General features: G+C 70.5%; 70 protein-coding genes, 1 other RNA gene and 2 pseudogenes. 36 read left to right on the forward strand and 37 right to left on the reverse strand.

Annotated elements, in window-relative coordinates:
* Together JK363_RS33865 and JK363_RS33870 are read right to left on the reverse strand one after the other, a co-directional pair.
* The coding region (locus tag JK363_RS33865) for a pyridoxal-phosphate dependent enzyme (RefSeq protein WP_201881189.1) at positions 1–1,130 on the reverse strand (1,130 nt) is incomplete at its 3' end.
* Between the two features lie 89 nt (positions 1,131–1,219).
* Positions 1,220–2,230: an asparaginase gene (locus tag JK363_RS33870; RefSeq protein WP_201881191.1), complete on the reverse strand. Its 1,011-nt coding sequence runs from the start codon at positions 2,228–2,230 to the stop codon at positions 1,220–1,222.
* 311 nt (positions 2,231–2,541) lie between these two features.
* On the opposite strand from JK363_RS33870, the gene JK363_RS33875 reads away from it, so the two are divergent.
* The 5 genes and pseudogenes from JK363_RS33875 (at position 2,542) to JK363_RS33895 (ending at position 6,878) form a co-directional block, all read left to right on the forward strand.
* Entirely contained in the window at positions 2,542–3,240 is a 699-nt protein-coding gene (locus JK363_RS33875; RefSeq protein ID WP_201881193.1) for a helix-turn-helix transcriptional regulator, read from the forward strand.
* Positions 3,241–3,245: 5 nt separating this feature from the next.
* A complete protein-coding gene (locus JK363_RS33880) occupies positions 3,246–3,671 on the forward strand; it encodes a RidA family protein (RefSeq protein ID WP_201881195.1) in 426 nt (141 codons plus the stop codon).
* On the forward strand, positions 3,655–4,620 hold the full coding sequence (locus JK363_RS33885) for an ornithine cyclodeaminase family protein (protein ID WP_201881197.1): 966 nt from the start codon (positions 3,655–3,657) through the stop codon (positions 4,618–4,620). The genes JK363_RS33880 and JK363_RS33885 overlap by 17 nt, the downstream gene beginning before the upstream one ends.
* Positions 4,617–5,232: pseudogene (locus JK363_RS33890) on the forward strand (alanine racemase); the annotation flags it as partial. The gene JK363_RS33885 and the pseudogene JK363_RS33890, both read left to right, overlap by 4 nt.
* 173 nt (positions 5,233–5,405) lie before the next feature.
* Entirely contained in the window at positions 5,406–6,878 is a 1,473-nt protein-coding gene (locus JK363_RS33895; RefSeq protein ID WP_201881198.1) for an MFS transporter, read from the forward strand.
* A gap of 128 nt (positions 6,879–7,006) precedes the next feature.
* Here the strand turns inward: JK363_RS33895 and tnpA are convergent, their stop codons facing one another.
* A complete protein-coding gene (gene tnpA, locus JK363_RS33900; protein ID WP_201881199.1) occupies positions 7,007–7,423 on the reverse strand; it encodes an IS200/IS605 family transposase in 417 nt (138 codons plus the stop codon).
* Between the two features lie 26 nt (positions 7,424–7,449).
* On the opposite strand from tnpA, the gene JK363_RS33905 reads away from it, so the two are divergent.
* On the forward strand, positions 7,450–8,667 hold the full coding sequence (locus JK363_RS33905) for an RNA-guided endonuclease InsQ/TnpB family protein (protein WP_201881200.1): 1,218 nt from the start codon (positions 7,450–7,452) through the stop codon (positions 8,665–8,667).
* 15 nt (positions 8,668–8,682) lie between these two features.
* Here JK363_RS33905 and JK363_RS33910 read toward each other — a convergent pair whose 3' ends face one another.
* Both JK363_RS33910 and JK363_RS33915 read right to left on the reverse strand, forming a co-directional pair.
* Complete coding sequence (locus tag JK363_RS33910) at positions 8,683–9,288, reverse strand: response regulator transcription factor (RefSeq protein ID WP_201881201.1); 606 nt, start codon at positions 9,286–9,288, stop codon at positions 8,683–8,685.
* A complete protein-coding gene (locus tag JK363_RS33915; RefSeq protein WP_201881202.1) occupies positions 9,285–10,508 on the reverse strand; it encodes a sensor histidine kinase in 1,224 nt (407 codons plus the stop codon). Before JK363_RS33915 ends, JK363_RS33910 begins: the two co-directional genes overlap by 4 nt.
* 310 nt (positions 10,509–10,818) lie before the next feature.
* Here JK363_RS33915 and chsH3 point away from each other — a divergent pair, with 310 nt between their 5' ends.
* The 3 genes from chsH3 to JK363_RS33930 are packed head-to-tail and all read left to right on the forward strand — an operon-like array spanning position 10,819 to position 13,767.
* A complete protein-coding gene (gene chsH3, locus JK363_RS33920; RefSeq protein WP_201881203.1) occupies positions 10,819–11,691 on the forward strand; it encodes an enoyl-CoA hydratase ChsH3 in 873 nt (290 codons plus the stop codon).
* A gap of 25 nt (positions 11,692–11,716) precedes the next feature.
* On the forward strand, positions 11,717–12,802 hold the full coding sequence (locus JK363_RS33925) for a Zn-dependent alcohol dehydrogenase (protein WP_201881204.1): 1,086 nt from the start codon (positions 11,717–11,719) through the stop codon (positions 12,800–12,802).
* Entirely contained in the window at positions 12,787–13,767 is a 981-nt protein-coding gene (locus JK363_RS33930) for a 3-oxoacyl-ACP reductase (RefSeq protein ID WP_201881205.1), read from the forward strand. The genes JK363_RS33925 and JK363_RS33930 overlap by 16 nt, the downstream gene beginning before the upstream one ends.
* Before the next feature lie 381 nt (positions 13,768–14,148).
* Here the strand turns inward: JK363_RS33930 and JK363_RS33935 are convergent, their stop codons facing one another.
* Together JK363_RS33935 and JK363_RS33940 are read right to left on the reverse strand one after the other, a co-directional pair.
* Entirely contained in the window at positions 14,149–14,454 is a 306-nt protein-coding gene (locus JK363_RS33935) for a hypothetical protein (protein WP_201881207.1), read from the reverse strand.
* A 5-nt stretch (positions 14,455–14,459) separates the two neighbouring features.
* On the reverse strand, positions 14,460–15,752 hold the full coding sequence (locus JK363_RS33940; protein WP_201881209.1) for a helix-turn-helix domain-containing protein: 1,293 nt from the start codon (positions 15,750–15,752) through the stop codon (positions 14,460–14,462).
* Positions 15,753–16,007: 255 nt separating this feature from the next.
* Here JK363_RS33940 and JK363_RS33945 point away from each other — a divergent pair, with 255 nt between their 5' ends.
* From JK363_RS33945 to JK363_RS44795, 4 genes are read left to right on the forward strand one after another with little or no spacing between them, the layout of a single operon-like run.
* Positions 16,008–17,024 (forward strand): dTDP-glucose 4,6-dehydratase, encoded by a 1,017-nt coding sequence (locus JK363_RS33945; RefSeq protein WP_201881211.1) that lies wholly within the window; start codon positions 16,008–16,010, stop codon positions 17,022–17,024.
* Positions 17,017–18,258: an ATP-grasp domain-containing protein gene (locus tag JK363_RS33950; protein WP_201881212.1), complete on the forward strand. Its 1,242-nt coding sequence runs from the start codon at positions 17,017–17,019 to the stop codon at positions 18,256–18,258. Before JK363_RS33945 ends, JK363_RS33950 begins: the two co-directional genes overlap by 8 nt.
* Positions 18,255–19,388 (forward strand): DegT/DnrJ/EryC1/StrS family aminotransferase, encoded by a 1,134-nt coding sequence (locus JK363_RS33955; protein WP_201881214.1) that lies wholly within the window; start codon positions 18,255–18,257, stop codon positions 19,386–19,388. Before JK363_RS33950 ends, JK363_RS33955 begins: the two co-directional genes overlap by 4 nt.
* Positions 19,389–19,444: 56 nt before the next feature.
* Positions 19,445–19,744, forward strand: a complete 300-nt coding sequence (locus JK363_RS44795; protein WP_372444909.1) for an arsenate reductase/protein-tyrosine-phosphatase family protein — start codon at positions 19,445–19,447, stop codon at positions 19,742–19,744.
* Positions 19,745–19,830: 86 nt separating this feature from the next.
* Here the strand turns inward: JK363_RS44795 and murG are convergent, their stop codons facing one another.
* On the reverse strand, positions 19,831–21,009 hold the full coding sequence (gene murG, locus JK363_RS33965; protein ID WP_307821976.1) for an undecaprenyldiphospho-muramoylpentapeptide beta-N-acetylglucosaminyltransferase: 1,179 nt from the start codon (positions 21,007–21,009) through the stop codon (positions 19,831–19,833).
* Positions 21,010–21,302: 293 nt separating this feature from the next.
* Between murG and JK363_RS33970 the strand changes: the two are divergent.
* From JK363_RS33970 to JK363_RS33985, 4 genes and pseudogenes are all read left to right on the forward strand, one after another.
* Positions 21,303–21,692 (forward strand): annotated as a pseudogene (locus tag JK363_RS33970) (SDR family oxidoreductase); the annotation flags it as partial.
* A 214-nt stretch (positions 21,693–21,906) separates the two neighbouring features.
* On the forward strand, positions 21,907–23,070 hold the full coding sequence (locus JK363_RS33975; RefSeq protein WP_201881217.1) for a helix-turn-helix domain-containing protein: 1,164 nt from the start codon (positions 21,907–21,909) through the stop codon (positions 23,068–23,070).
* 114 nt (positions 23,071–23,184) lie between these two features.
* Positions 23,185–23,778, forward strand: a complete 594-nt coding sequence (locus JK363_RS33980; protein WP_307821977.1) for a hypothetical protein — start codon at positions 23,185–23,187, stop codon at positions 23,776–23,778.
* Positions 23,778–24,008, forward strand: coding sequence for a hypothetical protein (locus tag JK363_RS33985; protein ID WP_201881218.1), 231 nt, complete (start codon positions 23,778–23,780; stop codon positions 24,006–24,008). The genes JK363_RS33980 and JK363_RS33985 overlap by 1 nt, the downstream gene beginning before the upstream one ends.
* 239 nt (positions 24,009–24,247) lie before the next feature.
* Here the strand turns inward: JK363_RS33985 and JK363_RS33990 are convergent, their stop codons facing one another.
* Together JK363_RS33990 and JK363_RS44415 are read right to left on the reverse strand one after the other, a co-directional pair.
* Complete coding sequence (locus tag JK363_RS33990; protein ID WP_201881219.1) at positions 24,248–24,415, reverse strand: hypothetical protein; 168 nt, start codon at positions 24,413–24,415, stop codon at positions 24,248–24,250.
* 153 nt (positions 24,416–24,568) lie between these two features.
* A complete protein-coding gene (locus tag JK363_RS44415) occupies positions 24,569–26,935 on the reverse strand; it encodes a hypothetical protein (protein ID WP_307821978.1) in 2,367 nt (788 codons plus the stop codon).
* A 265-nt stretch (positions 26,936–27,200) separates the two neighbouring features.
* Here JK363_RS44415 and JK363_RS34000 point away from each other — a divergent pair, with 265 nt between their 5' ends.
* The 3 genes from JK363_RS34000 to JK363_RS34010 are packed head-to-tail and all read left to right on the forward strand — an operon-like array spanning position 27,201 to position 30,021.
* Positions 27,201–28,052 carry a Nif3-like dinuclear metal center hexameric protein gene (locus JK363_RS34000; protein WP_201881222.1) on the forward strand — a complete coding sequence of 284 codons (852 nt, stop codon included), beginning with the start codon at positions 27,201–27,203 and terminating at the stop codon, positions 28,050–28,052.
* Positions 28,053–28,097: 45 nt separating this feature from the next.
* Positions 28,098–28,841 (forward strand): zinc ribbon domain-containing protein, encoded by a 744-nt coding sequence (locus JK363_RS44420; protein ID WP_201881296.1) that lies wholly within the window; start codon positions 28,098–28,100, stop codon positions 28,839–28,841.
* Positions 28,842–28,845: 4 nt separating this feature from the next.
* A complete protein-coding gene (locus JK363_RS34010; RefSeq protein ID WP_201881223.1) occupies positions 28,846–30,021 on the forward strand; it encodes a bifunctional RNase H/acid phosphatase in 1,176 nt (391 codons plus the stop codon).
* Positions 30,022–30,062: 41 nt separating this feature from the next.
* Here the strand turns inward: JK363_RS34010 and eda are convergent, their stop codons facing one another.
* The 6 genes from eda to JK363_RS34040 form a co-directional block, all read right to left on the reverse strand.
* The gene (gene eda / locus JK363_RS34015; RefSeq protein ID WP_201881224.1) at positions 30,063–30,725 is read right to left on the reverse strand and encodes a bifunctional 4-hydroxy-2-oxoglutarate aldolase/2-dehydro-3-deoxy-phosphogluconate aldolase; all 663 of its coding nucleotides are present in this window, start codon (positions 30,723–30,725) and stop codon (positions 30,063–30,065) included.
* Between the two features lie 68 nt (positions 30,726–30,793).
* Complete coding sequence (gene yaaA / locus JK363_RS34020) at positions 30,794–31,597, reverse strand: peroxide stress protein YaaA (RefSeq protein WP_201881225.1); 804 nt, start codon at positions 31,595–31,597, stop codon at positions 30,794–30,796.
* A gap of 90 nt (positions 31,598–31,687) precedes the next feature.
* The gene (locus tag JK363_RS34025; RefSeq protein WP_307821979.1) at positions 31,688–33,355 is read right to left on the reverse strand and encodes a glycoside hydrolase family 13 protein; all 1,668 of its coding nucleotides are present in this window, start codon (positions 33,353–33,355) and stop codon (positions 31,688–31,690) included.
* An 88-nt stretch (positions 33,356–33,443) separates the two neighbouring features.
* Positions 33,444–34,292 (reverse strand): carbohydrate ABC transporter permease, encoded by an 849-nt coding sequence (locus JK363_RS34030; RefSeq protein WP_201881227.1) that lies wholly within the window; start codon positions 34,290–34,292, stop codon positions 33,444–33,446.
* The gene (locus JK363_RS43990; RefSeq protein WP_201881229.1) at positions 34,289–35,281 is read right to left on the reverse strand and encodes a carbohydrate ABC transporter permease; all 993 of its coding nucleotides are present in this window, start codon (positions 35,279–35,281) and stop codon (positions 34,289–34,291) included. Before JK363_RS43990 ends, JK363_RS34030 begins: the two co-directional genes overlap by 4 nt.
* A complete protein-coding gene (locus JK363_RS34040; RefSeq protein ID WP_201881234.1) occupies positions 35,278–36,609 on the reverse strand; it encodes an extracellular solute-binding protein in 1,332 nt (443 codons plus the stop codon). Before JK363_RS34040 ends, JK363_RS43990 begins: the two co-directional genes overlap by 4 nt.
* 500 nt (positions 36,610–37,109) lie before the next feature.
* On the opposite strand from JK363_RS34040, the gene JK363_RS34045 reads away from it, so the two are divergent.
* Complete coding sequence (locus JK363_RS34045) at positions 37,110–38,156, forward strand: LacI family DNA-binding transcriptional regulator (RefSeq protein ID WP_201881235.1); 1,047 nt, start codon at positions 37,110–37,112, stop codon at positions 38,154–38,156.
* Here JK363_RS34045 and JK363_RS34050 read toward each other — a convergent pair.
* Together JK363_RS34050 and JK363_RS34055 are read right to left on the reverse strand one after the other, a co-directional pair.
* Positions 38,071–38,679 (reverse strand): hypothetical protein, encoded by a 609-nt coding sequence (locus tag JK363_RS34050; RefSeq protein WP_201881236.1) that lies wholly within the window; start codon positions 38,677–38,679, stop codon positions 38,071–38,073. The two genes, JK363_RS34045 and JK363_RS34050, sit on opposite strands and share 86 nt — an antisense overlap.
* Positions 38,676–39,503 carry a MerR family transcriptional regulator gene (locus tag JK363_RS34055; protein ID WP_201881237.1) on the reverse strand — a complete coding sequence of 276 codons (828 nt, stop codon included), beginning with the start codon at positions 39,501–39,503 and terminating at the stop codon, positions 38,676–38,678. Before JK363_RS34055 ends, JK363_RS34050 begins: the two co-directional genes overlap by 4 nt.
* Before the next feature lie 190 nt (positions 39,504–39,693).
* Here JK363_RS34055 and rnpB point away from each other — a divergent pair.
* Both rnpB and JK363_RS34065 read left to right on the forward strand, forming a co-directional pair.
* An RNA gene (rnpB, locus tag JK363_RS34060) (RNase P RNA component class A) lies at positions 39,694–40,096 on the forward strand.
* Positions 40,097–40,397: 301 nt separating this feature from the next.
* Positions 40,398–42,053 carry an HsdM family class I SAM-dependent methyltransferase gene (locus tag JK363_RS34065; RefSeq protein ID WP_201881238.1) on the forward strand — a complete coding sequence of 552 codons (1,656 nt, stop codon included), beginning with the start codon at positions 40,398–40,400 and terminating at the stop codon, positions 42,051–42,053.
* 52 nt (positions 42,054–42,105) lie between these two features.
* Here JK363_RS34065 and JK363_RS34070 read toward each other — a convergent pair whose 3' ends face one another.
* The 3 genes from JK363_RS34070 to JK363_RS34080 are packed head-to-tail and all read right to left on the reverse strand — an operon-like array spanning position 42,106 to position 47,333.
* Positions 42,106–44,241, reverse strand: a complete 2,136-nt coding sequence (locus tag JK363_RS34070) for a UvrD-helicase domain-containing protein (RefSeq protein ID WP_201881240.1) — start codon at positions 44,239–44,241, stop codon at positions 42,106–42,108.
* Between the two features lie 30 nt (positions 44,242–44,271).
* Complete coding sequence (locus JK363_RS34075; RefSeq protein WP_201881241.1) at positions 44,272–45,531, reverse strand: McrC family protein; 1,260 nt, start codon at positions 45,529–45,531, stop codon at positions 44,272–44,274.
* The gene (locus tag JK363_RS34080) at positions 45,528–47,333 is read right to left on the reverse strand and encodes a DUF4357 domain-containing protein (protein ID WP_201881243.1); all 1,806 of its coding nucleotides are present in this window, start codon (positions 47,331–47,333) and stop codon (positions 45,528–45,530) included. Before JK363_RS34080 ends, JK363_RS34075 begins: the two co-directional genes overlap by 4 nt.
* 459 nt (positions 47,334–47,792) lie before the next feature.
* On the opposite strand from JK363_RS34080, the gene JK363_RS34085 reads away from it, so the two are divergent.
* From JK363_RS34085 to JK363_RS34105, 5 genes are all read left to right on the forward strand, one after another.
* Positions 47,793–49,094, forward strand: a complete 1,302-nt coding sequence (locus tag JK363_RS34085) for a sigma-70 family RNA polymerase sigma factor (protein WP_236076319.1) — start codon at positions 47,793–47,795, stop codon at positions 49,092–49,094.
* A 74-nt stretch (positions 49,095–49,168) separates the two neighbouring features.
* Positions 49,169–52,330, forward strand: a complete 3,162-nt coding sequence (locus JK363_RS34090; RefSeq protein ID WP_201881247.1) for a helicase-related protein — start codon at positions 49,169–49,171, stop codon at positions 52,328–52,330.
* On the forward strand, positions 52,327–54,201 hold the full coding sequence (gene drmB, locus JK363_RS34095; protein WP_201881248.1) for an MrfA Zn-binding domain-containing protein: 1,875 nt from the start codon (positions 52,327–52,329) through the stop codon (positions 54,199–54,201). Before JK363_RS34090 ends, drmB begins: the two co-directional genes overlap by 4 nt.
* 4 nt (positions 54,202–54,205) lie before the next feature.
* On the forward strand, positions 54,206–55,318 hold the full coding sequence (locus tag JK363_RS34100) for an AAA family ATPase (RefSeq protein WP_201881249.1): 1,113 nt from the start codon (positions 54,206–54,208) through the stop codon (positions 55,316–55,318).
* Between the two features lie 36 nt (positions 55,319–55,354).
* Positions 55,355–56,059 carry a hypothetical protein gene (locus JK363_RS34105; RefSeq protein ID WP_201881250.1) on the forward strand — a complete coding sequence of 235 codons (705 nt, stop codon included), beginning with the start codon at positions 55,355–55,357 and terminating at the stop codon, positions 56,057–56,059.
* Positions 56,060–56,064: 5 nt separating this feature from the next.
* On the opposite strand, the gene JK363_RS34110 is transcribed toward JK363_RS34105, so the two are convergent.
* The 5 genes from JK363_RS34110 to JK363_RS34130 all read right to left on the reverse strand — a co-directional run bounded on the left by JK363_RS34110 (position 56,065) and on the right by JK363_RS34130 (position 70,058).
* Positions 56,065–56,223 (reverse strand): ATP-binding protein, encoded by a 159-nt coding sequence (locus tag JK363_RS34110; protein ID WP_201881251.1) that lies wholly within the window; start codon positions 56,221–56,223, stop codon positions 56,065–56,067.
* On the reverse strand, positions 56,220–56,450 hold the full coding sequence (locus JK363_RS34115; RefSeq protein WP_201881252.1) for a hypothetical protein: 231 nt from the start codon (positions 56,448–56,450) through the stop codon (positions 56,220–56,222). The genes JK363_RS34110 and JK363_RS34115 overlap by 4 nt, the downstream gene beginning before the upstream one ends.
* Positions 56,451–56,596: 146 nt before the next feature.
* On the reverse strand, positions 56,597–60,721 hold the full coding sequence (locus JK363_RS34120) for an Eco57I restriction-modification methylase domain-containing protein (RefSeq protein WP_201881258.1): 4,125 nt from the start codon (positions 60,719–60,721) through the stop codon (positions 56,597–56,599).
* Positions 60,721–63,666: a DEAD/DEAH box helicase gene (locus JK363_RS34125; protein ID WP_201881260.1), complete on the reverse strand. Its 2,946-nt coding sequence runs from the start codon at positions 63,664–63,666 to the stop codon at positions 60,721–60,723. Before JK363_RS34125 ends, JK363_RS34120 begins: the two co-directional genes overlap by 1 nt.
* Before the next feature lie 50 nt (positions 63,667–63,716).
* Positions 63,717–70,058: a protein kinase domain-containing protein gene (locus JK363_RS34130; RefSeq protein WP_201881262.1), complete on the reverse strand. Its 6,342-nt coding sequence runs from the start codon at positions 70,056–70,058 to the stop codon at positions 63,717–63,719.
* Between the two features lie 720 nt (positions 70,059–70,778).
* Between JK363_RS34130 and JK363_RS34135 the strand changes: the two genes are divergently transcribed.
* Positions 70,779–71,669, forward strand: coding sequence for an endonuclease/exonuclease/phosphatase family protein (locus JK363_RS34135; protein WP_201881264.1), 891 nt, complete (start codon positions 70,779–70,781; stop codon positions 71,667–71,669).
* A gap of 465 nt (positions 71,670–72,134) precedes the next feature.
* On the opposite strand, the gene JK363_RS34140 is transcribed toward JK363_RS34135, so the two are convergent.
* The 4 genes from JK363_RS34140 to JK363_RS34155 form a co-directional block, all read right to left on the reverse strand.
* The gene (locus JK363_RS34140; protein WP_201881266.1) at positions 72,135–73,337 is read right to left on the reverse strand and encodes a hypothetical protein; all 1,203 of its coding nucleotides are present in this window, start codon (positions 73,335–73,337) and stop codon (positions 72,135–72,137) included.
* 95 nt (positions 73,338–73,432) lie between these two features.
* Positions 73,433–73,894, reverse strand: a complete 462-nt coding sequence (locus tag JK363_RS34145) for a hypothetical protein (protein ID WP_201881268.1) — start codon at positions 73,892–73,894, stop codon at positions 73,433–73,435.
* A gap of 59 nt (positions 73,895–73,953) precedes the next feature.
* Complete coding sequence (locus JK363_RS34150) at positions 73,954–74,328, reverse strand: hypothetical protein (protein WP_201881270.1); 375 nt, start codon at positions 74,326–74,328, stop codon at positions 73,954–73,956.
* A 204-nt stretch (positions 74,329–74,532) separates the two neighbouring features.
* Positions 74,533–77,307, reverse strand: coding sequence for a helix-turn-helix transcriptional regulator (locus JK363_RS34155; RefSeq protein ID WP_201881272.1), 2,775 nt, complete (start codon positions 77,305–77,307; stop codon positions 74,533–74,535).
* Between the two features lie 409 nt (positions 77,308–77,716).
* Between JK363_RS34155 and JK363_RS34160 the strand changes: the two genes are divergently transcribed.
* Together JK363_RS34160 and JK363_RS34165 are read left to right on the forward strand one after the other, a co-directional pair.
* Positions 77,717–78,112: a hypothetical protein gene (locus JK363_RS34160; RefSeq protein WP_201881274.1), complete on the forward strand. Its 396-nt coding sequence runs from the start codon at positions 77,717–77,719 to the stop codon at positions 78,110–78,112.
* An 803-nt stretch (positions 78,113–78,915) separates the two neighbouring features.
* The gene (locus JK363_RS34165) at positions 78,916–79,569 is read left to right on the forward strand and encodes a hypothetical protein (protein ID WP_201881276.1); all 654 of its coding nucleotides are present in this window, start codon (positions 78,916–78,918) and stop codon (positions 79,567–79,569) included.
* 774 nt (positions 79,570–80,343) lie between these two features.
* Here the strand turns inward: JK363_RS34165 and JK363_RS34170 are convergent.
* From JK363_RS34170 to JK363_RS34185, 4 genes are all read right to left on the reverse strand, one after another.
* A complete protein-coding gene (locus tag JK363_RS34170; protein ID WP_201881278.1) occupies positions 80,344–81,954 on the reverse strand; it encodes a M4 family metallopeptidase in 1,611 nt (536 codons plus the stop codon).
* A gap of 278 nt (positions 81,955–82,232) precedes the next feature.
* Positions 82,233–83,582 carry an MFS transporter gene (locus JK363_RS34175; protein WP_307821980.1) on the reverse strand — a complete coding sequence of 450 codons (1,350 nt, stop codon included), beginning with the start codon at positions 83,580–83,582 and terminating at the stop codon, positions 82,233–82,235.
* On the reverse strand, positions 83,579–85,585 hold the full coding sequence (locus JK363_RS34180) for a PEP/pyruvate-binding domain-containing protein (RefSeq protein ID WP_201881282.1): 2,007 nt from the start codon (positions 85,583–85,585) through the stop codon (positions 83,579–83,581). Before JK363_RS34180 ends, JK363_RS34175 begins: the two co-directional genes overlap by 4 nt.
* The gene (locus tag JK363_RS34185) at positions 85,585–86,967 is read right to left on the reverse strand and encodes an ATP-grasp domain-containing protein (RefSeq protein ID WP_201881284.1); all 1,383 of its coding nucleotides are present in this window, start codon (positions 86,965–86,967) and stop codon (positions 85,585–85,587) included. The genes JK363_RS34180 and JK363_RS34185 overlap by 1 nt, the downstream gene beginning before the upstream one ends.
* A 353-nt stretch (positions 86,968–87,320) precedes the next feature.
* On the opposite strand from JK363_RS34185, the gene JK363_RS34190 reads away from it, so the two are divergent.
* Complete coding sequence (locus JK363_RS34190; RefSeq protein ID WP_236076320.1) at positions 87,321–88,607, forward strand: LuxR family transcriptional regulator; 1,287 nt, start codon at positions 87,321–87,323, stop codon at positions 88,605–88,607.
* Between the two features lie 189 nt (positions 88,608–88,796).
* Positions 88,797–90,503: a sigma-70 family RNA polymerase sigma factor gene (locus JK363_RS34195; RefSeq protein ID WP_201881287.1), complete on the forward strand. Its 1,707-nt coding sequence runs from the start codon at positions 88,797–88,799 to the stop codon at positions 90,501–90,503.
* 52 nt (positions 90,504–90,555) lie between these two features.
* On the opposite strand, the gene JK363_RS34200 is transcribed toward JK363_RS34195, so the two are convergent.
* Positions 90,556–91,650 (reverse strand): DMT family transporter, encoded by a 1,095-nt coding sequence (locus JK363_RS34200; RefSeq protein WP_201881288.1) that lies wholly within the window; start codon positions 91,648–91,650, stop codon positions 90,556–90,558.
* Positions 91,651–91,828: 178 nt separating this feature from the next.
* Between JK363_RS34200 and JK363_RS34205 the strand changes: the two genes are divergently transcribed.
* Positions 91,829–92,440, forward strand: coding sequence for a TetR/AcrR family transcriptional regulator (locus JK363_RS34205; protein WP_201881289.1), 612 nt, complete (start codon positions 91,829–91,831; stop codon positions 92,438–92,440).
* A gap of 21 nt (positions 92,441–92,461) precedes the next feature.
* Here the strand turns inward: JK363_RS34205 and JK363_RS34210 are convergent, their stop codons facing one another.
* Together JK363_RS34210 and JK363_RS34215 are read right to left on the reverse strand one after the other, a co-directional pair.
* Positions 92,462–93,337, reverse strand: a complete 876-nt coding sequence (locus tag JK363_RS34210; RefSeq protein WP_201881290.1) for a glycosyltransferase family 2 protein — start codon at positions 93,335–93,337, stop codon at positions 92,462–92,464.
* 112 nt (positions 93,338–93,449) lie between these two features.
* The gene (locus JK363_RS34215) at positions 93,450–94,079 is read right to left on the reverse strand and encodes a hypothetical protein (protein ID WP_201881291.1); all 630 of its coding nucleotides are present in this window, start codon (positions 94,077–94,079) and stop codon (positions 93,450–93,452) included.
* Positions 94,080–94,653: 574 nt separating this feature from the next.
* Here JK363_RS34215 and JK363_RS34220 point away from each other — a divergent pair.
* Entirely contained in the window at positions 94,654–96,276 is a 1,623-nt protein-coding gene (locus tag JK363_RS34220; protein WP_201881292.1) for an alkaline phosphatase D family protein, read from the forward strand.
* Positions 96,277–96,380: 104 nt separating this feature from the next.
* Positions 96,381–97,442, forward strand: coding sequence for a serine hydrolase domain-containing protein (locus JK363_RS34225; protein WP_236076330.1), 1,062 nt, complete (start codon positions 96,381–96,383; stop codon positions 97,440–97,442).
* Positions 97,443–97,451: the final 9 nt, after the last annotated feature.

The following is a 97,451-nucleotide window of genomic DNA, read 5'->3' on the forward strand; positions in this document are numbered from 1 at the left end:
TCGGTGATGAGCTGGCTGAGGGCCTGGCTGGCCTTGAGGCCGGAGCCGGTCAGGACGAGGGCGACGGTGTCGTCGGGGCTGATGTGGCCGTCGGCGTGGAACTGGCGGAGGGCGGGCAGGACCTGGGCGCTGGTGGGTTCGACGAACACTCCGGTGCGGGCGAGTTCACGTACGGCGGGCAGGAGTTCTTTTTCGTCGACGGCGGTGGCGGCGCCGCCGCTGTCGCGGATCGCCGCGAGTACTTCCCGGTCGCGTACCGGCTGTGCGATGGCCGTCCCTTCGGCGAGCGTCTTGGGCCAGGTACGGGCCTCGACCGTGGTGTCGCCGCCTGCGATGGCGTTGACGAGGGGGCAGCAGTGTTCGGGCTGGCTGACCAGGATGCGGGGCACCTGGTCGATCTCACCGGTGCGCTTGAGCTCGGCGAAGCCCATGGCACAGCCCAGGACGAGGCTGCCGGCGCCGGCCGGCACGAGGACGGCCGAGGGGGCGGTGAAGCCCATGTCCTCCCAGATCTCGTAGGCGATCAGCTTGATGCCCTGGAGGAACTGGGGGTGCCAGTTGTGGCTGGCGTAGAAGCGGGTGTCGGCGCGGCGGACAGCTTCGTCGGCGACGTCCTGGCGGCTGCCGGGGACGAGGTCCACGCCGGCTCCGTGCAGACGGCTCTGCACAATCTTCGAGGGGGAGGTGGAGGCGGGAGCGATGATCTGGGCGTCGATGCCGGCGGCGGCGCTGTAGGCGGCGATGGAGGAGCCGCCGTTGCCGCTGGAGTCTTCGAGGAGCTGTCCGACACCCTGGTGGCGCAGTGCGGTGATCATGACGGAGCTTCCGCGGTCCTTGAAGCTGCCGGTGGGGTTCATGGACTCGGGCTTGACGGCGACGTGGAGTCCCGCGAGGGTCCGCGGCAGCAGGGGGGTGCGTCCTTCGCCCAGGGTGACGGGTTCGGCCTGGGGCAGGGGGAGTGCAGCGCGGTAGCGCCACTGGGAGTTGACGCCGGTGTCGATCTGCCGGCGGGTGATGCCGGGCAGGGGTTCCATCATCAGCGGGGATCCGTCGTCGCCGCGCCAGCGGGGCTGGTCGGGTGCGTAGCGGCGGCCGCTGCGGTCGGTGAGCTGGGGGATGTTGTCGGACATCGTGAGTCGCGATCCTTGGGTCGATGCCGGTGGGGGATGGCGGGGCAGTGGGGTGCCGCGGCTGCCAGCGGTGGCGGTGTGTGGGCGTGCTACGAGGCGCGCACGGCTGTGGAGAGGCTGCTTGCGGTGTCGGGGGTGAGTTCGCCGGCCATGTTGGTGTGCAGCCAGGTGCCGATCTGGTCGGCGGGTATGCCCTGGCTGAGCAGGAACTGGAGCTTGGCGTACACGGCTTCCAGCGACATGTCATGCGCGCCGATGGCGCCGCAGCGGTGGAGGAACTGCGCGGCCGCGTACTTGGTCAGGTCGATGCGGGTGTGCAGGCACTGGCTCATGACGACGACCGGGGTGCCGGCGGCGACCAGGTCGCCGATGGCCTGCTCCAGTTCGGGCTCGTCGCTGGGGCCTTCTCCGGCGCCGTAGGCGCGCAGGATGACGGCGTCCGGGGCGGGGGTGGTCATTGCGCGGAAGCGGGCGGCGGTTATGCCCGGTGCCAGGGTGACGACGGCGACATCATGGCGCCGGTAGGGGGCGGGATCGGCTCTGCCGTGGCGGGGTGCGTCGGACTGTTCTGTGTAGGGGTTGATGAAGCCGTGCGCGTCGAGCGCCGAGATCTTGGTGGCGCGGGTGCCGGACAGCAGGGTGTTGTCGAAGTACAAACTGACGCCGCTTGTGCCTCCGGCGGCTGCGGTGAGGGCGCCGATGACGTTGCCGACGGCGTCGCTACCGGGCATTCCGAAGGGGATCTGCGAGCCGGTGAACACGACGGGCCTGTCGAAGCCGGTCAGCGCGAGAGCGACTGCGGCGGCCGAGTGCGCCAGGGTGTTGGTGCCGTGCAGGACGACGAAGCCGTCGTAGCCGTCCCGGTGCGCCCGGAGATGGTCGATGATCTCCTGCCAGTGATCAGGGGTGATGTTGGAGGAATCGACTATCTCCCGGAGCTGGGCGAAGCCGAGATCGAGGCCGGCCGGCGTGTTCTGGGCGTGGACGATTTTCTGGATGTGGGCGTGGATGTCACCGCCGGGCTCGAATCCTCGGGGTGACGGGACCATGCCGATGGTGCCTCCGGTGTAGAGGAACTGGATCCGGCGTGCGGGGGGCATATCGGGTCTTCCTTCGTGAAATCTCAGATAGTGCGAGAGCGCGGCAGGCTCGTGGTGAGTGCGATCGGCGCTGCGGCGGCGGGGGTTTCCTCATGGAGAGCCGCTCCCGGGCGCTGGACAGGAACTCTAGATCTGGATAGATTCTCTGTCTATATCCAGACAGGAAATCAAAGCAAGGTTTTCGGTGGCCGACTCCCCGGCCGTGGCGCGACACCGCGCTCGGGCCGCCCCACGTCCGTTGATCTCGGTATACGGGCGAGAGGAAGCAGGATGAGGCACAGCAGCACAAGCGACCAGGAAGGAGCAGACGGATGTCCGTGAAGGACGACAGCACCCGGCGCGCCGAGGAAGACGACCGGCGGACTGGTGGACTGACGGTGTCGGCCTCAGCCAGTGACGAGCACATCCTCGCCGAGGCCGAGAAGATCGCTGTCGCGCTGGGCCGCATGTTCCCCGGCCTCTGCGAGGTGGTGCTGCACGATCTGCGCAATCCGCGCCATGCCATCCGGGCCATCGAGAACAACCTGTCCGGACGGCAGGTGGGCGACTCGGCCACCGAGCTGGGACTGGCCCGCATCCAGGACCCGAACTACCCCAGCGTCATCCAGAACTACGCCAACCAGTTCCCCGACGGACGCCCCGCCAAGAGCACATCGATCGGCATCAAGAACGCCGCCGGCGAGTACATCGCGGCACTCTGCCTGAACCTCGACGTCTCGACCCTCTCCCCGGTCACCCTGGCCCTGTCCAACCTGGTGGCCACCGACCCCGAGCACCGTGACGTCCCGCTGGAAAGCCTGCGCGACCGCAGCAGGCGCGAGCTGCGCGAGGTCATCGAGACAGCCGCGGCCGAACGTTCCACCACCCCCCGCTCCCTCTCCCGGGACGACAAGAAGGACCTCGTGCGCCGCCTGTACGAGGACGGCTACTTCGACACCCGCAACGCCGCGCAGACCATCGCCGACCTCCTCGGCATTTCCCGCGCCAGCGTCTACACCTACACGAAGTGAGGACGATGACCACCCGCACGCCTTCCTCCGATGCCGGCACCACGCGAGCGCCGATAGCCACGGCCGACAGCACCGAACTGACGCCACCGGCGGGCCATTACTCGCACATCGTCACCCACCAGGGAGTCGCCTACATCTCGGGCCAGCTCCCCCTCGCACCCGACGGAACCCGCCTGTCCGGCGAGCCCTTCGAGGTCCAGGCCCGCCAAGTGCTCGACAATGTCGACGTCTGCCTGAGGCTCGCCGGTACCAGCAGACAGCGGCTGCTGTCCGTCACCGTGTACGTCACGCACATCACCGACTGGCCCGCCTTCGACGCCCTCTACCGTGACTGGATCGGCGCCCACCGCCCTCAGCGCGCCGTCGCCGGTGTGAAGGAACTTCACTACGGATCCGCCGTGGAGGTGCACGCCATTGCGGCCCTCGACTGACACCCCGACCGTCCCCCGAACCCTGCTGCACGCCACCGAAGAGCAGACCGCCGCAGTAGTGGACGAGGAACTCGCCCTGGACGCGGCCCGCACCGCGTTCGCCGCCACCGTGGACGGCACCGTCTTCCCCAGCCTCGCGGTACACGGCTCCGACCCGGCCAACCGGTTCACCCTCAAACCGTCGGCATCCGCCATGCACGCCGGAGTGAAGATCGGCACCTACTGGCCCGGCAACACCGAACACGGCCTGCCGCGCCACCACTCCACGCTCCTGCTGTTCGACCAGACCATCGGCCGCATCGCCGCCGTGCTGGACGTCGGGGCAGCCAACGCCTACCGCACCGCCGCTGCCGATGCCCTCGCCGTCGACCTGCTTGCCCAGCCCGACGCGGCCACGCTTGCCATCTTCGGAACGGGCCACCAGGCCGCCTACGAAGTCCGGGCCGTCAGCCGCGTGCGCCCCATCAAGGACGTACTCGTCGTCGGCCGAGACCCGCGGCGAACGCAGCAGATGGCCGACACACTGACTTCCGCAGGCCACACCGCGCGCGCTGCCGACGCAGCGGAAGCCTGCGCGCTGGCCGATGTCATCGTGACCGCCACCACCACCCGCGCCGACAGCCCCGCGCTGCTCCAGGTCGACTGGGTGCGACCCGGCACCCACATCTCCTGCATGGGCGCCGACGCCCCCGGCAAACGCGAACTGCCGCCCGCCCTGTTCGACCGCGCCCGCGTCTTCTGCGACCTCCCCGAACAAGCGCGCCGCATGGGCGAGTCCCAGCACGCCCCCGACAGGACGCCCCTCACCTCGCTCGGCGAGGTCCTCCTCGGCCACCACTCCGGCCGCAGCACGACCGATGACATCACGATCTTCGACAGCTCCGGGATCGGTCTGCAGGACCTGTACCTCGGGCTGGCCCTCCTCAAGAAACTGGACATCGCCGTGTGAACACCGTTCCCGCTGCCGCACGGACGCCGGCCGACCCCGACACGCCGTTCGCCGTCGTCGACCCCACAAGACCCTGCGCAACATCGAGCGCCTCAACGCCCGGGCCGAACGGCTCGGCGTCACCCTGCGCCCGCATGTCAAGACGGCCGAGAGCCTCGACGTCGCCGTCCTCCTGCACAACCAGGCACCCTGCCCCGTGACCGTCTCCACCCTCGCCGAGGCGGAAGCTTTCGCCGACGGTGGCTACACCGACATCACCTACGCCGTCGGCATCGACCCCCACACACTCCCGCGGGTCATCGCCCTGCTGCGCCGAGGGATCACCCTGCGCGTCCTGCTCGACAGCACCGAGCAGGCCACGTCCGTCGCCGACGCCACCCGTGAGGCCGGGATCGCGATCCCGGCTCAGATCGAGATCGACTGCGACGGCCACCGCGGCGGCCTCAGCCGGACGCCCCCGGACTGCCCGCGATCGGCCGGATCCTGCACGACGCCGACTTCCTGGACGGAGTGCTCGCTCACTCGGGCGAGTCCTACTTCGCCTGCTCAGCCGAGGAACAGCGCCTCGCCGCCACGAACGAACGCGACACCGCGGTCGCCGCGGCCGAGCGCCGCGCTGAGTCACCCGGCCATCCTCCCGTACGGCTCCGGCGGGCGGGCAGGAGGGGCCGGAGAACCCGTTGGGACACTCGTGACACCTGGGCCGCTGGTCCTAGGACCAACGGGGCCCGGATGCGCTGAAATGCCGATGCGAGGGGCAAGGAGGGACTGCGAGCATCAGGTGCATGGCCGCCCGTACTCCTTACCCGACCCCGTCCGCCACCGCGCACACCACCGCCCCGCCCGGCGGGCCACCGCTCTGGGCGGTGCTGCTGGCGGCCTGCTCCGGACAGTTCCTCGTGGTCCTGGACGTCTCCGTGGTCAATGTCGCGCTGCCGTCGATGCGTTCGGACCTGGGGCTCGGCGAGACCGGTCTCCAGTGGGTGGTCAACGCCTATGTGCTCACCTTCGCGGGCTTCCTGCTGCTCGGCGGGCGCGCGGCGGACCTCTTCGGGCGCAAGCGCGTCTTTCTCGTCGGGCTGGGGCTGTTCACCGCCGCCAGCCTGGCGGGCGGTCTCGCACAGGAGCCGTGGCAGCTGATCGCGGCCCGCGCCGTGCAGGGGGTGGGGGCCGCGGTGCTCTCACCGGCCACGCTCACCATCCTCACCACCACCTTTCCGCACGGCGCGGCCCGCACCCGGGCCATCGGCACCTGGACCGCGGTCGGCGCGGGCGGGGGCGCGGCGGGCGCGCTTGTCGGCGGACTGCTCACCGAGTATCTGTCCTGGCGCTGGGTGCTGCTGGTCAATGTGCCGGTGGGCGCCCTGGTCCTGGTGGCCGCCACGCTGTGGCTGACCGAGAGCCGGTCCGGCGCCGTGCGCCGCCTCGACGTGCCGGGGGCGGTGCTGGCCACGGCGGGCCTGTCGTCGCTCGCGTACGGCATCGTCCAGACCGAGTCGCATGGCTGGGCCACCGGCGCCTCGCTGGTCCCGCTGCTCGGCGGACTGGCGGTGCTCGGTGTCTTCCTGGCCGTGGAGGCCCGTACGAAGGCGCCGTTGATGCCGCTCCGGCTCTTCCGTATCCGGGCGGTGTCGGCGGCGAACGCGGTGATGCTGGTGTGCGGCGGCGCGATGTTCGCCATGTGGTACTTCATGTCGCTCTACTTGCAGAACGTGCTGCACTACAGCCCGGTCAAAGCCGGTCTCGCCTTTCTTCCGCACAGCCTGTCGATAGTCCTCGGATCGAAGCTGGCACCCCGGCTGATGGCGAGGTTCGACGGGAAGGCACTCGCCCTGGCGGGCGGTTCGCTGGCCGCTGTCGGCTACGCCTGGCAGAGCCGGATGGACGCCGACGGCACCTTCCTGAGCGCGGTCCTCGGCCCGGGGGTGGCGATGTCGCTGGGGGCCGGTCTGCTGATGACCCCGCTGGCCGCGGCGGCCACCTCCGGCGCGGCGCAGTCCGAGGCCGGGCTGGTGTCGGGCCTGGTCAACACCTCCCGGCAGATCGGCGGCGCACTCGGTCTGACGGTGCTGGCGACGATCGCCGCCGAGCGCATCTCGTCCGCACGCGGCGACGGGGACACGGCGGAGACGGCGCTCGCGACGGGCTACGCCCAGGTGTTCACCGTGGCCACCGGAATCATCGTGGCGGCGGTGGTGCTGATGGCGCTGACACTGCCCCGCACCTCCGCGGCTACCGGCGCGGACCGTATGGCGTAGCCCGGGTGCCCAACCCGGCCGCTACCGAGATCAATCGCAGTGCACCGGGCTTCAGCCCGGTGGTGAAGCGATTCTGAGAATTGCTCTGACCTTGGCCGTGGGCATGGGTCTGCGCTGTTGGCCTCAGCTCAGACGGGCCGGTTCTGCTGCTCGATGTACTGCTTCATGATCGACAGTGGAGCCCCGCCGACCGATCCGGCGAAGTAGGAGCCGGACCACAGTCGCTGTGCCCGCCAGTAGTGCTGGACGAGTTCCGGGTACTCCTGGCGGAGCCTGCGGGAGCTGACGCCCTTGAGGGAGTTGACCAGCTTGGACAGGGTCACCTTGGGCGGGAAGTTCACGAGTAGGTGGACATGGTTGTTCTCGCCGTTGAACTCGGCCAGCTCGCACTCGAAGTCCTCGCACACGGCCCGCATGATCTCTTCCATGCGCTGGAGATGGACCTCGGTGAAGACCTCATGCCGGTACTTGGTCACGAAGACCAAGTGCGCGTGGAGCACGAAAGCACAGTGTCTGCCCGTACGAATGTTCTGATACTCGGCCATAAACCAACCGTAGTACGGTGATCGGCATGCAGCTTCGGTACAGCTTCCGCCTGTACCCGAACGGTCCTCAGCGTTCTGCGCTGGCAAGGGCGTTCGGGTGCGCGCGGGTGGTCTACAACGATGCCCTGCGGGCTCGTGAAACCGCCCGCGCCGAAGGCGAGCCGTTCCCGAGGATGGGTGACCTGTCGAAGCTGCTGATCACCGAGGCGAAGAAGAGCGAAGAGCGCGCCTGGCTCGGCGAGGTCTCCGCTGTGGTGCTGCAACAGTCTCTGCGGGACCTGGACACCGCGTACCGGAACTTCTTCGACGGCCTCAAGGGCAAGCGGCCGAAGATGGGCGCGCCACGCTTCAAGTCGAAGAGGGACAACCGGCAGGCGATCCGTTTCACCGCCAACGCCCGCTGGAAAATCACCACCGGTGGGGACCTGTCCCTGCCGAAGATCGGCGATGTGCGGGTCAAGTGGTCCCGCGCCCTGCCGTCCGTTCCGTCCACGGTGACCGTGGTCAAGGACGCGGCCGGGCGGTACTTCGCCTCGTTCGTCGTGGAGACCGAGCCTGTCACGCTGCCCGATGTGGACTCCGTCGTCGGGATCGACCTCGGGCTCGGGCACTTCGCGGTCCTCTCCGACGGCACGAAGATCGACGCCCCGGGTTTCCTGCGCCGGGCGGAGAAAAAACTCAAGCGGGAACAGCGGTCCCTCAGCCGGAAGACCAAGGGCAGCAGCAACCGGGACAAGGCCAGGGGCAAGGTCGCACGGGCACACGCCCGTGTGGCCGACAGGCGGCGCGAGTTCCACCACCAGCTCTCAACGAAGATCATCCGCGAGAACCAAGCGGTTGCCGTTGAGGACCTGGCGGTGAAAGGACTCGCCCGTACACGCTTGGCCAAGTCCGTGCACGACGCCGGGTGGTCCGCGTTCCTGGCCATTCTGGAGTACAAGGCCGCCCGGTACGGGCGCACCTTCACCCGTATCGGACGCTTCGAGCCGACCTCCCAGGTCTGTTCACAGTGCGGCGTCAAGGACGGCCCCAAACCCCTGCACATCCGCGTATGGGAATGCGGAGCCTGCGGGGCCGTCCTCGACCGGGACATCAACGCGGCGGTCAACGTCGCCCAGGCCGCCGGACTGGCGGTGACAGCCTGTGGAGCGCAGGTAAGACCGGGACACGTCCCGGCGCAGCGCGGCGAAGCAGGAACCCACCGAGACGGTCAGACGACCGTGGCAGGAATCCCCGTGCTCTAGCACGGGGAGCGGAAGTCAAAGCCAGCCGTTCTGGCGGGCCGCCCGTACCGCCTCCATCCGGTTGCGGGTCTGGGTCTTGCCTATGGCGGAGGAGAGGTAGTTGCGCACGGTGGCCGGGGACAGATGCACCTTGGCCGCGATGTCGGCCACCGTCGCACCGTCCACCGCCGCCGCCAGCACATCGCGTTCGCGCTGGGTGAGCGGATTGGGCCCGGCGCTCAGTGCGGCGGCGGCAAGCCCCGGGTCGATGACGCGCTCGCCCGCCAGCACCCGGCGCACCGCCACCGCCAGTTCCTCCACCGGCCCGTCCTTGACCAGGAACCCGGCCGCCCCCGCCTCCATCGCGCGGCGCAGATAGCCGGGGCGGCCGAAGGTGGTGAGGATCAGCACCTGGCAGTCCGGAAGCGCCTCGCGCAGCGCCGCGGCGGCGTCCAGACCGCTGCGGCCGGGGAGTTCGATGTCCAGCAGCGCCACATCGGGCCGGGTCTCCAGCGCCCGGGGCACGATCTCGTCGCCGTCACCGACCTGGGCGACGATCTCGAAGTCCTCCTCGAGCCCGAGCAGCAGGGCCAGGGCGCCTCGCATCATCCCCTGGTCCTCGGCGAGCAGCAGCTTGATCACGCCGTCCGGGCTCCCTTGGCTGTGGCCTCCACCTGGTCCTCCGTATCCCCTGAGAATCCGTTCACCGCTTCGTCCACCACTTCGTCCACCGGCAGTTCGGCGACGAGCCGGAAGCCGCAGCGGCCGTCGGGTCCGGCCACCAGCGTGCCGCCCGCCGCCGACAGCCGCTCGGCCAGCCCTTTCAGGCCGGTGCCGCCGACCGCGCCGGTCCCGCGCGCGGTGTGCGTCACCGCACCAGGGGAGCCTACGCCGGGTCCGTCGTCGGTGATCTCCAGCCGTACCCGGTCGGTGCCGCCACGGATCTCGATCGCGCACCGCCGCGCCCCGCTGTGCCGCACCACATTGGTGACGCCCTCGCGGACCACCCACCCCAGCAGCGCTTCGGTCTGCGGGGGCAGTGGCGGTCCGGACCGGCGTACGTCGGCCTCGATACCGGAGGCGTCCAGCAGTGAGGCGGACCGCTCCAGTTCGGTGGCCAGACTGCCGTCGCGATAGCCGGTGACGGCCTCGCGGATCTCGGTGAGCGCCTGCCGTCCGACCGCCTCGATGTCCGCGGCCTGGCCGAGCGCCGCCTCCAGGTTGTGCGGGGCGAGCCGCCGTACCGCCTCCGCCTTGACCACCACCACCGACATCGTGTGGCCGAGCAGATCGTGCAGATCGCGGGAGAAGCGCAGCCGCTCCTTCTCCACCGCCGTCCGGGCCAGCTCCTGGCGGGTGGCGCGGAGTTGGGCCACCGCTTCGAACAGCGACAGGATGGCGGCGGTCACCAGCCCGGACAGCACGGTCCCGTACGCCACCGTCAGTGTGTCCGAAGCCCCGCCGCGCAGCCCCGAGATGACCCCCGCCGACCCGGCGAAGAGCAGGATGAACGGCCCCATCTGCCGCCGCCGGAGCACGATGCCGGCGGCCAGCGACAGCAGCGGGAAGCACAACAGCCAGTCCTTTGCGTAGCCGATGGCCAGCGCGTAGGTGACCACGGCCAGCCCGGCGAGCGCGGCCCGCGGAACCCAGGTGTGGCGGCGCCGTTCGTCCAGGCCGGTGAGGACGGCGGTGGCGTAGAGCGCGACGAACGCCACCAGGCCGAGGCCGCCGAGCCAGGGCAGCGGGGTCTCGCCCACGACGAGGGGCTGCACATTCCCGCTGAGCATGAAGAGCCAGGGCAGGAAGGCATAGCGGCTGGGGGGTTTGAGCCGCTCGATCTCGGCGGTGGTGGCGTCCATGGACCGCACTGTAGGCAAGCCGCCCATGACCTGGGCAGATGCAAAGGTGGGGGCAGGGCCGTGACATATGTCCCCGAGCAAAGCTGACGACGTGTCAGCACCCTTCCCAGTCCCGGGGGATTGGGCTATACATGGCCCATCGGCTAGAACGCGTTCTCGTTCTCCGCGGCCCGACGTGCGGCGGCCGGACGTGCGGGACGCGGACCTGCCGACCAGATGCGACCCCGGCGCGGCCGACGGTGCGGACGGGCGGGCCGGGGTCTTCACACCGTGTCGCCGTGGCCCAGGAACCGAGGAGTGCTGTCGCCCTATGCCCATCGATGTCGCCAAGGCCGTTTCGGCCGAACCCCGGACCGCGGCTCTCACCTGGGGCCACAAGGACATCCAGCTCTACCACCTCGGTATCGGGGCCGGAACCCCGGCCACCGACCCCGGTGAACTCCGCTACACCCTGGAGAGCAGACTGCATGTCCTCCCCAGCTTCGCCACCGTGGCGGGCGGCGGGATGGCCCTCGCGGGCGGGATGAGCGCACCCGGGATCGACGTCGACCTCGCCGCCGTACTGCACGGCGGACAGTCCGTCGAACTGCACCGGCCCATCCCGGTCGACGGCAAGGCCACCCAGAAGTCGAAGGTGGCCGCGGTGTACGACAAGGGCAAGGCCGCGGTGATCGTGCTGCGGACCGAGGCCACCGACGCCGACGGCCCGCTGTGGACCTGCGACACCCGGATCTACGTCCGTGGCGAGGGCGGCTTCGGCGGTGAACGCGGCCCCTCCGAGCGGGTGGAACCCCCGGCTCGCGACCCCGACCACACCGTGGAGCGGGCCATCCGCGAGGACCAGGCGCTGCTGTACCGGCTGTCCGGCGACTGGAACCCACTGCACGCCGATCCCGACTTCGCCAAGGGCGCCGGGTTCGACCGGCCCATCCTGCACGGGCTGTGCTCGTACGGGATGGTGCTGAAGGCGGTCGTGGACACGGCGCTGGACGGCGATGTGGCCCGGGTCCGCGCGTACACCACGCGCTTCGCCGGGGTGGTCTTCCCCGGCGAGACCCTGTGCGTCCGGATGTGGCGGGACGGCGGGGACACCGACGGTCCGGGCCGTATCCATGTGACGGCCACCGCCCTCGAACGCGACGGCGCGCCCGTCCTCACCGACACCACCGTCGAGCACGCCTGACCCATTTGACCCAGGAGGAGGCGCCGTGCGCGCGGCCGTACTGCACGAGACGGGGCAGGACAAGCTGGAAGTCCTCGACGACATCGAACCCGTGGGCTTCGGCCCCGGCACGGTCCGGCTGCGCGTCAGGGCCACCGGACTGTGCCACTCCGACCTCTCCGCGATGAGCGGCGTCCTGCCGCAGCCCGCGCCCTTCGTCCCCGGACACGAGGGCGCGGGTGAGATCCTGGAGGTCGGCGAGGGGGTGACCGGGCTGAGCGCGGGTGACCGGGTGCTGGTGTGCTGGCTGCCCGCCTGCGGCAGCTGTCCGTCCTGCCGCCGCGGCCAGCCGCATCTGTGCCTGGCCGGATTCATGAATGCCGGAACCCCCAACTACCGCCGCCCCGGCGGCAGTCCGGCCGAGGTCTTCGGCTTCGCGGGCACCGGCACCTTCGCCGAGGAGGTCGTCCTGCCCGCGCCCTGCGCCGTACCGATCCCCGACGATGTGCCGTACGACATCGCGGCCCTGATCGGCTGCGGGGTCACCACCGGGCTCGGCGCGGTGTTCACCACCGCACGGGTGGAGGCCGGTGCGTCGGTCGCCGTCATCGGCTGCGGCGGCGTCGGCATCAGCGTGATCCAGGGAGCCAGGGCGGCGGGCGCCGCCCAGATCGTCGCCGTCGACCCGGTCGCATCGCGCCGCGAGGCGGCCCTGCGGTTCGGCGCCACCGAGGCGGTCGCCCCGGACGGCCTCGCCGACGCGAAGAACAGCGTCACCGCGGGCGAGGGCTTCGACTACGTCTTCGAGGTGGTCGGGCGCTCCACCACTGCCCGTACCGCCTACGAGACCACCCGGCGCGGCGGCACCCTGTGTGTCGTCGGCGCGGGTGCCGCCGACGACCTGCTGGACCTCAACATGTTCGAGCTGTTCTTCGACGAGAAGCGGATCCTGCCCTCGCTCTACGGCGGCGGTGATGTGCTGCGCTCCTACGAGCGCACCATCGCGCTGTGGCGGGCGGGCCGGATCGACCTCGAAGGGCTGATCACCCACCGGGTGCGGCTGAACGAGATCAACGACGCGCTCGACCAGATGCGGACCGGGGAGGCGCTGCGCACATGCATCGAGATCTGAGGCCGTCCGGGGACCGGCCGCTGGCGGGGAAGACTGCGATCGTCACCGGCGCCGGACGTGGCCTCGGCCGCGCCGAAGCGCTTGAACTGGCCCGTCTCGGCGCCCAGGTCGTCGTCAACGACTTCGGCCAGGGCGGCCGCGACGGCTCGGGCGAGGCGTCCGCCGGACCGGCCGAGCAGGTCGCCGAGGAGATCCGCTCCTCCGGCGGCCTCGCCACCGCCCACGCCGGGGATGTGGCCGACTTCGACCAGGCCCGGGAACTGGTCCAGCTCGCCGTGGACACCTACGGCGCGCTGGACATCCTGGTCAACAACGCGGGCATCCTCCGGGACCGGATGATCTTCTCCATGTCCGAGGAGGAGTGGGACTCGGTCATCCGCGTCCACCTCAAGGGCCATTTCAACACCATCCGCTTCGCCGCCGCCCACTGGCGCGAACGCTCCAAGGCCACCCGCGGCGGCCCGGTCCACGGCCGTATCGTCAACACCTCCTCCGAGGCGTTCCTTGCCGGATCCCCGGGCCAGCCCAACTACGCTGCCGCCAAAGGCGGCATCGTCGGCCTCACCACCTCCACGGCGGGCGCCCTGGCCAAATACGGTGTGACGGCCAATGCCATCTGCCCACGCGCCCGCACCCGGATGACCGAGGACGTGTTCGCCGACTTCGAACTCCCCGAGGAGGGCCGTCTCGACCCCCTCGCCCCCCAGCACGTCGCCCCCCTCGTCGGCTACCTCGCCTCGCCGCGGGCGGCCAAGGTCAGCGGCCAGGTGTTCGTGGTCCACGGCGGCATGGTGGCGATCCTCGAACGCCCCAAGGTGGCGGCCAAACTGGACGCGACGAAGGACGCCTTCGGCTTCGAGGAACTCGACGATGTGCTGACGCCGTACTTCGCGGGGCGGGGAGGGGAGAACTTCGGGGCGGTGGAAGTGCTCGGCCTCAAGCGGGGTCAGTCGCGCGTGCCGTGAGTTTCTCCGCGGCCCCAGCTTTCGGGGCCGGGCCCCTCGCGCATGCCGTTGCCTTTGCCCTCGGGGCGGGCGGGGGCGTCCCCCCCCGAGGCCAACGGGCACTTCAGCCCCGAAGGTCTCGGAGCGGCGAGGAGCCATGTCGTCGACACGCTTTCGGCGATCGGAAACGGCGATGAGGCGCCCCGGCCGTCGGCTACGGTCGCGGCGCCCTCGTTCTGCGGGTCGCTGGTGTGCGGGGTGGTCACGCGGCGTGGCCTGCCTCTCGTTCCCCGGCCGTGGGCCGGTCGGAGAACGATCGGTGCTCTGTGCCCTGTGGCCATCAGTGGCTACAGGGGTCCAGCGGTGGACCCGTCCGTCCGGGGCGGTGTACCTCACGGTTTGTTAGTTCGCGGTGGCCTCGATGGTGAACCACTCGCGGCGGGGCCGGTTGAGTTCCTGACACAGCCGGTGGCCGGCTTCGATCGGTTCCCACAGGTCGCGCGGCCCGCTGTTGGTGACCATCGGCGGCCCGTCGGGCATGCCGTCGATGCGGGTCGCCGAGCCGTCGGTGGAGTTGTACAGGGTGGTGACGTGTAGCCCGTCGTTGTTCTTCCCGTAGGTGCGGTACCGCCGGAGATCCCCCCGCGACTCCCGCTCGGGCGGCGGACGGCTCGTCCACACATCCCCGCCGCCCGAGCGGGCCAGCAAGCGGACTAGGTCGAGATCGCACCCGTACGGGTAGCGAACTCCCGCACGCCGGGCACGCGGGCCGGGGCGTAGAGCAGATCGGCAGTCAGCACCCGGAGCGCTGGCCGCCGTACCTCCTGCGGCGCCTCCTGCTCGACGTGCCGCAGCGCCGCGAAGGTCTGCCGGCCATCTCGTAGCGCGTGCCACATGCGGGCGGTGTCTGTCCAGGCGCGGGCGCGCCGTTCCGGCGTCGGCATGCTGTCGATGTTGATCCGCCGCGCCACGCTCACGCCCTCGTCCGGGGTGCCGAGCGCATTGAGGACGCCGATGCGGTAGACGTCGACCTGCGTGCGCGTCGCATCGACGGTGAACAGCCCGGACGGTGTCGCCTCGCGGCGGGCGGTCTCCTCCTCGGCTGCGTCGAGGAGGTGCAGCGCGGTCGTGCGGTCCCCGCCCGTCGCCGCGCTGTATGCCGCGGTGAGCATGAGCGTCGTACGGACCGCCCCCGTTTGCTCCTGCCCGCCGTCGAGGTCAGCGGCCTCGCGGGTGAGGAGCCGCACGGCGGAGGGGCAGTTCCCCGAGCGGCGCATAGTGATCGCCAGCACGCGGGAGGCTTCCCCGACGGGCACCGGGTGCCCGGACGCGCGGGCCGCAGTGAGCGCGCGGTCGGCGGCGGCCCAGGCCGCGTCGCTGTGCTGCTTGAGCGCGAGCTCCGCGGCGAGGACGTAGGAGCGGGCGAGGACGACGCTCGCCTTCTCCCGCTCGTGCCCGGTCGACGCCTCCCACGTCGCGGAGGCAGCGGCGAGGAGGGACGGGAGCCCGCGGCCGAGGGCGGTGTACCGGGCGGCGCGGAAGTCCGCCCGCGCACTCGCTGTCTCCTGCACCAGCCTCGCCAGCGGCACCGGGGCGGCGGCGGGGAGCCGGAAGAGGTAGTCCTCGAGGGGCGCGGCCGGGTCACCCCCGGCGGGGGCGGCGCTCGCCGCGGTGGTGCCGACCGCGGCCGTCATTCCGATCGCTGCCGCCCCGGTGAGCAGGTTCCTACGACGCACCGCATCCTCCTCGTTCGGCCGACAGCCAACGGCCACCGTAGCGATATTGGCCGTGTCCGGTCTGGCAGACCCGCGCAGTTGCTCGGGTGCGATCCGCAGGAACGCGGCGAGCTGCATGAGGGTCGTGTAGTCAACGCGCAGCTTCCCATTCTCGATGCGGGAGACCGCCGACGCCGAGTAGCCGCAGGCTGCGCCGACCTGAGCCTGCGTGAGCCGCTTGGCGCAGCGTGCACCGCGTAACAGAGCGCCGATCTCAGCATCTGTGCCCAATGTGGGCACCTCCTTGGACCCGGTCGGGTGGTGGAGAACCTAGCGAGGCTCCGGGGCTGTTGGGAGGGCGCGCGGATGCACACCATGTGCCGGATCCGCACACCGGATGCCGGTGCGCACCGGATCGTCCGGCACCGCTCGTACCGGGCCTCATCGTGAGGACCGCACCCGGCAACAGCCGGGCGTCTCCACGACCGGTCCCCCAATGAGCGGCACACCCATGCGGCCGACCGGTCACCCTTACCGGAGGCAAACATGAAGCTGTTGGTTACCGGCGGAGCCGGTTTCATCGGCTCCCACTTCGTCAGGCGCATCCTGGACGCCGACGACGTCGAGCAGGTCACCGTCCTCGACGCGCTGACGTACGCGGGCAGCACCGGCAACCTCGGGCAGGCTTTCCTCAATCCGCGGTTGGAGTTCGTCGTCGGCGACGTCTGCGACGCCGCCTTGGTTGACGACCTCATGGCCCGGCACACCGCGGTCGTGCACCTCGCCGCCGAGTCCCACGTCGACCGCTCGTTCACGACGACCGGCACGTTCGTCACCACGAACGTCATCGGCACCCAGACCCTTGCCGACGCCGCCATGCGGCACGGCGTCGAGAAGTTCGTGCACGTCTCCACCGACGAGGTGTACGGGCCGCTCCTGGAAGGCAAGGCCACCGAGGACTACCCGCTGCGGCCCACCGTCCCCTACGCCGCCTCGAAAGCCGCCAGCGACCTGGTGGCGCTCAGCTACTGGCAGACGTACGGGGCGCCGGTCTGCGTCACCCGCTCGTCGAACAACTACGGGCCCTGCCAGCACCCGGAGAAGATCATCCCGCTGTTCGTGACCCGTCTGCTGCGCGGCGAGCAGGTCACCCTCCACGACCGCGGGCAGCACGTGCGGAACTGGCTGCACGTCGCCGACAACTGCGCCGGCGTCGAACTCGTCCTCCGCCAGGGCGCGCCCGGCGAGGTCTACAACATCGGCGGCGGCACCGACCTGTCCTGCAAGGAGCTGGCCGGCGAGCTGCTGCGCCTGTGCGACGCCGACTGGGACCAGGTCACCTACATCCCCGACCGGCTGTCCAACGACGTCCGCTACGCCATGGACTGGTCCAAGCTCGCCGGCCTCGGCTACCAGCCGACCCGGGACTTCGCCGCCGGGCTGGAAGAGACCGCCGACTGGTACCGCCGCAACCACGATCGGTGGGCGCCGTTGACGCGCAACTTTGCCGCCACGCGTCCGCGCGTCACCCTCGGCACGGTCCGGGAGCCGCAGCATGTCTGAGCACTGGCCACAGGGCGCGCTGATTGTGCTTGGCGCGTCGGAGGAGCAGATCCCGCTCTACCAGGAGGCGCGGCGTCGTGGAATCCCGACCATCGCGGTGGACATGCGGCCGGACGCTCCTGCGCTTCCGTTCGCCGACGCAGCCCTGAAGATCTCCACTCGGAACACCGGCGCCATCGCCGACGCGCTTGGCGACGCGTGCCCCGCCGGGATCGTGTGCGGCGCGAGCGACGCCGCGCTGGCCAGTTGGCACGCCTTGGGCCTGCGGTACGGCACCACCTACGTGTACCCCAAGAGCGCACTCGCGGCTGGCGACAAGGCCACCTTCCATGAGATCGCCACGTCCTGCGGCATCACCGGATACGGATGGACCGCGTCGGACAACCCGGATGAGGTCGTCGCGGAGGCGGCGGGGTTGCGCTTCCCGCTCGTGATCAAGCCTGTGGACGGTTCGGGTAGCAAGGGTGTCACCCGCGTCACCCGCTCTGACGACTTGCCCGCCGCCGTCGCCTACGCCCGCTCCTACTCCGCCTCTCAGACCGTGATCGCTGAGGAGTTCATTCAAGGTCGCCCATTGGCCATTGAGGTCTTCATGCGAGACGGCAGGGCACTGATGACCTGCGTTAAGGACAAGGAGTTTGTCGACGGGAGTTTCGTCGTCAGACGGCTGCGCACTGCTCAGTTGCCATCGGCGACACGCGACCAGCTTGAGGCCACCGTCGAACGGCTGTGTCACGCACTCGGCATTGTCAACGGGCCAGCGAACTTTGACGTCGTCCTCGGTGCGGACGGCCAGGAGCGTGTCATCGAGGCCAACGCACGTCTCGGCGGTGACAGCGTCCCGCGATTGCTCGCCGCCGCCTATGGCGTGGACGTCGTGCGTGCGCTCATCGCGCTCGCGCTCGGTGAGCCGTTCGGCGACCACCTGGCGCAAACGCGCGCCGCGCATGCGGCGCTGGAGTTGATCGGCTCACCGAGCGTCGTGGAAGGCGAGCTGGTCACGTGGGAGGGCGTTGCCGAAGCCCGCAACACCCCCGGGATCACCGATATCGAGCTGTACGCCAAGCCGGGCGACCTTGTACGGCCGCATGACCAGTCCGGCCACAAGATCGGCGTGCTCGTCGCTGCCGGACCGTCGGTTGCGGACGCAATCTCGGCCCTAGAGACGGCTAGCGCGCTGGTTCGGCCAATCATCCGGCCGATCACGGAGGCGACGAAGGGAGCCACCGCATGACGACCACCGCCAGGCCCGGCGCCGGACGCAACGCCTCCCCGTACCTGTACGGCCAGGAGGCCGCCGCGGTCGCCCGCGTACTGGAGGCCGGCCAGTACGGGCACACCGAGGTCACCGAGGAGTTCGAGCGGCGCATCGCCGCCTTCCTCGGCGTCCCCGACGCCGTCGCCGTCATGTCCTGCACCGCGGCCCTCCACACGGCCCTCCTCGCCGCCGACGTCGGCCCCGGCCACGAGGTGATCGTGCCGTCCATGACGTTCTGCGCGACCGTCCAGGCGATCCTCGCCGTCGGCGCCACCCCCCGTTTCGTGGACGTCGACCCGGGCACGCTGTGCGTCACCGACCAGCACGTCATGGACGCCGTCACCGAGAACACGGCCGCCGTGGTCCCGGTGCTGTTCGGAGGCCGGGCCGTCGACCTGTCCCGGGTGCGCAAGGAACTGACCGGCTCGCACATCGCCATCGTCGAGGACGCCGCGCACGCATTCGGCTCCCGCTACGGGGCCCGCCGCGTCGGCGCCACCGGTGACCTGACCTGCTTCAGCTTCGGGCCGATCAAGAACCTCACCTGCGGCCAGGGCGGCATGGTCATCCCACGCACCCGCGAGGAAGCCGACACCGTCCGCCGGATCCGGCTGCTCGGAGTCGTCCAGTCCCAAGCGGAACGCGCAGAGACCACCAGCTACCGCGTGGCGGGGCTCGGCCTGCGCTACCAACTGTCCGGCATCAACGCCGCCATCGGCCTGGCCCAGCTCGACCGGTTCGACCAGACCGAGCGCACCCGCCGCACTCTGTGGCGTGCCTACCGGCGTGCGCTCGGCCCGCTGGACGCTGTCACGCTCATCGACGTCGACCCCGATCGCTCCGTGCCCCACCTCTGCCAGGTCCGCGTACCGCACCGAGACGACGTGTTCGCCCAGCTGCGAGCCCAGGGCATCGGCGTGGGCGTCCACTACCCGCCCAACCATCTGCAGCCCGCGTTCTCCACCTGGCGGCGGGCCCTGTCGGCCACCGAGCAGGTCGCCGGGGAGATCCTGACGCTGCCCTTCCACCTGCACCTCACCGAGAGGGACATCGACCAGGTGGTCACCGCCCTCGAACAAGTCCTCAAGTCTGCTGGAGCCGCCTGATGCGCAAGCTGCTGACCGTGTGCCTGGGGAACTACTGCCGCAGCCCGTTCGCGCAGATGGCCCTGACCCGCCGGGGAGGCACAGCCGTGACCGTCCGCTCAGCCGGACTGATCAGCAAGTGGCGGGACCAGCCTGCAAACCCGTCCATGATTAACGCCGCCCGGCGACTGGGCTACGACCTCAATCCCCATCGGGCCCGCCAGATCACCCTGGAGATGCTGGACTGGGCGGACATCGTCTTGACGATGGACTCCGCCGTCCTCGAAACGCTCCGGGCGATCTGCGGGGGGCAACGCACACAAGCTCGGTCTCTACCTCGGCGACCGCGACGTCCCCGACCCGATGGGCCAGGGTGACGACGTGTTCAACGACTACGCCGTGCTGATCGAGGCAGGCACGGCGCTGCACATCGGCCGACGCCTCCCGTAAACCGCGAGGTATGTCAGCTGGACGCGGCGGACAGGATCACGTCCACGAGTCTGTCCGCCGCGTCCGGCCGTCCGTGTGCCCGGGCCGCCTCCGCCATCCCCGCGCGCCGCGCCGGGTCGGTCAGGAGCGGCCCGAGGGCGTTTTGCAGCCGGTCCGCGGTGACCTCCCCGGTGAGCGCGATGGCGGCGCCGGCGTCCTCGAGGTGCTTAGCGTTGTGCGCCTGCTCATTCCCCGCCGAGGACGCGAGCGGCACGAAAATCGCGGGCTTGCCGAGGGCGGTGAGCTCTGCGAGGGTGCCGGCGCCGCTGCGCGAGACCACGACGTCGGCGAGCGCCAGGACGTCGGGGAGCTCCGGGCCGACGAACCCGGTGAGGTAGTACCGGCTGGTGAGCTGCGTCGGGAGTCCGGCCGCGCTCGCGCGCAGGGCCTCGACGTTCGACGGCCCGCACTGGTGGATGATGTTCGCGCGCTCCAGCAGCCAGGGGAGGGCGTCCCGCACGACGTTGTTGATCTGCTGCGCGCCCTGGGCGCCGCCGGTGACGTAGAGAGTCGGGAGCCGCCGGTCGAAGCCGTTCAGACCGAGAGCGGCGACCGCCTTATCGGCGTGCCCGCTGAGGACCTCCGGCCGTACTGGGTTCCCGGTGACGACGGCCGCGGACTGTACGGCCTCCGGGAGGAGCGGGAGCGTCGACTCCGACGACACGGCGATCCGCGATGCCGAGCCGGCGAGCTTCCGGTTCGCCAGCCCGAGCCGCACAGTCTGTTCGTGCAGCACCAACGGGCGCTTGCACAGGCGGGCGGCGAGCCCGGCCGGGACGGCAACGTACCCGCCGGTCGCCAGCACGACGTCCGGCCGGAAGTCCGACACGATCTTGCGGGCCTGGGCGACACCGAGCGGCACCCGCGCCATGTCCTTGACGTTCGCCGGGCTGAGCATCTTGAGAGGGTTCGCAGACCGGCGGATTTTGCCCGTCGCGACCGTCTTGAAGGCGATGCCCTCGGCCGGGGCGACGCGGGCCTCCAGGCCGTCGGGCGTGCCGATCCAGAGGACATCGAGCGCGTGGCCGTCGGCCGCCAGCCGAGCCTGCAACGTACGGACTGCGGTGAGTGCGGGGTAGGTGTGGCCGCCGGTACCTCCCCCCGTGACGATGAGGCGGAAGGTGCTTGGCAGACGGGAAGCAGGTGCATTCACCCCGCGCACCCTACTGGCCCGACCGCCGCCTGGAGCACGATTCGAGGCCCCTGCGGCGACTACGCGCTCCAGCGCCCCCGCCTCGGGACCGCCGCGGGTGCGCGGCGCCCCCTCCACGCACCGCCGAATCGACCAACTCCATGCGGTGATTGCTCGCCAGCGAGACTGTGGCGTAGGGCTTAGTCAGAGGAGAGTCTGCGCGCCAAGTTCCCCGCCGGCTCGGCCGCCACTTCGGCCAGTTCGCCGCGCTGCTCGACCACGTGTTGCAGCAGCTGCACCACGCCCCGCGCCTCGCCCACGCCCTGGCCAAATACGGTGTGACGGCCAATGCCATCTGCCCCCGCGCGCGCACCCGGATGACCGAGGACGTGTTCGCCGACTTCGAACTCCCCGAGGAGGGCCGTCTCGACCCCCTCGCCCCCGAGCACGTCGCCCCCCTCGTCGGCTACCTCGCCTCACCCCGCGCGGCCAGGGTCAACGGCCAGGTGTTCGTGGTCCACGGCGGCATGGTGGCGATCCTCGAACGCCCCAAGGTGGCGGCCAAACTGGACGCGACGAAGGACGCCTTCGGCTTCGAGGAACTCGACGATGTGCTGACGCCGTACTTCGCGGGGCGGGGAGGGGAGAACTTCGGGGCGGTGGAAGTGCTCGGCCTCAAGCGGGGTCAGTCGCACGTGCCATGAGTTTTCCGCGGCCTAGCTTTTCCGCGGCCCGCCCTGCTTCCGGGGCCGCGCCCCTCGCCGCAACGCTCCCGCCCTTGCCCCGGGCCCCGGGTGAGGGCGGGAGCGCCCGGCGTCGCCCCCACGTCAGCCCCAACGGTGACGTGAGGGCTGTTCCGTGCGCCTCCGGACACGCCGGGAGTACCGTCGGAGTGTCGAGTCCGGAATGGAGTTAGGCATGCGCGACGACACTCACATCGGCTCCAGGCTGCGCGACATCCGCAAACGTCGCGGCCTGACGCAGCGAGAACTGGCTACGGCCTCCGGCGTATCACTGTCTCTGATCCGAAAGCTGGAGCAGGCCGAACTCAGCGACACACGGATGGAGACCGCCCGTCGACTGGCCGAAGCCCTGCGCGTCCACACCAGCACGCTCTTGGAGCGTGACGACCAGGAGCCGGAAGGCGACGCCGCCGAGCCCTGGCGTCCGCTTCAGCACGCCGTGCAGGCTGCGGCTGACCGCACGGGCGAGCCCCCGACGGTGGCAGGCGTGCGGCAGTTGCTGCCCGAAGTACGCCGGGCGTACTTCGCCAACCACCTCGCCGAGTTGACTGGCCTTCTGGTCCCCCTGCTGCGCGACGCCGACGCGCTCGGGGACTCCACCGAGGCGCGCGATGTACGGTCCCACCTGTTGCAGATCGCAGGGTCCGTGCTCACCCAGGTTCGGCAGTACGAGGCGGCGGAGACGGCGCTGTGCCGTGCCTTGGACGATGCCCCGGAGCGGCTGCGCGCCGCCGGGATCATCACCACGTGGAGCTGGCTGCTCGTCCGGCAGGGCAACCTTGCCGCGTCCCGTGAGTTGGCCACCCGATGGGCTGATGACGTCGAGCCGAGAGTGTCCCGCGCGACACCGGAGGAGCTTGCCGCATGGGGCTGGTTGCTGACGCAGGCGTCGGCCGCCAACCTGCGGGACAACCGCAAGGGTGAGGCAGCCGACACGATGCGGCTCGCTCAGTCCGTCGCCGTCATGCTGGGACGCGAACTGCCGCGTGGCAGCGAGCGCCTGACGACGTGGGGCCCGACCACGGTCCGCTACAAGGCTGCGGAGCGGCACATTGTGCTGGACGAGCCGGACAAGGTGCTGTGTATGGCCCGCGGGCGGGGCAGCCAGGTGGCGAGCACCGAGTATCACCGGCACCACTTGGATGTGGCGAGGGCGCACACGATGCTGAGGCAGTACGGGGAGGCGATTGAGGTGCTGGCCGATGTGCACAGCGACGCGCCTGAGTGGTTGACCCACCAGCGGTACGCCCGGGACATCCTTGGGGACGTGGTGCAGAGGCGCAGGACACTGACGCCGGAGATGCGGACGCTGGCCGACGCGGTCGGCCTCCCGATGTGAGTCAACTCTCCTTGGCATCTCGGTCCGTGGCTCGGCGGAAGTGCCATTGAACGGTGACGAACCGCACACCTAGCGTGACGACACGGACGAAAATCAGCCGTGAGGAGCCGTGTCGTGATCGCTGAACCTGAACCAGTGCTGCCGTGGACACCACCCAACACCGAGGACGTCGAGCCATTACCCGTGGGGCGCTGGTGGGACGCCGTCCGTGTCGCACCGACCGTCGCGGGCCGCGCCCTGGGGGCGCTCGGCGAGGCGTCCGGCGCCGTCATCCAGGACATCTACGGCACCCTCTACTGGCTCGTGGCGGTCGGCTCCGTCCGCGACCGGCGCCTGCGTCACGTACGGGTACTTCCCGCCCTGGCCGATGAGAGCACCTACCTCGGCGTACCGCCCGCCTCCTGGACCGAAGGGCCCGGTCCCCACTGGCGCGTCCCTCTGACGCACGGCCCCTGCCTGACTGACGCCGAGGCCCTGTGGACCGCGCTGACCGAGGTCGTCCGCGCCGGACTCGGAGGGGTCCCGGAGGGACGACAGCTGTGCTACCGCTGCCAGTTGCCGACGGACGAACCGATCATCGTCGGCGACGAACACGGCGGCAGCGTCGGCGGCGGCACGATCTACGTCTGCGCGCAGCACGCGTCGTACTACCCGGAACACGGCCGGATCCCGCTGTTTCCCGCACGCGGCCAGGGAGGCGGGATCTGATGGCCGCCGCCCCGTCCACCGCCCAACTGGCCGCTCTGCTCGCCACCGTGGACCCACAGAAGCTCACATACGGCCAGCCCCAGGGCTGGAACTGCGCCCTGTGCGGCACAGCGTTGCGTGAGGACCAACTCCTCGGCAGTGTCGAGATGACCTACGGGGGTGACACCCGGGAGCAGGTCGAGTTGTGGGTCTGCCGTCCACTGTGCCGGGAGGTGGCCCCCGATGCGTAACGCACTCCTGTGCGCCCTGCGCGCGTGTCTGGTCCTTTCGGCTGCCGCGTCGCTGCTGGGTGCCGTCGTCGCCTTGTGCGTGGCCGGGGATCCGGCCCGATAGCCACCGCCCCGGTCACGGGCTTCTACGGCAGACGAGGTCGACCAGGTGACGGTGACGGGCTGACCCGGCCCGGTCCTCGAGCACCGGACGGGCTGGACACCTCCAGCCCGTCCGGCACCCGATGTGTGCTCGGGTGTCAGGAGGCGTTTTCGTCCGGGCGGCGGTGGCGGCCGTGGACCGGCGCCTGTGCCTCCTCCGACGTGGCCTGCTGACCCCGGTGCCTGCCCTGAACTGCGGCATCGGCCTGGGTCGCGGCCGCCTCACGCGGACGCGCCTGGGTCGTGTCGATCTGGGTTTCGGACATGTGGGTAGTCACCCCGTCAAATCGCTCCGTACTGTGCGAGGGAGGCCGGAAGCGAGGCCGGTCCCGGAGGCCGGTCACGACAACACAACGCGCGCCACCCGAAGCGCCCGTGAGCACACGGAACGCCTGGCTGCACAGCCCCCCGGACCGATTTTAACCAGGGCGCTGATCTCTGACCCACCGGGGTGGACGGGGCTGGAGCGGACGTGCGAGCGGTGCCTGTTGCAGCGGTACGGGGCGCAGCGCGTCGGCCGAACCGGCCCCCGCGAGGGCCGTGGCGTCCGCGACCGTGGCACCGGCCACCGGGCCGCGCCCGAGGCCGGCCTCGGCCTCGGTCTCCGGGCCGGTCTGCTCCACCCCGGCCCATGAACCGGTCCCGCCCCAGGGCTCGACCCCGGACACCGCCGCGCCGTCCCCGCCCTTGACCCTCGTCCACGGGGTGATCCGGGCAGGTGCCGGGATACCCGCGGGCTCCGTGGGCGCCGTCTGCGCCACCCGCCGTACGACGCGCGGCACCCCTCGGGCGGCGGTGGGCGGAGTGGCCGCCGACGGCAAACCGACGCCCCGTGCGATGGTGGCGCCCTGCGCGACCTCCGCGCCGCGGAGCGTCTGTGTCGTGTGCGACGTGGCCGCGGTGCGGGGGATCTCGGCGGTGCGGGGCAACTCACCAGCGCAGGGCGGCTCCACGGCCCGTGGGGTCTCGGCCACACCACGGATCTCCCCCGTGCGGGACAGCCCTGCCGGGTCGCCCATGGCGCCGGTACGGGGCAACTCCGCGGTACGGCGCGTCTCCCCGGTGCGGGCCGACTCGTCGGAGCGACCCACCGGCCCGCGGCTGGGCAACTCCCCGCTATCGGGCAACCCCGCGGTGTGAGGCACTTCCCCGAGCCGGGGGATCTCCGCCGTGCGGGACAGCCCTGGCGGGTCGCCCATGGCGCCGGTACGGGGCAACTCCCTGGTGCGCGGCGCCACCACCGGGAGGTGGATCTCCCCGGTGTGGAGCATCATCTCCGCGGTGCGGGGCTCCGCCGTGCCGGACATCGCCCCTGGGTGGGGCAACTCCGCAGTACGGCGCGCTTCCTCCGTGCCGGGCATCTCGCCCGTGCGGTAGGACTGCCCGGTACGGGGCACCTCCGCCGTGTGCGACAACTGCGTGGGGCGGCCCAGTGCCGTGCCACCGGGCAACTCCCCGCCACCCGACAACTCCGTGGGTCGGCGCAACTCCGCCATCCGCCGGATCTCCCCGGTGCGGGGCATCTCCGCCGTACGGCGCAGCTCCGCGGTGCGCGGTACCTGAACCGGGCGTGTCACCTCCGCGGTGCGGCCCACCTCAACCCTGCGCGGCACCTCGGCCGCGCCCCGCAGCTCCGACGCCCCCGGCAACTCCAACCCACCCCGCAACTCCACCCCGCCCCGCGTCTCCCCCGCACGGGACAGTCCCACCCCATGCCCCCGCTCCGCTGGTTCCGGCAGCCACAGCCGTGCCACCCCGCACGCGACCTGCCGTGTCGCGTACGGCAGCAGCAGTTCGCCGTCCCGTGTCATCAGGCCCGCGCCCGGCAGCCAGCCCTCCGGGGCGGAGAACTGGCGCAACTGGCGCTCGGCCGGGCGCCATACGCCGACCCAGGGGCGTCCGGCCGGGCCGTCGATGCGGAAGGCGACCGCGCACGCCTCCGGCGTGAGCACCTGGCCCGGCTGGACCGCGAACGGTGTCGCTTCCGTCTGCGCGGCCGGACGCAGGCAGTCCGGGAAACGGACCGGCCGGGTGCTGCCCAGCACGCCCCACCCCAGCCGCTCGTCCCCGGGGGCGTCGGACCGTACGAGCAGCAGCCCGCTGTCCGGATCGGCGAGCAGCAGCCGGTCGTTGCTGCGCTCGGTGATCTGGAGCAGCGGGCTGGTCTCACCGCCGCGCCGCAGATCGACGACAACTGTTTTTGTCCGGCCGTCGAGTTCGCGGTCGAGGGCGAGCAACCGTCCCGTACGGTCCAGCCAACTGCCGCCCGTACAGCGGCCGGGCACCTCCGCGAGGTGCTGGGGGACGAGACCGCCGTGCACCAGCCAGACGGAGGTGGAGCGCTCCCCGCGCGCCAGGGCGAACACCGAAAGACCGCCCGGTGCCGGGGGCAGCAGCGAGACATCGGCGCGGTCGAGGGCGCCCAGCAGCCGTTCGCCGGTGCCGGGGCCCGCCGGGTAGAGGAGGGAGAACGCATGGTGCCCGGCCACCCGACGGTGGATCAGCACCTGTCCGTCGGCGAGCGGCAGCAGTTCGCTGTCCGGCTCCTCGGGCTGGGCGGCGGGCAGCGGTACGGCGTACGGCTCGGGTCCGTCCAGCGTCCAGCGCTCCGGGTACCAGCAGCGCGTCTCCGGCTCGAGTGCGAGCCGTGCGCCGTACGAGCCGTCGGCGGCGACGGTGAACCTCTCCCGGGCCGCTCCGTCCCGGGCGGAACCCCGGGCGGACCCCTCGCGCCGCCGGGTGCTGACGCCGCCGGCGAGGGCGGCGTCGAAGGCACAGGCAGTCATCGATCAGTCACCTCCGGCCACTGAACGTAGTTTTCGCACTCCCCGATAACGGCTGAAAGGGTCCTGCTCCACCCGTACGTGTGGCGATTGCCCGATTCGCCTGAGAGGTCGCGGGTGAATGTGCTGTAAGCACCGGCGTGCCGGGTTGCGCTCCGGGGCTCTCCGACTGCCACCCCGATCCCTATCCCCGGTCCACCCGCTGGCGGTCGCGGTGAGTGAAGGCAGGGGCAGGGCTTACCCGTGATCCGGGAGGTAGCCTTGCCCCGTGCCCGCACTCAACGACGTCCTCGCCGCCCTCGACGCACTCTGGCCGCCCGAGCGGGCGGAGCAGTGGGACGCCGTCGGCACGGTGTGCGGAGACCCCGACGCCGAGGTCAGCCGTGTGCTGTTCGCCGTCGACCCCGTCCAGGAGGTCGCCGACGAAGCGGTGCGGCTCGGCGTCGATCTGCTGATCACCCACCATCCGCTCTATCTGCGGGGCACGACCACGGTCGCCGCCTCCACCTTCAAGGGCCGGGTGGTGCACACCCTGATCAAGAACGACATCGCGCTGCATGTCGCGCACACCAACGCCGACCGCGCCGACCCCGGCGTCTCCGACGCACTCGCCGGTGCGCTCGGACTGCGGATCACCGGTCCGCTGGTGCCCGATCCGACCGACCCCGCGGGCCGCCGCGGCCTCGGCCGCGTCTGCGAGCTGGACCACCCGCAGACGCTGCGGGAGTTCGCCGAGCGCGCCGCGGGCTCGCTGCCCGCCACCGCCCAGGGGATCCGCGCCGCGGGCGACCCGGACCGCGTCATCCGTACGGTCGCGGTCTGCGGCGGCTCCGGCGACAGCCTCTTCGACGAGGTGCGGGCGGCGGGTGTCGACGCGTATCTGACCGCCGACCTGCGCCACCACCCGTCCTCGGAGGCGCGTGAGCACAGCGATCTCGCGCTGGTGGACGCCGCGCACTGGGCCACCGAGTGGCCGTGGACGGAGCAGGCCGCGGCCCAGCTCGACGAGATCTCCGACCGGCACGGCTGGGGTCTGCGCACCCATGTCTCCCGTACGGTCACCGACCCCTGGACGTCCCACGCCTCGGCGCACGCCCCGGCCCACGCCTTCTCCGTCTGAGCACGTCTACGCCTTCCCGCCCCTCAACACCCCTGGAGCCCCACGCTGAACGCCGCGCCCGCCGACCAGATCCGCCTGCTGGACGTCCAGGCCCTCGACGTCCGGCTCTCGCAGCTCGCGCACAAGCGCAGGACGCTGCCCGAACACGCCGAGATCGACGGCCTGAACGCCGACCACACCCAGCTGCGCGATCTGCTCGTCGCCGCGCAGACCGAGGAGAGCGACACCGCCCGCGAGCAGACCAAGGCGGAGCAGGACGTGGACCAGGTGCGCCAGCGCGCCGCCCGCGACCAGAAGCGGCTGGACTCCGGGGCCATCACCTCCCCGAAGGACCTGGAGAGCCTCCAGCACGAGATCGCCTCGCTCGCCAAGCGCCAGGGCGATCTGGAGGACGTGGTGCTCGAGGTCATGGAGCGCCGGGAGTCCGCGCAGGAGCGGGTCACCGAGCTGACCGGCCGGGTGGAGTCCCTCCAGTCCAAGATCGGTGACGCCACCTCGCGCCGGGACACCGCGGCCGAGGAGATCGACACCGAGATCGCGTCGGTCACCAAGGAGCGCGAGGTCATCGCCGGGACCATCCCCGACGATCTGCTCAAGCTCTACGACAAGCTGCGCGCGCAGCAGGGTGGTGTCGGCGCGGCCCGGCTCTACCAGCGGCGCTGCGACGGCTGCCGCCAGGAGCTGGCCATCACCGAGCTGAACGAGGTGCGGGGGGCGGCCCCCGACACGGTCGTCCGCTGCGAGAACTGCCGCCGGATCCTGGTGCGTACCCCCGAGTCGGGGCTGTAGGACGATGGCGCGTCGCTTCATCGTCGAGGCGGACGGCGGCTCCCGGGGCAACCCGGGGCCGGCCGGTTACGGCGCGGTGGTGCTGGACGCCGAGACGGGCGAACCCCTGGCCGAGGCGGCCGAGTACCTCGGCACCGTCACCAACAACGTGGCCGAGTACAAGGGGCTGATCGCCGGATTGCGGGCGGCGCACGCCCTGGACCCGGAGGCCCGGGTCCAGGTCCGGATGGACTCCAAGCTGGTCATCGAGCAGATGTCGGGGCGCTGGAAGATCAAGCACCCCGATATGCGGCCGCTCGCCACCGAGGCCATGTCGGTCTGTCCGCCCGGCCAGGTGACCTACGAGTGGATCCCGCGCGAGCGGAACAAGCACGCCGACCGGCTGGCCAACGAGGCGATGGACGCGGGCGAACGGGGCGAGGAGTGGCGCCCCCGGGTCCCGCCGGGCGGCACTCTCGCGGCGGGCGTCCCGGAGGCCCCCGCCGACGACGCCCTCGCCGAGCCCGCCCTCTCCACCGCCAAGGCCCCGGCGCGGGGCTGGGGCGCCGCGGACCTCGGTACCCCCGCCACCTTCGTACTGCTGCGGCACGGCGAGACCGCGCTCACCCCCGAGAAGCGGTTCTCCGGTAGCGGTGGCACCGACCCCGAACTCTCACCCGTCGGCCACCGCCAGGCCGAGCTGGTCGCGTCGGCGCTCGCCGCGCGCGGCACCATCCAGGAGATCGTCAGCTCCCCGCTGCGGCGCTGCCGGGAGACCGCCGGGGCGGTCGCCGAGCGGCTGGGCCTGGAGGTCCGGATCGACGAGGGGCTGCGCGAGACGGACTTCGGCGCCTGGGAGGGGCTGACCTTCGCGGAGGTCAAGGAGCGCTACCCGGACGATCTGGCGGCATGGCTCGCCTCCACCAAAGCGGCTCCCACCGGCGGCGGCGAGAGCTTCGCCACGGTCGCCCGCCGGGTCGCCCTCTCCCGCGACAAGCTGATCGCCCGCCACACGGGCCGCACCGTGCTGCTGGTCACCCATGTCACACCGATCAAGACCCTGGTGCGGCTGGCGCTGGGCGCACCGCCGGAGTCGCTGTTCCGGATGGAACTGTCGGCGGCCTCGCTGTCGGCGGTGGCGTACTACGCGGACGGCAACGCCTCGCTGCGGCTGCTGAACGACACGTCCCATCTGCGGTAGGGCGGGCCCGCTCCGCCGCCGTCAAGGCCGTTGCGCTGCCGTCAAGGCCCGTTGCGGCGCCGTCGACTCCGCAGGGCCGCCGCCTCGCGGGCCAGGGACTCCACCCGCGCCCAGTCCCGGTCCGCGAGGGCGTCCGCGGGCAGCATCCATGTGCCGCCCACACAGCCCACGTTGGGCAGGGCCAGATAGTCCGGGGCACGCGCCGCGTCGATCCCGCCGGTGGGGCAGAAACGGGCCCGGGGGAGCGGTGCGGCGAGCGACGCCAGATAGGCAGGGCCCCCGGCGGCCTCCGCCGGGAAGAACTTCATCTCCGTCACCCCGCGCTCCAGCAGCGCCACGACCTCCGACGTCGTGGACACCCCGGGCAGATACGGCACCCCCGAGCCGCGCATCGCGTCCAGCAGCCGGTCCGTCCACCCGGGGCTGACCACAAAGCGCGCACCGGCCGCGACGGACGTCTCCACCTGCTCCGTGGTGAGCACGGTCCCGGCGCCCACGGCCACCTCCGGGACCTCCTCGGCGATGGCCCGGATCGCGTCCGCGGCGGCCGCGGTGCGCAGGGTGACCTCGATCGCGGCCAGCCCGCCCGCGACCAGGGCACGCGCCAGCGGTACCGCGTCGGCCGCGTCATGCAGCACCACGACGGGCACAACAGGGGCGAGATCGAGCGGGGATACGGCGGCGGGGGAGGTCACAGCGGTCATCCTGCCCACCCCCGACGCACCGTGCAATCAGCGTTGCGCAGAGTGCAACTGGCTCACGGAGCCGGGGACTACAGCTCGGTGACGATCACATCCAGCGCCCAGGGCCGCCCTGCCTTCTCCGGCTCCGCGGCCTCCACCACGTACCCCAGCTCGCGCAGCGCCGCCACCAGTTCGCCCGGTCCGCTCGGTGCGACCCCGGCGATCAGCAGGTCCCGTACCAGCCGTCCCTTGGTCGCCTTGTTGAAGTGGCTGACCACCGACCGCTTCTCGACCCCGTTCACGATCTTCGACTGGAGCACCCGCACCGTCGCCGTCCGCTCCGCGACCTCCCCCTTCGGCTTCCATGCCGCCGCGTACGCCGCCGACCTGAGGTCCAGCACCAGCCCGCGCCCGGCGGCCCGCGGAATCACCTCGGCCATCGGGGTCCGGTTCCGCCAGTACGTGCCCAGCGCGCCCGGCCCCGGCAGCTTCACCCCCATCGAGCAGCGGTAGGAGGGGATGCGGTCGCCGATCCGCACCGCGCCCCACAGCCCGGAGAACACCAGCAGCGACCGGCCCGCCCGGCGCCGGGCGTCGGTGGGCAGGGTGGCCAGGCCGAGCGCGTCGTAGAGCACCCCGGTGTAGATCTCACCGGCGGGCCGGGTCCCGGCCTCCCGCAGCGCCGCGTTCTTCGCGACATCGCCGCGCAGCCCCTCGCTGAGCCCCAGCACCTCGGCGGCCTTCGCCTCGTCGCCCGAGCACAGCGACACCAGCTCGTCCAGGACCTCCGCCCGCGCCTCGCCCAGCTCGGGCAGCGACAGCGCTCCCAGGTCCAGCGGGGAGCGGGAGCCTCCCGTGGCCTTTCCCTCGGACGGCGGCAGCAGGACGAGCACGGCGGATCTCCTCGAACGGGTCGTTGAACGGGTCGTTGGCGGCAGGGCGCGGGGCGGGCCCGGAAGAACCACGCCCGCCCCGCCCGCAGCCTACGGCCTCCGCTGCCGCAGCCAGACCGTCGTATGCGCGGGCACCTGGTCACCGTCGACCGGCCCGCTGGCGAGCACCACCTCCTGGCCCTCCGGCAGCGGCACCGGGCCCGCCGAGAGATTGCTGAGGCTGTGCCAGCCGGTGGAGCGCCGGAAGTGCAGCACGCCCGCGCTCAGTTCCTCCACCGAGCCGATCCACTCCACCTCCTCGTCGCCGCCCAGCGAACGCCGCAGCCGCAGCGCCTCGCGGTACAGCTCCAGCGTGGAGCCCGCCACCCCGTCCTGCGCCTCGGCCGACAGCTCGCCGAAGACCTCCGGCTGCGGCAGCCACGAGCCGCCCTCGCCGAAGCCGTACGACGGGCCTGACCGGGTCCACGGCAGCGGCACCCGGCAGCCGTCGCGGCCCTTGATCCGCCCGCCGCTGCGCTCCCAGGTCGGGTCCTGGAGCGCCGCCCGGGGAAGGTCGGCGACCTCCGGAAGACCCAGCTCCTCGCCCTGGTACAGATACGACGAACCCGGCAGCGCGAGCATCAGCAGGGTTGCGGCACGGGCCCGGCGCAGCCCCCGTTCCTGGTCGGCCTCCGGCTCCCGGCCGTCGGACAGCAGCCATGCCTCGCGGCCCGTCCGGCTCAGCTCGTCGGGCAGCGCCAGCCGGGAGGCATGGCGGATCACATCGTGGTTGGACAGCACCCAGGTGGCCGAGGCACCGGCCTTGCGGGCGTCGCTCAGCGCGCTGTCGATGGCGGTGTGCAGCGCGGGCGCGGAGAGCGGGGTGTAGAGGAAGTCGAAGTTGAACGCCTGGCCCAGCTCATCGGGGCCGGCGTAGGGCGTACGGCGGGAGTTGCGCACCCATGCCTCGGCCACGGCGATCCGCGGCGGGTCGTACTCGTTCATCACCTTCCGCCACTCGCGGAAGATGCCGTGCACCTCGTCGCGGTCCCACAGCGGATGGCTGCCGTCCTCGGGCAGTTCGTCCGGGTCGTAGCCCTGGACATCGCCGATGTCGCGCAGCGGTTCGGCCAGGTCCTTGGCCAGTCCGTGGGCGACGTCGACACGGAACCCCGCCACACCGCGGTCGGACCAGAAGCGCAGGGTGGTGAGGAAGTCGGCGCGCACCTCCGGGTGGTCCCAGTTGAGGTCCGGCTGCTCGGGCGCGAACAGGTGCAGATACCACTGTCCGTCGGGCAGCCGGGTCCACGCCGGGCCGCCGAAGCAGGAGACCCAGTCGGTGGGCGGCAGCGAGCCGTCCGGACCGCGTCCGTCCCGGAAGACATAGCGGTCGCGGGCGGCGGAGCCGGGGGCCGAGCGCAGCGCCTTCTGGAACCACACATGCTCGTCGGAGGTGTGGTTGGGGACGATGTCGACCATCACCTTCAGGCCGAGCCGGTCCGCCTCGGCGATCATCCGGTCGAAGTCCTCCAGGGTGCCCAGACGCGGATCGACATCGCGGTAGTCGGCCACGTCGTAGCCGCCGTCGGCGAGCGCGGAGGGATAGAACGGGCTCAGCCAGACACAGTCCACGCCGAGTTCGGCGAGGTACGGCAGCCGGGAGGTGATACCGGGCAGGTCACCCACGCCGTCCGCGTCGGAGTCGGCGAAGCTGCGGGGGTAGATCTGGTAGAAGACGGCCTGCCGCCACCAGTTGGGGTCCGAGGGCTGAAGGGTCACAAGATCCTCGCGGGGATGAATACGGGCGTCGGATGCGTAGGTTGCACGTGGTGCGGCCGGGCGCCGCGGACGTCAGCTCATGGCGGTGTCACCCCTTCACCGCACCGGAGGTCATTCCGGAGATCACCGACCGCCGGAAGACCAGGACGAGAATGGCGATGGGCACCGTGGCCACCATCGCGCCGGCGAAGATCGTGCCGTAGGGGACGGTGTACTGGCTGGTGAACAGGGCCATACCGACCGGCACCGTACGGAAGGCGTCCTCACTGTTGAGGGTCAGCGCCATCAGGAACTCCGCCCAGGTGGCGGTGAACGTGAACACCCCGGCCGTGAACAGGCCCGGCCGCGCCAGCGGAAGGATCACCGAGACGACGGTGCGCAGCGGACTGGCGCCGTCCACCGTGGCCGCTTCCTCCAACGCCCGCGGCACACCCAGCAGATAGTTGCGCAGGATCCAGATGGAGAAGGGCAGATTGAAGGCGATGTAGGGGATGATCAGCCCCTGGTAGCTGTTGAGCATGCCCGCCGAGCGTTCGAGCAGATACAGCGGGGTGACCACGGCGATGGCGGGGAAGACCGAGATCATCAGCAGCGAGACCATGATCGGTCCGCGTCCGCGCATCGGCAGCCGGGCGAGCGCATAGCCCGCGAAGAAGGCCAGCGCCAGCACCACCACCGTGGACACCACGGACACCAGCGCGCTGTTGAACAGGTAGCGGCCCAGGCTGTTGCCGCCGAAGGCGTCCGCGTAGTTGCCGGTGGTCGCGTGCTCCGGGAACAGGGTGGGCGGGCTGGCGCTGATCTCGCCGGTGCCCTTGAAGGAGGCCGTGGCCATCCAGTACAGGGGTGCGGTGGTCAGCACCACGATGATCAGCGCACCGATGTTGACCACATTGACGTAAGCCCGCCAGCCGCGGGTGGCTCGGGTTCTCATCATCGGCCTCCTTCGTCCACCTGGGCCCGGAAGGCGCGCAGGAAGAGCAGACAGCACCCCAGGACCAGGACCGCCGTACTGGTGGCGACGGCCGCGCCCGGTCCGATGCTGAGGTTCTGGAAGAGCGTCTTGTAGCCGAGGATGGCCAGCGACTGGGTCGCCGTACCCGGCCCGCCCTGGGTGAGCACGAACGGCAGGTCGAAGACGCCGAACGCCTGGAGGGTGCGGAACAGCACCGCGATGGCCAGGATCGGCCGCAGCTGCGGCAGGGTGACCCGCCAGAAGGTGGTCCAGGGGCCGGAACCGTCGATCTCCGCCGCTTCGTACACATCCTTGGGGATCTGCATCAGCCCGGCGAGCACGATGATGGCCACGAACGGGGTGGTCTTCCAGATGTCGGCCACCGCCATCGCCGCCATCGCGGGCACCGGGCGGCCCAGGATGACGGGTTCACCGCCGCCGAGCGCCTCGATCGCCCAACTGACCACACCATAGGTGCCGTTGTACAGATAGCCCCACAGCTGCGCCGCCACCACGTTGATCATCGCCCAGGGCAGCAGCAGAACGGCCAGGATCCAGCCGCGCGCGGCGCCCAGCCGCTCCAGGACCAGGGCGGCCGCGGTGCCCAGCGCCAGTTCCAGGGCGACGGTGACCAGGGTGAAGCCGACGGTGAAGGCGAGCGACTGGAACCACGCCGAACTGTGCGCCAGCGCCGCGTAGTTGTCGGTGGTGAAGCCGTCGATCCGGAAGCCGCCGTAGCTGAGGTGCACCTCGGAGAAGCTGAGGACGACGGAGAAGAGGATCGGGAAGATGGTGACGGCCGCGACGAGGGTGAGCGCGGGGGAGGCGTACAGCCACCCGGCGCGGGCGAGGCGGCGCTCGGTGGAGCCGCGGGGTGCCGTACGGCCGGCCGTACGCGTGTCCTTGGCGGTCCGGGCCGCGGCTCCGCGGGCCCCGCCGGTCGTGGTGCTGGTTGTGCTGGTGGTACTCACAGCGCCTTGCCCTCCAGTGCCGCGGTGATGTCGGAGCGGGCGGCCCGCAGCGCGCCGCCGACCGGCTCCGAGCCGCCGATCGCCGAATTGACCTGGGTGTAGACGGCCTTGCTGACCTGGGGGTAGTACGGCGTCTGCACGGGACGGGAGACCAGCCGCAGCCGCCGGGTGGTGGTGATGGTCGGATCGCCGGTCCTGGCCGCCGCCGGGCTGTCGAGCACGGTGTCCATCGCGGGCAGCACCCCGGCCTGGCGCAGCAGCATCATCTGCGACTCCTCCTCGGCGCAGAAGCGGGCGAAGGCGACGGCGGCGCCGAGGTTCTCCGAGTTCGGGTTGATGAAGTTGCTCCAGCCGCCCAGACAGGCGTAGCCGGAGTGCGGACGGCCCTCGAAACCGGGCCGTGGCACGACACCCACCTTGCCCGCCACCTTGGAGGCGCCGTCGGCGTCGGACATCCCCCAGGCGTAGGCCCAGTTGCGCAGGAAGACCGCCCGGCCGCCCGCGAAGGCGTCCATGGCGTCCTGCTCGGCGTAGGTGGTGACCGCCGACGGTGTCACTCCGGCGTCGACCAGCCCGCGCAGATAGCTCACGGCACGCTGTGCGGGTTCGTCGGCGACGGCGACACGGCCGGAGCGGTCGAGCACACTGCCGCCCGCGTCGGCGAGGAATTCGGTGACGACGCAGGTGAGGGATTCGCTCACGGAGCCCTGCCAGACGAAGCCGTAGTCGGCGTCCCCGGCGCGCTGGATCCGCCGCGCGCTGCGCTCCAGCTCCTCCCAGGACTTGGGCACCGGGAGGCCGTGCTTGGCCAGCAGGTCCTTGCGGTAGAAGAGGTAGGCCGCGTCCGAGTAGCAGGGAAACGCGTACACCTTGCCCTTGAGGCTGGACGCCTGCATCAGCGCCCGTGGGTAGGGATCCCAGAAGTTCTTGGGGACGAGTGACTCCACCGGCAGCGCCAGGTAGTTGGCGCCGAACTGGGCGGGCCAGGTGATGTCGCCGAGATAGACGTCCGGGGTGGCGGAGCCCCCGCCGATCTGGGTGGTCAGCCCCACGCGGTTGCCGTCGGTGGTGCTGAGCCCTTTCACGATCTCGATACGGATGTTGGGGTGTGTGCGGCGGAACGCGCGGATGATGGCGGGGCGCATATCGCCCCCGTCGCGGGCGGGTATCTTCCCCGCCCACCAGCGGATGGTCACCGGTCCCTTCGGTGGCCGTTCCGCCTTGACCAACAGGTCGTCCAGGTTGTTGGTCCCGCACGCGGTGGTGAGACCGGCGGTCATGGCAACGCTGCCAGCGCTTGCAAGCAGCATCCTGCGGCTCAGGGCCATGTGCTCTCCTCCCGTTCCCGTCAGGGCTGCCGCTTTGACAGCGCTTGCAAGCTAGGTGGGCGAGTTGGTGAGTGTCAACGGTCGCGTCAGCGAAAGTTCGAGGGGGAGGCTTGTGGTCATCGAATGACAGCGTTGCCAAACTGTAGTGGTCGGGGCCGTGTCGGTGGCCTCGGGGTGCGTGCTACGGTCCCGCCATGTCCGCAGCTTCCGCAGCTTCCGACGGCCCTGAGAACCTGGCCCGTCCCACGATCCCGGACAGCGCTGCCAGCGCTGCGAGTGACGCCGGCGGCGCCGGCGGCGCCGACGGTGGCGAGGGTGGCCCGGGCGGCGTTGTCAGTCCCCGGACCCCCGGCGACACCGGGAGTCGGAGCGCTGCTGGAACTCGGAGAGCCGCGAGGACTCAGGGCGCTACCGGAACTCGGAACACCCCCGAGGCCCCGGGGGGCCAGAACGCCCCTGATGTCCCGGGAAGCCAGAACGGCAACGGACCCGAGGCCACGATGGCCGATGTCGCCGAGCGCGCGGGCGTCTCCGTCTCCACCGTCTCCCGGACCCTGCGCGGACTGTCCAGCGTGTCCCCGCAGACCCGTCACCGGGTCGAAAAGGCCGCCCGCGAGCTGTCGTTCGCCGTCTCGCGCAGCGCCTCCAGCCTGGTCACCGGCAAAACGCGGCGGATCGCCGTACTCACCCCGCACCTGGACTCATGGTTCCTCGGCAACACCATCGCAGGGGTGAGCGCGGTGCTGCGCGAGGCCGAGCTCGATCTGCTCGTCTACAGCGTCACCGACCTCGCCGAACGCAGCGCGTTCTTCGACCGGTTGCCCGCCCGGCGCAACGCCGACGCGATGCTGGTGACCTGCTTCGACCTCACCCCGGAGGAGCGGGCCCGGCTGGACGAGCTGGGCATGCCGGTGGTCTTCGTCAGCCAGCACGCCCCCGGGCGGCCGAGCGTGTACATCGACGACGCCGACAGCGCCCAGCGCGGGATGCGGCATCTGCTCAACCTCGGCCACCGGCGGATCGCGTTTCTCCAGTCCAGCGACAACACCGGCTTCTACTGGAGCTCCCAGGAGCGGCTGACCGGCTACCGCGCGGCGCTGGCGGAGGCCGGGCTGCCCTACGACGAGGAGCTGGTGCTCTACCCCGTCGCCCGCCACCGCCGCGGTATCCGCGAGGCCGTCGGCCAGCTGCTGAGCCTGCGCAATCCGCCCACCGCCGTCTTCGCCGAGTCCGACGAGGTGGCGATCGAGGTCATGGGGGTGCTGCGCTCCGCCGGTGTCGACATACCCGGCCGGATATCCATCCTCGGCTTCGACGACCACCATCTCTCCGAATGGCTGGACCTCACCACCGTCGCCCAGCCGGTGGAGGAGATCGGCCGCGCCGCCGCGGAGCTGGCCCGGTCGATCATCGACGACCCGGAGGCCGACCCCACCCGCCACATCGTCTTCCCCACCCGGGTCATCCCGCGGGGGAGCACCGCCCCGCCCGCACCGACGGAGGCAGCGCGGCGAGAAGCCGATCCGGTTCGTCCGCGTGACATCTGACCGTACGGACCGCGAGGCTCCCGCCCCGGGGGAGCGTGGCGGCCACTGGCTCGGACAGCTCGATGACCAGGCTGGTCTGTGATCCGACGGCCAGGGTGAGCACCCCATCCCGTGTCTCGTCCCCGTCCGTGCCGGGGGCCGGGCCGAAGCGGGAGGCCCGCCGGGCCGAGACGATCAGCTCCATCGGGATCCGCAGATCATGGCGCCGGCCGTGGCGCAACCGCAGCACACCAGAGGTACCGCCGTCGCCCGGGGACACCACATGGGGGCGTACGACGCAGGCGGCGTGCAGCTCCAGCACCCACAGCACGGTGTACACATCCAGCACCAGCACCACCCAGTGCACGACCGGCCACGGCCGCAGCAGGACCGCCATCCCCACGGTCTCGACCACACACACGAAGACCAGCGCGTACATCGTGGCGCCGTGCCCCCGCACATAGCCGAACGCCGTGTCCCCTGCCCCGACCCCGTCCCGCCGCCGGGTCACCCACAGCGCCAGCGTGCGTACCAGCCGTATCACCGGAGGCGCTCCTCGATCGTCGTGATGGCCCGGCGTACGGCCTCCGCCTGGGCGGGCGCGAAGTCGGCGAAGAACGCCTCCATGAACGCGGCCTCCCGCGCCCCCGTCGCCTTCCCCGTCATCCCCGTCGCCCCGTTGATTCCCTCCTGGGCCCGCATCCCGGCCACGATCTCGTCCGGCAGGGCCTCCGCGAGCACCCGCGCGGCCTCGTCCACCCGCGGATCGTCGGGCTCCGCGTCGACCAGCGCGTCCAGCAGCGCGTAGGTCTCGTACACGCGCTCCATCGCGCCCGGTGTCCCGGTCATCGCCGTACGGAACAGCGCGAGCATCCGCTCGGCCTCCTCCGGCATGGCCACCGTCTCCAGCAGCGTCAGGAACTCCCGCTCCCGCACCGCCATCGCCGGTTCGGGCCCGGGCAGCGCCGCCGAGGTCCGCGCCATCTCCCCGAACAGTGCGGCCAGCCCCTCCGACACCGGCCCCTCCGCGGGCAGCCCGCCCTCCTCGGCCTGCCGCAGCAACCCGGCCAGCCGCGCCCGCCGTTCCCGGATCACCTCCTCCTGCCGCGCGAGATCGGCGTCCAGCTCGGCCAGCACCTCGTGCAGCTCCCGCCCGGCGTCATCGGCGATCACATCCCGCACCTCGTCCAGCCCCAGCCCCAACTCCGCCAGCCGCCGCACCCGCGCCAGCGCGATGGCGTCCCGCAGCCCGTACACCCGATACCCGTTCGCCCGCCGCCGCGGCTCGGGCAGCAGCCCCAGATGGTGGTAATGCCGCACCGTGCGGGTAGTGACCCCGGCCAGCGCGGCGAGCTCTCCGATCCTCATGGGGCCAGTGAATACGTTGACGCCACGACAAGGTCAACGGCGGTCGGGGCCCGGCGCGGGGGCCTCTGCGCCACGATCGGGTGAGGAAGACTCTGTCCGCGCGGTGCCGACCCCCTCGGCACCCAGGCCGGCGGCGAGAACCTCGTCTGAGCCGCCCGGGCGCTCCGGGTACCATGGTCATCACGGCGGACGAGCCGGCCGGGCGGCCGCGTCGGGGTTCTTCGGGATCCCGCCGAGGAACGTCCGGGCTCCACAGGGCAGGGTGGTGGGTAACGCCCACCCGGGGTGACCCGCGGGACAGTGCCACAGAAAACAGACCGCCGGGGACCTCGGTCCTCGGTAAGGGTGAAACGGTGGTGTAAGAGACCACCAGTGCCCAGGGTGACCTGGGCAGCTCGGTAAACCCCACCCGGAGCAAGGTCAAGAGGAGCCGCCTTTGGCGGCTCTGCGCGGACGATCGAGGGCTGCCCGCCCGAGTCCGCGGGTAGACCGCACGAGGCCGACGGCAACGCCGGTCCTAGATGGATGGCCGCCTCCCCACGGGCCGCAAGGCCCGCGGGAGACAGAACCCGGCGTACAGGCCGACTCGTCCGCCGTTAGGGCCCTGACCTGGGAAAGCATCCCGGTCGGGGCCGTTGTGCGCCCCGACGGACTTCCTTCCCCTGCCTGCGGTTTCCCGCGTGTTCCCGCGTGAATGTGCACGCGGTTGCGCGTACCCCTGCCGGAGGTCGACGGGGTCGTGACGGGGGCGCGGGCGGGCTGAGGCGAGAACACACTGACTTGGCACCAGGCTCGGGAGCAACCAAGTACACGTCACTTTCTGGTGTCAGCTTGTGTAGGTAGTCAACGGATATTGCCTGCAGCTAATGTTGACAACTCGTGTACACTGAAACTATGACGGACAGTGCCGCTTCATCGGTTGGACCTCTTGTCACCGGTTCCGACATCGCTCGGCTGGCCGGAGTCACTCGGGCCGCTGTCTCCAACTGGCGTCGGCGCTACGACGACTTCCCCGCGCCGGCGGGAGGCGCTGCGAACAGTCCGCTCTATGCGCTCGCCGAGGTCCAGGAATGGCTGGACAAGCAGCGCAAAGGCCAGGAAGTGTCACCCGAGGTCGAGCTGTGGCAGGCCATGCGGGCCGTGTACGGGGAGCAGATGGTCGGGGGCCTGGCGGAGGTGGCCGCGGTGCTGGCCGGGGAACGTGAGCCGAGACTGCCGGATGACGTCGCCGCCCGTGTGCAGGGTCTCGCTCAAACCGAAGCACCCGTGGACCTCGTGAATGGACTGACTGAACGGTTCATGGACTCCGCTCGGCGTGCGGGATCGGACCAGGTGACTCCCGAGCGTGTGGTGCGGGCTGTGTGCCACTTCGCTCCCGAGTTGCCGGCCGACGCCACAGTCTTCGACCCGGCCTGCGGGATCGGGGTGCTGCTCCTGTCCATCGCCGCCGAAGCCGGGATGCGCTGCTGCGGCCAGGAGATGGATGCCGACAGCGCCCGTTTCGCGCAGCTCCGCGCCGATCTCCTGGGCCGATCAGGCGTGCGCATTGTGGCAGGTGATTCGCTTCGCGCAGACGCATGGCCGGACCTCAAGGCGGATCTGGTGGTCTGCGACCCACCGGCCGGTGTGACCGAGTGGGGGCGAGAGGAACTGCTGCTCGACTCCCGCTGGGAACTCGGTACCCCGTCCAAGGCCGAAGGGGAGCTCGCGTGGCTCCAGCATGCCTATGCGCACACCGAGCCCGGCGGTCAGGTCGTCATGGTCATGCCGGCCTCGGTCGCCTACCGCAAGGCAGGCCGCCGCATCCGATCAGAACTCGTACGCCGGGGCATCGTGCGCCAAGTGGTCGCTCTGCCGCCGGGGACGGCGACCTCTCACGCTCTGCCCATCCATCTCTGGTGCCTGCGGCGTCCCGAGAGCACAGCACGTGCGGATACGAATCACACCGTGCGCATGGTCGACCTGACGGACAACAGCCCCGACGGCACCCTGGAACCACGCCCTGACCAGGTCGCCGACGTGCCCCTGATCGAGCTCCTCGACGACACCGTCGACCTGACCCCCGGCAGCCATCTCCGGTCCCGGCACCGTGACTATCCCGGTGAGTACGTCGCCCTGCGCAAGGAGCTGGAGGACCAGATCCGCCGGCTGGCCGCACTCCTGCCCGAGCTCACGGCGGGCGGCGGACCGGGCTCACTGGACAGCTCCACCACCAGCGTCGCGGAGCTCGCCCGCGCCGGACTTGTCACGTACGACGGTCCGGAACCGATCTCGGCCAGCGAACAACTCGACACGGACTATTTGCAGGGGTTCCTGCGCAGCTCCGTCAACACCCGCCGGTCCACCAGCGCCAGCGGGACCTACCGTCTTGACGGCAGAGGTTCACGCATTCCCCGCATGGGCATCGACGAACAGCGTCGATACGGCTCTGCCTTCCGGGCCCTGTCGGCGTTCGAGGAAGGCATGCGCAAGGTCGACGATCTGAGCCGGCGGCTCGCCGAGGTCGCCCGTGACGGCCTCGCCACGGGGGCCCTGGCACCGGAAGGGTGAGACCTGCGCGCGGCACCCCGGGTGCCGCGCGCAGGTCCCCGCCCTGGTCGTGTCAGGCGGCGCTCGGCAGGAACGGGCTCGGAGCGCCGCTCCACGTCACACTCAGCGCTTCACGCGCGCGCGTGCAGGCGACGAACAGGAGACAGCGTTCCCGGAGCAGGTCCGCGTCGTGCTGCAGCGGGTCCGCCTCGCGTGGGGTGATCCCACGGGCGAACGGGACGGCGCCCTCGTTCACGCCGAGGGCGGACACCGCGCGGAACTCCAGACCTTTCATCGCGTGCATCGTCGCCAGCCGTACGCCCTCAGCGCGCTGCGCGACCTGCCCCCTGACTCGTAGCACCGGGATGCCCGCGGCCTTCAGTTTCTCCTCGGCGGCGTCCAGCGAGAGGTTGAAGCGTGCGCACACGCCGATCTCGTGCGGCGCGAGGCCCTCGGCAAGCAACGCACGGACCCGGCCCACCAGGGCCTCGGTCTCTTTCTGCCGGGTCGCGTACCCCTGCGCCTGGGGGCGACCACCGTGCAGCAGGGAGCGGTACCCGGCCAGCGAGTCCGTACCCTCGCCCTCGAGGGCGTCGACGGTGACGGGCGCGAGGAGCCGCGCCGACCAGGCGAGGATTTCCTCGGTGGAGCGGTAGTTGACCCGCAGCCTGAAGCTGCGGCCGGCCGTGATGATGCCCAAGGAGCCGAGCGACACCCGGGAGTCGTAGATCCGCTGATGTGGGTCGCCGGTGACGAACAAGTCGTCGGGGCCGGGCGCCACGGCGGCGCGCAGCGCACGCCACTGAGCGGGATGCAGGCCCTGTGCCTCGTCGACGACGACATGGGCGTACGGGGCCGGCTCACCGGCGAGGAGTTCCGCCGCGCGGGCACAGACCCGTAGGTGTGTGGTCTCGCCACGGTCGTCCAGGAACTGTTCGAACCGCTCCACTCCGCTCCATACCTCTCGGCGGCGCGTGGGACCGAGGCCGGTGCCGCGGCCGCGGCGGCTCGCGCCGAGGTAGGCATCGAGAGCGCGGAGGTTCTGGCCGAGAACGACGTGCCGGTATTCCTGCGCCAGGAACTGCGGGGTGAACGGCAGATCGAGCTGTTTGACTGCCTTCTCCCACAACTGTCGCTGTTCCCGGTCGCCGATCGGCTTGGGCACCGCGGCGGACTTTGCGCGCACGACGCCGTTCGCATAGGCGTCGACCGTCGTCACGTCGACCCGCGCCAGCAGCTTCTCATCCTCGTCGAGAAGCAGGGCGAGCATCTCGCGCAGCCCGGCGGCGAGCGCGTTCGTGTACGTGGTGAGCAGGATGCGGCCGTCCTCGCAGCGGCCGAGGAGATGCTTGACCCGGTGCAGTGCGGCTACCGTCTTGCCCGTGCCGGGTCCGCCGGTGACCTGGACCGGACCTCCGTACGAGGTGCGGTAGGCGACGCGCCGCTGGGAGGGGTGGAGGAAGACCCGCCAGGCCTCGAACGGCTTCTCCAGGATCTCCTGGAGCTCCTCGGGCCCCGTGACCAGCCGGATGCGCGCGGGCGTGTTGGCGATCACCGTGGCCAGGTCCTCGACCGGCTCGGCCGGCGCGTCGGCGGGCCGGCGCACGGCCACGACGTCCCGGTAGACCTCTTCCGGGCTGAAGCCCTCGGCGAGGTACTGAAGCACCTCCAGCTGATCCTCCGGCAGCAGTGTGGAGAACGCCTCCAACTGGGCCTTGTCCACCAGTGAACGCGCGGCACGCAGCACTTGGTCGTCAATGCCGAACTCGCGCAGCGTGCCGTCGGAGACGTCCGCGAACAGCAGCCGGGGAGCCGTGCGTGCGGCCGTCTCGTACAGCGGTGTCAGCTCGTCCAGGGCGACGGCGTCGCGTACCTCCAGGGCACGGGTCGCGGTGTTCGCGCTGTACAGACGCTTCGCCGCCCAGGTGTAGGCGTCATCGTGCGGCAGGACGTTGACCAGCAGGAACGTGTGGCTGCCGTCGTCGGGGGCGAGGACGACGCCCCGCCAGAAGTCGGTGATGCGGATGGTGCGCATCCGCGGGTCACGGGCGTTCTCGACGGACTCAAGATGCAGTCCTTTGTCCGCGTTGAGTTCGGCGACGCCCAAGGCCTGGAATTTCGCCATGGCCTTGCGTACTCCGGCTCGGACGGGCTTCTCCAGGGTGTCGTAGCCGTCCCAGAAGCTCTGGGCGAAGGCGAGCCGGGGCATGAGGTCTCTTCCTTTCCGCCTGACGGCGTTTCATGATCGCGGATGCGGGGCGGCTGCGGCCAGCCGCCCCGCGACGTCCCGGACGGATGCCAGGATTTGTCCGGGGTCGCGGGACAGATCGAGGCTGTGCTGGTACAGCCGCATTCCCCGTCCGTCCGCACCTGTCGTCGTTCCACGCACCTCGTGGAAGCGTGCCGGCTGCCGTCCGGCCGCGTACACCAGGTGTCCCTCGCGCAGGCCGAGGACGGTGGCGTAGGCGAGCGCCTGGTACAGGTCGGCGTTCAGGAGTCCGTCGGCTTTCTCGACCTTGTACTTGGCGTCCACGACGGCGACCGGAGTGCGGCCGTCACCGGTGCGGACGACCAGGTCCGGGCGCATTCGTACGAGGCCGGCGGTGTCGAGGTGGTGGGGGTCCTGGAGGCGCGCGGTCAGGGCGTGCTCCCGAAGGGCCTCACGCAGGGCGATCGTGACGAAGTCCTCGAACAGCTTGTTCATGTCGAGGAGGAAGCCGTCCACGGCGAGCGGGTCGGCCTCGGGCGGCCGGTGCTCCGGCGAGGTGCCGCGCAGGACGGCCTCGGCCAGCCGCAGCGCGGGCTGGTAGCGGGAGTTCAGGCGTGACGGCTGCCAACGCGGCAGTTCCTGCCCCCGTATCAGCGGCAGAGCGTCGGCGAGACGTATGCGCTGATGGGCAAGGCGCCGCCGGACGGGACCGGGAACGCCCGGCAGCCGCAGCAACCGCTCGGCGGCGGCGCGCAAGATGCGGTTCTCGGCGGTGTCGGCGGTATACGCGTCGTAGGCGATCTCCACGGGCGGCGTTCGGCCGAAGCGCCGCCGAATCTGCTCAGCCTCGCGCAGCCGTCCGCGCACCACCAGCGCGGACTCCTCCACCTCCCGGTAGCCCTGGAGGACCCCCTGCCGCAGTGCCGCGTCGATCCGGCGCTCCACCGCGTGTGCGAGCGCGGGGACGACATCGTCGTACGCGCCGGTGTCGACGGTGCCCTCCCGGCTGTCGCGCCAGGCGCGGGCCGGGTCGAGGCTGAAGCCGAGGAGGAAGAACAGCCGACTCACGGGGGTCTTGGGCATGATGCGTACGACCGGGCCGCCGGGCGTGCGGACGGCGCCGACCCGGCTACCCGCCCGCAGCAGCCAGTGCCCGCCGCGTTCTGGGTCGGGGACCGCGCTCTGCAGAATGCCGGAGGCGGCCAGGGCCCGCCCGATCTCGGCGCCCAGCGGAACGGAGACGGCGGGCCCGTGCTCGCGCAGCGACACCTCGGGCACGGGCACCGTCACGGGAGCTGCCCGCGCAGCGAGTCGAGGCCGTAGCGGGCGGTCACGTCGAGGCCCTCGCCGTAGTGGTGCTCCTCCAGCAACGGCAGGATTTTCGTGCGCCAGGTCCGTTCGAGGCCGCCGTCGCGGTACACGCCCGGCTTCATCAGGTACGAGGGCCCGATGGCGAAGTCGGCGTCGCCGATACGGGCGTTGAGGGCATCAAGGAGGCGGGCAGGCTCCTGATCCCTCCCTTCGCGCGCGAGCCAGCGCGTGAGCAGCCCGGCGGTCGGCTCGGTGCGCGGGGACAGCTCCACGAACGCGAAACGGCGCCGCATCGCCGCGTCCACCAGCGCGATCGACCGGTCGGCGGTGTTCATCGTGCCGATCACGAAGAGGTTGGGCGGCAGTGGGAAGTCGTCTCCGGAGTAGGTGAGACGGACGGACCGGTCCCGGTACTCCAGGAGGAAGTACAGCTCGCCGAACACCTTCGCCAGATTGGCGCGGTTGATCTCGTCGATGATCAGGAAGTGGGGGATGTGCCGGTTGCCCTCGCGGGAGGCGAGATCGGCGAGCTCCCGCAGCGGGCCCGCCGTCAGCCGGAACGCCACCTCCCGCGTCTCGGGATCCGCGACGGGGCGGAAGCCCTCGAAGAAGTCCTCGTAGGCGTACGAAGGATGGAACTGCACGATCTTGACTTGCTCCGGGCCGCCGCCGAAGTGCTCGGCCAACTTCATCGCCAGATACGTCTTGCCGGTGCCCGGCGGACCGTAGAGCACCAACTGCTTCTCGTCGATGAGCAGTTCCCGCATCTCCTCCAGCCAGGCGCGGTCGTGGACCAGGAGTTCGGCGGCGAGTTCCCCGCTGACATCCGGCAGCGTCAGCTCACGCTGCGCCGGCCGCTCGCCGGTGTCCCCGGTCTCCGCCGGGTCCGTGCGCCCCGACTGCCCGGTGAGCCCGTCCAGCGCGTCCAGGACACCGGTCAGATCGACGGCGTCGTGCTGCACGGACAGTTTCTGCTGCACTTCCCCCGGCAACTCCTCGTACGCGTGACTGTCCGCCCGCCAGGCGACGGCCCGGCGCAGATTGGACAGCCCGCCCGGCGACGCGCTCTGCGTGGCCTCCCCGGTGATCCGCCCGACATGCAGTCGGCCGTCGTCGAAGGTGGCGACCGTGTCACCGACGCGCATCTGGGTCAGAAAGGCGTGCAACTCGTCGATGAGACCCTGCTTCTGGTTGTACGAGGCCGCCCCCTCGTACCCCTCCTCCACGAAGCGGCGCAGCGTGCTCTTGGTCGGATCGGTCTCCTCCAGGGGCGGCAGATGCGCGGCCGCGAGCGAGACGAAGCCCTCCTTCAGCCACAGCTGCCGCACCAGGTTGTGCCCGGAGACATTGGAGCCGCGCACCAGCCACGCCTTGCGCGGGGCGCGCCAGCCGGTGGCCAGATAGTCGGCCAGCGGATGGCCCTCCGCGGTGCGCCACGACTCGGGGCCGGAAGCGTCATAGCCGTACACCAGCGCGGCGGCGGCCGAGGACGAGTTGCACTCGATGTCCCGGGCCGCCACCCAACGCGCCGGTGCGCCGGGCCGGGCGGGGTTGGCCTCGACGAACCCGCCGCTGGCGCGCAGTTCCGCACGCAGTCGGCGTGCGTGGTCGCCGAGTCCGGGCCATGCCTCGGCGGCCACCGTGGAACCCGCCCGCAGGAGGAACTTGTGTGTGCCGTTGCCGCCGAACTCGGTGAGCAGGCGTCCGCGTGCTTCGCCGCCGTCCTTGGGCAGCTTGATGTGGAACTCGGGTGTGCCGGGGAGGAGTTCGGGCTGGGGCACGGGTGACCTTCCGGGGAGAGCGAGGTCGACGCGGACTTCCGCCAGCCTACCTGTTGACGGTGTCAAGCGACCCTTTGTTGCCGAGAAATGCTCTACGTGGAGCTTGTTGACAACGTAAACAGACGGGCCTTAGGGTGCGGAATGTGCTGAGTCGGACCTCTTGGGTCGAACCGGCGCTTGAACGCTGAAGTGGGGGGCGTTATGGGTGGGGAGCCGTCAGTCGAGGCCAATCGGCGTGCGATCGAAGTAGAGTTACCTTCCGTCATCGAGAGACTGAAGCGGTGTGCGTCTCCTGCGGGCGTTGTCAGCCGCCGGGTCTTCGCGCTGGAGGCGGACCGGCTCGGGCTCACGAGCGACGAGCAGCAGCGAAGGCTCCGCACCGGGCTCGCCGCTGTCGGCATTCATGTGAAGCCCCCGCGCCGGACAGGGTGTCGGACGTCCGCCACAAGATCTGCCGTCATGTCCGGGCCGACATCCACCGCGGGCGAAGGTTCGGCAGGCGTGCAGCGGCGCGCCGCTCCGGGGCCCGGGCCCGCCCCCTCCGAGGCGGCGGGACGCCTGGCCCAGGCCCGGCGGATGCTGGCCCGCTACGCCAATGCCGAAGGCACCGTCAGCAAGCTCGCCCACGACGGCGTCGTACGGCTCCACAGGCTCGGTCCCGCAGAAGCACGCGAGCTGACCGCCGACTTCCCGATCACCCGCCCCGGCCGGCCCCGCTTGTCCGTCCCGGCGGTGGCAAGCGGACGGGCCCGCCCCACGGCGCCCGCGCCCGCTCCCGCGCCGAGCACCGCATCCGCGAAGCCGCCGACCGGTAAGAAGCACGCCCACTCCGCCGTTTCCGTCGTGGACGACAGACTGTCCGACGCCCTCCGCGCCGCACGGGCCGTGCTCAAGGAGGACCGGTGGCGCAGAAACCCGGCCAAGGTGGTGCTCAAGGCCGACGAGGAAGTCGGCCTCGCCGTTCTCCTCCGCGGCGGTACCGACCGCCTCGGCCGCGATGTTCCGGCGGAGGAGATAGCGGCACTGCCCCGCGACGGCGAGCCGTGGCGCGCTTACGAGTGCCTCGTCCTGCACAACCGGCGGCTCGTGTGGAAGATCGCTCAGGGCTACCAGGGACACGGACTGGACATCGAGGACCTCGTCCAGCACGGAACCCTCGGACTGATGCGCGCGGTCCGCAAGTTCGACGCCACCAGAGGCTACAAGCTGTCGACGTACGCGACGTGGTGGATCAAGCAGGCCGTCACCCGGGCTGTCGCTGATGAAGGCACCTTGATCCGGGTGCCCGTGCACCTGCACGAAAAAGTCAGCAAGGTCGCCGTAGCCGAGCGCAAGCTGCTGAACGAGGGCCGCGCCGCGACCGTCGACAACGTGGCCTACGCCACCGGCCTCACCTTCGCCGAAGTGGAGCAGGTGCGCAGGATCAGCCGGCCGACCGATTCCCTGGACCGGATCATCGGCGACGACACCGCACTCGGCGACCTGATCATCGGGCCGAGCCGACAGCCCGGACCTCCTGTCGTGCTGCTCCGCAAGGAATTCCAGGCGCGCCTGCGGCACGTCCTGGAGCACCTCTCCGAGCGGGAGCGGCACGTCCTCGTCCGGCGCACCGGTCTTGACGGTGACGAGCCGGACACGCTGGAGGACATCGGCGCCGTCTTCGGCGTCACCCGCGAGCGCATCCGGCAGATCGAATCCAAAGTCAAGGGGAAGTTCCACGGTCAGCTCGTTCGCCACGGGATGATCCCGTCGCACCTCTGAACCGGTTGCACGCCGCGGCGGGCCCACCGCTGATCCCTCTCCACGCCCCTACCTGACCCAAAGGAACCCCGCACATGGACCCGCGCCAAGAGCTGGTCGACTACCTCACCCGCCAGCTCGTCGGCCCCGCCGGCGGTGACGACGAGGTGCTCGACGCGCCGCCGGACCGGCAGTACCTCATGGGCACCCTGTACCCGCAACAGGCAGAGCTGGAGCGGCAGCTCGCCCTCGCGGCCGACGAACCTGAGGCGCCGGGTGCCGAGGAGGACGCCCCCGACGTGAATCCGGCCGCCGATCCGGTGCCGGAGACCAACAGCTGGCTGCCCGCGTCCCTCGGCCTCAGCTTCTACACCACCGCCGCACAGGTCGAGGTGGTCTGCACGGCCGCCCGCTACGAGACACTGCGGAACGAACCCCGACGCGGGCGGCGCTGGCGCCGGATCCCCCTCACGGCCGAGACGCACACCATCGGCCCTGACCGGGAGAGCGTGCCCGTCCTCGACGGCCGTGCGGAGATCCGGCTGCGCCGCCGCTCCTACGGCGACGGCACGCTGGTCACCGTCGCCCTGGTCAACACCGCCCGCCACGACGGCGCCGACGGCAAGGCGCCGAGCTGGGACGACATGCTCTTCCAGTGTCGGCTCACCGCCCGTCCCGCCGACGGCGCCGTCCTGCCCTACCCCGGCGTCCAGCTCGCCAGCCGGGACCCCGAGGAGCGCGAACTGCGCCTTCAGTACCGGGACGTCGTCACCCACGCCGTCGGCCACGGCTGCGCTGTCCGCGAGGACCGCGGCGAGGACGGCGCAGTCGAACGCCTCGCCTGCGAGGCCCTGCCGCACGCCGAGGTGCCCGCCATCCGGGCCGGCGGCCCGCTCGACGCCCCCGTGCTCGTCCTCGCCCACCTGGCCGACGCGACGGTCAGCAGGGACCAACTCCGCGAGGAACTGGCGGAGTTCGCCGACTCCTACCACGCCTGGTACGTGGGCCAGCGATCCGTCGACGTGCTCGCCTGGGGGCGGGAGGCCGCGGAGCGGATCCTCGGCCGCATCCGCCAGGCGGCCACCCGCATCGAAGCGGGCGTGCGCACCCTGTGCGACCCGAGCCGCCCCGAACTCCTCGACGCCTTCCGCATCGCCCAGCGCGCCATGCTGCTCCAGATGCGGCACTCCGCCCCCGACCAGGCCGGTCAACTGCGTCACCGCTCCGATCCCGTGGCCCTGGACCCGCCTGTCGACCCGAAGGCCACCTGGCGCCCCTTCCAGCTCGCCTTCTTCCTCCTCGCCCTCGACGGCGTCGCCGAGCCCGACCACCGCGACCGCCGGACCACCGACCTGATCTGGTTCCCCACCGGCGGCGGAAAGACCGAGGCGTACCTGCTCTTGGCGGCCTTCACCATCGCCCTGCGCCGGATCCGCGGCGAGGGCGGCGGAACCGCCGTGCTCAGCCGCTACACCCTCAGCCTGCTCACCACCCAGCAGTTCCAGCGCGCCGCCACCACCATCTGCGCCCTGGAACACCTCCGCCGCACCGAGCCCGGACTCGGCCTCGGCGACGAGCCGATCACCATCGGCCTGTGGGTCGGCGAGACCACCACCCCCAACAGCTTCCAGAAGGCCAAGGACGCCTTCGACCAGCAGTACGAGGCCACCCACCCCGAGGACGTCTTCATCCTCGACCGCTGCCCGTGGTGCGGCACCCGTATCCTGCCGTCGGCCCGGTCCGGTGTCCGCTCCGACTACGGAGTCCGCGCCGAGACGGACGCCTTCGCCTTCCACTGCACCCGTGACGAGTGCGCCTTCCACGACGTCCTGCCCGTCGCCGTCGTCGACCAGCACCTCTACCGGCGCCCGCCCACCTTCGTCCTCGGCACCGTCGACAAGTTCGCCCGGCTCGCCTGGGAGCCCGACTCCGGCAGCCTCTTCGGCGCCGCCACCGGCACCGAAAGCGGCACCGGCAACCCGCCTCCGTCCCTGATCATTCAGGACGAGCTGCACCTGCTCACCGGGCCGCTCGGCACCATGGTCGGCCTCTACGAGGCGGCCATCCTTCAGCTGTGCACCGGCCCGGACGGCCACCCGCCCAAGATCGTCGCCGCCACGGCCACCATCCGGCGCTCCACCGAACAAGTCCGCGCCCTGCACCACCAGGACGTGCAGCTCTTCCCGCCGCCCGGACTCCAGGCCCGCGACAGCTTCTTCGCCGTCCCCGACACCGGTCGCCCCGGCCGCCTCTACCTCGGCGTCATGGCGCAGGGCCACACCGCGGGCCGCGGCGCCGTCGCCACCACGGCGGCCATGCTCCAAGGCGTCCACCAGCTCCCCGAGGAGCACCGCGACGCCTACTGGACGCTCGTCGCCTACCACCACAGCCTGCGCGAGCTCGGCCGTACCGTCACCGCGGCCGGCGACGACATCCCCGCCCAGCTCCGGGGCCTCCACGAGGGCACCGACGTCCGCGCGCTCGGCGCCGGCGACGTACAGGAACTGACCAGCAACCTGCCGCGCGCCGAGCAGCCCCTCCTCCTCGACCGCCTCGAGAAGCCCTGGGACGACCCCCGGTCGGTGTCCTTCCTGCCGTGCACCAACATGCTCTCCGTCGGCGTCGACGTGAAGCGGCTCGCCTACATGCTCATGCAGGGCCAGCCCAAGACCACCGCCGAGTACATCCAGGCCACCAGCCGCGTCGGCCGCCACCGCGTGCCCGGACTCGTCGTCACCTACTTCAACGCCACCCGCCCGCGCGACCGGTCCCATTACGAGACCTTCATCGACTACCACCGGGCCCTCTACCGCTACGTCGAACCCGCCAGCGTCACCCCCTGGTCCCCGCCCGCCCGAGGCCGTGCCCTGCACGCCGCGCTCGTCATCCTGGTCCGCCACCAGCTCGGCCTGGCCGCCGAGAACCAGGCCGGACACATCACCCGCCACCAGGACGAGGCCGAGCGGATCGCCGACGCCCTCGCCGATCGCGCCGCGGCCGCCGAGCGCGGTGCCACGGGCGCCGACGCCGTACGGGCCGACGTCCGCGCCGAACTCGGCAACCTCCTGGCCGACTGGTATCGGGAGGCCCGGACAGCCGCGGCCGAGGGCAAGGACCTCTACTACCGCAGCCAGGGGAAGGGCCACCGGAACCTGCTCAAGGTCTTCGAGCAGCGCTACGGCCTGTGGGAGACCCTCAACTCCATGCGCAGCGTGGACCGCGAATGCCAGATCACCGTGACGGGAGCAGGAAAGTGAAGCGCAAACTCCGGGTCCGCCAGGCGCAGACCGTGCTGCCGTTCGGCGTCGGCGCCGTCCTCGACGTCCAGGGCGAGTCGTTCGTCGCCGCCGGCATCGAGAACTGGCCGCAGCTCAAGACCCCCGTCTCCTCCGAACGGCTCGCCGCCCGCCTCGGCGTCACGGGCTTCTACGCCGCGCCCCACACCCTCAACGACCGCTACGACCAGCCCGACCGCCCCGGCGTACCCTACGTCCGCTTTCCCGGCTGGCTGTTCTGCGGCGCCTGCCGGACGATGGTCCGCTTCCTGCGCGAGATGGAGAAGCCCGGCGAGCCGCCCGTGTGCACCTCCTGCGCCCCCGCACCCCGCCTCACCCCGATGCGGTTCGTCCGCACCTGCGCGGACGGGCACCTCGACGACGTCGACTGGTGGTACTGGGCCCATTCCCGTCTCACTCCCGAACTGCGGGCCTCCTGCTCCGAGGCGAAGCACGCCTGGAAGGCACGCCGACTCGGCTTCCGCGTTGCCGACCGTGCCTCCGGGCTCGAAGCGCTCTCCGTGCGCTGCGGCGCGATCCGGCAGGACGGCAAGCCGTGCGGCGCCGAGCGCGACCTGCTCGACATCCTCGGCCCCCAGGGCGGACGCTGCTCGGGCCGCAACCCCTGGCAGCGCCCGCACCAGAAGGCCTCCTGCGGCCAGCAGGTCCACATCGTGCAGCGCACCGCCGGCAACGTCTATCACCCGGTCGTCTACTCGGCCCTGGACATCCCGCAGTCCGAGGAACCCCCGCGCGCGGAACAGGACGCGGCGGAGGCCGTCCGAGGCCACGCCTACTGGACGAACCTTCTCGACGCACTCGGCACACCCCGAGCGGCCCTCTTCCGCGACATGATCAAGGAGGACACCGACGCCCCCGACAGCCTCATCGACCAGCTCATCGCCGAGGCCACCGGTTCCTCCGCGCCCCGGCCCGACGGCCACTCGGAGTCCGGAAGGACCGACCTGAGCCGCGACGAGTGGCACGCCTTCGATGCCACCGAACTCCCTGAGCCGACAGGTGACTTCGCCATCCGCCGTGGCGGCCTCGGCCTCAACGGCGAGACGGAGGAGCCCTGGGGCACCCTCGACGCACACGTCGACGGCGTCATCCTCGCCGACCGCCTCCGCGAGGTGCGGGCACTCACCGGATTCCGCCGCCACTCGCTGGGCGGCACCCTCATACCCGCAGACACCAGCGGCCGCCTGCGCTGGCTGCCCGCGACCGAGGTCTACGGCGAGGGCATCGTCCTCACCCTCGACGAGCAGCGCCTGACCACCTGGGAGAGCGACCCCCGCGTGCGGGCCCACGTCCACGGGATCCGAGCCGACCTGGACGCGTCGTTCCGCGACGAACAGCTCGCCGAGACCGTCGGCAGCGAACTCTCCGCTCGCTTCCTGCTCCTGCACACCCTCGCCCACCTGCTCATCCGCCAGCTCTCCTTCGACTCCGGCTACACCACCGCCAGCCTGCGCGAGCGCGTCTACGGGCGCCCCGAGCACGGCCAGCGCGGCCTGCTGATCTACACGGCCGCCGGCGACGCGGAAGGCACCCTCGGCGGCCTGGTCCGGCAGGGCGAGGCGCCGCACTTCGCCGAGACGCTCATCCGCATGCTGGAGGCCGCCGCCTGGTGTTCCGCAGACCCGCTGTGCGCCGAACACACCGGCCAGGGCTTCGGCAACCTCAACCGAGCCGCCTGCCACGCCTGCGCGCTGCTGCCGGAGACGAGCTGCCAGACCGGCAACACCCTCCTCGACCGCGCCCTGATCGTCGGCTCCGCCCGCGTCCCCGGCTACTTCACCGACGTCCTCACCGCGAGCCGCGAGTACGCGGCCACCACCGCCCTGGGATGACCCCATGACCACCACGAACACCCCCGTTCTCCACCCCGGCCTCACCCCTGCCCAGCGCGACTGCCTGGACCCCCTGCCGCTGACCGGCAACCACGTCATCAGCGGCCCGCCCGGCAGCGGCAAGAGCCTGCTCGCCGCGCACCGTGCCATGCACCTCGCCCTCACCGGCCGCCCCACTCTGCTGCTGTCCCGCTCCAACCTGCTGCGCCAACTCCTGTGCGACACCCTCCAGGGCCTCACGGTCCCGGGGGCACCCGTCGAGGCCGCCACCGTCCACGGCTGGGTCCTGCGTCACTTCGGATACGGCGCACCGCGCACCCAGGACGGCTGGTTCGACTGGACGGCCCTCACCCACCAGGCCGCCGCCACCCTCGGCGAGAACGAGGCGGCCGCCCCCCACCTTGTCGTCGACGAGGGCCAGGACCTCTCGCCGGGCTTCTACCGACTGGCCCGCCTCGCCGCCGCCTCGGTCACGGTGTTCGCCGACGAGTGCCAGCGCCTCACCGAGACGAACTCCACCCTCACCGAGATCACCGACGCCCTCGGGCGCTCCACGGGACGCGGCGAGATCGCCGGGAACCACCGCAACAGCCGCGAGATCGCCTCCCTCGCGGAGCACTTCCGCACCAGTGGTACCCGCCCTGAGATGCCCTTCCGCAGCGGCGCCCTGCCCGTCGTCCGCCACTACTCCGGCACCAAGGAGCTCGCCGACGACATCACCGCCATGGCAGCGCGACACCCGGGGGACCGCATCGGCGTCATCGTCAACTCCCAGCGTATGGCGGCCGATCTCATGCGCCGCCTGGAACGAGGCGGCCTCGCCCGCGAACCGCAGCTCTACAGCTCGGTGGCCTCTTCCGGACGCTATCGCGACCTCGACCTCGCCCGCCCCGGCGTCGTCCTCGTCCACCGAGCCAGCGCCAAGGGCCTGGACTTCGACACGGTCGTCATCGCGGACACCGAGACCGACACCGCCACCGACCCCACGGCGGCCTCCCTCCGCATGGCCTACTACGTCATGATCACCCGTGCGCGGACGCGACTGGTGCTGGGCTGGCAGGGCAGTCGGCTGCCGCGCCACCTGGAGGGACTGCGCGGGTGGGTGCACACGAAGTGACGGACCCACATTCCAGCCGAGAGGACCAGAAACCCGATGAGCAAGACCGATGACTTCAAGAGCAAGCTCCAGCAGGCTCTCGACAAGGCGTTGGTCGCCCAGCAGCCGCTGGCGAGAAAGAACGTCGAGCGCCTGCGGCGAGTCCATCCCGGTGAAACTCCAGAGGAGTTGATACGCCGGTTGAACCGTTACTACCTCGCCGGCATCACCGCATCCGGAGGAGCATCCGGCGCGGCAGGGATCGTGCCCGGGGCCGGGATCCCGACGGCTCTGGCCGATGCCATGGTCTTCACCGAAGCGTCAGTGCTTTACACGCTGTCGCTGGCCGAGGTGCATGGCATGCATCCTGAGGACTTCGAGCGGCGCAAGCTCCTGGTCTTGACCGTCCTCCTTGGCGACGGAGCGGTGAGGGTTCTGGACAAAGCCATCGGGCGCACGGGCCCCTATTGGGCACGGCGCATCGTCGGGGCGATCCCCATGAGCGCGATCAACCGGGTCAACAAGGTGCTGGGCCCGCGGTTCGTTACCAAGTACGGGACCAAGCAAGGGGTTCTGGTGCTGAGCAAACAGGTGCCCCTTGGTATCGGTGCCGCGCTCGGCGCCGGCGGCAACCATGTCTTCGGGCGACTGACGATCAAATCCGCACGTGCCATCTTCGGAGAGCCCCCGTCGAGCTGGGCCGCCGATGATCGTGGGGACGAGGTGCCCTTCGGCCCTGGCTCGGGGGATTCGACTCCGTAACGTCGTCAGCTCGGGTGCGGGGCAGGAGCAGGTGTCGCGAGGAGGGCGCGGACCGTTTTGCCGCTGGGCGGGTAGGGGAGCGTCTCCCAGCGGTCGGCGATCGCGGCGACGAGCGAGAGGCCGCGCCCGCTGGTGAGGAGCGATGCGTCAGATACGGCGTTCACGGGACGAACCAGCGGCCACCTGTCCCCGCGCCCGTCGGTGACGTCGGCCCGAAGGAGACCGGGTGAGGCGTTTTGACGGTCTGGTCGGCGGGCAGCGCGCCGACCAGAGCCCGGGCTCGGCTGAGCGCATAGCGGGCCTGGGCCCAGCGCTTGGCGTTGATCGCAGTGCGTATCACCCCGAGCGACTGCTGCACTGCCTTGACCTTCGCCGCCTGCCGCCGTGGCATCGGGAACTCCGCCCCGCTGCCTCGACGCTGCCCGGCGGCACGCGAGCCCCAGTCCGCGCCCGACGTCAGTACAACGGCCGAGCGGCGGGTTGCTGGTCTGGCTTCGGCGTACCACGAGGTGTTGGTTCCTTGGGTGAGGGGCGGGATCAGCCGTGGCGGGAGCCCTGGCCGGGGGGCGGGGTGAGGGTGGATCGGTAGGTGCCGGACTCGCCCTCGGTGAGCGGGTTCTCCAGAGTCAGGCCGGCGGCGGCCATGCGGTCGTACTCGGCGAGGATCAGGTTCTTGGTGCGGTACTCGCCGTGCGCCTTGATGTCGTTGTCGCGGGTGACGTTGAAGGTGTCCAGGATGTACGCGGTGTCGTCGCGGGTGATGCCGTAGAGGTGGAAGAAGAGGGCGTCCAGTTCGGCGCGGATGATGGCACGGCGGTGGGTGTCCCAGCGAAAGGGGGCCCAGGCTTCGTCGAGGTCACGGGCGAACGCACTCATGTCGTGTGCGGTGTAGGTGAGTTCGAGGAGGCGAGGGTTGATCATTTTCGCATGGCGGGCGAGTTGCTCGGGGCTCAAGAAAGGAAGTTGCTCGAATTGAAAGAAATTGAGGCTTGTCCCGCCGAGTTTCTGGCGAAGAATGTAGTCCAGGATTAGGGAAGTGCAATTGCTGTAGAGGATGCCAGGCTGTTCTCCGTTCCGGGGGAAGATAATATTTCCGGAATCGCCAAGACCGCTGAGAGGGATTGCAAAGGTGATTGCGGTGCGTTCATCGGCAGCTCGGCAGATCTTGCGGAATCCCAGCATCCAGTCGTGCTTCCATCCTCGGGCGGCTAGTCGGCTGCGCACTCCAGGAATCTTTATCTCCTCGCCTTCCTTGGTCACATTGCCCGTAGGGATATCGTTCTCCGGCACCCAATAATGGGGAACCGGGGCAGCGGAGGGATCCTGATGCTGCTCCACAGTGAAGCGGGGTAGAGTGCCCTTGTTGAGCTGCTTCTCGGTTGCGTTCTCGTATGTGGAGAATCGGTGGTCATAGTGGTGAAGCATCTTTGCCTCGTACAGTGGGAGTAGCCGCTCGTTGCCGCGGACCAGGATGTTGCCGTGGGGTTCCCATCCTTCCTTGATGAGGTCGTCGAAGGTTTCGCCCTTCCGGGCATCGGGGCGGAAGAGGTGGGAGTCGCTTGCCATGTTGTACAGGCCCTGCATGAAAGAGACACCCCACGGGTTTCCAGATGACGCATTTGTCTCGTCGACAAGAACCGGGATGCGGTGATAGACGCTCAGAGTGATGTCTGCATCCCGGCGGCTGGCAAACACGGGGCATGTGCCCGTGTTCGGGTTCATAGAAAGGAGGTCTTGAGCTGAAAGTGAGTAGCCGCGCTCGGAAATCTGTTCAGGCTGTCGCACCTTAAAAACCATGCGGATCGGCTCACTCAGGTTCCCTGAGCCGCGCAGCATGAACAGGCAGAACCGCATCTGATTGTGGACTGCGGGAAATACCTTGTCTTCGTTCTCGAAGTCGTACAGTGCGGCAAGTTGGCCCTTTGTGACGATGTCCTTGAAGAAAAACTGTGTGGTTGCGTCCGTCGCGATCCCGGTAGGGACGATCACCCCAGTCCGGCCGCGCTGTCCCGTCAGCGTGCGGTTCGTCTCCGTGAAGACGGCGTATGTGTTGATACGGCCCCGACCTGTGAGCGGGTAGCGGTCGCTGCTACGGAAGAACTGGCTCTCTCCTTCGGTATGGCGCTTGGCGGCCTCGAACTCCACGGCAAGGTGGGCGCGGTCGGGGTCCTCGCGCAGGCTTGCGATAAGGCGCTTGCGGACGGCGGTGTTCTTGGCGCCCGCGATGCGCGGATCGCGTTGGGCGAAGAACTCCTGATCCTGGATCTCGACCCGCTCCCACGGCGGATTCCCCACCACCGCGTCGAACCCGCCGGCCCAACCCGTCCCCTGCTGAACACCCGCCCCCGACTCCGGGACGGAGAAGACCTCCGGGAACTCCAGGTGCCAGTGGAAGAAGCTGTACTGATCCCGCAGCCGCAGAATTTCGGCATGCGTGGCATCCGGCACAGCCGACTGGTCGCGACCACGCAGCGCGCGAAACACCTGGTCGGTAGGCGCCTCCGGCGCCCCCTCGCGCTTGGGCCACACAAACGCGGCGCACCACGCGTCGGCAGCGTGTAGGTCGTGCACATATGTGGTCAACCCCGTGTACGCCCGATAGGCGGATTCCTGCGCCCGTACCTGCTCCAAAGAATCGGCAGGGGCAGCAGTGATCCGGGCCAGCTCGGCGGCGTAACGCTCGTTGCCGGGCAGCGTGTCCGTGTCGAACAGAAGCTCGTCCTGGCCGCCCCGCTGGGCCTTGTTGCGCTTGACGAGCCCGGCCGCGTACTTCCGGTCGTCGCCCTCGATCGGCTTGAAGGCGTCGTCTGGAACACCCTCCGCCAGCAGTTTCGGCGTCGCACCGATTAAGCCGTTCCCGTGCTTGACATGGGCGTCCAGGAAGCCGAGCGGCTTGCCTGGCTCCATGGCCTCGATCCACAGGGAGACCTTGGCCAGCTCCACGGCCATCGGGTTGAGGTCGACACCGTAGATGCAGCGCGCGACCACCTCGTGCAACGCGTGGCGCATCGCGTCGACCGTCGGCTCCGGGTTGCGCTCACGCACGGACGCCACGCGCTTGGCGATGCGGCGGGCCGAGGCAACCAGGAAGTGCCCAGACCCACAAGCCGGGTCGCACACCGTCAGCGACAGCAGCTCGTCGACGATGTCGTTCGTCGGGTCGGGCCGGCCGGCCGCCGTGGCCCGCTGCTCGGCCCGCTTGACGGCGTCATCGATAACCGGGTCGAGTGTCGTGTCCAGCAGGCATTCGATCAGCGAGGACGGGGTGTAGTAACTGCCCGTCGTCTTACGGCTGTTCCCAGCCACCTCGATCAGCTCGAACGAGCGGTCCGTCGCCGAGTGTTTCGGCTCCAGCTCCAGCAGCGACTCGTACACCGAACCCAGCTCCTCCGCGTCGAGGTGCCGGTAGTCGACGGCCCGCCAGCGCCGCGCGCCAGGGTCACGGACCTGGGCCAGGTGACGGACGGCGGCGAGCAGCGACTCGTTGGACAGCTTCAGGCCGTCGAGCGGCGCGTCGGCCTCCGTGTAGGAGAACAGGCCGCCGAGACCGGGCAGGCCCAGCTCGGGACGGCCGCCCTCAGTCCCCAGCGCGTCGAGGACGATGCGCAGGGCCTCGTACTGGTCACCGTGAGCCGTGCCCTGACGCCGCCGGGCCCGCTCTCGCAACCGCGCCGAGGAGAAGTACCGCTCGTACGTCTCTCGCTGCCGCTTGCCGACGCTCGGGTCGAGCAGCGCCCCGCGGTCCTCGGCGACGAAGACGAACAGCAGTCGGTAGACGAGCCGCAGCAGAGCATCCCGAAGCGCCTTCGGATCGACGTCCTCCCGCAACCGGACATTATCCGGATGCCGAAGGAACCCGGTCCCGAGCACGGTCAGCGCGTTCTGCACGCCCAGCCGGAGCTGATCCAGCGCCCGCGCCCCCGAGGTGACGGCCTCCGCACGCCACTTCTCCAGCCAGCACCCGGAAGGCGCCGTCCCCTCCGCCACCTCGAACCGAGAGGCGTGCAGCAGGCTGTACAGCAGCACGAACTCGCTGAACAACTCGCCGTCGAACAGCGCCTCCAGGTCGAACTCGACGTAGGCGGCGGTGGAGAAGGACGACGAGTCGCGCAGCAGCCGCAGGCGCCGCCCGTTAGTAAGTGCTGCCCACAGGTGGGCCTCGGTGCGGTTGAGGCAGTCCTGGAGCATGGACTGGGCGGGGACCTGCCCAGCCGCCGGGCGCTTGTCGAGCTCCTGGTTCCAGGGGATGAGGTGGACGAGGGCCGGGCCGTGCCGGTGCGACACCGGGAACCGCTTGTCCGGGTCGGAGTCGGCCGGGATGCCTGCCGCGCCCACCTCCGCCAGCGCGCCGAAGTCCAGCTTGCGGAAGAGCTGGGCGAGCCAGTCGGTGCCGGCCCGGCCGGTCGGGTCGGCGGCGGGCGCGCCGGTCACCGGGTCGGAGGGCAGGGCGGCGCGCAGGTCGCGCCACAGAGGCTTGAGGTATTCCCAGGCGCGCTCGGCCTCGTCGCGTACGGGAACCGAGGCGGGGAGGCCGTAGTCGGCGGACTTGGTGCCCGGCAGGTTCCGCGCCTCGGCGATGCGCAGGAGCATGTCGGCGGGGAGCAGTCCGCCGACCGTGGTGACGGCGGTGAAGGCCAGGGCGGTGCGGGTGGCGGCGGACATCAGGCTTCGGCTCCGGACACAGTAGAGGCGGGCTGCGGCAGGTAGACGTATACGCCGAGGACGTCGGCGGGCTCCTGCGGGACGACCTTCAGGCCGCGGACGATCTCCTCGTTGGCCTTGCGCACGCGGCGGTGCGAGGCGTCGAGTTCGGCGGCCAGGCGCGTGCCGTACTCGGTGAGGTGGGCGGACAGGTCCGGCAGGCCGTCCAGGGAGCGGGTGATCTGGTTGCGGGCCAGCTGCTCGTGGGTGTTGGCGGTGGCGCGGGCCGCGAGGAGCGCGGCGGCCGCGTCGTCGTCCAGCCAGCGGGCGCGCGACGGCATCCCCTCGTAGGCGAGCAGCCGGGCGTCCTCCGCGACCAGCTGCCGCTCACCGGTGCGGGACGGCAGGGTGAGGTGGAAGCGGTAGCGGACCAGCAGGAGTGTGGTGCGGATGGTGACCGCGTCCGTGGTGACCACGCCGCAGCGGCGGGCCGGACGGGGACCCGGGGTGTTCGCGTCGAGGGCTGAGTCCAGGACGTACGAGGCGATGGCGCCGATCACCGGGTCGGTGCGGACCAGCGCGGCCTCGCCGCGGGCGATCGCCGGTGTCGTACGGAACGGGATCTCCCGGTCCTCCTCGATCAGCCGTCCGCCGAGCGTGGCGGCGAGCGCGTCGCGCAGGCCGGCCGGGGCGCCGCCGAGCTGGGCGGTGAAGTCGCCGGTGCCGTCGCGTGGGTCGCGGACCAGCGCGTCCAGGTCGCGCAGCGCCTCCAGGGCGAAACCGCGCACCTCGTCGGCGCCGCCGAGCGCGGCCCGTACGGCGGCGACCTCGCGTGCCACCTCCTCCGGGTGGATGGCGCGCTGGGCGTACTTGGAGCGGGAGGTCTTCTCCCGCTCGGCGGCCGAGTTCCACTCGCGCTCGATACGGTCGAACGACTCCTGGTGGCCGTCCAGGTCGAACAGGCTCTCCTGGCTGCCCTGCCGTCCGTGCAGCAGCAGCCATTCCACGACCGCGTCGGTGACGCCGGAGGCGGTCTCGTCGGGGACGGAGACGGAGATGCCCAGGTCCTTCTTGATCTGCCGGTGCTTCTTGAACAGCACGTCCAGGACCTTGCCGTCGATGCCGTTGTCCTCGCCGTACATGGTGATGACGCGGACCTGGTCGCGCTTCTGGCCGTAGCGGTCGACGCGGCCCTCCCGCTGGTCGTGCCGGGTGGGGTTCCAGGCCAGGTCGTAATGGACGACGGCGTCGAAGTAGTGCTGGAGGTTGACGCCCTCGGAGAGACAGTCAGTGGCGATCAGGACGCGGCGGACGGCGGGGTCGCCGGCCTCCTCGGCCGCTTCGGCGGCCAGCTGCTCGATGCGCTCCAGACGCTGCTGCGGGGAGAGGGTGCCGGTCACCGCGGCGATCTTCGTCTTCTTGCCGAGCTTGCCCTCGAGCTGGGTGGCGAGGTACTCCGCGGTGGGGATGTAGCGGCAGAAGACGATCGGGTGGTAGCCGTCGGCGATCAGGCCCTTCAGATGCCGGGTGAGCGCCTTCAGCTTCGCGTCCTCGGACGGCCCCACCAACTGCGCCGCCCGCTGGGACAGTTCGAGCAGCCGGGCACCCGCCTCCTCCGACTCGGCTGCGCCCGGCGCGACGTCCATGCCTTCCAGCCGGTCGTTCTCGGCGGAGTCGGCGGCCACCGGGGCGCCCAGCGCGTCCGCCTCCTGCGCGGTGCGAGCGGTGGCGGACTCGGAACGCGTCTTCAGGGTCTGCGCCGCGGCCGCGGGTGAGGACACCATCGAGCGCAGCAGCGCGATCACCGACCACCAGGCGATCCGGGCCTCCCGCTTGCCCTGCTCCCCGGCCGCCGTGACGCGGTCCCGCGCATAGGCGATGGCGTCGTCGAGCAGCGCACGGTAGGCGGGCGTCAGCTTGTAGGGCTCGTCCTTGGTCCAGCGGTCGGACGGGAAGGCGGTCCGCTCGGCCAGGGAGTCGTCGGCGAGGCCGTCCTCCTTGGTGAGGTAGTCACGGACGTCGGCGCGCTTGCGGGCCACGAAATGTTCGGCGAGCTTCGCGCGTCCCGCCGGGGGTTCCAGGTCCAGCGTGGCGAGTTCGGGCCGTACCAGGCCGAGCAGGTTGCGGAACGCGGACTCCTTGCCGGAGTGGGGGGTCGCGGTGAGCAGGAGCAGGTGCCGGTCGGCAGTGGCGGAGATCCTGCGCAGCAGCTCGTAGCGGAGCTGGTTCGCGGCGGACGACGTGCCGCCGTGCGCGGTGTCGTCGGCCGCCACGCAGGTGTGGGCCTCGTCGACGATCACCAGGTCGGGGCAGTGCCGTATGAAGTCCTCGCGGTGCCGGGTCGACTTGATGAAGTCCATCGAGATGATCGTGTGGGGGTGCTTGTCGAACAGGGACTGGCCCAGCTCCAGGCCGCGCTCGAGTCGTGTCACCGTGGAGGCCAGGACCAGCTCGGCGTCGATGCCGAACTTCTCCCGCAGCTCGCCCTGCCATTGCTCGGCCAGGGCGGGGGAGCAGAGCACGGCCAGCCGGGTCGCCTCGCCCTGCGCCAGCAGTTCCTTGGCTATCAGCCCCGTCTCGACGGTCTTGCCGATACCCACGTCGTCCGATATCAGCAGCCGTACGGTGCGCTGCCGTAACGCCATCAGCAGCGGAACCAGTTGGTAGGCCCGGGGCTCCACAGCGATCGACGCCAGGGAACGGAACGGGCCCGCGCCCGAGCGGAACCCGATGCGCAGCGCCGTACGCAGCAGGCCGGCGGCCCGCTGGTCGCCCAGGTCGGCCGGGCTCGGCGCCGCGAACTCGGCGGGTCGCACCTCCTCGAAGGCGGGGAAGACGGCCGCGATGTCGTCCTCGCTCCCACCCAGGGGGCGCAGTACCAGCATGTCGGAGGCGCTCTCGGGCAGCACCACCCATTCCCGGCCACGGGCGGCGACCAGGGAGCCGGCTGTGTACGTGAGGCTCATGAGATGTCTCAGTTCCTTGCAATCGAGAAGGTTCGAGAGGGGTGCGGCGATCAACGCAGGCGGAAATAGGCGGCGTTGTGCTCGATGATGGTGTCCCAGTCCGCGTCCGTGGGGAAGTGCAGGACGTCCCAGCCGGCGTCCTCCAGGCGGTACCCGGCCTCGACGTCGCGGGTGGAGTCGGCCGTGTGGCCGGGGACGTCGACGAACACGGCGAGGTTGGCACCGTCCAGGCGGAAGACGAGGTCGGGGCACGCCCCGGCTTCCGGGACGAGGACGCCGACCTCGTCCGGCAGTCGGTAGCCCTTCGCCCTCAGCCAGCCGAGCAGGTCACCGCCCGCGACGAGGGCCGCCAGATCCGTCTCCACCGGGGTCGGCTGGGCGCTCTGGGACGAGGAGCTTGCCGGGGCGAGCCTGCGGAAGCGTTCGCTTCGGGACTCGCCGCGGTCCTCCCGCTCGGTGCGGGCCTCTGCCAGCCGCACCAGCAGCGGGCGGGCGGCGTGCCGACTCAGCTGGCGGTGGTGAGTCTGGTTGACGTAGGCCAGCAGGCAGGCGTAGCAGCCGCGGGCGCACTTCTCGCCGTCCGCGGGGCCGCCCACGTCCTCGCCGGTGCCCGGGTCGAAGTGACAGATCTCCAGCGCGGTCCGGGCTGCCTTGGCGAGGGCCTGCTTGTCGTGCTGGATCCGGCGCAGCACACCGGCGCCGCCCTCGGCGGCCTCCGTGAACAGCATGCGGCGGCGCGGGCCTTCGTCCGGGGGCAGCAGCTCCGCGGTCAGCTCGGAGTCCTCCAGCTCGAACGCCGCCTCGATGCCGCGCTCCAGCGCGTACAGGAACGACAGGGCCACCGGCTCGGGCAGCGGCTCCTCCAGGGTGACCACGAGGATGTTGCGGCGGTCCTCCACGAAGGGCAGGACCCGCTTCTTGCGGCGCTTCTCGTTGCCGTCCTCGTCGACCACCGGCATGCCGGTGCCCTCGATGGCGTCGGCGGCGGCCCGGTCGTTGAGCCAGCGGCCGTCGCCCAGGTCCAGCCAGTAGCCGTCCGGCTCGCCCTCCTTGTGACGGATGTGGCCGAGGTTGGTGATCCGGACGGTCGCGGAGTCGCCGTAGTCCAGGTCGAGGACGGGCGTCCCGTCGGCGTCGGCGACATGCGAGGTTAGGCGCCCCTTGCGGGCCCCGTGGTCCTGGAACGCGTACGAGGTCTCCAGCCGGAAACCGGCCCGGCGGCGCTCCTCCTCGTCGGAGGAGATCCGCTCGCGCGGCGTGGTGTACACGGTGTGGAGGTGGAGCAGGCCGGTGCGCTTGCCGTACAGCTCCTCCCCGCACATCGTGCACTTGTCGGAGCCGGGCTTGACGGCGTAGTGGTAGCCGCAGCCGTCGCAGCGGCGGGCCTCCGCCGTCGCCAGCTCGCCCGAGGCGTCCGGCGGCAGCTGTACCCGGGTGACCTGGTAGCGGGCGCCCTCGTGGTAGATGAGCGCGCCGGGGCCGAACTCGCGGATCGCGAGGAAACGGGGACGCTGGAGATAGTCGCCGTCGGCGTTGCGGCGGTTGCCGGAGCGCGGGATGTACGCGGCCAGCGGCAGCCGCGGGAAGCTGTAGCCGGGCAGGAACCCCTCGGACGCGAGATAGCGGTACGGATTGAAGTCGCTCATCATCGACTTGCTGTCGACGGAGCGGTTCAGCAAGAGGTTCGTCTGCGTCTCCGCCTCCCGTCGGCGAGAGCGCGCCCGGCTCTGCTCGCCCTGGGAGAGGGTGTGGTCGACGACGCGTTTGTTCTGCTCGTACTGGTCGATGACGGCTGCCCGGAACAGATCCCGCCACCGGTCGAAGGAGGCGTCGAACTTCTCCGGGGCCCGCTCGATCCGGTCCTCGATCCACTCGTCGTACCACCAGGTGGTCGACTCGAAGTCCGCGATCAGCGGGGCGAGGACGGTACGGGCGGTGGCGGCCGCGCGCCTGCGGGCGTCCTCGTCCAGGGACGCGCTGAGGATGCCCGGGAGAAGCGGCAGCGGCATGTGCGGGTCGGGGCGGTCGTCTCCGTCGGGGTCGTAGGCGACGTCGACGACCTCGGGTATCGCCGTGCCGAGCTTCATCCCGGTCTCCGCCAGCCAGATGCCCTGTAGATGCGAGCGGACCAGATCCTCGCTGGCCAGATCCAGGCGCGGCGGGGCCACCTGCCCCGACACCATGTCCTGGGAGCGGCGGAAGTAGTACTGGTCGTGGCTGTTGCCCGTCGCACAGTACGTCGTGACCAGCGCGGGCTGACCGGAACGGCCCGCCCGGCCCGAGCGCTGCGCGTAGTTCGCCGGGGTCGGCGGCACGTTGCGCATCATCACCGCGTTGAGCGAGGAGATGTCCACGCCCAGCTCCATCGTCGGCGAGCAGTACAGCAGCGGCAGTTCGGCGCCGCGGAACTGCCGCTCGCGCTCCAGCCGGTCCTCCGGGGTGACCTGCGCGGTGTGCTCCCGCGCGTACAGGCCGGCCAGCTCGGCGGCCGCGGTTCGGTACAGGTCGCGGAAGAACGGGTTGACGCGCGGGCCCTCGCCGCTGGTGTAGGTGCGCGCCAGGGGATCGATCGCGCCCCGCTCACCGTTCCCGGCCCGCCAGATCAGCGCGGCGGCCGACACCCGGTAACCGGTGCGCTTCTGCGCCGCACGGCGGCGGTAGGCAGGGCCGGACTGCTCGGGGGTCGCGTCCACCTCGCGCACCAGGTCGGCGTCGCGCAGCACCTTCAGCAAGTCTTCGATGACGGACTGGACGTCGTCCAGGGTCGCGGATGCCTCGCGCAGGTCCGGCATGTTCCGCCGCAGGTACTTGCCGAACTTGCCGCGGGCCGACAGGAACTGCGCGGTCCGCTCCATACCCGGCCGCGAGCCGTACGGGTAGGCGGTGCCGACCGCGGGCCGGTCGCTCTCGCTGAGCACCCATGGCCCGGTCAGGCGCTCTTCGCTCGCCCGCTGCAAGGTGTCGAAGTCGTCGCGGAAGTACTGCACATCGATGGCGAGGGCGCGCCGCATGAAGTCGAGCAGCGTCCGGGCGATCTCCTCGCGCAGTGCCGGATCGGCGTCGCGCAGTGTGGCGTGCGCGGACTGCCAGCGTTCGGGGTGGGCGGCGATCCAGCCCAGGTCCTCGTAGTCGATCCGCAGCAGCCCCGTCTGCTCCAGGTTCGGCATCGTGATGCGCCAGCCGCGCTCGAGGTCACGGTACAGGCGGTATCCCACGACGTCCCGGAACGCCTTCGTGGCCCGGCGCTCCATGGACGGAGGCAGGTCGGTGCCGGCCGCGTACTCGCGGGGGGTGAGGCCCATCACCTCGGTCACGGCCTCGGCCAGGTCGTCGTGGCGCAGCCCCTCTTCACCGGCCCGCACCGCGGCCTGGTAGAGGGCGCCACGCAACTGGGTCACCTGAGCGAAGTCGTTGAAGTGCCCGGCCTGCAGCGAGGCGTCCTGCCGGTTGTCGACGAAGGTGAGGAGCTTGCGCGCTTCCTTGCCCAGGCTCTCCTCCGGCACCGCCCGCAGGGACTTCACGATGGACGCGGAGATCAGCGAGGTCGCCGAGGAACGTCCCTCCTGGTCGAGGGTGGCCAGCTTGGCGAAGTCCCGGCCGCGGGTCTGCTCGTAGGAGACCTGGCAGTGCACGCAGAACAGGAACGGTGCCGGAACGAACGCCGCCACCAGTCCGTCACCCGACTCGTTTCCGTGGGCGTCCACCACGACACGTTTGGGCAGACGCGGCTTGTAGGACTTCTTGACGACCGTCACACCCTGCGCGTCCAGCTCCAGCCATGACTCCGGCAGCCGCCGGTCGTCCACGGCCTTCTGCGGGTCGGCCGGCCATTCGTAGTCCTCCGCGGGCATGCCCAGGTACAGGTAACCCTCGCCCGCGCGGCCCCCGGAGGCGGAGGTGTCCCGGCGCGGTTCGTACCGGAACGCGCCGCTGTCCTCGGTGCGCCAGACGGTCAGGTACTCCTGGCCGCACTCCCGGCAGAACGCCAGCGGGAACAGCGGCTTGCCGTCGCTGTCCGGCTGCTCCAGCTGGTAGGTGCGGGTGAGCGGACGGGTGAGCGGATCATCGAGTGTCGTGTAGACGGTGTCGCCCTTGGAGAGGAACTGGTGCAGCCGGAACGCGAACAGCGGTCGCTCCGTGACGGGGTGCTTGGCCTGCGCACCCGCCTCCAGGGTCGTCCGGATCGCCTCGCGCACGCTCTCCTCGGGCACCCCGGACCGCGCGGCCAGCTCGGCCGACGCCTCCTCGACGGTGCCCGGGGCACGGCGGCGTAACCGCCCCGTGCCCTCCTCGCGCTCCAGACCGAACCGGGACTCCACCCAGCGGGCCAGTGGGTCCTTCGTCAGTGCCTGGTACGAGCGGGGCGCCGCCGGCACCCGCAGCCGCTCGGCGGGCACGGTCTCGGGGGCCTCCTCGGTCGCCCGGACCAGGGTCTCGCCGATGACCCGCTTGGGCAGCACCGTCGTGCCGAACAGCTGGCCGGCGACCCTGGCCACCTCACGCTGCTGGTCTTCCCAGGCGCCCTCGGTGGACATGGTCGCCGAGGTGCCGATGCACTGGAGCGTCGCGGACGCGCGGCAGGCCTCGCGCACCCGGCGGATCAGGAACGCCACGTCCGCGCCCTGTCGGCCCCGGTAGGTGTGCAGCTCGTCGAAGACGAGGAACTGAAGCCCCTCGGCCATGCGGATCAGGCTGGACCGGTCGTCCGGCCGGGTCAGCATCAGCTCCAGCATCACGTAGTTGGTCAGCAGAATGTCCGGAGGGTTCTTGCGCAGCTCCCGGCGGTCCTCATCGGACTCCTGGCCGGTGTAGCGGGCGAAGGTGACGGGCTCCCGGCCTTTCCCGAATCCGTGGCGCAGATACTTCTCCAACTCCCCCAGCTGTGAGTTGGCCAGCGCGTTCATGGGGTAGACGACGATTGCGCGCACGCGGCCACCCGCGTCTCGCCCGGCCGCCTGGCGCTCCTTCAGCACGTGGTCCACGATCGGGACGATGTACGACAGCGACTTGCCGGAACCGGTGCCCGTGGTGAGCACATAGGAGTCGCCCGCCTGCGCGGCCTCGATCGCCTGCCGCTGGTGGAGGTGGAAGGTCAGGGGCCGGCCGTCCGGGCGCGGCGAGGTCTCCTTCTTGCCGGCCTGGAAGATTTCCGCGCACTTCGGATGCAGCATTTCGTCCCGTACGAGGTCGGTGACCTGGCCGCCGTCGGCGAAGAACGGGTTCAGCGACAGCCACGGGTCAGGCCATTGCGACTTCGCCGCGAGGTCGTCCTCGACGAAGCCGGCGATGCGGGCGTCCCTGATCACCGTCGCGCTCTTGGTGAAGCTTTCGTACTCGCTGATCAGGTCGGCGTGGATACCGAAGACGTCCATCGCCTCGGGCAGGCGCGGCTCCCTGCGCGGCGCGGGTGCGGGGGCGGCCGGGGCAGGCTCGGGGAGCAGGGCACGCAGCCGTGCCACCGGGTCCATCACCTGCCAGTGCGGAGCCAGCAGGGCGGCCGTGTCGTCCGGTGCGTGCGCGAGCGGGACCAGCGCCTCACGTACGAGGGCGGCGTTCTCGGGCCGTAGTTCGGCGTCCTTCTCCAGGAGGCGGCCCACCAGCCGGACCAGCTCGGGGGGCAGGTCCGGGCGCACCAGTGTCAGCCGCGGCGGCTGCTCGTGCTGGTGCTGTTCGGAGAGCTCGTAGGGGGTTCTGGCGGCGTACGGCGGCCGTCCGATCAGCAGCTCGTACAGGATGCAGCCGAGCGCGTAGAGGTCGGCCGACGCGGAGACCCGCTCGGCACGGAACTGCTCGGGCGCCATGTACCGGGCCGTGCCGACGCTGACGCCTGTGCTGGTCAGCCTCGTCTGGTCGGGGTCGTCGACGACCGAGCCCATGCCGAAGTCGAGGACCTTGACGGTGCCGTCGCGGGTCAGCATCGCGTTGGCGGGCTTGAGATCGCGGTGGACGACCCCGGCGGTGTGAGCGGCGGCGAGACCGGCGGCGATCTGCGCCCCGATGGCGGCGACCCATGAGACGGGCAGCTGTGGCTCCTCGTCGATGAGGTCCGCGAGCGGATGGCCGTCCAGCAGTTCCATGGCCAGGTAGGGCAGGCCACTGCCGCCCGGCGTCCGGTCCACGCCACCGTCGATCAGCAGGGTGAGGTTGGGGTGCCCCTGGGAGAGCATGCGCATGATCCGCACTTCGCGGCGGAAACGGTCGATCTCCTTGCTCGGCCCCGACGCGTCGACGGCGACTCCGGTTCGGGCACGGAGCACGGTCTTGACCGCGACCTCCTGGTGCGGGGAGTCCGGGGTGGCCTGAAGGTCTCGGGCCCGGTGCACCTCGCCCATGTTCCCGCGTCCCAGAATCCCCGTGATCCGGAACCGTCCGGCGACCGTCTCCTGGCTCACTGGCCCTCCCCCTTCACCCGGCGCAGACAAGGTGGGTACATTCCGTAGGGAGCGTATACCTTCACCTGTTGACGAGGGTCACATGTGTATGTTGACGTTGTCAACGCATTTCTGTCCGTGAGGCGTCTGCGAGTAAGCAACGCGACGAGCGCGCCCTCCGGGAGATAGCCGACCTACGGCTCGCCATCGAAGGCTGGCGGGCCGACGCCGCAGAGGCGGGCCGAGCCGCGGGCCAAGCATCGGCCGCACAGCTCCGCCGAGATCACCTGCCACCGCGACATGTGGAACTTCCTCGTCAAACATGCCGTCAACGGAGACCTCTTCCGGCTCCCCGGAAAAGCGACGGAGCAAGCTGACGGCCGTGTCTCCCTCCACGCGTCCGGCCCCACCCTCAGAATCCAGTCATCCGGACCTCCCGCTCACCCGCATCGTCATCGACGACCGACCCCCAACTGGCGCAACCAGCTGAACCTGGCCCCGGCGGAGCCCCCACTTCAGCTCCTGAGTGGGGTGCTCCCCCTTTCGAGCGCCGCGGTGCGACCAGGCAATTCGAGGTTCGCCCAACATCTGAGCAAGCCCGCACGTGCACGGTGGTGCCGCGGCGGACCTCCGGAGTCCCAGAGCCGAGCAACGAGCCGTCGAAGGAAGCGATCAAGAGTGAAGTGGGTGGCGCGTCGGCGGATGGCGCGGTCACACCGAAGGTCCACTACAGGGGGAATGATGAGCAGCACAACCCGCGGCGCGGCCACGTTCGTCGCGAAAGCCGGCATAGCCACGTCATTGGCGATCGTGGGACTGAGTACGCCCGCACACGCCAATCCTGCTAACGACACGCCCGCACAGACCAAGCCCGCCGTCGACCTGCCCGCGACAGTGATCCCGGACCGGGTCATGAGCTGGAACTCCAACGGACAAAAACTCAGCACGCCGGAAGACATCGTCGACCACATCAAAAGGTTCCGGCCGCAGCTGGTCCTCCTGCAGGAATCCTGCAGGACCGAGGTACGCAAGGCCGTGAAGTTCCTCAACCAAATCGGGTTCGAGTACGAGTTCAAACTCGGACCGGGCATCGTCAACCTCGGCTGCGACGGCTGGAGCGAGAACGGCCAGGCCATCGTGTACGCCAAGGGCACCCCGATACAGAACTACCTCGAGCGGAGGTACAGGGTCGACGAGGGCCCGTGGGAATCCCGCGCCTACACGGCGTTCACCACACGTCTCGCAGGTCGGCAGGTCCGGGTGTTCAACACCCAGCTGAGCTGGGGCCCCTACCACGAGGAGCGGGGCAAGCAGGTCGAGGAACTCGCGAGCGCTACACTGCGGTACCGCACAGCCCTGGTCGCCGGTGATCTCAACGCCCAACCGTCGGACAAGGAGATGCGTCCGCTCTGGCGGGCCGGTTTCTCCGATGTCGACCCGTTCTGTAGGCAGCGGGCCGACCGTCGGTGCAATTGGACGCATGTCGGCGTTCACAAGAAGTTCGACTACATCCTGCACCGAGGCGTGAACTCCCTGAATTGCATCCTGCGAACGGTCAACGAAGACCATCGGGTCGTGATCACCGACGTCACTCGAGCCCAGGGCCCTCGGGCCGCCTGCTCCGCGACCTGAAAGCGCGATGTCAACGGAAACGTTGATCGGACTCTGATCAACGGGATTCCCGCGTCGGCCGGTCCTCCACGGGCCGCCCTGGAACCCCGAGCCGAGCGGGAGCGTCCGGGCGTCGGCGCTTCCGCCTGAGAATATCGGTCACGGCGAGCGTGTCCCGATTCCGAGCGATCGCCCGCTGCCGGATGTTCGGAGCCGTCAGGTGTGGTCGTGCACGCTGTGTGCATCGCGGTGGTCCACGGGCGGTATATGTGCAGGTCGTGGTGGATTTCGGGAAAGCGCCGATTGTCCCCGGCGTACAGGCCGGTCTCGTCCGCCTCACCGCTCTGGCCCTGGTCAGAGCGGTGATCCACTCTGCCCTGCACCGTCGGGGTCGAATCGGGGTCGAATCGAGCGAGCAGGTCGTTCCACGTATCAAGGTCGGTCACATCCAGCACATGACCGTCGTCGTGGACCGGCTCGACAGAGTCACGAGAGCACGGTCCAGGCCGTGATGCCGATCGAGAGCGCCGCGATTCCCGCGGGCCAGCCCATCCTGGACAGACGTCCGGCTTCCAAAAACGCGTCTGCGAGCACCTCCGCGACCACCGCCAGGGCCGTGGCTGCGGCGAGGTACAGACCTCGATCGCCGGCTGCGTCCGCCAGGGCTTTGTAACGGTTCTGCTCGGCCCGCATGTCCGGCCAGTCCTCGGGCCGGGCCCGCAGGGCGGCCACGGACGCGGCGGAGACCCCGTCGGTGTCGCTGGGTGCCCGGCCCATGTATTCCGCCATCACACGCAGCTGGGAGGCATGGCGCGTCTCGGCGGCGGCAACGGCCCGTTCGTGTCGTACGGCGGGAGAGTCCTTCTCGTACAGGACCGCCACTTCGCGGGCAGCCGCATGGATGTCGGCCACCTGCGACGCGGTGACGGCCTGCGTCAGAAAGGCCTCTCGCTGTCCGCTGGCCACGATGGCGGCGCCGAGCCGGAGCGCCTGGCGTGACGCTTCGGCCTGCGCGCGCTGCTCGTTGGAGGCGGCCGCCAACTGCAGCAGAGGCAGCAGGAACAGCAGTACGGCCACGAGCAGGTGCATCTGCGTGCCGCGCCGGCGGTCCGACGAAGCGGTTGCCGGCTGCGGAATGGGGTCGATGCCTCGCAGGAGGCGGCGCGACCCGCCGGTGGACGGTGGGAATTGCCAGGCCGCGGGGCGGAGAACGCTCGCGGCGGCCATCACCGCGAGGATCGCCGCGGCGGCCACGGCCAAGGAGACCCTCCCCCACGCCGCCCACCTGTCGCCCTCCTCCATCGTCCTGTCCGGCGCGAGGCGATAGGCGGCCGGATTCTTCTCCTCGTGGGCGAGGCGGCGGGGAACGTCATAGCCTTTCTGGGCGTCCAGGTACCGGTCGCTGCCGATGATGCTCCCGGGGCCGGCACTGTGACGAAGGCTGACCGTCTCCTGCTCGGCGAGAGTGAACTCCGATGCCGCGAGCCGGCCGTCGTCCTTGAGTGCCTTAAGTGCTTCCGCCCGGCTGGACGCAGCCGCCACCCGGAACGCGAGGGGGGCCTCGTCGGCGTATACGTATCGGGCCTCTTCCTGAACCGCCGCCTGCAACCTGAGTTCCTCGGCGACCGCGTTCTGATGGCAGTCACCGGCCTTCTTGAACTGCCAGGTGGCCAGAAGGGTCGCTGCCACGATCGCGGCTATCAGCCAGAACTGGACACGCGTCCGCAGACAGAAGCGCCGCCGGGGCGGAGCGTTGCCGGCCGGGCCCGTAGGCGTGGGGCCCGTCATCGGGACACCCACGTGAAGACGAACCGCGTTCCGTTCTGACGGGTGAGCGACAGCTTCCGGTCCGCGAGCTTCCACCGGTAGTGCTGCGTTTTCACCGGGGTCGGCCTGTTCGTGTAGTCCCGAGCGGGGTTCTCAGGGTTCTTCCTGGTCATGCTCGCGGAGCGGGGCCTGAGGGTCAGGGCGTTCACCGAGGCCGTGTACGTCCCTTCGGCGATGTAGGTGAGTTCGTAGGTCCCTTTCTCTCCCATGGGATACGACGTCATGCCGAAGTACTTGTACTTCCCCTCCTCGGTGAACCGGTACGCGAGTGTGGTGTTGCTGCCCGGTTGCGCGCTCTCCCAGGCCCCGACGAGGTCTCGGGGCGTGGCGGTCCTGGCCGGTGGACCGGAGTTCGTGGTGTCTCCTCCGGACCTGGAGTCCGAGCAGGCAGTGACGCCGGAAAGCAGCAGCAGCGCCACGAGGGGGAGGAGCGAGGTGCGACGCCGCCGACCGGTGGTCCTGTCAGGGGCGGGACGGGTCATGAGCACTTCCCCCGTACGTAGCTGAAGCCGTCGATGTACAGCAGGTCCCCGAGGGTCGGGTCGGATTTGAGGGACCACGGGTAGGAGATGAGGGGCCGGCCGCCGACGAGGAGCGTCAGCTGTGCACTGTCGAAGCGTGCGATCCCGGAATCGCCCTGCCCCTTCCCATCGCTCCGGGTGTACCGCCCGTCGTCGGCGAAGACGTAGGTCCAGTGCGCCGCCGCGTCTGTTCCTCCGCACCAGCTGCCCACCACGCGCGGTGGCGTGCGGAAGGAAACGCCGCTCGACGCGGTCCGCGAGCCGCCTTTGGCGGCCGTCCGGGTGTCGCCCGGTGTTCCCTTCCCGGAACAGGCCGCGGTGGTCATCAGCACCGGAGCGAGCATCACAGCGCAGAAGAGGCGTGAAGTGAACGCAATCGCACGCAACTCTTTCCCCCCATCGATCGTGTCTGGTGGACAGGAAGGCTACGGAGGAACAGCTCCCGGCACCCCAGGACCGACCCTGGGGAGATCCCTGGGGCGCGAGCCGGCGCGCAAGCGAGCGTGAGACGGCGCCGCCGGCGCTGGTGCCGCCCGTCAGTCGTCCTGGGCCAGCTTGCCGACCAGTCCCATGCGTGAGGTGATGCCGAGCTTGCTGTAGCAGTTGCTGAGGTGGTACTCGATGGTCTTCACGCTGAGCAGGAGTTCGCGGGCGATCTGCTGGTTCGTCATGCCCTGTACGGCCAGCCTGGCGACGGTGAGCTCCTGCGCGGTCAGGACCGGATGGCCGGTTTGCCGGGGATGCACGGTCACGCGTCCGCAGGCCGTCAGTTCCCTGTCACACCGCTCGAGATACGGCGTGGCCTGGAGGCGGCGGAAGGTCCTGTGCGCGGCCTCGAGCTCGGCCGCCGCGCTTCTGCGTCGGCCGGAGCGGCGAAGAGCCGTGCCGTAGGCCAGGTGCAGCAGAGCCTCTTCCCAGCAGCCGTCGCCCTGTGCGCAATGCCGCAGGCCGTCTCGGAATGCCTGGTCGGCGGCTTCGACGTGGCCGCGGGCTTCCTCCAGCAACCCCCGGCAGCGTGCGGCCGCCGCCTGCTCGAGCGGTCGGCTCCGCTCGGCCGCGCGCCTCTCGTAGGGGGCGAGCACCGCTTGGGCTTCCTCGATGCGGCCGGTGCGGGTCAGGGCTTCGGCGAGCAGGGGGCGCCAGGCGACGAGACCGGGCTCCTCGATGCCGTACCGGGGGACGATCTCCGGGGGCAGGAAGGGGCTCAGCTGCTCGATCACCTTCTCGTGATCACCGCGGGCGGTGTGGACGAGAGCGAGCGCGGTGGCCGCGAAGGCGGAGTCGTTGATGTCTCCGAGCACGCGGGCGTGTTCGGCCGCCGATGCGGCGTGTGCTTCGGCGGCCCGGAAGTCACCCCGGCCGGCGAGCGGGTACGCGGTCACGGCGTGCACCACGGCGAGGATGGATATCTGGTCGGTGTCCTCCGCCAGGGACACGGCATGGGTGCCGTGGGCGATCGCTTCGTTCCACTGCCCGGCCCGGTATGCGGCGTCCGTGAGGAAGCCCAGCGCCACCAGAGCCGCATAGGGAAGTCCGCCACGACGGTGGGAGTTGAAGGCCTCCTTCAGGTCCCTGCGGGCCTCGCGCAGCTGCCCGTTCCACAGATGCAGCATGCCGCGTGCGAGGAGGCCGTCCAGCCGCTCCGGGGTGTCCCGCGGTCCCGTGTCGGACAGGTGGGCGAGGGATCGCATGCCTTGTGCGTAGTCGCCGGAGATGGCCAGGCCGATGGCGAGGGAGTCGCGAAGGAAGGACGACCGCTCGCCCGGTGGCAGGGCAAGCCCGCGCTCGGCCCAGTGGATGATGCGCGGGGCGTCTCCCTGGATGAGGCACAGCCAGGCCATCTGCTCGGCGGCCTTGCGGAGTGCCTCCGGTCCCGTGGTCGCGTCACAGGTGTCCCAGCAGGTGGAGAGCTCTCGCCGGGCTTCGTCGAGTCGGCCCGTGGTGAGGGCGAGGTGTCCCAGTACGTAGTGCTGTTCCGCGTCGGGAGCCACGCCGCGGATGGTCTGCTCGAGTTCGGCGGCTTGGCTGACATCTCCGGCGAGCAGCAGGTACTCGACCCCTTGGAGCAGCCACCGCGCCTGCCGGCCGGGCTTGGCGGACAGCCGGGCGGCGGCCATCGAGGCGGAGGCCGCCGCGGACCAGGCGCCTTTCTCGGACTGCTGCGCGGCGAACAGAGCGAGTTCCTCCGCCAGCTGTCCGTCCGGCCCGACGGCGGCGTGCACCCGGTGTTGCAGCGCGATCCAGGGGTCGGCCATGAGATCGGCGGCCATGCGATGCAGGTGCGAGCGCTTGGCCGGTTCCAGCCCGCGGTAGACGGCCGCACGCAGAAGAGGATGGGGGAAGGCCACCTGCGGCGGGGTACCTGTGGGGCCTTCCTCCAGCAGCCCGCACGCCATCGCCCGGGTGAGCGCGGTCAGGGGCTCCGGCACGGCTCCCATCTCCGCCGCCATATGGAGAGGGCTGGACATGCCGAGGACACTGGCGGCCTGTACCAGGCAGCGTGATCCGGGGTCGCAGGCAGCGAGTCGCTCCGCGATGATCCGCTCGTACCTGCGGGGTGCCGGCAGGACGGCGCGGCCGCCACCGAGGACGTCGGCGGGGAACTGTTGGAGCAGTGCCTTGACGTGCAGTGGGTTTCCGAGCGTGTGATCCCGCAGTCTGACCATGGTCCGGTGGGGCAGCGACGCGGGTCCGAGGGCCGCGTTCAGCGCCATCAGTTCCGGCACGCCGAGGCCTTCGAGTGTCAGCCGGAGCGTGGTGTCGTCATGGATCAACCGGTGGAGCCCCTGGGGCAGCCGGGGATCGGCTGAGTCCCGGGTGGCCAGCACGGTCAGAACCCGGTCCACGCGCAGTCGTCTCAGGACGAAGGTCAGTGCATGGAGAGAAGGAGTGCCCGCCCAGTGGATGTCGTCGATCACCATGACCACCGGGTTCCGGTCCTGCAACCGCCCCAGGGCATCGAGGAACACGGCCCCCACGGAAATGGGATCCTGCGCGGCGGTGCCCAAGGACGCTCCGAGAGCCGCCTCCCGGAGCGTCGCACCGGCCGAATCGGGAAGATGGCACATCAGTTGGGTGATGAGACCGTAGGCCAGTTCCCGCTCGAATTCCTCGCCGCTGGCCGTCACCACGCGGCAGTCCCGGGCCTTACCGGAGAGAAAGCGTCGGATCAGGGAGGTCTTCCCGATCCCGGCGGTTCCGTCGATGACAACAACCCGGGGCTCGCCGCCCGCCGCTCTGTCCAGCCAGGTGCCCATGCTGGTCAGTTCCTGGTGCCTGCCCAGGAACGGCGCCTCGGACGTCTGCCGCATTCGTCCCCCACTGGTTCGACGAGACCATGAGCTCGCAGGACGCGGGCTGCGGCGCGCGACACACCGGGCGCGGCTCCTTGCCGGACCTCCCAGGGCCGGGCCGCACCCGCTGAGCAGCCCCAGCGTGACAGCCCCGCTCGGGGCCGTCACAGGTTTCCGTCAAAGTGCTGACGCGGTGCCAGGCAGGTGTGTAGGGAGCGGAAGGGCCGGGACACTCTCGGGGATTCCTCGCGGGCAGGCTGCGGCCAGGCAGTTCGGCGAGGCCATGGAGAGCGCCTCGACGTGTCAAGGGACCGCTGGTGAGTCGCCAGAGCGACCCGCAGGCCCGGACGGTAAGGGCTGGGAGGTCGACCGCCTGGCCGTCGACGAGGCTGTACGGGACGCCTTCGCCCGCTACCAAGTGGTCGGCATGTTCGCCGACGTGGAGCACGGGGAGTCCCACGTCGACTCCTGGGGCGAGGCGTTCCGCGAACAGGTCCTCGTCCGGGCATCGGCCCGGCATCCGATTGCCTGGGACATGCGCGGGCGCCCGGCCCAGTCCACGCTCGCCAACGAGCGCCTGGTGCAGGCGGTGAAGGACGGCGTGGTGAAGCACACCGGGAACGTCGCCCTGCGCCGCCACGCGCTCAACGCGCGCCGCCGCCCCAACATCTACGGCATCAGCTTCGGCAAGGACCGGCGCGGCTCGAAACGCAAGGTCGACGGGTGGGCCGCGATGCTGCTGGCGGACATGGCTCGGCAAGAGGTGGTCATGAGCGGCAAGCTGCCCTCGCCACGAGACCGGCGCGTGATCGTCCTGCGCTGATCACCAACGTCAAGGTTGCGGCGTGCTCAGCAGTGGCTAGCCTAAGAAAAAGGCCGCGCGTCTATGCCTCTACGGGTATCAATCCAACGTCGGCACACATTCCTGAAGTGATTTTAAGAATTCACCCGGGTTGACAAGCCACCTTATTTGTTGGCTGCGACGACGGGTGGGAGCTCTACGTGAAGTGACCCCCAGGAGTGTCATGTTCGTAGTACGTCATGGCAGAGGCGCCGTAAATCCCTCACCGGTATTTGATGACGTGTGGGAGATCTACACCGAACTGGGCGCCTATGAAAGGCATTTTCACGACCTCGAGGCGCGTTACCGAGTCCTCGCGTCTACATGGCTTCTAGCCGCGTTTGCCGGAATCGGATTCGTCCTTTCCGGAAAGATCTCTATCCACATACCTCCAGAGTGCCTAGCGGCTGGGATAGCCATGGCCGGAGCTATTGGCATTACGCTTCTCTGGAATCTCGATCAAACTGGTTTACTATACCCTGCTGGAGGGTGCTTTTCGGGAGGGTCTACTTATCGAAAGGGAGCATGCATGGCTTCCGCCTATTCGCAATAACATGCTGACTCTTACAAGGGATCAGGGAGTCAGACGCAGGGCTGCCGCTTTCTATATATCGGGCGTCGGCATCCTTCTTGCGATTTCGGCAGGGGCTGTCATATTCAAAATGGCCTGGAATGGGATGGGTTGGTGGATTGTGCTGCCTGCGATTATTGGCGTCATCTTGTCCGCTAACTGGATGGCGTATATGTGGAGGAGTAATCTTCAGCGAGACTGGCGGAGTTACGCTGTGCGCTACGAAACATTGATAGACCATCCAGTGGAGGGAATATTTCCGTACCTGGTTAAGCCTGACCTGGTTGTGAAATGGGCGTCGAATGCCGCGGATGATGGAGATGCTGCGTCGTCGAAGCGCGTGTCGAAGGCCTCGTGGCCCGAAATATCGCAGTTGGTTCCGAAGGTCAGCGGGCCACCTGCGGAAGGCGCCGAATATGATGTTGAACTAAACAGTGATAATGAACCCAGCACCCGCGTAATAGAAATGTACGATGAACCATATGGGGCGACGGTTCGTTTCTCTATCCCTAGCAAGCGTGTCAGGCGGTTCTATCGCCTCATGCCCGTAAGTAATGGCACTAAATTCTCGGTAGTCGAGTACCAATACCACGACTCAACCAAGGATCGGATTCTCCTCCTCCTTCGTGAGCCGTTTTGGATATTTGCGCTCCCCTTCTTGCGTCGCTTCCATGAGCCGCGGCGCAAGGTAGTTGAGGATGATGTAACGAAGCTCCGAAAAGTCATCAGCGGCGATGCGGAAGCTGAGAGTGAACGGCACAGAAAGCAACAGGAGGAGCGGCAGCAGAGGGTGAACATAACACGGCTAGATCAGGGGAAGACGCGGCTGCCTCGTGAAGATTTCGGTATGGGGTTCGGTGATCGGTAGGCCGGTCTCGGCGAGACATCCGTCGATCAGATCGGGTGGTACTGAAGCTGCCGAAAGCCCCGCCGGAGAACACGGGTGAGGTGTTCCTCATCGCCGATACACCGATGTTGTCCGCCCTGTGTCGTGGCGAGGGGCTGACAGCACGTACCCCGCGGGATGCAGTCCAGGCACACCCATTTCCGGCGGGCGATCAGAATGGTGCGCTCCTTCGGGGGCTTCCCACATCACTGGGACGCTTCGGCTCGCTCGGGAAGGTCCGGCTTGATGAAGTCCAAGGCGCGCGGCTGCTCGCCGCCGGTGGAGAGGCAGTTTCGATCGAAGCGACGGTCAAACTCCGCACCTGCCCGGCCAGTTGTCCGTCATGACGATCCCAAGCAGCATGCCTCTGGCCCCCGCCCCCAAAGGGAGCGGCTGGGCGTGCGGTTCGCGGAACTAGGAGAGCCTATGCCCGGGACGTCGGACTTCAAGAAAGTGCTTTGCGAACGAGGTACTGTCAGACAGGCATGCAGGTCATGGAGTCTGCTCCCCGCATCCGCGGGGATGGTCCCAGGAGCACGGTGACGAGCAGTAGAGCGATGGGCTGCTCCCCGCACTCGCGGGGATCCCTGCGGCCCCAACGCTCCTTCAGGCGGAGGCGCCGATTGGCCCCGGCGTGCAAGCCGACTCGTCCGCCCGTGAGCCTCCCGCCCCGCTGGGAACGCGGAGATCCCCGACGCCCCGCACGGGGGCGGGGTGCCGGGGATCACAGTCGGACCGTGTTCGGATCAGGTCACGTCAGCGGACGTTGACCGCCTTCCACGCGGCGTTGACCGTCTTGTACTCGCGGCTGGTCTTGCCGTACAGGTCACCCGCGGCCTTCAAGGTGGCCTTGCGGGCGCCCTTGTAGTTGGTCGTCGAGGTCATGTAGACCGTCAGCGCGCGGTACCAGATCTTGGCGACCTTCTGGTTGCCGATGCCCTTGACGGTGGAGCCGTCCTTGGTGGGGCTGTCGTACTTCACGCCCTTGATGGTCTTCCGGCCGCTGCCCTCGCTGGCGAGGTAGAAGAAGTGGTTGCCGACTCCGGAGGAGTTGTGCACGTCCAGGTCGCCGAGGCCGGACTTCCAGTAGTCGGCGGACGAGCCGTCCAGGGAGGGCTTGTCCATGCGGCGCAGCCACGGCGGGGTGGACTGGTCGCTGAAGAGGTAGTCGGGCTTGTCGTAGCGGTTGTTGGCGTACCACTCGACCATGGTGCCGAAGATGTCGCTGGTGGCCTCGTTGAGGCCGCCGGACTCGCCTTCGTAGACGAGGCCGGCGGTGGCGCTGGTGACGCCGTGGGTCATCTCGTGGCCCATGGTGTCCAGGTCCACCTGCTCGGCGTCGCGGTTGCCGTCGCCGTCACCGGTGAGCATGCAGAAGCACTCGTCGGACCACTGGGCGTTGTCCCACTTGTCGCCGACGTGGACGAAGACGGTGGCGGCCTTGCCGTCGTTGCGGATGCCCTTGCGGCCGAAGGTCTTCTGGAAGTAGTCCCAGGTCCAAGCGGTGTTGGCGTGGGCGTCCACACCGGCGGTGGCGCGGTTGGTGGAGAACTTCTTGCCGTCGCCCCACTCGTTGTCGCGGTCGGTGAGGAGCTTGCCGGCGCTCGGGTGCTTCAGCGAGTCGGCGTCGACGTTCTTGGCGTCCTTGGTGACGGTGCCGCGCTTGGGGTCCTTGAGCGCGTACTTGCCGTCCGACCGCTTGGTGGTGTCGATGCTGATGTCACCGGTGTACTCGGAGTGGCCCTTGCCCCTGGCCTGGTGCTGCGCGTCGTAGGACGCGATCTGCTTGCCGTTGGCGGCGTCGGTGACGATGATCTTGCCGACCGGCTCCCCGTGGGTGCCGGTGCCCATCACGGTGGTCTGCCAGGCCAGCCGCGGGGTGCCGTCGACGGCCCAGACGATCAGCTTGGGGCGGGAGGTGGCGTCCTTGACCTTGTCGGTCTTCTTCAGCGCCTGGTTGGCGGTGTGCTGGGGGGAGACGCCCGGGGTGGTCTTCTTGACGGCCACCGTACGCGCTCTGGCCCGGCTGAGGTCTCTGAAGTCGCCGTTCTTCGACTGGTGGACGACCAAGTCGCCACCGACGACGGGGAGTCCGCGGAAGGTGCGGTCGAAGCGTATGTGCTGGGTGCCGTCGGGGTCGATGACGACGTCCTTGACGGCGAGGTCCTGTCCGGCGCCGAAGCCGAACGCCTCGGCGTGGGCGCGGACATTGGCCTCCGCGGTGGCGATGGCCTTGTCCCGCGGTGACGGGGCGGCCACGGCGGACCCCGGCTGGGCGATCTGGAGGCCGGTGGCAACAAGAGCGGATGCTGCGGCTAGCGCGGACGCGGTTGCGATGCGTCGGCGCTGTGGGGAAGCCGATATCACGCTGTATCTCCTCGGGGGAGTTGACGGACAGATGGTGAGATCTTGTCGTTAACAGCGAGATAACTGATCAAATCTGACTGATCTTTACCTGAATTTGACAGGATTCTCTGTGCTTCCCTGCATGAAGACGGTCCGAACCGGTCGCGGGTTGAGTCATCGCGGTCATAACCCATCAGTGACCGCTGCATTTTGACCGCCGTGCACACCGCCGTGCACACCGAACGACGCGCGGCCGCCCGGGAGATCCCGGACGGCCGCGCGGTGTGCGTGTCGCTATATCACCGCCGTGGCGCGTGGCCGACGGCCTCCTGACGCTCCTCGCGATCGGTCCGCGCCGCGTGCGGGCGCCGCGGGCGCCCGATCAGCACCGCCAGATGCACCGTGACCATCACCGCGGCGGTCACGGCGGCGCTGTGCCACAGCAATGCGTCCATCCGGCCCGCCGAGAGATACGCGCCCGCGGCCACCGCCACCACCGCGCACACCGCCCGGTCGATGATGCTCTCCACCGACAGCAGGGTGGCGCGCGGAGCGCCCTTCGGCACGGCGTCGTTCACCAGCTTGCGCTGGATCGGATACGCGAAACCGGTGACCGCCGAGAACAGACAGAGCAGGGCGACCGCCGCCAGCGGCCCGCCGAGGGTGATCCCGGCCAGGGACACCGCCATCGCCAGGCTCAAGCCGGACACCATCGTCAGCGGTTTCAGTCTGCGCCCCAGCCACTGCGGCCGGGCCGCGCCCACGGCCTCGGCCACCGTCACCGCCGCCAGCACACTGCCGTGCGAGGTCTCCGGGATGCCCTGGTCGATCAGGATCGGCTGGAACAGGTTCACCTGGCAGATCCGGGAGAGCGTGAAAACGGCCACGCCCTGCACCATCACCAGGGCGAGCCACGGGGAGCGGCGCAGATGGCGCAGCGCGCCCCCGGCTTCCTTCCAGACCCCCGACCGGCGTTCGCCCGTCTCGCTCTCCGCGTTCCCGGCCAGCCGGGGCAGCGCCATCACGCACGCCAGTGACGCCGCGGCGCTGGCCGCGCTGAGGACGTACGGTGTGGGCCGGGACACCGCCATCAGCGGCCCCACCAGCGGCCAGCACACCACCTTCGCGGCCAGCCCGAGTGCCCGCGCGGTCCCCTCGGCGCGCAGATAGTGGTCGTCCGCGCCCTCCGCGTGCAGCGCGTCGTAGAGGTACGCGCTGGCCGCGCCCGAGGTGAGGGAGCGGCCGGCGGCGATGGCGAGGAAGTGGACCAGGAAGCCGGTGTAGTCGGGGGAGAGGACCGGGGCGAGGTTGGCCGCGGTCATCACCACCGCGCCCGCGCGCAGACAGTTGCGGGCGCCGATCCGGTCGGCCACCAGACCGGTCGGAATCTCGAACAGGCAGAACGCGATGTAGTAGATGGACTGGATGCCGAAGATCTGCGCGTCCGAGAGCCCGGCCTCCCGCTGGTAGGCATAGAAGACCGGCATCCACCACAGCAGGTTGAACAGCAGCTGGAAGCCGTTGTTGAGGGCGATGACCCGGCGGGACCCGGCGGTGAGCGGGGATCGCCCCTTCGCCGGGACCCGCCCCTCCGCCGGGACCCGCCCCTCCGCCGGGGAGCGGCGGAGGAACGGTATGCGGCCCCTCACAGCGCGTACGGGCGGAGCTGGACCAGCCGGAAGCCGCCTTCGTCGGTCATCAGCCACTCGATGTCCAGCGGATCGTCCGGGTCGTACGAGAAGTGCGACTGGAGCAGCCGCCCGGTGAGCGCGAGATCCGCCAGCCGCGCCCGGTCCGGGGCGGGCAGGTCCGCGCCGGACGAGCCGAGGTCCACGGTGCGGCCCCCGCCCTCCACGGTGTTGTACAGGTATTGCAGCGGCAGCGCCGTTCCGTCGACGACGCTCTCGGGCGAACCGGGCGTGCAGTTGATGTAGACGTTGCGGAAGTCCTCGCGCCGGGTGGGGTTGCAGGTGACCAGCACCCCGCCGAGCTCGGCCGGGGTGTACTCCTGGACGATGACGCCCATGTAGGTGTCGTCCAGGGAGATGCCCGCCTCGTGGCGGAGCCGCACACTGCGCGGCGACAGCAGCGAGGCCCACACCTGCCGTACGGCGTCCAGGAGTTCGGCGGTGCCGTGCACCGTGGTGATGGAGTCGTAGACCCCGGCGGCGGAGAACCCCGGCAGATCCTCGGCGTTGGAGGAGGAGCGGACCACCAGCCGCCGGCGGCACACGCTGCCGGCGAACGGCGCGGTGATCCGCGCCGCCACCTCGTCCGGCACCGGGGTGCCGCGCACCAGCTGCTGAAGGCTCAGACACAGCGGGTCCAGCACATCGTCGGCGCCCTGCTCCAGCGCCATCTTCAGCTTGCCGATGCCCTGTTGGAGGGCGGGCGAGGAGATCAGGAAACGGTGCTGGAGGGCGAACGGCAGCGCCACGCCCTCGGGCGCGGTGACGGTGGCGGCCACGAACTCCGAGGCCGCCTGGCGCAGCGCCGCGGGGTCGGCGGACGCGGTCAGCCGGGAGGCGAGATGGCCGTACAGATCCCTTCTCGGCGGCCGGGGCCGGCCGTAGAAGGCGGTGAGATCGGCGGTGCGGCTGTCCAGCACATGGTGGAATTCACCGAGGTTGGCAGCCTTGGTGCCGTAGCGGTCGTGGTCCTCACGGCGCAGTCTGCGCAGTTCCAGGACGGGCATGTCCTCCAGCAGCGGCGGCTCGAGCCGGATCCGCTGCTGATGCCATAGGGGCTCCTCCAGTTCGGGCACCTCGTGCAGCCGGACCAGGCTCACCTCGTCGTCCCGGACCCGGTAGCACACCCAGGCCCCGTCCAGTCCCTCCGCCTCCACCAGCCGGGGCATGTCCCGCACGATGGCGTTGGGGATGCCCCAGCCGGAGGCCAGCACATTGGTGTGGGACAGCGGGGTGATGGGGGCGGCGTTGATGAATCCGGCCACCCGCGGTACGTCGTCCGGCAGACAGTCCATGGCCACGATGTCCGACCAGCCGAGGCCCGCGGCGCGTTCGCGGTATTCCTCCAGCGAGCCGAACCAGTGCAGACGCCCGATGGCCTCACCGGTGTTCAGCGGGGTGCGGGGGCGGCTGACGAACAGCTCATGGCTGAGGATGCGCGGCAGCCGTACGTCGCTGACCACGGCCAGCGCGGCCTCCTGGGCGTGGTTGGCGGGTTTCAGCAGCAGCGGCAGCCGCCCGTCCACCCGCTCCCGGACGAAGTCGTAGAACTCCTGGAGCAGCGGGCCGTCCATGGTGTCGGCCTCGGTGGTCTCCAGCACCAGGAACGGGCGCTCCCGGCCCTCGGTGTCCTCGTCGGCGTGCAGTGACAGCACACCGAGCAGGAAACGGCGGTCGGGGTCGGAGTACACCGAGGCGTTGAACGCGTCCAGCCGGGCGTCGAGTTCGTCCAGGCCCATCCCGAGGATGCGGGTGGCCACATAGTTGACGTGGAACGGGTGGACGGCGGTGTCCAGCAGATGCCAGGTGTGCTCGGCGCGGTCGACCACCACCTTCAGATACGGATGTCCGGCCAGCACTCCGGACAGGGTCCGGAACAGTGGCAGCGACAGGTTCTCGCCGACCACGGTGGCATCGGTGCCGGGCGCGGTGGCCGGGCTGGGAAACGCGCTGAGGCCGGCCATCACGGCCTCCCGATGGGCGGGGCGGGCGGAAGGACGGTGGGCAGGGCGTCGTTGAGTCGTTCGAAGTCACGTATCACCGTGACCGGATCGTCGGCGACGAGCTGACACAGCGCCGCCATGGAGTTCGCGCCCGCGGCCGGGTCGTAGACCGGCACCGGTGTGCCGTCGGGCAGCGAGTGCTCGGCCACCTCCGTCAGCCGCGCCCCGGTGGAGATCAGCCCGGAGCGCTGGACGGCGGCGAAGTCCCACAGCCGCCGGTCCGGCCACGGCGCGCCGGAGCCGCCCACGGCCAGCACCACCAGCGATCCGGCCGCGCCCTTGGCGTCGGCGGCGCCGAGCACCGAACCCGGCCCGGGGGCGGGCCAGTCGACCTCGCGGCCGAGCAGCCGGTCGATGAGCATGCCGATGACGTCCACCCCGAAGACGTCCTCGATCTGCGGCACGGTCATCGCGCCGCCGAACCGGGCGGCGGTCTCGATGACCCACATCCGCCCGTCGGCGCCCAGCTTGATCTCGGTGTGGGTGCCGCAGGTGCGCAGCCCGAGCGTGTCCACGGCGGCCGTCGCGAGCTCCACCACCTTCCGCTGGGCGTCCTCGGGCAGCAGGGCGGGGGTGATCCCGGCGCGTTCGGTGAACGGCTCGATGGTGGGCATCCGTCCGCTCAGGCACACCGGGTGGTAGACGCCCTCGGCCACCACGCCCTCGACGCTCACGTAGTCGCCCCAGCCGGGTTCCTCGAACCAGTCCCCGGCCGTGCCCGTCACGATCTCCTCGACCAGGAAGTCCGCGTCCGCCCCGGCCACATGGAGCTCGGCGTAGCCCTGGCGGGCGGACTCCTCCATCACCTCACGGGCCCGCGCCCAGGCGGGCGCGATGTCCTGTGGGCCGCGCAGGATCTGATGGGCGGTGGACCCGGCGCTCCAGGCGGCCTTCATCAGCATCGGGTACGGGATCTCGGCCGCGGCCTCGTGCAGATCGCGCTCGGTCGCCACGGAGCGGAACCGCGGCTGGGACACCCCGTGCGCGTCCCAGGTGCGGCGCATCATCCGCTTGTCGCGGGCGAGCACACAGTGCGCACCGGCCCCGGCGAGGCCGAGCCGCTCGGCGGCGTCGGCCACCGCCACCACGGCGTACTCGGACGGGGTGAACACCGCGTCGGCGCCGACGGCCTGTGCCTGAGCCGTGATCAGCGCCACGAGGTCGTGGGACGCGGTGTCCGCGGGGGCGACCACCGAGGCACAGAGCCGGGTGACCGCATCGCGTGTGGAGGGCGGAAGGGGACTGAGCACGAGCAGATGCACTTCGGCCTTCGCGGCGACCCGGGACAGCGCGTATTCCAGCGGCGGCCCGCCCTTGGCGTAGACAAACAGCACCTTACTCACAGATAACGACTCCTCGGTTCAGAGTTTCTCGATGGCTCAGCGAAACCGGCGGGCTGGCACTTCCGCCGCGATCCGGGCCCGTCAAGCGAACCAGTCGGGCACCACGCTTACCCACCGAACCGGGGGCGGGCGCTCAGGCAAATGCCTGAGTGTCACGAGGAGTTCACGGTGAGCGAGGACCTCAGGCATGGGTTTCGGCCCTTCTCGGCCCCTTGTGCGTTCCGGCCGGTTACGGTGCATGCACGCACGGTGTCTGGGCAAGCCTTGGCCATGCCTTCGGTCGTCGATGCCCGGAGGCCGGACCGGAAAGGCGGCAGGTGTCCGATATGGGCCTGAGTACGCTGCTTGAGCGCATGCCCGTGTCATGGTGGGAAGCCGATGAGGGGCTGCGCATCGTCAACTGCGGTGGTGGCGCGTTCCACGACCCGGGCACCGCACAGCGATTCGTCGACAGCCTCGGCGGTACGGCCGACGGACGGCGGGAGGGGGCGGCCGCCGACGACCGGGAGGCGGGGATCGACCGCCGCCAGGTCCGGTTCGGCGGGCGGCTGTTCGACGTCACCTCCTACCCCGGGCGGCTCGCCGGTGGCCGCCGGGGCGGGACCAGCGGGCTCGCGGTGGACATCAGCGCCCTGGACCTCGGCCGGCGCGACCACACCGCCTTCACCGACTTCGCGGACTACGCGCCCGCCGCCGCCTTCATCCGCGACGCGGGTGGCCGCTATCTGTGGGCCAACCACGCCTACGCTCATCTGTACGGCACCTCCGCCGAGGCCGTGATCGGCAGCAGTGTCACCGACTTCGACGCCCCCGAGGACGTGGCCACCTTCCAGACCCTGGACCGGCAGGTGCTCAGCTCCGGCAGACCGGTGCGGCACACCCTCGACTACCACCGCCCGGACGGCTCCCCCGGACGCGCGGTCGGCCATCGCTTCCCGGTGGCCGAGGGCGACCGGACCTGTGTGGCCGGGATCTACATCGACATCACCGACTACACCCTCGCCCTCAGTCAGCGGCGTGCCGCCGAGGAGGACCTCCAGGCGCTCAGCGAACACAGCGGACTGCCCTGCGCCCTGCTCTCGACGGGCGGCCGGATACGCCGGGTCAGCGCCTCGGCCGCGGAACTGCTGCGGGTTCATGTCCCCGACCTGCTCGGCCGCCCCGCCCACCGCTATCTGGCCCCCGCCGAGGATCTGGCCGGACTGCGCCACGCCTGGCGGGATCTGGTGAACCGGCGCAGACGCCGGGTCCAGACCTCCGCGGCCTTCCTCGACGCGCGGGGCGAGGAGTGGCGGGCCCGGCTGCTGCTCACCGCCGTCGGCAGCGGCTCACGGCGGGCCCGCGGCGTCTGGGTGGTGCTGCCCCACCACACCCTGCCGCACCGGCCACTGCCGCCGCTCACCGCGGCGCAGTTGCGCATCCTCACCCTGCTGTCCGCCGGACACGGCAACAATGAGATCGCCGCCTCCCTCCGGCTCTCGCGGCAGACGCTGGACTACCACCTCGGCCGGCTGCGGGAGTTGCTGGAGGCGCCCACCCGGCTGGCGCTGGTCAGCCGGGCGTATGTGCTGGGTATCCTCGATCCGCAGGCATGGCCGCCGCGCTCGGCCGTCGGCCGCCGTCCGGCCGGTCCTTGCTGAACCCCGCCCGTTCCCGCTGAACGCGGGCTGCTGAACGCGGCCGGTTCCCGCCCAAGGGCGCGGCGAGTGTGGGGTGGTTCACAGCGCCGCCACCCATCTCCTGAATGAATTCTTGTTATCCGGTGTCCCGGCCCGGGTCTCCCTCAGTGCCAGGACGACGAGTCGAGCTCAGGAAATGGGGCGCTGAGAGTGAGCAGCGAGGTCGGAGCAGAGGTCATCGAGGCCGCGCGGTCCGGTGACCCGGTGGCGCGGGATCAGCTCGTCAGCGCGTATCTGCCACTGGTCTACAACGTCGTCGGCCGCGCCCTCAAGGGGCATGCGGACGTCGACGACGTGGTCCAGGACACCATGATCCGGGCCCTCGGCGGGCTCGGCGGACTGCGGGACCCCTCCGCCTGCCGCTCCTGGCTCGTGGCGATCGCGATGAACCAGGTGCGCCGGCACTGGCGGGAGCGGCAGGACGCGCCCGTCGGCGGCCTGGGGGAGGTGCACGAAATGCCCGGACCCGAGCCCGACTTCGCCGATCTGACGATTGTGCGGCTGGGGCTGGAAGGCCAGCGCAAGGAGGTCGCCGAGGCGACGCGCTGGCTCGACGACAGCGAGCAGGAAGTGCTCTCGCTGTGGTGGCTGGAGGCCGGGGGTGAACTGAGCCGCGCCGAGGTGGCCGCCGCCCTCGACCTCTCGCCGCAGCACACGGCCGTACGCGTCCAGCGCACCAAGGATCAGCTGGAGACCGCGCGGGTGGTGGTCCGCGCCCTGTCCACCACCCCGCTCTGCGGCGAACTGCGGCAGCTCACCGGCATCTGGGACGGACGGCCGTCCGCGCTGTGGCGCAAGCGAATATCCCGCCACGCCCGCGGCTGCGCCGGGTGCTCCGGCCACTGGTCCGGACTGGTCCCGGCCGAGGGACTGCTCGTCGGGCTCGGTCTGGTGCCGGTGGCGGGCGCGCTGCTGGGCTGGCGGGCGAGTACGGCCGCCGCCGCGCAACTCCCCATGGACCCGGCCGGATCGGCCGTGCCCGGCGACGCGTGGACGCACTCGGCGGACACCACGGTGCTCCCGGCGGTGGACCTGGGACCGGCCGGTGCGCACGGCTCGGCCGGCGCGACGCACGGCTCGGCCGGCACGCACGCCGCGGACGGGGCGCGCGGCGCCCGGCACCGGGCCCGCAAGCGGTCCCGCGCCGCCCGCGGTGCCGGGATCGCGGCGCTCGCGCTGGCCGTCGGCGGTTCCGCGCTGCTGCTGGTCCCCGGGGACAAGGGGCACAACGACGCCGGGAGCAGCCGGACCGCACCGCTGGCGGAGGAGACCCCGTCCGCCGATGAGCCCACCCCCGACCACACCACCACCCGGCCCGCCAGCCGCAAGGAGAGCCCGACGCGGCGCCCGGTCACCAAGGCGCCCCGTACCTCCAAGCCCACTCCGCGCCCCAGCACCAGCGCCCCGACCGCACCGCCCACCCGCTCCGCCCCGACCACGGCGCCTCCGAAGGCCGACCCCGGCTCGGGCAACAGCACCGCGTTCGCGCAGCAGGTCATGGAGCTGGTCAACATCGAGCGCGGCAAGGTGGGCTGCTCCCCGGTCCGCCTCAACGACAAGCTGAACTCCGCCGCCCAGCGCCACTCCGACGACATGGCCGCCCGCGGCTACTTCGACCACACCTCCCCCGACGGCTCGGACCCCGGCGACCGCATCACCGCCGCCGGATACCCGTGGCGCACCTACGGCGAGAACATCGCCAAGGGGCAGCAGACCCCGGCCGCGGTCATGGACTCCTGGATGAACAGCCCCGGCCACCGGCAGAACATCCTCAACTGCGACTTCACGGAGATGGGCGTCGGCGTCAACCGCGGCAGCGGAGGCCCCACCTGGACCCAGGCGTTCGGCGACCGCTGAGGTCACCTCCGTCGCAAGCAGCAGCACACGCGGCGGCCGTGGCCGCGGAATGTCAGCCGCGGGTGAGCGCGAAGCCCTCGGTTCCCGGCTCGCCAGGGAACGGGGCCGTGGCCTCCGGTACGTCGAGGGCCGGTACGTCGAGCGCCGGGTGGACGCGGGCCGGGAGGACGGGAGCCAGGACGCCGAAGGCCGGGAAGCCGGAGAGGAACACCGGGTGGACGGCGCCCCGGTGGGGCGTTCGCGCCGGCAGCGAGTCCGGACGTGGGGCCGGAAGCGCGGCCGGGACCGGCTGCCGGGACGCCGGTACGGAACCGGCCGGGCGGGGCGCGCGGGAGAGCAGGACCACGCCGCGGGCCGCCGCCGCGGCGCCCGCGAGGGCGAGGGCGGTGCCCGCCGGGCCGCCGTGGAGGCGCTCGCCCAGCAGGGTGATGCCGATGGCCGCCGCGGCGACCGGGTTGGCGAGGGTCAGAGTGGCCAACGGGGCGCCCAGGCCGCCCGCGTAGGCGCTCTGCGAAAGCAGCAGACCGCTCACCGCGAACGCCGCGACCAGGACGGCCATCGCCAGTACGGGCCAGGACAGCACGGCGGTCCCGGTGTGGGCGGTGAGCGCGACCGTGAGGGTCTGGGTGAGCGCCGAGGCGACGCCGGAGGCGATACCGGACGCCGCGGCGAACCGCAGCCCACGGCCGCGTGGCCGCCGGCCGGGCCGGGTGAGCAGGGCGATCAGCGCCAGGACGACAGCCGCCACCGACAGCGCCTCGGACAGGGTCAGGGTGTCGTGCGGCGCGGCGCCACCGGTGACCGGCAGCAGGGCGCCGAGGCCGAGCAGGGCCAGCGCGGTACCGCGCCACTCGGTCCGCAGGACCCGTCGGCCCGCGAGCCGCGCGCCCAGCGGGACGGCGGCGACCAGGGTGAGCGCGCCCAGCGGCTGGACGAGCGTGAGCGGGCCGTATCCGAGCGCCGCCACATGCAGCAGGGCACCGGCCGCGTTCAGCCCGACCGCTCCCCACCAGGCGCCGCACAGCAGCAGCCCGGCGATGCCGCCCCGGCGGCCGGAGCCCGCCAGCCGCTCCTGGGCCACGGCCGCGGTCGCGTAGGCCACGGCGGAGGCGAGGGCGAGTACGACGGCCATGAGAGTCGGGTCCATCCGCCGCTCCTCCCGTCCGCCCGGCCGCTTGCGGCCAGTCCCTATCGGTACACGACTGTACCGATACGAGAGTGTACCGGTTCATCGGTGTATCGGTACAGGTGTGTATCGGTACGCCGATGTCTCGGTACACTGCGAGAGGGGAGCCGGGTATCGGGGGAGTCCGAGGAGGAAACACATGCCGTCGGAGGCCACGGCCACGCAGCAGCGCCGTTCGAAGATCACTCCCGAGCGGGAGCAGGAGTTCTACACGGCGGTGCTGGATCTGCTCCAGGAGGGCGGATACGAGGCGCTCACCATCGAGGGCGTCGCCGCCCGCACCCGCTCCAGCCGTTCCACGCTCTACCGCCAGTGGAACTCCAAGCCGCAGCTGGTGGTCGCGGCACTGCGGTCCGGCAACCGCCGGATGGCCCTGGAGGGCATCGACACCGGTTCCCTGGAGGGCGATCTGCGTGCGGTCGCCGAGGCCATCGGGTCCGTATGCGGTGGGGACACCAAGCTGATGTACGCGGTCGGGCATGCCGCGCTGCACGACCCCGAGCTGCTGGAGGCGCTGCGTTCGGCGCTGATCGAGCACGAGGTGGCGGCGATCCTGGCCATGGTCCGCAAGGGTGTGGACCGCGGTGAGGTCGCCGAGGGCAACGCGGCGGCCGAGTTCGTACCCACCCAGCTGATCGGCGCGATGCGGGTGCGCCCGCTGCTGGAGGGGCGGCAGGCCGACGCCGCCTACCTCACCCGTTTCCTGGAGTCCTCGGTCTTCCCCGCCCTGGGGATCGGCGTGCGGGCCTGACGCCTCGGCGGTCGCGTCCCGTCAGATCACCGGCGGACGGCCCAGCCGGGTCATCCGCCACACCGTGCGCCAGCGCATCGGACGCCGGGTGCCGCAGGGGGTGCGGACCCCCTCCATGAATCCGCCCGCCCACGCCCGCAGACCGTCCACGGCGCGGGTGCGCGCCAGGGTGAGCAGCGTCCAACTGCCCAGGTAGAGGGGGATCAGGGGCAGCGGCAGATGGCGGCGGGCCAGCCAGACCCGGTTGCGGGCGGTCATCCGGTAGTAGACCGCGTGCCGGGCGGGGGAGGTCTTGGGGTGCTGGAGCAGCAGCTCGGGGGAGTACCGCACGGTCCAGCCGTCGTCCAGCGCCCGCCAGGCGAGATCGGTCTCCTCATGGGTGAAGAAGAACGCGTCCGGCCAGCCGCCGATCCGCTCCAGCATGGGCATCGACAGGGCGTGTCCGCCACCGAGGAAGGTGGTCACCTCACCTCCGCGCATCGGGTCCGAGGCGCGCAGCCGGGGGACGTGGCGGCGCTGGGTCTCACCGTGCTCGTCGGCGATGCGGAAGCTCACAATGCCCAGCCGTGGATCGGCCGCGTACAGATCGCGCACCGTACGGAACACATCGGGGTCGATGAGCAGTCCGTCGTCGTCGAGGTCGATCACCACATCGACATCGCCGAACTCGCGCAGCCGTCGCAGCGCCACATTGCGGCCGCCCGAGACGCCCATGTTCTCGTCCAGTTCGACGGCGGTCACATGCGCGGGGAGCTCGGGGAGCGGGGAGCCGTTGCCGACGACCACGATCCGGGTCGCGGATACGTCCTGCTTGTCCACCGACTCCAGGAGCGCGGCCACCTCGCGGGGCCGGTTGCCCATGGTCAGGATGGCCACACCCAGGCGCGGTTCGGACACGGCAGGACTCCAGAGCTCGACGACGATCCCCGCGATCGTAGCCGTTCACCGAAGTGGCCACTTCCGTACAGCCAATGTTCATCAAGGGACGCGCGGACAGCGGAAGCGGGCCTCAGCCGTCGAGGGAGGCCACGGCCTTCTTGGCGGCGCCGATCGCGCCCTCGCGTATGGCCGCGGCCGACGCGGCCTGATGGCTGTCGAAGTCGCCGCCGTTGTACGTCACCGTAATCGTCGCGTTGGCCCTGCGGACGGTGACCTTGGCCTCGCGCATCTTCTGGCCGTCGTCGGTGGTGAGCGTCTCGGCGATCCACGCCCGGTCGCCGAGGCCGGACAGTGGTTCGGCGGAGTCCGGGCCCTTCTCCCCGCCCGGCGAGGTGCCCGCGACGTCGTAGGCGATGTCCAGCCAGCGGTAGTCGTAGCCGTCCAGGGCGTGCCATGAGCAGCCGGTGCGGCGGGAGACATCGCCGGTCTTCAGCTCGTTCCCGGCCGCCGAGCCCCCGGGCACCAGCTTCTTGACCGTGTCCGCGGGGAGGGCGGCGCAGGCTCGCGCCGGTGCCTTGGGGTAGCGGGGCGGCGCGGTGGAGTCGCCGGGGGCGGGGGCGGGGGCCGAGGGTTTCGGCGAGGCGTCGGCCTGCCGGGGCCGCGCGTCCGAGTCGCTCGTGGTGGTCATGGCCACACCGGCGGCGGCGAGCACGGCCACAGGCACCAGACGAGCGGCCAGCGTGAGCGGCAGAGAACGCATGGCGGTCTCTTTTCGGTCGGATGGCGGTCGTGAAAAGGGAGGCGCGGGCGGGGTGATGGGCTGGTGGGAGCAGTGGGAGAGACCATGCCATACGGAGCGATCGTGGAACACCCCGGGCCCGGAGAAGATCGCTGCTGGCCTAATGGGGTGAATTTACATCTTCTTCACATTATCCACCCAAATCCCTGGATATCTACGACGGGTGACGATCCATCGACCATCGGTCGCGACCGGTTTACGGCCTTCCTCCCGCCCCTCCCGTCGCGGACCGCACCTTCACCTCCAGAGCCCCCCGAGTCTCCCGTGGCCGCGGCGCCCTCTGCCGCGCCGTGCGCGCCCCATCCGTCGCTTTCCGTACCTCTCTCACCTCTCGTACCGTGCCGACCGCCATCTCCCCCTTCACCAGGACTTTCTGATGTCACATCAGTTGATCCGGGGGGCGGCGGATTGCGTCAAACGCCCCTTCCGGCAACGGTCCTCATCCAGTGGCCATGTACGTGTCGTGTGCGGGCAAACACACCGCCGCTCCCCGACACTCCAATTCCTCTGACGCCACGAAGCCAGGGGAGAGCACATGGCACACGACTCGCACCAGCAGGCGATACGAGCCGCGGCAGCACGTCTGGGCCGCCGCCGCTTCCTCACCGTAACCGGTGCCGCCGCCGCACTCGCGTTCACCACCAACCTGCCCAGCGCCCAGGCCGCGCAGGTGTCTTCGCAATCGCTCACCGACAACCCCTTCACCCTCGGCGTGGCCTCCGGTGATCCGCTGCCGGACTCCGTCGTGCTGTGGACCAGACTGGCGCCCCGTCCCTACGAGCCGGGCAACGGGCTGCCCGAGGAGGGCACCGTCACGGTCGACTGGGAGGTCGCCCGCGACGAGCACTTCAAGCGGATCGCCCGGCGCGGCAGGGCCGGAGCGCACGCCGAGTTCAACCACGCCCTGCACGTGGACGTCAAGGGGCTCGAGGCCGACCGCGTCTACTGGTACCGCTTCCGTGCGGGCAAGTGGATCAGCCCGGTGGGCCGCACCCGCACCGCCCCCTCCACCGGGGCCCGGATCCATGACCTGCGGTTCGGCCTGGTGTCCTGCCAGGCGTACCACGACGGCTACTACACCGCCCTCGCCCACCTCGCGAACGAGGACCTGGACGCCGTCTTCCACGTCGGTGACTACCACTACGAGTACGCCGTCAACGCCACTGGTGGCGCCCGCAATTACTCCGACCGCCGCCTCCCCGCCGTCTTCAACACCGAAACCCTCACCCTCCAGGACTACCGGCTGCGCTACGCGCTCTACAAGTCCGACGAGGACCTCCAGGCCGCCCACGCCGCGTTCCCCTGGTACGTCACCTGGGACGACCACGAGACCGAGAACAACTACGCCGACGACGTCGACGAGAACAACAGCCCGCCGGAGGAGTTCCTGGTCCGCCGGGCCGCCGCGTACCGCGCGTACTGGGAGAACATGCCGCTGCGCATGCCGCAGCAGCCCGAGGGCCCCGATATGCGGCTCTACCGCCGCTACCACTACGGCAGGCTCGCCCAGTTCGACATCCTCGACACCCGCCAGTACCGCTCCAACCAGGCGTACGGAGACGGCTGGCAGTACCCCGGGCCCGACTCCGAGGACCCGGCGCGCACCCTCACCGGCGCGGCCCAGGAGCGCTGGCTGCTCGATGGCTTCCACCGCTCCACGGCCACCTGGAACGTCCTTCCGCAGCAGGTCACCTTCTCCCAGCGGAAGAACACCACCGACGCCCGCTCCAAGCTCTCCATGGACTCCTGGGACGGCTACCCGGCCTCCCGCGACCGGATCCTCGCGGGTGTCGAGCAGGCCGGTGTGGAGAACTTCGTCGTCCTCACCGGTGACGTCCATGTCCACTACGCCTTCGACATCAAGAAGGACTTCAACAAGCCCGACTCCCGCACCCTGGGCGTCGAGTTCGTCGGCACGTCCATCAGCAGCGGGAAGGACGGCGCGGACAAGCCCGCCAACTGGTCGACCTACATGGCGGCCAACCCGCATATGAAGTTCTACAACGGCCGTCGCGGCTATGTGACGGTCACGCTGGACGAGCAGCATGCGCGGGCCGACTACAAGACGGTCTCCGCGGTCACCACCCCGGGGGCGCCGCTCACCATCGCGGCGTCCTTCGTCAGCGAGGCCGGAAACCCCGGTCTGCACTCCGCCTGACGCTCCTCGCGCCCGGCCCGCGGTACGCGTCCGGCCCCACCCCGGGCCGGGCGCGTACCCTGCCGTGCGTGGCGACGAGGAACGAAGCGAACCGCGACCGCGCGCTGTCCCGGCTGGTCGGGGATGTGGCGGCGCTCCCCGAGGCGCTCCCCGAGGGGGAGCGGCCGTGGTGCGCCGGGGTGGCCCTGGCCGCGGGGACCGGATCGGGCCCGCTGGTCCGGGAAGCCTCCGGCTGGGCGGTGCGCTATGCGGCCCACGACCGGGAGCTGCCGCGCGAGCGGTGGGAGCCGGTGCGGGCCGACACTCTCTTCGACCTTGCCTCGCTCACCAAGCTGTTCACCACGATCGTGGCGGTGCGGGCCCTGGAACGCGGGCGGATCGCTCTCGACGCGCCCGTCGCCTCGTACGCGCCGGCGTTCACGGCCGCCGCCGAACACGGCATCACGGTGCGGCAGCTGCTCACCCACACCTCGGGCCTGGTCCCCGAACTCCCCCTGTACGACTGCGCCTCCGCCGAGGAGCGGCTGACCCGGCTGACCTGCGAGCCCCCGGCCACCGCCCCCGGCACCGCGCGCCGCTACTCCGATCTCAACTTCCTGCTGTTGCAGGCCGTGCTCGAAGGCGCCGAGGGCGAACCCCTGGACCGGCTCGTCCACGACACCATCACCGGCCCCCTGGGCATGACCTCCACCCGCTTCCGCCCACCCGCCTCCTGGCTGCCACGGATCGCCGCGACGGAGGACCAGCGACGCCCCTGGGGCAAACTGGACCGCGGCATGGTGCGGGGCACCGTCCATGACGAGAACGCCTACGCCCTGGGCGGGATCGCGGGCCACGCGGGACTCTTCGCCACGGCCGGGGACCTCGCCGTGCTGTGCCGCACCCTGCTGCGCGGCGGCGACCCGCTGCTCGCCCCCTCCTCCGTGGACCTGATGCTGACGGCACCCGGCCTGGGCTTCGAGATCGACCAGCCGTGGTTCATGGGCGAGTTGGCGGGACGGGGCGCGGCGGGCCACACCGGCTTCACCGGAACGAGCCTGGTCCTGGACCGCGCCACCGACTCCTATCTGGTGCTGCTGGCCAACACCGTCCACCCCCGCCGCCGCCCCGCCGACAACCGCCCGAGGGCGGCCGCGGCGACGGCCCTGGCCCATGCCGTGTGGTGACGACGGGCC

This window comes from Streptomyces coffeae (genome assembly GCF_016741875.1).
In the GTDB taxonomy this organism is placed as follows: Bacteria; Actinomycetota; Actinomycetes; order Streptomycetales; family Streptomycetaceae; genus Streptomyces; species Streptomyces coffeae.

What these genes read in the sequence shown, in the direction of transcription:
- JK363_RS33870 (WP_201881191.1), bottom strand. Translation starts at nt 2,230, where the DNA reads ATGCCCCCCGCACGCCGGATCCAGTTCCTCTACACCGGAGGCACCATC.
- JK363_RS33875 (WP_201881193.1), top strand. Translation starts at nt 2,542, where the DNA reads ATGTCCGTGAAGGACGACAGCACCCGGCGCGCCGAGGAAGACGACCGG.
- JK363_RS33880 (WP_201881195.1), top strand. Translation starts at nt 3,246, where the DNA reads ATGACCACCCGCACGCCTTCCTCCGATGCCGGCACCACGCGAGCGCCG.
- JK363_RS33895 (WP_201881198.1), top strand. Translation starts at nt 5,406, where the DNA reads ATGGCCGCCCGTACTCCTTACCCGACCCCGTCCGCCACCGCGCACACC.
- tnpA (WP_201881199.1), bottom strand. Translation starts at nt 7,423, where the DNA reads ATGGCCGAGTATCAGAACATTCGTACGGGCAGACACTGTGCTTTCGTG.
- JK363_RS33905 (WP_201881200.1), top strand. Translation starts at nt 7,450, where the DNA reads ATGCAGCTTCGGTACAGCTTCCGCCTGTACCCGAACGGTCCTCAGCGT.
- JK363_RS33915 (WP_201881202.1), bottom strand. Translation starts at nt 10,508, where the DNA reads ATGGACGCCACCACCGCCGAGATCGAGCGGCTCAAACCCCCCAGCCGC.
- chsH3 (WP_201881203.1), top strand. Translation starts at nt 10,819, where the DNA reads ATGCCCATCGATGTCGCCAAGGCCGTTTCGGCCGAACCCCGGACCGCG.
- JK363_RS33930 (WP_201881205.1), top strand. Translation starts at nt 12,787, where the DNA reads ATGCATCGAGATCTGAGGCCGTCCGGGGACCGGCCGCTGGCGGGGAAG.
- JK363_RS33945 (WP_201881211.1), top strand. Translation starts at nt 16,008, where the DNA reads ATGAAGCTGTTGGTTACCGGCGGAGCCGGTTTCATCGGCTCCCACTTC.
- JK363_RS33950 (WP_201881212.1), top strand. Translation starts at nt 17,017, where the DNA reads ATGTCTGAGCACTGGCCACAGGGCGCGCTGATTGTGCTTGGCGCGTCG.
- JK363_RS33955 (WP_201881214.1), top strand. Translation starts at nt 18,255, where the DNA reads ATGACGACCACCGCCAGGCCCGGCGCCGGACGCAACGCCTCCCCGTAC.
- JK363_RS44795 (WP_372444909.1), top strand. Translation starts at nt 19,445, where the DNA reads ATGGCCCTGACCCGCCGGGGAGGCACAGCCGTGACCGTCCGCTCAGCC.
- JK363_RS33975 (WP_201881217.1), top strand. Translation starts at nt 21,907, where the DNA reads ATGCGCGACGACACTCACATCGGCTCCAGGCTGCGCGACATCCGCAAA.
- JK363_RS33985 (WP_201881218.1), top strand. Translation starts at nt 23,778, where the DNA reads ATGGCCGCCGCCCCGTCCACCGCCCAACTGGCCGCTCTGCTCGCCACC.
- JK363_RS33990 (WP_201881219.1), bottom strand. Translation starts at nt 24,415, where the DNA reads ATGTCCGAAACCCAGATCGACACGACCCAGGCGCGTCCGCGTGAGGCG.
- JK363_RS44415 (WP_307821978.1), bottom strand. Translation starts at nt 26,935, where the DNA reads ATGACTGCCTGTGCCTTCGACGCCGCCCTCGCCGGCGGCGTCAGCACC.
- JK363_RS34010 (WP_201881223.1), top strand. Translation starts at nt 28,846, where the DNA reads ATGGCGCGTCGCTTCATCGTCGAGGCGGACGGCGGCTCCCGGGGCAAC.
- eda (WP_201881224.1), bottom strand. Translation starts at nt 30,725, where the DNA reads ATGACCGCTGTGACCTCCCCCGCCGCCGTATCCCCGCTCGATCTCGCC.
- JK363_RS34030 (WP_201881227.1), bottom strand. Translation starts at nt 34,292, where the DNA reads ATGATGAGAACCCGAGCCACCCGCGGCTGGCGGGCTTACGTCAATGTG.
- JK363_RS34040 (WP_201881234.1), bottom strand. Translation starts at nt 36,609, where the DNA reads ATGGCCCTGAGCCGCAGGATGCTGCTTGCAAGCGCTGGCAGCGTTGCC.
- JK363_RS34045 (WP_201881235.1), top strand. Translation starts at nt 37,110, where the DNA reads ATGGCCGATGTCGCCGAGCGCGCGGGCGTCTCCGTCTCCACCGTCTCC.
- JK363_RS34055 (WP_201881237.1), bottom strand. Translation starts at nt 39,503, where the DNA reads ATGAGGATCGGAGAGCTCGCCGCGCTGGCCGGGGTCACTACCCGCACG.
- JK363_RS34065 (WP_201881238.1), top strand. Translation starts at nt 40,398, where the DNA reads ATGACGGACAGTGCCGCTTCATCGGTTGGACCTCTTGTCACCGGTTCC.
- JK363_RS34070 (WP_201881240.1), bottom strand. Translation starts at nt 44,241, where the DNA reads ATGCCCCGGCTCGCCTTCGCCCAGAGCTTCTGGGACGGCTACGACACC.
- JK363_RS34085 (WP_236076319.1), top strand. Translation starts at nt 47,793, where the DNA reads ATGTCCGGGCCGACATCCACCGCGGGCGAAGGTTCGGCAGGCGTGCAG.
- JK363_RS34090 (WP_201881247.1), top strand. Translation starts at nt 49,169, where the DNA reads ATGGACCCGCGCCAAGAGCTGGTCGACTACCTCACCCGCCAGCTCGTC.
- JK363_RS34100 (WP_201881249.1), top strand. Translation starts at nt 54,206, where the DNA reads ATGACCACCACGAACACCCCCGTTCTCCACCCCGGCCTCACCCCTGCC.
- JK363_RS34105 (WP_201881250.1), top strand. Translation starts at nt 55,355, where the DNA reads ATGAGCAAGACCGATGACTTCAAGAGCAAGCTCCAGCAGGCTCTCGAC.
- JK363_RS34115 (WP_201881252.1), bottom strand. Translation starts at nt 56,450, where the DNA reads ATGCCACGGCGGCAGGCGGCGAAGGTCAAGGCAGTGCAGCAGTCGCTC.
- JK363_RS34120 (WP_201881258.1), bottom strand. Translation starts at nt 60,721, where the DNA reads ATGTCCGCCGCCACCCGCACCGCCCTGGCCTTCACCGCCGTCACCACG.
- JK363_RS34125 (WP_201881260.1), bottom strand. Translation starts at nt 63,666, where the DNA reads ATGAGCCTCACGTACACAGCCGGCTCCCTGGTCGCCGCCCGTGGCCGG.
- JK363_RS34135 (WP_201881264.1), top strand. Translation starts at nt 70,779, where the DNA reads ATGAGCAGCACAACCCGCGGCGCGGCCACGTTCGTCGCGAAAGCCGGC.
- JK363_RS34155 (WP_201881272.1), bottom strand. Translation starts at nt 77,307, where the DNA reads ATGCGGCAGACGTCCGAGGCGCCGTTCCTGGGCAGGCACCAGGAACTG.
- JK363_RS34160 (WP_201881274.1), top strand. Translation starts at nt 77,717, where the DNA reads ATGTTCGCCGACGTGGAGCACGGGGAGTCCCACGTCGACTCCTGGGGC.
- JK363_RS34180 (WP_201881282.1), bottom strand. Translation starts at nt 85,585, where the DNA reads ATGGCCGGCCTCAGCGCGTTTCCCAGCCCGGCCACCGCGCCCGGCACC.
- JK363_RS34190 (WP_236076320.1), top strand. Translation starts at nt 87,321, where the DNA reads ATGCCCGTGTCATGGTGGGAAGCCGATGAGGGGCTGCGCATCGTCAAC.
- JK363_RS34200 (WP_201881288.1), bottom strand. Translation starts at nt 91,650, where the DNA reads ATGGACCCGACTCTCATGGCCGTCGTACTCGCCCTCGCCTCCGCCGTG.
- JK363_RS34205 (WP_201881289.1), top strand. Translation starts at nt 91,829, where the DNA reads ATGCCGTCGGAGGCCACGGCCACGCAGCAGCGCCGTTCGAAGATCACT.
- JK363_RS34215 (WP_201881291.1), bottom strand. Translation starts at nt 94,079, where the DNA reads ATGCGTTCTCTGCCGCTCACGCTGGCCGCTCGTCTGGTGCCTGTGGCC.
- JK363_RS34220 (WP_201881292.1), top strand. Translation starts at nt 94,654, where the DNA reads ATGGCACACGACTCGCACCAGCAGGCGATACGAGCCGCGGCAGCACGT.